The organism is Williamsia sterculiae (assembly GCF_900156495.1).
GTDB classification, from domain to species: Bacteria; Actinomycetota; Actinomycetes; order Mycobacteriales; family Mycobacteriaceae; genus Williamsia_B; species Williamsia_B sterculiae.
Genome location: NZ_FTNT01000004.1, coordinates 172,523 through 287,865 on the forward strand (window position 1 = coordinate 172,523; position 115,343 = coordinate 287,865).

At 67.0% G+C, this 115,343-nt stretch carries 113 protein-coding genes, 2 tRNA genes and 1 other RNA gene (2 of these 116 running past the window's edge); 56 read left to right on the forward strand and 60 right to left on the reverse strand.

The window, feature by feature from the left end; all coding sequences use genetic code 11:
* From topA to BW971_RS08740, 3 genes are all read right to left on the reverse strand, one after another.
* A protein-coding gene (topA, locus tag BW971_RS08730; protein ID WP_076478611.1) for a type I DNA topoisomerase crosses the window boundary here: on the reverse strand, nt 1-620 show its 5' portion. 2,503 nt of this gene lie to the left of the window's left edge; only the first 620 of its 3,123 coding nucleotides appear in the window; the start codon lies at nt 618-620; the stop codon falls past the left edge of the window.
* Between the two features lie 308 nt (nt 621-928).
* Nucleotides 929-1,507, reverse strand: a complete 579-nt coding sequence (locus BW971_RS08735) for a hypothetical protein (protein ID WP_076478882.1) — start codon at nt 1,505-1,507, stop codon at nt 929-931.
* Between the two features lie 136 nt (nt 1,508-1,643).
* Nucleotides 1,644-1,847, reverse strand: a complete 204-nt coding sequence (locus tag BW971_RS08740) for a cold-shock protein (protein WP_020109852.1) — start codon at nt 1,845-1,847, stop codon at nt 1,644-1,646.
* A gap of 322 nt (nt 1,848-2,169) precedes the next feature.
* On the opposite strand from BW971_RS08740, the gene BW971_RS08745 reads away from it, so the two are divergent.
* The gene (locus tag BW971_RS08745; RefSeq protein ID WP_234974311.1) at nt 2,170-4,518 is read left to right on the forward strand and encodes a DEAD/DEAH box helicase; all 2,349 of its coding nucleotides are present in this window, start codon (nt 2,170-2,172) and stop codon (nt 4,516-4,518) included.
* Between the two features lie 17 nt (nt 4,519-4,535).
* Here BW971_RS08745 and BW971_RS08750 read toward each other — a convergent pair whose 3' ends face one another.
* The 12 genes from BW971_RS08750 to BW971_RS08805 all read right to left on the reverse strand — a co-directional run bounded on the left by BW971_RS08750 (nt 4,536) and on the right by BW971_RS08805 (nt 16,093).
* Complete coding sequence (locus BW971_RS08750; RefSeq protein WP_076478613.1) at nt 4,536-4,904, reverse strand: Rv3654c family TadE-like protein; 369 nt, start codon at nt 4,902-4,904, stop codon at nt 4,536-4,538.
* Nucleotides 4,901-5,236, reverse strand: a complete 336-nt coding sequence (locus BW971_RS08755; protein WP_076478886.1) for a TadE family type IV pilus minor pilin — start codon at nt 5,234-5,236, stop codon at nt 4,901-4,903. The genes BW971_RS08750 and BW971_RS08755 overlap by 4 nt, the downstream gene beginning before the upstream one ends.
* 47 nt (nt 5,237-5,283) lie before the next feature.
* Nucleotides 5,284-5,487: a DUF4244 domain-containing protein gene (locus tag BW971_RS08760; RefSeq protein WP_076478615.1), complete on the reverse strand. Its 204-nt coding sequence runs from the start codon at nt 5,485-5,487 to the stop codon at nt 5,284-5,286.
* A gap of 57 nt (nt 5,488-5,544) precedes the next feature.
* The gene (locus tag BW971_RS08765) at nt 5,545-6,144 is read right to left on the reverse strand and encodes a type II secretion system F family protein (RefSeq protein ID WP_076478888.1); all 600 of its coding nucleotides are present in this window, start codon (nt 6,142-6,144) and stop codon (nt 5,545-5,547) included.
* Nucleotides 6,144-6,959, reverse strand: coding sequence for a type II secretion system F family protein (locus BW971_RS08770; protein ID WP_076478617.1), 816 nt, complete (start codon nt 6,957-6,959; stop codon nt 6,144-6,146). Before BW971_RS08770 ends, BW971_RS08765 begins: the two co-directional genes overlap by 1 nt.
* Nucleotides 6,956-8,155, reverse strand: coding sequence for a TadA family conjugal transfer-associated ATPase (locus BW971_RS08775; RefSeq protein WP_076478619.1), 1,200 nt, complete (start codon nt 8,153-8,155; stop codon nt 6,956-6,958). Before BW971_RS08775 ends, BW971_RS08770 begins: the two co-directional genes overlap by 4 nt.
* The gene (gene ssd / locus BW971_RS08780; RefSeq protein WP_076478889.1) at nt 8,152-9,240 is read right to left on the reverse strand and encodes a septum site-determining protein Ssd; all 1,089 of its coding nucleotides are present in this window, start codon (nt 9,238-9,240) and stop codon (nt 8,152-8,154) included. Before ssd ends, BW971_RS08775 begins: the two co-directional genes overlap by 4 nt.
* An 813-nt stretch (nt 9,241-10,053) precedes the next feature.
* On the reverse strand, nt 10,054-10,803 hold the full coding sequence (locus BW971_RS08785) for a Fic family protein (RefSeq protein WP_076478621.1): 750 nt from the start codon (nt 10,801-10,803) through the stop codon (nt 10,054-10,056).
* Nucleotides 10,804-10,849: 46 nt separating this feature from the next.
* Nucleotides 10,850-12,550 (reverse strand): dipeptide ABC transporter ATP-binding protein, encoded by a 1,701-nt coding sequence (locus BW971_RS08790; protein WP_076478623.1) that lies wholly within the window; start codon nt 12,548-12,550, stop codon nt 10,850-10,852.
* Nucleotides 12,547-13,509: an ABC transporter permease gene (locus BW971_RS08795; protein ID WP_083709535.1), complete on the reverse strand. Its 963-nt coding sequence runs from the start codon at nt 13,507-13,509 to the stop codon at nt 12,547-12,549. The genes BW971_RS08790 and BW971_RS08795 overlap by 4 nt, the downstream gene beginning before the upstream one ends.
* Nucleotides 13,502-14,428 (reverse strand): ABC transporter permease, encoded by a 927-nt coding sequence (locus BW971_RS08800; RefSeq protein WP_076478627.1) that lies wholly within the window; start codon nt 14,426-14,428, stop codon nt 13,502-13,504. Before BW971_RS08800 ends, BW971_RS08795 begins: the two co-directional genes overlap by 8 nt.
* A 93-nt stretch (nt 14,429-14,521) precedes the next feature.
* Nucleotides 14,522-16,093, reverse strand: a complete 1,572-nt coding sequence (locus BW971_RS08805; protein ID WP_200799390.1) for a peptide ABC transporter substrate-binding protein — start codon at nt 16,091-16,093, stop codon at nt 14,522-14,524.
* Nucleotides 16,094-16,481: 388 nt separating this feature from the next.
* On the opposite strand from BW971_RS08805, the gene acs reads away from it, so the two are divergent.
* Together acs and nhaA are read left to right on the forward strand one after the other, a co-directional pair.
* Complete coding sequence (gene acs, locus BW971_RS08810) at nt 16,482-18,455, forward strand: acetate--CoA ligase (RefSeq protein WP_076478630.1); 1,974 nt, start codon at nt 16,482-16,484, stop codon at nt 18,453-18,455.
* A gap of 333 nt (nt 18,456-18,788) precedes the next feature.
* Nucleotides 18,789-19,961, forward strand: coding sequence for a Na+/H+ antiporter NhaA (gene nhaA, locus BW971_RS08815; protein WP_200799394.1), 1,173 nt, complete (start codon nt 18,789-18,791; stop codon nt 19,959-19,961).
* Here nhaA and BW971_RS08820 read toward each other — a convergent pair.
* Nucleotides 19,911-21,164 (reverse strand): benzoate/H(+) symporter BenE family transporter, encoded by a 1,254-nt coding sequence (locus BW971_RS08820; RefSeq protein WP_083709539.1) that lies wholly within the window; start codon nt 21,162-21,164, stop codon nt 19,911-19,913. The genes nhaA and BW971_RS08820 overlap by 51 nt on opposite strands.
* A 287-nt stretch (nt 21,165-21,451) precedes the next feature.
* Between BW971_RS08820 and BW971_RS08825 the strand changes: the two genes are divergently transcribed.
* From BW971_RS08825 to BW971_RS08835, 3 genes are all read left to right on the forward strand, one after another.
* Nucleotides 21,452-21,967: a helix-turn-helix domain-containing protein gene (locus BW971_RS08825; protein ID WP_076478633.1), complete on the forward strand. Its 516-nt coding sequence runs from the start codon at nt 21,452-21,454 to the stop codon at nt 21,965-21,967.
* 105 nt (nt 21,968-22,072) lie between these two features.
* Nucleotides 22,073-22,573: a phage holin family protein gene (locus tag BW971_RS08830; protein WP_076478635.1), complete on the forward strand. Its 501-nt coding sequence runs from the start codon at nt 22,073-22,075 to the stop codon at nt 22,571-22,573.
* Nucleotides 22,574-23,509, forward strand: coding sequence for an alpha/beta fold hydrolase (locus BW971_RS08835; protein WP_076478637.1), 936 nt, complete (start codon nt 22,574-22,576; stop codon nt 23,507-23,509).
* Nucleotides 23,510-23,555: 46 nt separating this feature from the next.
* Here the strand turns inward: BW971_RS08835 and BW971_RS08840 are convergent, their stop codons facing one another.
* The 4 genes from BW971_RS08840 to nth are packed head-to-tail and all read right to left on the reverse strand — an operon-like array spanning nt 23,556 to nt 26,999.
* Complete coding sequence (locus tag BW971_RS08840; protein WP_076478638.1) at nt 23,556-24,755, reverse strand: MarP family serine protease; 1,200 nt, start codon at nt 24,753-24,755, stop codon at nt 23,556-23,558.
* Entirely contained in the window at nt 24,752-25,513 is a 762-nt protein-coding gene (locus BW971_RS08845) for an NUDIX hydrolase (RefSeq protein ID WP_076478640.1), read from the reverse strand. Before BW971_RS08845 ends, BW971_RS08840 begins: the two co-directional genes overlap by 4 nt.
* Complete coding sequence (locus tag BW971_RS08850; RefSeq protein WP_234974312.1) at nt 25,510-26,211, reverse strand: TlpA disulfide reductase family protein; 702 nt, start codon at nt 26,209-26,211, stop codon at nt 25,510-25,512. Before BW971_RS08850 ends, BW971_RS08845 begins: the two co-directional genes overlap by 4 nt.
* Nucleotides 26,208-26,999: an endonuclease III gene (nth, locus tag BW971_RS08855; protein WP_076478893.1), complete on the reverse strand. Its 792-nt coding sequence runs from the start codon at nt 26,997-26,999 to the stop codon at nt 26,208-26,210. Before nth ends, BW971_RS08850 begins: the two co-directional genes overlap by 4 nt.
* A gap of 139 nt (nt 27,000-27,138) precedes the next feature.
* Here nth and BW971_RS08860 point away from each other — a divergent pair, with 139 nt between their 5' ends.
* The 3 genes from BW971_RS08860 to BW971_RS08870 all read left to right on the forward strand — a co-directional run bounded on the left by BW971_RS08860 (nt 27,139) and on the right by BW971_RS08870 (nt 29,200).
* Nucleotides 27,139-27,387, forward strand: a complete 249-nt coding sequence (locus BW971_RS08860; protein WP_076478641.1) for a hypothetical protein — start codon at nt 27,139-27,141, stop codon at nt 27,385-27,387.
* Nucleotides 27,388-27,650: 263 nt separating this feature from the next.
* Nucleotides 27,651-28,325, forward strand: a complete 675-nt coding sequence (locus BW971_RS08865) for a Crp/Fnr family transcriptional regulator (protein WP_076478643.1) — start codon at nt 27,651-27,653, stop codon at nt 28,323-28,325.
* Between the two features lie 17 nt (nt 28,326-28,342).
* Nucleotides 28,343-29,200 carry a Gfo/Idh/MocA family protein gene (locus BW971_RS08870; RefSeq protein ID WP_234974313.1) on the forward strand — a complete coding sequence of 286 codons (858 nt, stop codon included), beginning with the start codon at nt 28,343-28,345 and terminating at the stop codon, nt 29,198-29,200.
* A 5-nt stretch (nt 29,201-29,205) separates the two neighbouring features.
* On the opposite strand, the gene BW971_RS08875 is transcribed toward BW971_RS08870, so the two are convergent.
* A complete protein-coding gene (locus BW971_RS08875) occupies nt 29,206-30,144 on the reverse strand; it encodes an NADP-dependent oxidoreductase (RefSeq protein ID WP_076478645.1) in 939 nt (312 codons plus the stop codon).
* A gap of 53 nt (nt 30,145-30,197) precedes the next feature.
* Between BW971_RS08875 and BW971_RS08880 the strand changes: the two genes are divergently transcribed.
* A complete protein-coding gene (locus BW971_RS08880) occupies nt 30,198-31,073 on the forward strand; it encodes an MBL fold metallo-hydrolase (RefSeq protein WP_076478647.1) in 876 nt (291 codons plus the stop codon).
* A gap of 37 nt (nt 31,074-31,110) precedes the next feature.
* Here the strand turns inward: BW971_RS08880 and BW971_RS08885 are convergent, their stop codons facing one another.
* A complete protein-coding gene (locus tag BW971_RS08885; RefSeq protein WP_076478649.1) occupies nt 31,111-31,578 on the reverse strand; it encodes a RidA family protein in 468 nt (155 codons plus the stop codon).
* 5 nt (nt 31,579-31,583) lie between these two features.
* Nucleotides 31,584-31,748: a Sp36 family protein gene (locus BW971_RS21650; protein ID WP_200799391.1), complete on the reverse strand. Its 165-nt coding sequence runs from the start codon at nt 31,746-31,748 to the stop codon at nt 31,584-31,586.
* A gap of 70 nt (nt 31,749-31,818) precedes the next feature.
* Between BW971_RS21650 and BW971_RS08890 the strand changes: the two genes are divergently transcribed.
* Together BW971_RS08890 and BW971_RS08895 are read left to right on the forward strand one after the other, a co-directional pair.
* The gene (locus BW971_RS08890; RefSeq protein ID WP_083709546.1) at nt 31,819-32,877 is read left to right on the forward strand and encodes an ATPase BagA; all 1,059 of its coding nucleotides are present in this window, start codon (nt 31,819-31,821) and stop codon (nt 32,875-32,877) included.
* Nucleotides 32,877-34,007, forward strand: a complete 1,131-nt coding sequence (locus BW971_RS08895; protein WP_076478651.1) for an ArsA family ATPase — start codon at nt 32,877-32,879, stop codon at nt 34,005-34,007. The genes BW971_RS08890 and BW971_RS08895 overlap by 1 nt, the downstream gene beginning before the upstream one ends.
* A gap of 70 nt (nt 34,008-34,077) precedes the next feature.
* Here the strand turns inward: BW971_RS08895 and BW971_RS08900 are convergent, their stop codons facing one another.
* Entirely contained in the window at nt 34,078-34,389 is a 312-nt protein-coding gene (locus BW971_RS08900; RefSeq protein WP_076478653.1) for a WhiB family transcriptional regulator, read from the reverse strand.
* Nucleotides 34,390-34,623: 234 nt separating this feature from the next.
* Between BW971_RS08900 and BW971_RS08905 the strand changes: the two genes are divergently transcribed.
* A complete protein-coding gene (locus tag BW971_RS08905; RefSeq protein WP_076478901.1) occupies nt 34,624-37,146 on the forward strand; it encodes a penicillin-binding protein in 2,523 nt (840 codons plus the stop codon).
* A 32-nt stretch (nt 37,147-37,178) separates the two neighbouring features.
* Here the strand turns inward: BW971_RS08905 and BW971_RS08910 are convergent, their stop codons facing one another.
* On the reverse strand, nt 37,179-37,673 hold the full coding sequence (locus BW971_RS08910) for a GatB/YqeY domain-containing protein (RefSeq protein WP_076478655.1): 495 nt from the start codon (nt 37,671-37,673) through the stop codon (nt 37,179-37,181).
* 49 nt (nt 37,674-37,722) lie between these two features.
* Between BW971_RS08910 and BW971_RS08915 the strand changes: the two genes are divergently transcribed.
* Together BW971_RS08915 and BW971_RS08920 are read left to right on the forward strand one after the other, a co-directional pair.
* Nucleotides 37,723-38,685, forward strand: a complete 963-nt coding sequence (locus BW971_RS08915; RefSeq protein ID WP_234974314.1) for a metallophosphoesterase — start codon at nt 37,723-37,725, stop codon at nt 38,683-38,685.
* A gap of 101 nt (nt 38,686-38,786) precedes the next feature.
* Nucleotides 38,787-38,860 (forward strand) — tRNA-Pro (locus BW971_RS08920).
* Between the two features lie 151 nt (nt 38,861-39,011).
* Here BW971_RS08920 and BW971_RS08925 read toward each other — a convergent pair.
* Nucleotides 39,012-39,203, reverse strand: a complete 192-nt coding sequence (locus BW971_RS08925; RefSeq protein ID WP_143690269.1) for a hypothetical protein — start codon at nt 39,201-39,203, stop codon at nt 39,012-39,014.
* A 166-nt stretch (nt 39,204-39,369) separates the two neighbouring features.
* Between BW971_RS08925 and BW971_RS21655 the strand changes: the two genes are divergently transcribed.
* The 3 genes from BW971_RS21655 to BW971_RS08935 all read left to right on the forward strand — a co-directional run bounded on the left by BW971_RS21655 (nt 39,370) and on the right by BW971_RS08935 (nt 41,642).
* The gene (locus tag BW971_RS21655) at nt 39,370-39,534 is read left to right on the forward strand and encodes a hypothetical protein (protein ID WP_200799392.1); all 165 of its coding nucleotides are present in this window, start codon (nt 39,370-39,372) and stop codon (nt 39,532-39,534) included.
* A gap of 132 nt (nt 39,535-39,666) precedes the next feature.
* Nucleotides 39,667-40,293, forward strand: coding sequence for a DedA family protein (locus BW971_RS08930; protein ID WP_076478661.1), 627 nt, complete (start codon nt 39,667-39,669; stop codon nt 40,291-40,293).
* Nucleotides 40,294-40,409: 116 nt separating this feature from the next.
* Nucleotides 40,410-41,642, forward strand: a complete 1,233-nt coding sequence (locus BW971_RS08935; RefSeq protein WP_234974321.1) for a lipase family protein — start codon at nt 40,410-40,412, stop codon at nt 41,640-41,642.
* A 92-nt stretch (nt 41,643-41,734) separates the two neighbouring features.
* Here the strand turns inward: BW971_RS08935 and BW971_RS08940 are convergent, their stop codons facing one another.
* Entirely contained in the window at nt 41,735-42,283 is a 549-nt protein-coding gene (locus BW971_RS08940; protein WP_076478665.1) for a hypothetical protein, read from the reverse strand.
* Between the two features lie 237 nt (nt 42,284-42,520).
* Here BW971_RS08940 and BW971_RS08945 point away from each other — a divergent pair, with 237 nt between their 5' ends.
* Complete coding sequence (locus tag BW971_RS08945; protein ID WP_076478903.1) at nt 42,521-44,527, forward strand: SDR family oxidoreductase; 2,007 nt, start codon at nt 42,521-42,523, stop codon at nt 44,525-44,527.
* A gap of 28 nt (nt 44,528-44,555) precedes the next feature.
* Here BW971_RS08945 and BW971_RS08950 read toward each other — a convergent pair whose 3' ends face one another.
* On the reverse strand, nt 44,556-45,350 hold the full coding sequence (locus tag BW971_RS08950; RefSeq protein ID WP_076478905.1) for an HAD-IIA family hydrolase: 795 nt from the start codon (nt 45,348-45,350) through the stop codon (nt 44,556-44,558).
* Nucleotides 45,351-45,526: 176 nt separating this feature from the next.
* Between BW971_RS08950 and xylB the strand changes: the two genes are divergently transcribed.
* Nucleotides 45,527-46,921, forward strand: a complete 1,395-nt coding sequence (xylB, locus tag BW971_RS08955) for a xylulokinase (RefSeq protein ID WP_076478667.1) — start codon at nt 45,527-45,529, stop codon at nt 46,919-46,921.
* Nucleotides 46,922-47,044: 123 nt separating this feature from the next.
* On the opposite strand, the gene BW971_RS08960 is transcribed toward xylB, so the two are convergent.
* On the reverse strand, nt 47,045-48,535 hold the full coding sequence (locus tag BW971_RS08960) for a mannitol dehydrogenase family protein (RefSeq protein WP_076478907.1): 1,491 nt from the start codon (nt 48,533-48,535) through the stop codon (nt 47,045-47,047).
* 26 nt (nt 48,536-48,561) lie between these two features.
* On the reverse strand, nt 48,562-49,605 hold the full coding sequence (locus tag BW971_RS08965) for an NAD(P)-dependent alcohol dehydrogenase (RefSeq protein WP_076478669.1): 1,044 nt from the start codon (nt 49,603-49,605) through the stop codon (nt 48,562-48,564).
* Nucleotides 49,606-49,758: 153 nt separating this feature from the next.
* On the opposite strand from BW971_RS08965, the gene BW971_RS08970 reads away from it, so the two are divergent.
* The 5 genes from BW971_RS08970 to BW971_RS08990 all read left to right on the forward strand — a co-directional run bounded on the left by BW971_RS08970 (nt 49,759) and on the right by BW971_RS08990 (nt 55,185).
* Entirely contained in the window at nt 49,759-50,754 is a 996-nt protein-coding gene (locus BW971_RS08970; protein WP_076478671.1) for a sugar-binding transcriptional regulator, read from the forward strand.
* 134 nt (nt 50,755-50,888) lie between these two features.
* Nucleotides 50,889-52,193, forward strand: a complete 1,305-nt coding sequence (locus tag BW971_RS08975; RefSeq protein ID WP_076478909.1) for an ABC transporter substrate-binding protein — start codon at nt 50,889-50,891, stop codon at nt 52,191-52,193.
* A 5-nt stretch (nt 52,194-52,198) separates the two neighbouring features.
* Complete coding sequence (locus BW971_RS08980; protein ID WP_076478911.1) at nt 52,199-53,155, forward strand: carbohydrate ABC transporter permease; 957 nt, start codon at nt 52,199-52,201, stop codon at nt 53,153-53,155.
* On the forward strand, nt 53,155-54,030 hold the full coding sequence (locus tag BW971_RS08985) for a carbohydrate ABC transporter permease (RefSeq protein ID WP_076478673.1): 876 nt from the start codon (nt 53,155-53,157) through the stop codon (nt 54,028-54,030). The genes BW971_RS08980 and BW971_RS08985 overlap by 1 nt, the downstream gene beginning before the upstream one ends.
* 42 nt (nt 54,031-54,072) lie before the next feature.
* Entirely contained in the window at nt 54,073-55,185 is a 1,113-nt protein-coding gene (locus tag BW971_RS08990; RefSeq protein WP_076478675.1) for an ABC transporter ATP-binding protein, read from the forward strand.
* Between the two features lie 47 nt (nt 55,186-55,232).
* On the opposite strand, the gene BW971_RS08995 is transcribed toward BW971_RS08990, so the two are convergent.
* The gene (locus tag BW971_RS08995; protein ID WP_143690270.1) at nt 55,233-55,556 is read right to left on the reverse strand and encodes a hypothetical protein; all 324 of its coding nucleotides are present in this window, start codon (nt 55,554-55,556) and stop codon (nt 55,233-55,235) included.
* Nucleotides 55,549-55,740 (reverse strand): hypothetical protein, encoded by a 192-nt coding sequence (locus BW971_RS09000; RefSeq protein WP_076478679.1) that lies wholly within the window; start codon nt 55,738-55,740, stop codon nt 55,549-55,551. The genes BW971_RS08995 and BW971_RS09000 overlap by 8 nt, the downstream gene beginning before the upstream one ends.
* An 83-nt stretch (nt 55,741-55,823) precedes the next feature.
* Between BW971_RS09000 and BW971_RS09005 the strand changes: the two genes are divergently transcribed.
* The 4 genes from BW971_RS09005 to BW971_RS09020 all read left to right on the forward strand — a co-directional run bounded on the left by BW971_RS09005 (nt 55,824) and on the right by BW971_RS09020 (nt 59,034).
* Nucleotides 55,824-56,807: a GlxA family transcriptional regulator gene (locus BW971_RS09005; protein ID WP_076478681.1), complete on the forward strand. Its 984-nt coding sequence runs from the start codon at nt 55,824-55,826 to the stop codon at nt 56,805-56,807.
* Nucleotides 56,808-56,943: 136 nt separating this feature from the next.
* Nucleotides 56,944-57,567, forward strand: coding sequence for an AIM24 family protein (locus BW971_RS09010; RefSeq protein ID WP_076478683.1), 624 nt, complete (start codon nt 56,944-56,946; stop codon nt 57,565-57,567).
* A gap of 3 nt (nt 57,568-57,570) precedes the next feature.
* On the forward strand, nt 57,571-58,266 hold the full coding sequence (locus BW971_RS09015) for an AIM24 family protein (RefSeq protein WP_076478685.1): 696 nt from the start codon (nt 57,571-57,573) through the stop codon (nt 58,264-58,266).
* 9 nt (nt 58,267-58,275) lie between these two features.
* Entirely contained in the window at nt 58,276-59,034 is a 759-nt protein-coding gene (locus BW971_RS09020; protein WP_076478687.1) for an AIM24 family protein, read from the forward strand.
* Between the two features lie 10 nt (nt 59,035-59,044).
* Here BW971_RS09020 and crcB read toward each other — a convergent pair whose 3' ends face one another.
* The 3 genes from crcB to BW971_RS09035 are packed head-to-tail and all read right to left on the reverse strand — an operon-like array spanning nt 59,045 to nt 60,208.
* Nucleotides 59,045-59,413 (reverse strand): fluoride efflux transporter CrcB, encoded by a 369-nt coding sequence (gene crcB, locus BW971_RS09025; RefSeq protein ID WP_076478689.1) that lies wholly within the window; start codon nt 59,411-59,413, stop codon nt 59,045-59,047.
* Between the two features lie 16 nt (nt 59,414-59,429).
* The gene (locus tag BW971_RS09030) at nt 59,430-59,975 is read right to left on the reverse strand and encodes a fluoride efflux transporter FluC (protein ID WP_407701205.1); all 546 of its coding nucleotides are present in this window, start codon (nt 59,973-59,975) and stop codon (nt 59,430-59,432) included.
* The gene (locus BW971_RS09035) at nt 59,972-60,208 is read right to left on the reverse strand and encodes a CDGSH iron-sulfur domain-containing protein (RefSeq protein WP_076478691.1); all 237 of its coding nucleotides are present in this window, start codon (nt 60,206-60,208) and stop codon (nt 59,972-59,974) included. Before BW971_RS09035 ends, BW971_RS09030 begins: the two co-directional genes overlap by 4 nt.
* Nucleotides 60,209-60,277: 69 nt before the next feature.
* Here BW971_RS09035 and BW971_RS09040 point away from each other — a divergent pair, with 69 nt between their 5' ends.
* The 3 genes from BW971_RS09040 to BW971_RS09050 all read left to right on the forward strand — a co-directional run bounded on the left by BW971_RS09040 (nt 60,278) and on the right by BW971_RS09050 (nt 62,586).
* Complete coding sequence (locus BW971_RS09040; protein ID WP_076478693.1) at nt 60,278-61,276, forward strand: iron-containing redox enzyme family protein; 999 nt, start codon at nt 60,278-60,280, stop codon at nt 61,274-61,276.
* 101 nt (nt 61,277-61,377) lie between these two features.
* The gene (locus tag BW971_RS09045; protein ID WP_083709552.1) at nt 61,378-62,151 is read left to right on the forward strand and encodes a methyltransferase; all 774 of its coding nucleotides are present in this window, start codon (nt 61,378-61,380) and stop codon (nt 62,149-62,151) included.
* 162 nt (nt 62,152-62,313) lie between these two features.
* Complete coding sequence (locus tag BW971_RS09050; RefSeq protein WP_076478695.1) at nt 62,314-62,586, forward strand: hypothetical protein; 273 nt, start codon at nt 62,314-62,316, stop codon at nt 62,584-62,586.
* On the opposite strand, the gene BW971_RS09055 is transcribed toward BW971_RS09050, so the two are convergent.
* Nucleotides 62,497-63,729: a TDT family transporter gene (locus BW971_RS09055; RefSeq protein ID WP_076478697.1), complete on the reverse strand. Its 1,233-nt coding sequence runs from the start codon at nt 63,727-63,729 to the stop codon at nt 62,497-62,499. The genes BW971_RS09050 and BW971_RS09055 overlap by 90 nt on opposite strands.
* A 90-nt stretch (nt 63,730-63,819) precedes the next feature.
* Between BW971_RS09055 and BW971_RS09060 the strand changes: the two genes are divergently transcribed.
* The gene (locus BW971_RS09060; RefSeq protein ID WP_076478699.1) at nt 63,820-64,743 is read left to right on the forward strand and encodes a LysR family transcriptional regulator; all 924 of its coding nucleotides are present in this window, start codon (nt 63,820-63,822) and stop codon (nt 64,741-64,743) included.
* 20 nt (nt 64,744-64,763) lie between these two features.
* Here BW971_RS09060 and BW971_RS09065 read toward each other — a convergent pair whose 3' ends face one another.
* Together BW971_RS09065 and BW971_RS09070 are read right to left on the reverse strand one after the other, a co-directional pair.
* Complete coding sequence (locus BW971_RS09065; protein WP_076478701.1) at nt 64,764-66,221, reverse strand: catalase; 1,458 nt, start codon at nt 66,219-66,221, stop codon at nt 64,764-64,766.
* A gap of 33 nt (nt 66,222-66,254) precedes the next feature.
* Nucleotides 66,255-66,701 (reverse strand): Fur family transcriptional regulator, encoded by a 447-nt coding sequence (locus tag BW971_RS09070; RefSeq protein WP_076478702.1) that lies wholly within the window; start codon nt 66,699-66,701, stop codon nt 66,255-66,257.
* Nucleotides 66,702-66,927: 226 nt separating this feature from the next.
* Between BW971_RS09070 and BW971_RS09075 the strand changes: the two genes are divergently transcribed.
* Together BW971_RS09075 and BW971_RS09080 are read left to right on the forward strand one after the other, a co-directional pair.
* Complete coding sequence (locus BW971_RS09075; RefSeq protein WP_076478704.1) at nt 66,928-67,950, forward strand: isopenicillin N synthase family dioxygenase; 1,023 nt, start codon at nt 66,928-66,930, stop codon at nt 67,948-67,950.
* A gap of 4 nt (nt 67,951-67,954) precedes the next feature.
* Entirely contained in the window at nt 67,955-69,265 is a 1,311-nt protein-coding gene (locus BW971_RS09080) for an amidohydrolase family protein (RefSeq protein WP_076478706.1), read from the forward strand.
* A gap of 35 nt (nt 69,266-69,300) precedes the next feature.
* Here BW971_RS09080 and BW971_RS09085 read toward each other — a convergent pair whose 3' ends face one another.
* Nucleotides 69,301-70,020, reverse strand: coding sequence for a hypothetical protein (locus BW971_RS09085; protein WP_234974315.1), 720 nt, complete (start codon nt 70,018-70,020; stop codon nt 69,301-69,303).
* 241 nt (nt 70,021-70,261) lie between these two features.
* On the opposite strand from BW971_RS09085, the gene BW971_RS09090 reads away from it, so the two are divergent.
* Entirely contained in the window at nt 70,262-71,518 is a 1,257-nt protein-coding gene (locus BW971_RS09090; RefSeq protein ID WP_076478708.1) for an EAL domain-containing protein, read from the forward strand.
* Between the two features lie 20 nt (nt 71,519-71,538).
* Here BW971_RS09090 and BW971_RS09095 read toward each other — a convergent pair whose 3' ends face one another.
* Both BW971_RS09095 and BW971_RS09100 read right to left on the reverse strand, forming a co-directional pair.
* Nucleotides 71,539-72,564, reverse strand: coding sequence for an aspartate-semialdehyde dehydrogenase (locus BW971_RS09095; protein WP_076478710.1), 1,026 nt, complete (start codon nt 72,562-72,564; stop codon nt 71,539-71,541).
* A 3-nt stretch (nt 72,565-72,567) separates the two neighbouring features.
* A complete protein-coding gene (locus tag BW971_RS09100) occupies nt 72,568-73,833 on the reverse strand; it encodes an aspartate kinase (RefSeq protein ID WP_076478919.1) in 1,266 nt (421 codons plus the stop codon).
* Nucleotides 73,834-74,045: 212 nt separating this feature from the next.
* On the opposite strand from BW971_RS09100, the gene BW971_RS09105 reads away from it, so the two are divergent.
* Complete coding sequence (locus BW971_RS09105) at nt 74,046-75,344, forward strand: hypothetical protein (RefSeq protein WP_407701208.1); 1,299 nt, start codon at nt 74,046-74,048, stop codon at nt 75,342-75,344.
* 25 nt (nt 75,345-75,369) lie between these two features.
* Here BW971_RS09105 and BW971_RS09110 read toward each other — a convergent pair whose 3' ends face one another.
* Entirely contained in the window at nt 75,370-75,996 is a 627-nt protein-coding gene (locus tag BW971_RS09110; protein ID WP_407701206.1) for a TetR/AcrR family transcriptional regulator, read from the reverse strand.
* Nucleotides 75,997-76,175: 179 nt separating this feature from the next.
* Between BW971_RS09110 and BW971_RS09115 the strand changes: the two genes are divergently transcribed.
* From BW971_RS09115 to BW971_RS09135, 5 genes are all read left to right on the forward strand, one after another.
* Complete coding sequence (locus tag BW971_RS09115) at nt 76,176-77,753, forward strand: MFS transporter (protein ID WP_076478712.1); 1,578 nt, start codon at nt 76,176-76,178, stop codon at nt 77,751-77,753.
* Between the two features lie 45 nt (nt 77,754-77,798).
* Nucleotides 77,799-78,359 carry a nitroreductase family protein gene (locus BW971_RS09120; RefSeq protein WP_076478714.1) on the forward strand — a complete coding sequence of 187 codons (561 nt, stop codon included), beginning with the start codon at nt 77,799-77,801 and terminating at the stop codon, nt 78,357-78,359.
* The gene (locus BW971_RS09125; protein WP_076478925.1) at nt 78,356-80,005 is read left to right on the forward strand and encodes an FUSC family protein; all 1,650 of its coding nucleotides are present in this window, start codon (nt 78,356-78,358) and stop codon (nt 80,003-80,005) included. The genes BW971_RS09120 and BW971_RS09125 overlap by 4 nt, the downstream gene beginning before the upstream one ends.
* A 156-nt stretch (nt 80,006-80,161) precedes the next feature.
* Entirely contained in the window at nt 80,162-82,018 is a 1,857-nt protein-coding gene (leuA, locus tag BW971_RS09130) for a 2-isopropylmalate synthase (protein WP_076478716.1), read from the forward strand.
* Nucleotides 82,019-82,154: 136 nt separating this feature from the next.
* On the forward strand, nt 82,155-83,174 hold the full coding sequence (locus BW971_RS09135; protein WP_076478718.1) for an LLM class flavin-dependent oxidoreductase: 1,020 nt from the start codon (nt 82,155-82,157) through the stop codon (nt 83,172-83,174).
* Here BW971_RS09135 and BW971_RS09140 read toward each other — a convergent pair.
* Nucleotides 83,125-84,078 carry a LysR family transcriptional regulator gene (locus BW971_RS09140; protein ID WP_076478721.1) on the reverse strand — a complete coding sequence of 318 codons (954 nt, stop codon included), beginning with the start codon at nt 84,076-84,078 and terminating at the stop codon, nt 83,125-83,127. The two genes, BW971_RS09135 and BW971_RS09140, sit on opposite strands and share 50 nt — an antisense overlap.
* A 92-nt stretch (nt 84,079-84,170) precedes the next feature.
* On the opposite strand from BW971_RS09140, the gene BW971_RS09145 reads away from it, so the two are divergent.
* From BW971_RS09145 to BW971_RS09175, 7 genes are all read left to right on the forward strand, one after another.
* On the forward strand, nt 84,171-85,175 hold the full coding sequence (locus BW971_RS09145) for an EamA family transporter (RefSeq protein ID WP_083709559.1): 1,005 nt from the start codon (nt 84,171-84,173) through the stop codon (nt 85,173-85,175).
* Entirely contained in the window at nt 85,078-86,379 is a 1,302-nt protein-coding gene (locus BW971_RS09150; protein ID WP_076478722.1) for a Mur ligase family protein, read from the forward strand. Before BW971_RS09145 ends, BW971_RS09150 begins: the two co-directional genes overlap by 98 nt.
* Nucleotides 86,376-87,104, forward strand: coding sequence for a type 1 glutamine amidotransferase (locus tag BW971_RS09155; protein ID WP_076478724.1), 729 nt, complete (start codon nt 86,376-86,378; stop codon nt 87,102-87,104). Before BW971_RS09150 ends, BW971_RS09155 begins: the two co-directional genes overlap by 4 nt.
* Nucleotides 87,105-87,148: 44 nt before the next feature.
* Entirely contained in the window at nt 87,149-87,577 is a 429-nt protein-coding gene (locus tag BW971_RS09160) for a VOC family protein (protein WP_076478726.1), read from the forward strand.
* 143 nt (nt 87,578-87,720) lie between these two features.
* Nucleotides 87,721-89,346, forward strand: coding sequence for an AMP-binding protein (locus BW971_RS09165; protein ID WP_076478728.1), 1,626 nt, complete (start codon nt 87,721-87,723; stop codon nt 89,344-89,346).
* A complete protein-coding gene (lysX, locus tag BW971_RS09170) occupies nt 89,313-92,672 on the forward strand; it encodes a bifunctional lysylphosphatidylglycerol synthetase/lysine--tRNA ligase LysX (RefSeq protein WP_083709561.1) in 3,360 nt (1,119 codons plus the stop codon). Before BW971_RS09165 ends, lysX begins: the two co-directional genes overlap by 34 nt.
* Before the next feature lie 164 nt (nt 92,673-92,836).
* A complete protein-coding gene (locus BW971_RS09175) occupies nt 92,837-93,181 on the forward strand; it encodes a DoxX family protein (protein ID WP_234974324.1) in 345 nt (114 codons plus the stop codon).
* A gap of 100 nt (nt 93,182-93,281) precedes the next feature.
* Here the strand turns inward: BW971_RS09175 and BW971_RS09180 are convergent, their stop codons facing one another.
* The 6 genes from BW971_RS09180 to BW971_RS09205 all read right to left on the reverse strand — a co-directional run bounded on the left by BW971_RS09180 (nt 93,282) and on the right by BW971_RS09205 (nt 96,761).
* On the reverse strand, nt 93,282-93,779 hold the full coding sequence (locus tag BW971_RS09180; protein WP_143690280.1) for a uridine kinase family protein: 498 nt from the start codon (nt 93,777-93,779) through the stop codon (nt 93,282-93,284).
* Between the two features lie 56 nt (nt 93,780-93,835).
* Nucleotides 93,836-94,447 carry a recombination mediator RecR gene (gene recR / locus BW971_RS09185; RefSeq protein ID WP_076478734.1) on the reverse strand — a complete coding sequence of 204 codons (612 nt, stop codon included), beginning with the start codon at nt 94,445-94,447 and terminating at the stop codon, nt 93,836-93,838.
* Between the two features lie 9 nt (nt 94,448-94,456).
* A complete protein-coding gene (locus BW971_RS09190) occupies nt 94,457-94,771 on the reverse strand; it encodes a YbaB/EbfC family nucleoid-associated protein (protein WP_076478929.1) in 315 nt (104 codons plus the stop codon).
* Nucleotides 94,772-94,855: 84 nt separating this feature from the next.
* Nucleotides 94,856-95,191, reverse strand: a complete 336-nt coding sequence (locus tag BW971_RS09195) for a hypothetical protein (protein ID WP_076478735.1) — start codon at nt 95,189-95,191, stop codon at nt 94,856-94,858.
* 248 nt (nt 95,192-95,439) lie between these two features.
* The gene (locus tag BW971_RS09200; RefSeq protein WP_076478737.1) at nt 95,440-96,204 is read right to left on the reverse strand and encodes an MmyB family transcriptional regulator; all 765 of its coding nucleotides are present in this window, start codon (nt 96,202-96,204) and stop codon (nt 95,440-95,442) included.
* Nucleotides 96,201-96,761, reverse strand: a complete 561-nt coding sequence (locus tag BW971_RS09205; protein WP_327200967.1) for a DJ-1/PfpI family protein — start codon at nt 96,759-96,761, stop codon at nt 96,201-96,203. Before BW971_RS09205 ends, BW971_RS09200 begins: the two co-directional genes overlap by 4 nt.
* A 488-nt stretch (nt 96,762-97,249) precedes the next feature.
* Between BW971_RS09205 and BW971_RS09210 the strand changes: the two genes are divergently transcribed.
* The 3 genes from BW971_RS09210 to BW971_RS09220 all read left to right on the forward strand — a co-directional run bounded on the left by BW971_RS09210 (nt 97,250) and on the right by BW971_RS09220 (nt 99,357).
* On the forward strand, nt 97,250-98,152 hold the full coding sequence (locus BW971_RS09210) for an L-dopachrome tautomerase-related protein (RefSeq protein WP_159441844.1): 903 nt from the start codon (nt 97,250-97,252) through the stop codon (nt 98,150-98,152).
* Between the two features lie 51 nt (nt 98,153-98,203).
* Nucleotides 98,204-98,629 carry a cupin domain-containing protein gene (locus BW971_RS09215; RefSeq protein ID WP_076478740.1) on the forward strand — a complete coding sequence of 142 codons (426 nt, stop codon included), beginning with the start codon at nt 98,204-98,206 and terminating at the stop codon, nt 98,627-98,629.
* Between the two features lie 236 nt (nt 98,630-98,865).
* Complete coding sequence (locus BW971_RS09220) at nt 98,866-99,357, forward strand: limonene-1,2-epoxide hydrolase family protein (protein WP_076478742.1); 492 nt, start codon at nt 98,866-98,868, stop codon at nt 99,355-99,357.
* A gap of 130 nt (nt 99,358-99,487) precedes the next feature.
* Here the strand turns inward: BW971_RS09220 and BW971_RS09225 are convergent, their stop codons facing one another.
* The 4 genes from BW971_RS09225 to BW971_RS09240 form a co-directional block, all read right to left on the reverse strand.
* Nucleotides 99,488-100,105: a TetR/AcrR family transcriptional regulator gene (locus BW971_RS09225; protein WP_076478744.1), complete on the reverse strand. Its 618-nt coding sequence runs from the start codon at nt 100,103-100,105 to the stop codon at nt 99,488-99,490.
* A gap of 20 nt (nt 100,106-100,125) precedes the next feature.
* Complete coding sequence (locus tag BW971_RS09230) at nt 100,126-101,118, reverse strand: sterol desaturase family protein (protein WP_083709607.1); 993 nt, start codon at nt 101,116-101,118, stop codon at nt 100,126-100,128.
* Nucleotides 101,119-101,362: 244 nt separating this feature from the next.
* Nucleotides 101,363-102,298 carry a pseudouridine synthase gene (locus BW971_RS09235; protein ID WP_076478750.1) on the reverse strand — a complete coding sequence of 312 codons (936 nt, stop codon included), beginning with the start codon at nt 102,296-102,298 and terminating at the stop codon, nt 101,363-101,365.
* Nucleotides 102,299-102,312: 14 nt separating this feature from the next.
* Complete coding sequence (locus tag BW971_RS09240; protein ID WP_076478752.1) at nt 102,313-102,750, reverse strand: SRPBCC family protein; 438 nt, start codon at nt 102,748-102,750, stop codon at nt 102,313-102,315.
* Nucleotides 102,751-103,087: 337 nt separating this feature from the next.
* Here BW971_RS09240 and BW971_RS09245 point away from each other — a divergent pair, with 337 nt between their 5' ends.
* Both BW971_RS09245 and BW971_RS09250 read left to right on the forward strand, forming a co-directional pair.
* Nucleotides 103,088-104,488 (forward strand): FAD-binding oxidoreductase, encoded by a 1,401-nt coding sequence (locus BW971_RS09245; RefSeq protein ID WP_076478933.1) that lies wholly within the window; start codon nt 103,088-103,090, stop codon nt 104,486-104,488.
* Nucleotides 104,485-105,834: a class I SAM-dependent methyltransferase gene (locus BW971_RS09250; protein WP_076478754.1), complete on the forward strand. Its 1,350-nt coding sequence runs from the start codon at nt 104,485-104,487 to the stop codon at nt 105,832-105,834. Before BW971_RS09245 ends, BW971_RS09250 begins: the two co-directional genes overlap by 4 nt.
* Before the next feature lie 46 nt (nt 105,835-105,880).
* Here BW971_RS09250 and BW971_RS09255 read toward each other — a convergent pair whose 3' ends face one another.
* The 6 genes from BW971_RS09255 to ffs form a co-directional block, all read right to left on the reverse strand.
* On the reverse strand, nt 105,881-106,723 hold the full coding sequence (locus tag BW971_RS09255) for an HAD family hydrolase (RefSeq protein WP_076478756.1): 843 nt from the start codon (nt 106,721-106,723) through the stop codon (nt 105,881-105,883).
* On the reverse strand, nt 106,720-108,909 hold the full coding sequence (locus BW971_RS09260; protein WP_076478758.1) for a DNA polymerase III subunit gamma and tau: 2,190 nt from the start codon (nt 108,907-108,909) through the stop codon (nt 106,720-106,722). The genes BW971_RS09255 and BW971_RS09260 overlap by 4 nt, the downstream gene beginning before the upstream one ends.
* 46 nt (nt 108,910-108,955) lie before the next feature.
* Nucleotides 108,956-110,314: a glycosyltransferase 87 family protein gene (locus BW971_RS09265; protein WP_076478760.1), complete on the reverse strand. Its 1,359-nt coding sequence runs from the start codon at nt 110,312-110,314 to the stop codon at nt 108,956-108,958.
* 43 nt (nt 110,315-110,357) lie between these two features.
* A complete protein-coding gene (locus BW971_RS09270) occupies nt 110,358-111,698 on the reverse strand; it encodes a glycosyltransferase 87 family protein (protein ID WP_234974316.1) in 1,341 nt (446 codons plus the stop codon).
* Nucleotides 111,699-111,704: 6 nt separating this feature from the next.
* Nucleotides 111,705-112,991, reverse strand: a complete 1,287-nt coding sequence (locus BW971_RS09275; RefSeq protein WP_076478763.1) for an aspartate aminotransferase type Ic — start codon at nt 112,989-112,991, stop codon at nt 111,705-111,707.
* Between the two features lie 40 nt (nt 112,992-113,031).
* Nucleotides 113,032-113,126, reverse strand: an RNA gene (ffs, locus tag BW971_RS09280) — signal recognition particle sRNA small type.
* A 93-nt stretch (nt 113,127-113,219) separates the two neighbouring features.
* On the opposite strand from ffs, the gene BW971_RS09285 reads away from it, so the two are divergent.
* Both BW971_RS09285 and BW971_RS09290 read left to right on the forward strand, forming a co-directional pair.
* A tRNA-Ser gene (locus tag BW971_RS09285) sits at nt 113,220-113,308 on the forward strand.
* A 121-nt stretch (nt 113,309-113,429) separates the two neighbouring features.
* Entirely contained in the window at nt 113,430-114,329 is a 900-nt protein-coding gene (locus BW971_RS09290) for a hypothetical protein (protein ID WP_143690272.1), read from the forward strand.
* Between the two features lie 59 nt (nt 114,330-114,388).
* Here BW971_RS09290 and BW971_RS09295 read toward each other — a convergent pair whose 3' ends face one another.
* Nucleotides 114,389-115,343, reverse strand: the 3' portion of a protein-coding gene (locus BW971_RS09295; protein ID WP_076478768.1) for a molybdopterin-binding protein. The gene runs 263 nt beyond the window's last position; the window shows 955 of its 1,218 coding nt (coding positions 264-1,218); its start codon lies off the right edge, out of view — the gene reads right to left on this strand; its stop codon occupies nt 114,389-114,391.

The following is a 115,343-nucleotide window of genomic DNA, read 5'->3' on the forward strand; positions in this document are numbered from 1 at the left end:
TCACGTTCGCGGTCGACGATGATGCGGGTGGCGACCGACTGCACTCGGCCCGCCGACAACTTCGGCATGACCTTCTTCCACAGCACCGGCGAGACCTCGTAGCCGTACAGGCGGTCGAGGATGCGCCGGGTCTCCTGGGCGTCGACGAGGTCGTCGTCGAGTTCGCGGGTGTTCTCCGCGGCGGCCCGGATCGCCGATTCGGTGATCTCGTGGAAGACCATCCGTTTGACGGGCACGTTCGGCTTGAGGATCTGCAGCAGGTGCCAGGCGATGGCCTCGCCCTCGCGGTCACCGTCCGTGGCCAGGTACAGCTCGTCGGCCTGCTTGAGCAGCGACTTCAACTCGGTGACCGTGGCCTTCTTGTCGGGCGACACCACGTACAGGGCCTCGAACTCGTCGTCGACGTTGACACCGAGGCGTGCCCAGGGCTGCCCCTTGTACTTGGCGGGCACGTCCGCAGCACCCCGCGGCAGGTCGCGGACGTGACCCCGCGAGGACTCCACCATGTAGTTCGACCCCAGGTAACCCGCGATCTTGCGGGCTTTGGTCGGCGACTCGACGATGACCAGACGCCTCAAGGCGTTGCCGGATCCACGCGCAGTGGTTTTCGTATCGGCCACCGTAGCTGCCTACACCTTCCTTCGGTGGTCGGGAGAGCGCAGGACCACCGGGTTCGCTGTCGGTCCCGCCGTCGGGACCACGTGCTCGGATACGTTGCGCATCCGGGGCCCGTCACTGTACGTCGGGGCCGTGTTGTCGTGAGGCCGGTGATGCTTCGGCCTGTTGTCGTAGGGCCGTTGTACCTTATATATGGCCACAGCGGCACATGGAAATGCCAAGATGCGAGCCCACGGCCACCCCCGATGACGCGTTGCAGGCCCTCACATGAGCACAAACACCCAGTTCACAGCAGTGGAGCACGAATTGATCACACCCGCGGCCAGCACTGGTCCGCATCGGCCGTCTCCGGTGGGGCCCCGATGTTCTCCACCAGCCTGAGCAGTCGACGTCGGCCGGCGATACGTAGGGCCGGGTTGGTGCCGCGAGTTCCCACCAACGTCGGTGCGATACCTGCCCGCATCAGCGCAGTGGCCAGGACGGGATGGGTGTCGCGGGCGTGCGGGTCGAGACCCAGCAGGTACCGGTCCGCATCCGGCCGGCCGGCCGCGATCACCCACAGTCGCTGGGCGCGAGCAGACGGCACCCAGTCGACGGGCATCGCCTTCACCGCACCCCGCGACCACGTCGCGTTCAGCGCCGTCAGCTCCGCTCCGATCGCGGTACGGACCACCAGCGAGCCCTCTTCCGATCGGGCGACGTCGGCGTCGATGCCGCAGCGTTCGATCTCGGTCACGAGGCTTTCGGCACGCCACGCGGCGTCGACGACGATGGAGAGCCGGGCACCGGACGCCGAGACCGCACAGTGGCCATTCGCGGCGAGCAGGCCCGCGAGGTCGTCGACCGCGGGCTCGTCGGTCTCGGCGGAGAAGAACGAGAGCTGGCCCACGGACAAACCGTACTCCGCGGCACGGCCTGCGGGATCCGTCAACACGTGGTGTGAAGACAGTTCGGCCCCGGCCCACCAGAGCGGGCCGGGGCGAACGACACGGGGCCTCCGCGCGGGCGCGAAGGTCGTGTGCGGCTCAGAGGCCGCGGACTCCGGTGGCCTGCGGGCCCTTGGTGCCCTGACCGACCTCGAACTCGACGCGCTGGTTCTCTTCGAGGGTGCGGAAACCGGAACCCTGGATCTCGGAGTAGTGGACGAAGACATCGTCCGGTCCGTCATCGGGGGCGATGAATCCGAAACCCTTTTCCGCGTTGAACCACTTGACGGTTCCCTGTGCCATTCTGGTGTATTCCTTTACTCACTCACTCCGGGGCGACACGATGTTTCTCGTGCCGTGGCCGGTCACGACCGCCATACCTTCTGGCGTCGTCGCGGAAACCGCGCTGTCAACCTTCAGTACCACGACCGCAACACGTTTCCGGGGAGAATCAGCGGTCGACACATGCCGTGCCCCTCACCGACAGCTTCCCCGAAAGCTGCGACCTCGGACAGTCAACCATGACTGTCAACGGTGCGATAGTGGCACATTCGTGGTGGTTTCAACCGGTGACAGATTTCAGCTGTTCGACATCTGGCGGTAACGAACGACGAGTGTGGGCGACGTGACGGCCGAGCCAGTGGTGCCAGAGCCCGCCCAACCCGCCGTCGGATTCGGTGCCGAACTACTCGAGCGCACTCTGGCCGGGGTGTCGACGGAGGACTGGTCCCCTGTCACTCATCAGACGGTGATCCCCTCGCGGACAGCACGTTACGACGACTGGCCACGATGGATCGCACCCGCGGTGCGGGCAGCCTTCGCCGACGCCGGGATTACCCGCCCCTGGGCCCATCAGGTCCGTGCCGCAGACGCCGCACGGTCCGGTGACCACGTGATCGTGGCCTCGGGAACCGCGTCGGGTAAGTCGTTGGTCTACCAATCTGCGGTGTTGACCGAATTGCTCGCCGACCCGACCGCGACGGCGTTGTACCTGTCGCCGACCAAGGCACTCGGAGCCGACCAGATCCGCGCTCTCGGTCGCCTTCTGGCCGGAAGGTCCGATTTCAACCACCTGCAACCATGCGCATACGACGGTGACACCGACATCGAGATCCGGCAGTGGGCGCGGATGCACTCACGGTGGATCTTCACCAATCCGGACATGCTGCACGTCGGCATTCTCGGCAATCACCAGCGGTGGCGTCATTTCTTCCGGCATCTGAAATACATCGTCATCGACGAATGTCACCACTACCGCGGAGTATTCGGGTCGAATACCGCGATGGTGTTGCGGCGACTGTTGCGGGTTGCCCGCGCGGCGGGTGGGAATCCCATCGTCATCGGCGCGAGCGCCACCGCGGGCGCACCGGGTGCGGCGTTGTCGCGGTTGATCGGCGAGCCGTGTACCGAAGTCGTCGAGGACACGTCACCCCATGGCGAGCGCACGGTCGCGCTGTGGGAACCGGGGTTCGTCCCCGAGGTCACCGGTGGGAACGGCGCTCCGGTCCGGCGGTCCGCGGGCGCCGACGCGGCGCGCATCATGGCCGACCTGGTGGTCGAGGGCGCACGCACACTGTGTTTCGTACGTAGCCGCCGGGGCGTGGAGGTGACCGCGCGGACGACGCGACAGTTGCTCGCCGACGTGGATCCCGACCTGGTGGATCGCATTGCCGCCTACCGAGCCGGGTATCTGGCCGACGATCGACGAAAGCTGGAGTCCGACATCGCCGATGGTCGATTGCTCGGTGTGGCCACCACCAATGCCCTCGAGTTGGGGGTCGACATCAGCGGGTTGGATGCGATCGTCGTCGCCGGGTACCCCGGGACGGTGGCGTCGTTCTGGCAACAGGCGGGCCGGGCCGGCCGTCGGGGTGCGGGTTCGTTGGTGGTGCTGGTAGCGCGTGACGATCCACTGGACACCTACCTCGTGCACCACCCCGACGCATTGTTGGACAAGCCGGTGGAGATGACCGTCACCGACCCCGCCAATCCGTATGTGCTGGGACCACATCTGTTGTGCGCGGCGGCCGAACTGCCGCTGACCGAAAGCGATGTCGAGGCCTGGGATGCAGCCGAGCTCGTCGACGAATTGACCGCGATCGGCCACCTGCGACGTCGACCGGCCGGATGGTACGTGGCCGCAGGCCTGGAACCGCACGCCGACATCGACATCCGCGGTGGCATCGGCGGGCAGGTGATGATCGTCGACGTCACCGAGAGCCGCCTGTTGGGCACGGTCGACTCGGGGCGTGCCCCTTCGACGGTGCACGCGGGCGCGGTGCACATCCACCAAGGCGCGTCGTATGTGGTCGACGAACTCGATCTCGACGAGGGTTTGGCCCTGGTGCATCCGGACGAACCGGACTGGACGACGATGGCGAGGGAGTCGACCTCGGTGGACATCACCGAGGTGGTGCACAGCAACCAGTTCGGTGCGGTGTCGGTGCAGCTGGTGGCAGTGGATGTCACGCATCAGGTCACCGGGTATCTGCGCAAGTCGCTCACCGGGGAGGTGTTGGATTCGGTGGAACTCGACATGCCGCCGCAGACCCTGCACACCCGCGCGGTGATGTACACGATCACACCGGAGGCGTTGGAGGAGGTGGGACTGACGGTCGGTCGCTTCCCCGGCGCGCTACACGCCGCCGAACACGCGGCCATCGGGCTGCTCCCTCTGGTCGCGACCTGCGACCGCTGGGACATCGGCGGGTTGTCGACCAATGTGCATCCCGACACCGGTCTGCCGACGGTGTTCGTCTACGACGGTTACGCCGGCGGTGCCGGTTTCGCCGAACGCGGCCACACCGCGTTCGTCACCTGGATCACAGCGACCCGCGACGCGGTGCTGAGTTGCACATGCGAACGTGGCTGCCCGTCGTGTGTGCAGTCGCCCAAATGCGGCAACGGCAACGAGCCGTTGGACAAGGACGGTGCGCTCCGCGTGCTTACCCTGCTGTTGCGCGAGATGACCTGAGCCGGTCCGACCGCCCGTCATGGCGCGGCCATCGGTCCGGCGCGGGCGCGGGCCCGTGCGTCGCGGACTCCGAACGACCCCAGGGGAACCGACACCGCGACCGCGACCGTCACGTTCTCGCCGTCGGGTCGACAGTCGGTGAGACGACCACCGTTGTCGGTCACGAAGCGGCGCGCGGTCGCACACGCGTCGGCACCGGCCCCGGCCACGATCTGCTGTGCGGCAGCCAGTGCACCGAGATCGGCCGCCGACTGGGCGCGATGTCGCGCCGACACCGCCCCGCCGATATGGAGCACACCGATGGTCGTCGCGACCAGCGCGGCGATGACGAACGCGCCCAGCACCGTTGCCGAACCGCGTTCGTCCGTACCGATAGATCGCCTCACCGGTCGCCCTCCGCGGCACCGTCTCCCGATGGTTCCGTCGCCGCCACCGCGTCGGCGCTCACGTCGAGGAGCGGCAACAGCGGTACCCCGACTGACACCCGGACCCGGACCATCTCACCGTCGCGACGCACCGATACCGTGGCGTCCGCCGGCGCCACCTGCCGCCCCATGCCCTGCGCACGGGCGTCGTCGCCCAGAGCCGACAACCGGGCGATCTCCCGGGCCGCGTCCACACACCGCACATGGGCGGTGACCGCACCGACCCCGGCCACCGCGAACAGCACGGTGACCACGATCGACGCGATCGCGAAAGCACCCTCGACCGTGCTCATCCCGACATCGTCGACCACCAGTGAACGCCGGCCGGTCGCGCGGCGGTCTACCCCACCGCGGTACTCAACGCTTTGTCGATGATCCCGGTCAGCGCCGACACGATGTTGTCGCCGGTCACCACCGTGTAGAGGATCGCCCCGAACGCCGCCGCCGCGATCGTGCCGATCGCGTACTCCGCCGTCGACATCCCGCTGTCGTCGGCGATCAGATCTCCCATGGCCGAGCGCACCTCGTGTATCCATTGCTTCATCCGACTGTTCCTTTCTCTCGTCGCGCGGACGGTCCGCGCCGACAGTCCTCTTCGTCCTCACAGCAGTCCCCCGCCCAGGACGTCGCCGGCCAACCCGATGACCACCGGAACGATGCCGAGGCAGATGAACGCGGGTAGGAAGCACAACCCCAACGGACCGCTGATGGCCACGCCCGCCCGCTCGGCCGCCGCCGCGGCGCTGTCCTGCGCCGTGGCGCGTTCGGATTCGGCGAGTTCGGCCAGACCGGACGCAGGCGAGGATCCGGCCCGCGCCGACCGACGGGCCATGGCGCCGAGGGCCTGTGCCGACGGATCCGCGGACGCGGGTACCGCCCATGCCTCCGCGGCGTCGGCACCGAGGGCGAGCATGTCGGACGCCCGGCGGAGCAGCTCCGCGACCGCGGTGGGCGCATGCTCGGCGGCGATCATCGCAGCACCACCCACCGGCATACCGGCTCGCACACATACCGCGAACAGGTCGAAGGCTGCCGCCGCAGCGAGTGGTTCGGGGCGCGGTGCACGCCGTTTGAGCAGAACGGGCTCGCGGGTGCGCACCCTGGTCGGTGGTGTCACCAGACGCCGCATCTGTTGTCCAGACCCCGGCGAGGCGAGCACCGCGACCGCCGCCAGCACCCCGGGCAGCAACCAACCGCCGATCACGGGGCGGCCACCTTGCCGATGATGTGCTCCGACCACACCTGTCCACCGATCACCAGACCCGTCCCGACGACGAGCAGGATGCCCCCGATGCCGCCCCCGAGGAGGACCGCGACGGGATCGGCGCCGATCGCCTGACCCAGCCCGATTCCCAGCAGTGGCAACGCCGACAACACCATCGCCGTGGCCCGCGCCCCGGCCAGCGCGGCGCGGGTGCGGTCAGCGGCGCGTCTGCGGGCCAGTAGGTCGTCACGCACCGCGCCGAGCAGATCCACCATCGGCAGCCCGTGGCGCTCTGACGTCCGCCACGCGGCGGCAACCCGACTGACCGCCTGATCCGCTCCGCCGTGCCCCGTCGCGATACCCTCGGCCACGTCGCCGCCGAGTTCGGCACGACCGGCCATGTGCCGCAACATCTCACCGATCGCGGTCTCCGGAGAGTCAGCGGCCGTCGCAGGCATCTCCACCGCCGCCTGCCGACAGGCGTGCGCCGGCGGTGCACCGACCGAGAGCTCGGCGATCATCGCCGACAGGGCGGTCAACAACCCATCGATCGCCCGTAGGGCACGGGTCTGCCTCCGCCTGCGCGTCACCTGCCATCGCACGGCGGCCGCGACCATCACCGCGGTCACACCCGCCGACAACCCCCACAGCAGAACCGCTGTCACACACACTGTCGCACCGATCACCGACCCCCACGGGAGTTCCCGGTCGACGCTGCCGTGGCGTCCGGCGATGTCGCGGAGGCGTAGCGCCGGGCGCCCGACGGGTGCCAACAACACGGCCAACGACGCCGCGCCGAGCAATGCGGTCATCCCACGACCTCCGGCGCGTCGACCCGGGTGCGCAGCAACGCGGCCAGCCGAGCCGCAGCGGGGAGGAACCCCCGGTCGGCGGTCCACACGGGGTCGATGTGGACCCACCCGCCGGTCCCTCGGTCCACCAGCCCGATCTCGTGCAAACCCCGCGTGCCGTCGGCGGAGCGGCGGACACCGAAGACCACCTGCACCGCCGCCGCCAACTGGCTGTGCAGCGCGGCCCGGTCCAGTCCGCCGAGAGCAGCCAGCGCCTCCATCCGCGCCGGGACCTCGGCGGTCGAATTCGCGTGCAGCGTGCCTGCACATCCGTCGTGACCGGTGTTCAACGCGGACAACAAGTCCACCACCTCCGCGCCGCGCACCTCACCGACCACGATCCGGTCTGGCCGCATCCGCAGCGCCTGCCGCACCAGGTCGCGCACCGAGACGGTGCCGACACCTTCTACGTTGGGGGTTCGGGCCACCATCCGGACCACATGCGGATGTCGAGGCGCCAATTCGACCGCATCCTCCACACAGACGATGCGTTCACCGGCGCCGACCTGACCGAGCAACGCGCTCAACAGGGTGGTCTTACCTGCGCCCGTACCGCCGACGACGAGGAAGGCCAGTCGGGCGTCGATGACGGTCTGCAGCAACGCCGCCGCGTCCGGCGCCACGGCACCGGCCCGAATCAACGCGGCAAGGTCGTGCGTGGCCGGTCGCAATACCCGCAACGACAGACAGGTCCCGTCCACGGCGAGAGGCGGCAGCACCGCGTGCAGACGCACCGTGTGCCCTCGCCTGCCGACGTTCTCGAGTTGCCCGTCGACCCACGGTTGGGCGTCGTCGAGACGCCTGCCCGCACCGAGGGCCAACCGGGTCGCGAGACGACGTACCGCGTCGTCGTCGGTGAACTGGATGTCGCTGAGCTGCAGTCCCTGTCCGCGGTCGACCCAGACCTGCCGCGGCCCGACCACGAGGATGTCGGCGACGTCGGGCTCGGAGAGCAGTTCCTCCAGACAGCCGGCCCCGACGAGCTCGGTCTGCAGGAACCGTAGGGCGGCAAGCAGATCGGTGTCCCCGAGCACACCGCCCGCCTCGGCACGAATCGCCTCCGCCATCACCTCGGGGGTGGGGTCGGCGACTCCGGTGGCCAACCGCTCACGCACCCGCATCAACAGCTCGGCGCGCACTTCGACGGTGTCGGTCATGCCGCACCGCGCGCTCGTCGCAGGATCGGCCGTCGCGGTGCAGGATCGAGATCGGCCAGTACCGCGCCGGCAGCCCGTCGCAGCGGAGAACGGGGACCCAGTCTCAGTCCACGCGCCTCGACGCGGCCGGCGAGACGCGGTTCCGGACGCATCGCGGCGAGTATGGGCAGATCCACCGCGTCGGCAACCTGGGCGGCACGCAAGCCACCCGGCGCCGGGCCGCGAACGACGATGCCGGCCCGTGCACCGTGACCGATCACCCCATGTGCCACAGCACGGGTGGCCGCGACGGCGCCGACCGCGGCTACCGTCACCACGACCACCAGGTTCACCGTCTCCACCACCGCACGGACGAGGGCGTCGGCGCGGCGCGGCAGGTCCACGACAACCAGGTCGCCACCCACCCGGCCGGCCTCGATGGCGGCGAGTACACCGTCGATGTCGAGCTCACGCCGCCGCTCGGGCCGTCCTGCAGACAACACCAGCAGGCCGTCGTCGACCCGTGGAAGCGCCTCATGCAACGCTTCGGCGACCACCTGGCCACCTCGAAGGGTGAGGTCCGGCCACCGCAGCCCCGTGACGTCCTCGACCCCGAGGGTCAGGTCCACTCCCGCTCCCAGATCGTCGACGTCGACCACCAGAGCACCCGTGTCGGCCTCGGCAGCGACCAACCCCATCGCAGCGGCCATGGTGGTGGCCCCGGCACCACCGTGACCCCCGATCACCGCGACCGTGGACCCATGTGGGCGCAGCGGCGTACGGATCCGGCTGAGCGCCTGCACCAGTCGCCGTTCGTCGTCCGGCAGCCGGAACGCGTGTTCGGCACCGAGAGAGACGGCGTGATGCCAGATCTCGGAGGTGGCGTCGCCGCCGTCCACGACGATCACTCCCGGTCTCCGGGGCAACCCCGCCGCGGCCAGCACGGAAGCGGACGAGTCGTCGACGACGATCGCGTCCGCCTCGCCCCACAGGCGACGACAACCACCCGGATCCGCGCTCACCGAGCGGTATCCGGCGGCAGCGGCACAACGACCGACGTCATCGGTCAGTTCGGGGGCGACCAACGCGAGCAGGAGTTCAGGCACGAGGTCGATCGTGCTCGCGAGGAACCGCGACACTGTTCCCGCGCCGTGATCTGTGGAGGAATCCAGGAGCTGTGCACAACTGCCCGCGCCGACCACAATGGCCAGGACAGGCCTCAGATAGAGGACGACCCCGGCCAGGGGGGGAGGAGGCCAGGGTCGTCGCGTTTCAGCCCCGGGGGGTCGGGCTGAAAGCCCCGGTTGAACCGGGTACTACGAACTATACACACTGTCGGGCTGTCGAACGCAAGACCGGATCACAACTCGGCCAACGGCTCGGACGGGGATCAACGACGGTGTTCTCGCAGCGTGACAGGCCCGTCCGCCACGACCCGACACGTACCGGGCAGGTCTGTGCGCACCGGGAAAGCATCGCGCAGACAGTTCCGCATGGACGCATCAAGTGGTCCAGGCGCTGATCTCGACACGCCTCGATCAGGGGGTTGATGTGATGCACATCACGGTGTACAACAGTGGATACGGAAGTACGGACGGCCAAGCCAGATCCGGAGGAGAAGGATCCGGCTCCTGTTCGACCACTTCCCGGCACGGGTACCAAGCACCCACGCGCAGCACGCCGCGCAGGCAGAAAGTGTTGTGAACCTGCGACACCGCGTCATCTGAATCGACGGTCGGACCCTTGGGCGGGACCACGACGAGACGGACCACGGTGAACCGCCGAGGTTGTCCCACACAACCCACCCCGCACGCTTGGTAACTTCGGACCCGTGCTCGCGGGCGGCAGTCCGGCACCACGACGGTGGTCCGGGAGGCCGCCCGCAATATTGTGTGCGACAGCCGTTCCGATCGCCGACTTCAGCGCGCCGCGTCCGCGATGGCCCTGGCCTCGTCGGCCCCGGAGCTCAGCGCGACGGAGCACAGCAGAATCCATCGGGTCAGCGCGTCCGGGTCACCGCTGGTGAAACCACTGACGTCCGCGCGGTAATCGGACAGCCGAGCCAGCCATGTCACCTCGGGCACGCCCAGATTGTGCGGATCGAGGCCCGTCGCGGCGCACACCAGACGTGACGCCGCCCGCGCCACCACCCCGTTGCCCTCGACGAACGGTTGGATCGACAGCAACTCACCGTGTACCACCGCGGCCAGCACCGGTGCCGGTACCCGAGTTGCCCCGGTGACCAGTTGAGCGAGCAGGTCGAGTCGCTCCCCCACCCCCGGTTCCGGTCGCGGCCTGCCCAACACGTCGGGGTCGTCGACCAGATCGGCCGCCGCGAGCACGTGCAGACGGGCCAGGGTCTGCCGCGGGGCGCGGGTCCAGGTGGACAGGTAGCCGCCCAGACTGCCCGGGTCGAGCGCTTGGGCCACCCGCATCGACCCGGCGAGCACCGGATCATCGATCACCCCGTCGCGGGTGAGGTCACCGCGTGCACCCTCGATCGCCGCAGAGCTTCGCCCCGCACGCCATGACGCCTCGGTGGCGGTCTTGTCCCAACCGCGCAGGTTCACCGGATGGCGGTGCGCGGCAGCGAGTGCGTCACCGGCGCGCGCCGCCGCCTCGGCGACTCCGGGCAACTCGGCCAACGGGGCCAGCGGATCAGTGGTCACAGCCGACCAGCCTAGGCAGGGGCGACCATCGGCCACCACTGCGGTCTCATCCCGCGCCGAGCAGTGACCGTCCGGGAATGGCGTCCAGCAACCGTCGGGTGTAATCCTGCGTCGGATTGTCGAACACCGAGTCGGTGTCCGCGTACTCCACCACCGCGCCCTGCTCCATGACCACCACGTTGTCGGCGATCTGCTTGACCACGGCGAGATCGTGGGTGATGAACAGATACGTCAACCCCAGATCCGCCTGCAGTTCGTTGAGCAGACCGAGGATCTGCGCCTGCACCAGCACGTCGAGAGCCGACACCGCCTCATCGCAGACGATCAGCTCGGGTTCGAGCGCAAGGGCCCGGGCGATCGCCACGCGCTGCCGCTGACCACCGGAGAGCTCGTTGGGGAAACGCTTCATCACCGAACTCGGCAGCGACACCTTCTCCAGCAGATCCCGAACGCGAGCCTCCCGCTCCTTGGTCGAGCCGATGCCGTGAATCCGGAGCGGCTCCTCGATCACCCGGTAGATCGAGAACAGCGGGTCGATGGAGCCATACGGGTTCTGGAATATCGGTTGCACCCGCCTACGGAAGGCAAGTGCCCCCTTGCCCTTGAAGCTCCGCACGTCGGTGCCGTCGAACCGGACGTCCCCCTTGGTGGGTGGGAGCAGGCCGAGAACCATCTGCGCCACGGTGGACTTACCCGAACCCGACTCCCCCACGATCGCGGTGGTGGTGCCGCGCCGGATCGCGAAGGAGACGTCGTTCACGGCGAGCAGGGTTTTCGTCTTCCACGGCACGCTGCCGCGAATGGGGAACTCCTTGTGCAGGTGGTCGACCACCAACAGCTCCCGGCGTGCGTCGTCGGACGCTTCCGCGTCGGCGACCTCCGTCGCGTGTTCCACCACCTCGGCCCGCACGTCGGCCGCAGACAAGCGCTCCGAGGCGAGAGACGGCGCTGCGGACACCAGACGCCGGGTGTACTCGTGTTGCGGGTTTCGCAGGATATCCAGCGCCGGACCCGATTCCACGACCTTGCCGCGATACATGACAACCAGGTGCGACGCACGCTCGGCGGCGAGCCCGAGGTCGTGGGTGATCAGCAACACCGAGGTACCCAGTTCCGCGGTCAACGAATCCAGGTGATCGAGGATCTGCCGCTGCACGGTGACGTCGAGAGCCGAGGTCGGTTCGTCGGCCACCAACAGCTTGGGCCGACACGACAGCCCGATGGCGATCAGGGCTCGCTGTCGCATACCGCCGGAGAACTCGTGCGGGTACTGGTTCATCCGCGCCTCGGCGTCACGCATACCCGCCTCGGTGAGCAGTTCGGCGGCCCGCTTCTTCGCGGCCGCCCCTTTGGCCACGTTGTTGGCCTCGAGCGCCTCGCGCACCTGGAACCCGATCTTCCACAACGGGTTCAGGTTCGACATCGGGTCCTGCGGCACCAGACCGATCGCCGATCCGCGCAGCGCGTCTACCTGCTTCTTCGATGCTGTGGTCAGATCCGTGCCATCGAAGGAGATGGAGCCCGCGGTCACGCGTCCGGAGCCCGGCAGCAGGTTGAGCACCGCGTTGGCCGTGGTGGTCTTACCCGAGCCAGACTCGCCCACGATGGCCACGGTCTGACCCGGGTAGATGGTCAGGTTGACACCGGAGACCGCCTCGCTGTCACCGAAAGCCACCGACAGATCGGAGACCTCGAGCAAGGGCTTGTCATGGTTCGCGGTGCCGACGGGGTGCGAGGTCTCGCTCATCGGGTACGCGCCTTAGGGTCGAGGGCGTCGCGCAGCGCGTCACCCATCATCATGAAGCTGAGCACCGTCAGTGCCAGCGCCACAGCCGGATACAGCAGGATCGGGTTGCCCGACCGGAGCAGGTTCTGCCCGGCCGAGATGTCGATACCCCAGGAGACGCTGGTCGAGGGCAAACCGATGCCGAGATACGACAGGGTCGCCTCGGTGACGATGAACACGCCGAGGGAGATGGTGCTGGTCACGATCACCGGGCCCAGCGCGTTGGGGATCACGTGAGCGAACAGGGTTCGTACCCGACTGGCGCCCAACGCCTTGGACGCGGTGATGAACTCGTTGTTGCGCACCGAGATCGTCGCACCGCGAGCGATGCGCGCGATCTGTGGCCATCCGAAGACCGCCAGGATGGTGACCACCGTCCACACGCTACGGGTGGTGAACATCTGCATGATCACGATCGCCGCGAGGATCAACGGGAGTGCGAAGAAGATGTCGGTGATCCGCGAGATCAGGACATCGAGCCAGCCGCCGAAGAAACCGGCGAACACACCGAGCAACCCACCGACCACGAACACCAGCAAGGTGGTGCATACACCGACCACCACCGACGACCGGGCCCCGTGGATGGTGCGGGCGTAGATGTCGCAACCTTGCAGGTCCGTGCCGAACCAATGTGCGCCACTGGGTTTCAGCAGGCTCGCGCCACCGGAGCACAGCCGCGGATCCTGGTGCGCGAACAGGCCGGGAAACAGGCAGACCAGGATGACCAGCAAGATCATCAATGACGACACGATGAACAGCGGGCGGCGACGCAGGTTGTGCCACGCGCCCTTCCAGAAACCGGCGGCCGCATCGGGATCGTCGGTCACGGTGTCGACGGCCATCACCTCGGTCTCACCGGGGCCGGCGATGAAGCGTTCTTGACCGACCTTGGGGAGCCGGGCGGTGTAGGGGTCAGACATAACGAATCCTCGGATCGATGACGGCGTAGAGGAGGTCGACGACGAGATTGGCGATCAGGTAGATCAACACCAACACCGTCACGATCGAGACCACCGTGGGGGCCTCGCCGATCTGCACGCTGCGGAACACGGTGGAACCGACACCGTTGATGTTGAAGATGCCCTCGGTGACCACCGCACCGGCCATCAGGGCGCCGAGGTCGGCGCCGAGAAAGGTGACCACCGGGATGAGAGAGTTACGCAGAATGTGCACCATGACCACTCGTGGCCGACCGAGTCCCTTGGCCGTGGCGGTACGCACGTGGTCGGAGGTGGCGTTCTCCGCGATCGACGAACGGGTCAGTCGCAGCACGTAGGCGAAGGAGGTGGACGCCAACACCACCGCCGGCAGCAGTAGGTTCCCGATACCGTCCCGACCGCCGACGGTGACCGGCACCAGACCCCATTTCACACCGAGCAGGAACTGGGCGATGAAGCCGATCACGAAGATCGGCACGGCGATCACGATGAGGCTGACGACCAGGACCGTGCTGTCGAACAGACCGCCCTTGCGCAGACCGGCGATCACACCGAACACGATGCCGAAGACGGCCTCGATGATCAGGGCCATGACGGCCAACCGGATGGTGACCGGGAACGCCTGTTGCATCACGTCGAGCACCGGACGCCCGGAGAAGGATGTACCGAAGTCGAAGGTGAATATGCCCTTGAGGTAGTACCAGTACTGGGTGAAGAAGTTGTCGTTGAGGTGGTACTGCTCGCGGATCTGATCGCGGACCGCGGGAGTCAACGGTCGGCCGCCACCGAGGGCGGCGGTGGGATCGCCGGGCAGTTTGTACACCATGAAGTAGAGCAGCAGCGTGGCCCCGAAGAACACCGGGATCAACTGCAGGATGCGTCGGATCGTGTACCAGACCATGCAGAGGTCACTTTCTGTTCACACGCACAGTTCAACCCACCGAACCCCGGTCGTCGACAACGACGACCGGGGACCAGCGGGGAGATGCGATGTCTAGCTCTTGGTGATGTTCTCGTAGTCGGGCAGACCCGACCAGGTGATGGTCGCCTTGACCCCGGTGTTCACGCCGGCGTTGTTGACGTAGTCCCACATCGGGATGACCGGCAGATCCTTCATCAAGATCTGCTGCGCCTCGCCGACCTGCCTGTAGGAAGCGTCGGCGGACGACTCACCCTCGGCCTCACGGATCTTGGCGTCGAACGCCGGGTTGCTGTACCCCGCGTCGTTGGAACCACCACCGGTCACGAAGATCGGCTCGAGGAACTCCAGCATGGACGGGTAGTCACCCTGCCAACCCGCACGGAACGCGGTCTGGATCGACTTGTCGTTGATCTGCTGACGTAGCTGCTTGAAGGTGGGGACACCCTCACCCTCGGCGTCGATCTTCAGGGTGTTCTTGATGCTGTTGGCCGCCGCATCGATCCACTCCTTGTGGCCACCATCGTAGTTGGAGCTGATGATGAATTTGCCCGACCACGGGGAGATGGCGTTCGCCTGGTTCCAGAGCTGGACGGCCTTGGTGGGGTTGTATTCCAGGGCGTCCGAACCCGGCAGGCTGCCGTTGTACCCGGGCAACGACGACGCGGTGAAGTCCTTTGCCGGCTTACGCGAGCCCTGGAAGATGTTGTCGGTGATCTGCTTCCGGTCGACGGCCGCCGAGATCGCGGCGCGGCGCAGCTTGCCTTCTTCACCGCCGAAGTGCGCGAGCCGCTCCGGGATGGTGATCGTCTGGTTCTGCGCGGTCGCCTTGTCGATCGCCCGGTCGCCGAGGTCCTTCTTGTAGGTCCGCAGCGCACTGGTGGGGATGGTGTCGAGCACGTCGAGGTTGCCGGACTGCAGATCCGCGTATGCGGTGTCGAAGCTGGTGTAGAACACCACCTCGAGACCCTTGTTCTGAGCCTTGTTCTCGCCCTGGTAGTCCGGGTTCGGTTCGAGATCGGCCTTGACGTTGTGCTGCCAGCTCTTCAGCTTGTACGGACCGTTGCCCACCGGGTTCTCACCGAAGGCCTTGATGTCCTTGAACGCGACGTCGGGAAGGGGCTTGAACGGGGTGAAGCCCAGGCCGAGTTTGAAGTCGATGGCCGGCTGTTTCAGGGCGACGGTGAAGGTGTAGTCGTCGACGACCTTCAGACCCGACATGGTCTTGGCGGTGGGCTTGTCGGCGGCGACCTCGTCGAACCCCTGGATCGGGGAGAAGAAGCTCTGCTGCTTCTGCGCGTTGGGGGTGTATGCGCCGAAATTCCAAGCGTCGACGTAGTTCTTGGCCTTGACCTCGGTGCCGTCGGTGAACTTCCATCCCTTCTTGATGGTGATGGTGTAGTTCTTGTTGTCCGTGGTCTCGAGCTTGTCGACCATCGCCGGCTTCGGATTGCCGTCGGCGTCGTAATAGTAGAGCCCGGTGAACAGGCGGTCCACGATGCGGCCACCACCGTTTTCGTTGGTGGTGGTGGTGATCAGGCCCACCTCGGGCTCTGAACCGTTGACCTTGATGACACTGTCGTCCGAACCCGAGCCCCCACCGCAGGCCGCGAGCACGCCTACGCTGATCGTGAGCGCTCCGGCCATGGCCGCGACTCTCCTGAATCTCACCGCTGTCTTCCCTCTCACCTTGCATGCCCGACGGCGTGCGGGATTGCCGACGCCGTAGTTCGACGAACTCCGTGTGAATTCGATGATTGGCCTTAACACGCCGATAACATTTCGTGAATGCAGCTAACAGCGTGCTGGCCTTGGAGGACAATACCGACACACCAGCGCGCCGTCTCGCTGAGTGGAATATTTGCTTGACGTGAGTGTGACAGTCGTCCTCCGCCGTTGCCTCGCCGGTTGACCAAGGCCCCTGCAACGGGTGTGCAACGTGACTACCCTCACCATGGGATGTCCCCGTTTCCGCCCACCTGCCGACGGCCGTCGGCCCCGGGAAGCGCCGTCCACAGAGAGGTGACCGCACACCATGTCGAGCTCCACCGGGCAGTCAGTCCCGACGTCCCACGAGGCCGGACAGTCCTTCCCACCGTCGCGCGACTTCGCCGACCAGGCCAACGCCGGCGCGGAGCTCTACACCCGGGCCGATGCCGACCGACTGGAGTTCTGGGCCGAACAGGCTCGCGCACTGGACTGGGACACCGACTTCACCGACGTCCTCGACTGGTCGAATGCACCGTTCGCGAAGTGGTTCGTCGGCGGCAAACTCAACGTCGCGGTCAACTGCGTGGACCGGCACGTCGCGGCCGGCAACGGCGATCGGGTGGCGATCCACTGGGTCGGCGAGCCCGGAGACCACCGCGACATCACCTATTCCCAACTGCTCGGCGACGTGTCGAGGGCGGCGAACTACTTCGACTCGATCGGACTGCGCCCCGGTGACCGGGTGGCCATCTACATGCCCATGGTCCCCGAGGCGATCGTCACCATGCTCGCCTGCGCCCGCCTCGGTCTGACGCACTCGGTGGTGTTCGCCGGCTTCTCGTCCACCGCACTGCGGTCCCGCGTGGACGACGCCGAGGCCAAACTGGTGGTCACCACCGACGGACAGTACCGCCGCGGGAAGCCGGCGCCGTTGAAGGCGAACGTCGACGAGGCGCTGGGCACAGGTGACGACGCCGCGGTGTCGGTGCAGACGGTGTTGGTGGTCCGGCGGACGAACCACGATCCGGAGCTGAACTGGGTATCCGGTCGAGACGTCTGGTGGGATGACACGGTCGCCGAGGCCTCCGATCACCACGAACCCGACGCCTTCGACTCGGAGCAGCCGTTGTTCCTGCTCTACACGTCGGGGACCACGGGTAAACCGAAGGGCATCCTGCACACGTCCGGCGGCTATCTCACCCAGGTGCGTTACACCTTCCACAACGTCTTCGACCACAAGGAAGGTCGTGACGTCTTCTGGTGTGGCGCCGATATCGGATGGGTGACCGGGCACTCCTATCTCGTCTACGGGCCTCTCTCCAACGGTGCCACCGAGGTCGTCTACGAGGGGACCCCGAATAGCCCGAACGAACACCGGCACTTCGAGATCATCGAGCGCTACGGGGTGAGCATCTACTACATCGCGCCGACGCTGATCCGCACCTTCATGAAGTGGGGCCGCGAGATCCCCGACGCGCACGACCTGTCGTCGCTGCGACTGCTCGGCAGCGTGGGTGAACCGATCAACCCGGAGGCGTGGCGCTGGTATCGCGAGGTCATCGGCCACGACAGCTGCCCCATCGTCGACACCTGGTGGCAGACCGAGACCGGCGCCATCATGATCTCCCCACTGCCGGGGGTGACCGACGCCAAACCCGGCTCGGCCATGCGCCCGTTGCCGGGGATCAGCGCCACCATCGTCGACGACGACGCCGCGCCGGTCGCCGCGGGCGAACAGGGTTACCTGGTTCTCGACAAGCCGTGGCCGTCGATGCTGCGCGGGATCTGGGGCGACGACCAACGGTTCATCGACACGTACTGGTCGCGGTTCGCCGATCAGGGCTGGTACTTCGCCGGGGACGGCGCCCGCTACGACGACGACCACGCCTTGTGGGTACTCGGCCGCATCGACGACGTGATGAACGTGTCCGGTCACCGCATCTCCACCTCGGAGGTGGAATCGGCACTGGTCAACCACCACAGCGTGGCCGAGGCCGCGGTCATCGGGGCCGCCGACGCGACCACGGGTCAGGGGATCGTCGCCTTCGTCATCCTGCGCGGCGGGGTGGAGGACACCGGTGACACCCTGATAGCAGAACTCCGCGACCAGGTGGCCAAGGACATCTCCCCGATCGCCAAACCCCGCGAGGTGCTCGTGGTCCCGGAGCTCCCGAAGACCCGGTCGGGCAAGATCATGCGCCGCCTGCTCAAGGATGTGGCCGAGGGACGTGAACTGGGTGACACCTCCACACTGGTCGATCCGACGGTGTTCGAGGAGATCCGCCTGCGGGGCAACTGAGGTCGGGGGTGCCGTCGGAGTGGTGTCCGGCGCGGATGCCGCGCCGCTCACGAGTCGTCGCAACGCCCGCGAAAACTGCGGGAAATGCGACGCCCGCGAAAACTGCGGGAAATCCGATTTCCCGCAGACTTGACGATGCCCCGCTGATGTAGCGGCAGGAAGTCTCCGAAACTGCGGGAAATCGGACTTCCCGCAGTTTCGATCCGGGTGTCCGCACACCACCAGCTCGCACGGTAGGGTCGACGACCGGTGAGCCGGGAAGTCTGGTCGGCAGGGGTTGCGTCGTGTGCGGCGTGGCCGTCTCCTGACGCCGACCAGAAAGTGTGACCCGTGATCAGTGCGACCCTCCCGTCCGAGTTCACCCGGTATCTGCGTACCGAGACGTTCGGCGGCGTGGTGCTGGTGATGGCCGCGGCCGCGGCACTGATCTGGGTGAACTCACCCGCTGCCGAGAGCTACACGGCGCTGCGCGACGCCGAACTCGGCCCCGACCTGTTGCATCTGCGCTTGACCGTGGGCACCTGGGCGCAGGACGGGTTGCTCGCGGTGTTCTTCTTCGTCGCCGGCCTGGAACTCAAGCGCGAGTTGGTGATCGGCGAACTGTCGACGCGGGACAAGGCCGTCCTACCCGTGCTCGCGGCGGTGGGTGGTGTGATCACGCCGGCACTGATCTGCCTCGCCGTGGGGTGGGGGTCGCCGGGGTTCGAGAAGGCATGGTCGATCCCGATGGCCACCGACATCGCGTTCGCGCTCGGCGTCCTGGCGCTGGTCGGATCACGGATCCCGTCGTCGGCGCGGGTGTTCCTGCTGGCGTTGGCGGTGGTGGACGACCTCATCGCGATCGCGGTGATCGCGGTGGTGTTCAGCCACGGGATCCAGGTCGCCCCGCTGGCCGTGGCCACGGTCGGATGCGCCGCGTACACCTACGCCCAGCATCGGCGGATCACCACGGCTCTCTTCTATCTGCCCGTCGCGATCGTCGTGTGGATCGCGGTGCTGAACTCCGGCGTCCATGCGACCGTCGCCGGGGTGGCCCTCGGCCTGCTGACCCGCGTCCGTACCGACCCCGGTGAGGCCGTCGCCCCTGCGGGACGACTCGCCCACCGCATCCAGCCGGTCTCGGCCGCGATCTGTGTGCCGGTGTTCGCACTGTTCGCCGCCGGGGTGTCGGTGAACGCCGACGCCCTCTCGCGGCTCGGTGGTGACCGCATCGCCCTGGGGATCGCGCTGGGCCTGTTGGTCGGCAAACCGATCGGCATCTTCGGGACAAGTTTGTGCGCCATACGATTCGGCATCGCTGCCAAGCCGTCGGGGTTGCGCCACCGCGACCTGCTCGCGGTCTGCATCCTCGGCGGCATCGGGTTCACCGTCAGCCTGCTGCTGGCCGACCTGTCACTCGACCAGGCCGACGCCGCGACCGCCAAGGCGGCAGTCCTGCTCAGCTCCCTCGGCGCCTCATTGCTCGGCGCCGCGGCCCTCATCCGCCGCGGTCGCCGCATGCCCTGACGGTCCAGATCCACCTGGCGTGGTTCCACCTGCCCGTCCGCGGGTGAGCAGGTGCACCGACAACCCGGCCACCAGCGCCCAGAACGCCGAACCCACGCCCGCGATCGCCACCCCGGATGCGGCGATGACGAAGGCCACTGCGGCGCCGACGCGCAGATCGACGTCGGTCAGCGCCGCGGCTGCGGCAGAGGCGAATGCGCCCAACAGGGCGACACCGGCTACCGCTTGGACCACGCCGTCGGGGGCGACCAGGACCACCGCGACCAATCCCGCCGACACCATCGCCAGCACCACCTGGACGCATCCGGAGGTGAACGCGGCGACCCACCGCCGGTGTGGATCCGGGTCGGCGTCGGGTCCGGCGGCCAGTGCCGCACTGATGGCCGCGAGGTTGACCGTGTGCCCGCCTGCGAAAGCCGTTGCCACCGAAGCGACTCCGGTCAGCATCAACGATGCCCTCCACGGCACGCGATAACCGAATGTCGCCATCACCGCGACACCGGGGATGTTCTGCGAAGCCATGGTGACGATGTAGAGCGGGATGGCCACCCCCGTCAGCGCCTGGACCGTCAACGACGGCGCGGTCGGTGTCAGCTGCGGGATGATCGCCGACACCTCGACACCATGTCCCTGATACACCATCGACACCGCGATGACGATCAGCGCGACGCCGAACGCCGCGGGTACCGCCGCTCGCGGCGCGGGTCGCAACAGCGCCAACCAGGTGAGCAGTACTGGCGCGATGACGAGCGGGTGGTGGGCGAGCGCGGCGACCGGGGCCAGACACAGCGGCAGCAACACGCCCGCCAACATGGCCTGCGCGATCGGTCCGGGGATACGAGAGACGAGATCGGCGAGACCGGGCCAGAATCCGGTGACCACGATGAGCGCGCCGGTGACCGCGAACGCCCCGACCGCGGCCGGCCACCCACCGGAGACCGCCCCGGTGGACACCAGCAACGCAGCACCCGGTGTCGACCACGCCGCGGTGATGGGTATCCGGAATCGCCAGGACAGCACGATGCCGACCACGCCCATGGCAACACTGACCGCCAGCAGTCCGGATGCGGCCTGGTGCGCATCCGCTCCCACCGCCCGCAATCCCGCGAGCACCACCGCAAACGACGAGGTGAATCCGACCAGGGCGCACACCACGCCTGCCGAGATCGGCACCGCGATCGAGACCTGGCGTCCGTGCGACATCGCTCTCCTTTCGTCGACAGAACCGGCCGTCGGGTTCACTCACCGGCCGGTTCACTCACCGGCTCGCGAACACTGCGGGACATCGGATCTCCCGCTGAAGTGGTGTTCTCCTGCTGATGGATCACCAGGAAATGACCGACACTGCGGGAGATCCGATTTCCCGCAGTTTTCGGCGGCCGATAACAACCACTCGCAGCTACCCGGACCGTTCCGCCAACAGAACGTTCCGTTGACAGAACGCTAGCATCGGACGACGATCGACGCGACCGTCGAACCCGAGGAGGCCGGTGAGCGTCGAGGATGTGGGCCGACGTCTGCGCGATCTGCGGATCGAACGTGGGTTGAGCCTGTCCGAGCTCGCCCGCCGCGCCGGGATCGGCAAGGGATCGTTGTCCGAGATCGAGGGCGGCGGTCGCAACCCCACCGTCGAGACCCTGTACGCGCTGTGCGGTCCGCTGGAGGTGCCGATGACCTCGCTGATCGGTGAGTCACCGGGTGCGGTGTCGGTCGCGCAGGGCGGGATGCGCTCGATCCTGTTGTCGGTACGCACGCCCCCCACGCTCACCGTCGAGGTGTTCCGGTTGGAGTTCCCGACCGGTGCCGGCCACATCTCCCCCGGTCACCGCCCCGGCACCCGGGAACACCTGACTGTGGTGGCCGGCGTCCTGCGCGTCGGTCCCACCGGCCGGGAGCGGGAGGTCGGCGCGGGGGATTCGCACACCTGGAGCAGCGACGGGTCCCATCGATACACCGCGATCGATGGACCCGCCGAGGCCGTGCTGGTGATCACCACACCGCGGTGACACGGACGATCTGGTCGTCCGACCCGGTGTCGAGCGCGCGCCCCGGCCCGGGCATGGCACCATGAGACGCACTCGACCCACCCGACCCGCGCTGGAGGAATCATCGTGACGCTGGACGACCGCAGTACCGGAGGAGTTCGGCGAGACGTTGCAGCCATCCCGCTGTCGGATCCCAACCTGGGCCCCGGCGGCGAGCCCAGCATCGGCAGCCTGGTCAAGGATGCGACCGCCAACCTCTCGACGCTGTTCCGCTCGGAGCTCGAACTGGCCAAGGCCGAGGTCGTCGCCGAGGGCAAGAAGGCCGCCTTCGGGTCGGTCGCCGGGATCATCGCCGGTGTGATCGCCCTCTACGCGAGCCTGTTCTTCTTCGTCTTCCTCGGCGTCCTGCTCGACATCTGGCTACCCGCGTGGGCCGCCTTCGGCATCGTGTTCCTGATCCTGCTGTTCGTCGCGATCATCGCCGGGCTGGTCGGGTTCCGCTTCTTCAAGAAGATCACCGGGCCCAAGAAGACCATCGAGTCGGCCAAGGAATTGCCGCAGGTGCTGCCCGGTAAATCGGGGAAGCCCGACGTCGACGCGACCAAGCCGGCCACGATCACTCGATAGTTGTCGGTCCCGGACCCGTCGTCGGTTCGACTCGACGGCGGCTGGACCCACCACGACGTCCGCGCGAACGGCCTGCGCTTCCACGCCGTCGAGAGCGGGACGCCGTCTGCCGACCGACCCCTGATGCTGCTGCTGCACGGCTTCGGCGAGTTCTGGTGGAGTTGGCGCCATCAGCTCACCGCACTCACCGACGCCGGCTACCGGGCCGTCGCGGTGGACCTGCGTGGCTACGGCGACACCGACAAGCCGCCACGTGGTTACGACGGGTGGACCCTCGCAGGCGACGCGAACGCGCTGATCCGCTCGCTCGGCCATGGCGACGCGACGCTCGTCGGACACGCCGACGGCGGACTGGTGTGTTGGGCGACGGCCACCCTCCATCCCCGTCTCGTGCGACGCATCGCCGTCATCGCCTCACCCCATCCGCGTGCGCTGCGGTATCGGGTGGTGCGCGACGGCGGACAACGCCGCGCGTTCCTCGGCGGGTTCCTCGGCAACCAGCTACCGCGGCTCGCCGAACGCAAGCTCACCCGTCGCGACGGGGAGTTCGTGGCCGACATGATCAGCGCTCACTCGGGATCGGCGTGGCGGTCCTCCGACGAGTTCACCGAGGTCGTGGCCCGCAACCGTCAGGCCGTGCAGATCCCGAACGTCGCCCACTGCAGCCTGGAGTACCGGCGTTGGGCCTTCCGCTCCCAGTTCCGACCCGACGGGAGCCGGTTCATGGAGTTGATGAACCGGCGACTGCACATCCCGGTGCTCGCGCTGCGCGGCGCCGGTGACGACTACATCCGACCACCGGTGATGGCCGACAGTGCGCACTACGCGTCGCGGTACGACGCCCGGCTGATCCATGACAGCGGACACTTCGCCCACGAGGAGAACCCTGCGCAGGTCAACGCGCTGCTGACCGAGTTCGGAACCGTCCAGCCCTGAGGCCGGGCTCCGAGTCCCGATCCCGGAGACCACCGTGACCGATCGGTCAGGGGTGCACGCAGTTGCCGGTGTCCACGCCGGCGGTTCGACCGTCGGATTCGGTCAGATCCTCCGACACCTGCCGCGCCGACAACACGAAGCCGGTCTCGCTATTGACGTCCTCGGCCGCGCCGAACACCACCCCCAGCACCTCCCCGGACGTGGTGACCAGAGGGCCACCGGAGTTCCCCTGTCGAATGGACCCACGGACGGTGTAGACCGCGCGGTTGACCTGGGCCTCGTTGAAGATGTCGGGACCGCTCAGGTTGACCAGCTCGCGGATCCGCTGCGGGCTCGCGGTGTACGGTCCCGCTTCCGGATACCCAAGGGCGATGGCGTCGGTGCCGCGTTTCGCGGAGTCGGCGGCGAACGTCAACGCGGGCGCGCGCAGCCCGGGCACGGCGAGTACGGCGATGTCGTTACGGGAATCGAAGAGCACCACGGTGGCGACGAGCCGCCCGACGCCCGGGGCCTCGACCTGCAGGCTGCGCGTCCCCGCGACGACGTGGGCGTTGGTCATCACCCGCTCGGGCGCGATCACGAACCCGCTGCCCTCGAGCGCCTGCCCGCAGCTCGGCGCCTCACCCTCGATCTTCATCACGCTCGGCCGGATCCGCTCGACCACCGGCGACTGCGCCAAGGTGGGGTCGGGCGGTTGCACCGTGGCCACCGGGGTGCGGCCGAACGGCCCGATCACCGCGGGTAACCCCGAGTTGTCCAACAGCGAACTGAAGTCGCTGGGCAGCTGACGCAGCCACTGCGGGGCCACGTCGTCGACACCGCCGAGCACCTTGGACTCGCGGACCGCCGACGCGATGGTCGGCTCGGCGGAGTTGCTGACCGGGATCGCCAGCAGCCAGGCGGCGATCAACACCGCCACCGCCTGCAGCAACGAGCCGATCACCGAGTCGGCACGGCGGATGTGGCGCGACCGCAGACCGCTGCGCGCAGCCCGACCGAGGACCATTCCCGACAGTTCGCCGACGATCACCAGTACGACGAGCAGGCAGACCCCCACCAACAGCCGCCAGCGACGATCGTCGATGTGGGTGATCACGTGCGGTGCGAGCAGGATGCCCGCCACCGCGCCGAGTAGTACGCCGAGGAAGGCCATCGCCGACGCCACCGCACCCTGCCGGAATCCCGACGCCGCGGCGATCAACGCGACGACGACGACGCCGAGGTCGACCCATGCCGATCCGGTCATCGGCGGCCCTCTCCGGTGCGCAACGAGTCCATCGTCGCGCTGAGGTCGCGGATGTCGTCGAGATCCCACGGGAGGTCCCAACCGGCCGTCGCACTGATCGCGGCGAGTAATCCGCCGGTGAATCCCCACACCAGAAGACCGTCGACGAGGAATGCCGGACCGCGGTAGACCCGACCACCCATCACCGTGCGTTGGACCTGGAATCGGTTGACGGGATCGAGCAGTTCGGACAACCGCACCGACACCACCCGGGCGGTCTCGGCCTCGTCGACCACCCGTACCGGCGACGTCCGGGCCGCCCAGCCGATCACCGGAGCCACGTCGAATCCCGACGGCGGCACCGGGAAGTGGTCGAGAACCGCGATCGGGGTGACTCCGGCCGCCTCCAACCCGGTCTCCTCGGTGGCCTCCCGCAGTGCGGTACCGACCGGGAAGTCGTCGCCGGGGTCACGGGCTCCGCCGGGAAAAGCGACCTGACCGCTGTGGTTGCGCAGGGTCCCCGCACGTTCGGTGAGCAGCAGTTCCGCATCGTCCGGCAGGCCACCGGGACGGTCCGGGTCGGCGTCGAAGGATCCGGTGAACAGCACCAGCACCGCGGCTTGCCGTCGGTCACCGGTGGGCAGCAACGAGCGCAGACGACGCGTCCGGTCACCCCCGCGTTCGGCGACCGCCTTGTCGACGGCGTGCACATCGTCGGTGAGACCCCGTAACCATTCGGGGATCCGGTCGGCGGGCACCAACGGCCCGACCACGGTCACGACCGCACGTCCAGGTAGGTGGCGACCGCCTGACGCACGGCCGCGACGTCGGCGAAAACCGTCGGCAGCAGCTTCGCCAGGGTGCCGTCGGGACGGATCAGTGCGGTGACGGGCAGCGCGGGCGGCGCCTGTAACGCTGCCGCGACACGACCGTCGGTGTCGAGCACCGCGGGGAGATGCACACCGAGATCATGCAGCAGGTCCAGTGCCGCGACCGGGCTCTGCGCACCGTCACGAGCGTGCACGGTCAGCACCCGAACGGAGTCGCCGGCGCCGGCCTGGTAGTCGGCGAGCACCGGCAACTCCGTGCGGCAGGGCCCGCACCAGGCCGCCCACAGGTTCAGCACGGTCGGCCTGCCCGACAGTGCGGCCGCGAGGTTCACCGGTGCGTCGTCGGCGAGGCAGGGTGCGGTCACCCCCGACAACACCGACCCCGGTGCCGCCGACCCGCCCGCGGGGCAGGGCTGCAGATCCGCGGAGGCGCGCGCGGACGAGAGTCGCGCCGCATCGACCGTGGGTGGTGCGCTACTGCCGACCGACACCGCACTCGGCTCGGCAGAAGAATCGTCGGACAGCTCGGGGATGATCGCCACGATCAGCGCGACCACCACGATCAGCAGCACCAACCCCCACCGTGCGGACGCCGACCGTCGGAACAGGTCGACGACCCACCGGGCTCGGATGGTCAGACCGGTCACAATCCCGCCAACTCCAGCAGATGGTCTGTCTCCGGTCCCTTGACCAGCTTCGCCGCCGCCTCCTTGTCCATCGGACCGGTGCCCACGGACGGGCACAGGTCGGCCAGGATGCACACCCCACAGGCCGGTTTCTTGGCGTGACAGACGCGTCGGCCGTGGAAGATCACCCGGTGCGACAGGTCCGTCCAGTACTTGCGTTCGATGAGTTCACCGACGGCCTTCTCGATCTTCACCGGGTCGGTCTCCTCGGTCCACCGCCAGCGGTGCACCAATCGGGTGAAGTGGGTGTCGACGGTGATGCCGGGGATACCGAAGGCGTTGCCGAGCACCACGTTCGCGGTCTTACGGCCGAACCCCGGCAACGTCACCAGATCCTGCAGGCGGCCGGGCACCTCACCGTCGAACCGCTCGACGAGCTCACGGCCGAGGCCGATCAGCGAATTCGCCTTGTTCCGGTAGAAACCGGTGCTGCGGATCATCTCCTCGAGTTCGTCGCGGTTGGCACCGGCATAGGCCGCGGCGTCGCGATATCTCGCGAACAGCGCAGGCGTGACCATGTTGACCCGCACATCGGTGCATTGCGCCGACAGGATGGTCGCGACCGACAGTTCCAGCGGGGTGGTGAAGTCCAGTTCGCAGTAGACGTGCGGAAACGCGACCATCAGTTCCCGGTCCGTCTTCCGTGCGCGGCGTACCAGTCCGGTGCGGGTCTCGGTGCCTCGCTGTGCGGCGCTGCGTCGTCGCCCGGCAGGCGACGTGGTCCGATCGGCGTGTTGCTCACCGGCCACCCGTCGGCGGCCCCGGTCCGCACTGTTCGTCACGGAGATCCACACTACGCAGCGCCGACGCGGGGTACCGGGGAGCATGCACGCCGATGGTGCTGGTCTCGTTGCGCTTTCGAGACATAGCTTGTGTTTACTACTCCCCATGCAAGGACTCGCGGCGCTTCTCTTCCCTGCCGTCCTGATGCTGTTCGCACTGGCGATGGAGAAGCTGCAGGACCGGTTCGACCACGATGGGGTCGACAACGCCGACGTCGACCAGTTCCTCGCCGACACCGCACCCGAGCCGCAGGACCCGCTGTCCGACGCCGACGTCGTCGGCCCCGTTGACGAGCTGAAGGAACGACGGGTGGCGACCTCGGGACGGTCGGGCGAATCGACCAGAGCGAGCTGAGGCGACCCACCGAATACCCCCGCCACCGCCATCGCCCACGGTGACCAGGCGAGGCGGCGATGCCACATCTCCCGGCGCGCTGCGAGTGTTCGACTCCCACCAGCTCGGGCAATGGCCGTAGACTCACCCTGGCAGTGACAAAGACAACAGAGCAGGGCAACGGAGCAACGGCGACACAGCAAGGGCAACGGAACGGGACCCTGCGCTGCCATCGACACCCCGGACGCTCGGTGCTGGACGATCAACCCTTGAAAGGGGCGTAGGTGGAGGAAGTACTGGCGCGGGCGGGCATCTTCCAGGGAGTGGAGCCGAGTGCCGTCGCGGCGCTCACCAAAGAGCTCCAACCGGTGGACTTCCCGCGTGGTCACGTCATCTTCAACGAGGGCGAACCCGGCGATCGCCTGTTCATCATCCTGTCCGGCAAGGTGAAGGTGGGACGCCGCTCGGCCGACGGGCGTGAGAACCTGCTGACCATCATGGGACCGTCCGACATGTTCGGCGAACTGTCCATCTTCGATCCCGGCCCGCGGACTTCGTCGGCGACGACGGTCACCGAGGTGCGTGCGGTGTCGATGGACCGCGACGCGCTGAAGAAGTGGATCTCGGACCGGCCCGAGATCGCCGAGCAGTTGCTGCGGGTGTTGGCCCGACGTCTGCGTCGCACCAACAACAACCTCGCGGACCTCATCTTCACCGACGTACCCGGCCGCGTGGCCAAGCAGCTGCTGCAGCTCGCGCAGCGATTCGGCACCCAGGAGGCCGGCGCGCTGCGTGTCACCCACGACCTGACCCAGGAAGAGATCGCGCAGCTCGTCGGCGCCTCCCGCGAGACCGTGAACAAGGCGCTGGCCGACTTCGCGCAGCGCGGGTGGCTGCGACTCGAGGGCAAGAGCGTCCTCATCGCCGACTCTGAGCGACTCGCCCGCCGCGCCCGTTGACCGCGCACCCCCTGCGGGTGGCGACCGTCGGGGCGGGACCGTGGGCGCGCGAGACCCACATCGCCGCGCTCCGCGCCCATCCCAGGGTGGAGTTCGCCGGTGTGTGGACACGCAGGCCGGAGGCCACCGCGGACCTCGACATCCCCCGTTTCGACAGCGTCGAGGCAATGCTCGACGCGTGCGACGCGGTCACCTTCGCGGTGCCTCCACAGGCGCAGGCCGGGCTCGCGGTGCGGGCTGCGGGCGCCGGTAAACACCTGATCCTGGACAAGCCGATCGCCGGCGACGTCGCCGAGGCCGAGGACCTGGTCGCCGCGATCACCGAGGCAGGCGTGCGCTCGGTGGTCACCTTCACGCGACGGTTCGCCCCGGAGACACGTCGGTTCCTCGACGCGGTGGACGCAGGCACGTTCAGCGGCGGACTCGGGTGCTGGTTGTCGGGAGCACTGCTCGGCGGCCGGTACTCGGGGTCACGATGGCGGGCCGACGGCGGTGCGCTGCTCGACGTCGGCCCCCACGTGGTGGATCTGATGGACCGTGCCCTGGGGCCGGTGGTCGACGTGGTGACCGCCGACGTGGACCGCGACACCGATACCTGGTCGGCGACGCTGGCTCACGAATCGGGTGCCCGGACCGCGGTGCAGTTGTCGCTGCGGGTGCCCGCACGGCCCACCGTCAGTCAGTTCCGGGTGCACGGCCCCGGCGGGGTCGTCGAGCTGACCGACCGCAGCACGTCGTCGCCGGACTGTTTCGCGGTGTTGATCGATGAGTTCGTCGATGCCGTCGAGACCGGCACCGACCATCCCTGCGACGCCGACCGCGGCCTGCACATCCAGCGCATACTCGCCGACGTCGCGACCGCGGCCGGTGTCTGAGGGCCTCAGGGAGTGAGGATGAACTTGCCGCGCGGATGCGTCTGTTTCAGTTCGCGGTGGGCGTCGGCGGCATCGGCGAGGCTGAACTCCTTGGCCGTGGTCACGGTCAACTCGCCGTTCGCCAGCTGATCCAGCAACTGCTTCCGGGCGACGTCGCGGTTGTGCTTGCTGCTGTCACCACTGCCGTCGAGGATGACGATCCCATCCGAGGCGCGCCCGAAAGCCGCGATGCTGGCGATCCGCGTGCGGTCGCCGACGAGCTCCAAGGACGTGTCGATCGCCTCGTCCGTGCCGACGGTGTCCAGTGCGACGGTGTACCCGCCAGGGATCGCATCGCGCAGGCGTTCCAGCAGACCGTCGCCGTAGCTGACCGGGATGGCGCCGAGGCCACGCAGCACCTCGTGGTTCTCCGGCCGCGCGGTGGCGACAACCGTGGCCCCCGCGACCACGGCCAACTGCGTCGCGATGGTGCCCACCGCTCCGGCGCCGCCGTGGATCACCACGGTGTCATCGGCGCCGACGCCCGTGGTCTGCAGCAGGTCATACGCGGTGACGCCCACCAACAACAACCCGGCCGCATCCTCGAAGGACACGCCGTCGGGTTTGCCGAGCACCGACGAGGCGGGTACGACCACCGTGTCGGCGTAGGTGCCGGTGTACGGGTAGACCACCACCGCGTCACCGCGCGCGATCGGTCCGGTGGGTCCGGCGACCCCGTCGGCGACGTCCGTCACGACGCCGGCGCCCTCCTCACCGAGATGGATGGGCAGGGCGCTGGGGTCGTCACCGAATGCACCGCTGTACTTCTTGTAGTCGATGGGGTTGACGCCGATGGCGCGCAGCGTCACCACCACCTCGTCGGGCCCCGGTCGGCCTCCCGGTTCCTCGATCAGCTCGAGGTTCTCCGGTCCGCCGTATCCGTTTGCCACCACTGATTGAGTCATGGTCCGTTCAACAGGAGACCCCGGCGCATATTCCGTCGATTAGCCTCGGATCCGTGACCGCAGAAAAAGCGCCAGCACAGGGACCCGGCACCGAGGGATCCGGCACCACCCCGCCGGTCCACCCCGCCTATGAGGTGCTGCGTCCGGTGACGTCGTTCGCCGGTGTCGTGCTCTGCCACAACCCGGGCACGATGGAACTCGACGGCACCAACACCTGGATCCTGCGCGCCCCCGGCAGTGAGTCGTGTGTGGTCGTCGACCCCGGGCCCAAGGGACACAAGAAGCACATCGCCGCGGTGGCGGCGGCGGGTCCGGTGGAGACCGTGGTGATCACCCACCGCCATCGCGATCACACCGGCGGCATCGACCGCCTCGCCGCGAGAACCGGTGCGCCGGTGCGGGCCTGGTCGCGAAAGTACTGCCGAGACGCCGAGCCGCTACGCGACCGTGAGGTGATCGAGGCGGCAGGACTGCGGATCACCGTGTTCCACACGCCGGGTCACACCGCCGACTCGATCAGCCTGCTCGTCGAGCACGGTGACGCCGAGAACCACGGGAGCGAGCGGGCGATGCTGACCGGCGACACCATCCTCGGTCGCGGCACCACCGTGCTCGACCCGGGCGACGGCGGACTGCGCGACTACCTGCACTCGCTGAACCGGCTCATCGTGGAGGGCGACGACTGCGTTCTGCTGCCCGGCCACGGTCCCGACCACCCGGAGCTCATCCCGGTGGCACGGTTCTACAAGGCGCACCGCGAGGACCGCATCGATCAGATCCGCGACGCGCTGGAACACCTGGGAGTCGGGCCCGCCAAGGCCAAACCGATGAGGGTGGTCCGCACGGTCTACGCCGACGTCGACAAGAAGCTGTGGCCCGCCGCGCGGATGTCGGTGCGCGCGCAGCTCGACTACCTGGCCGGGAACTGACCCGGCAGCGACGGACCGCGGTCAGCGTGGTGCCAGGTCAGCCGACCTCGGCGACCAGCTCGACCTCGACCGGTGCCCCCAAGGGCAACTCGGCCACGCCGACCGCCGACCGCGCGTGCACCCCCGCGTCGCCGAAGACCTCGCCGAGGAATTCCGAGGCCCCGTTGACCACGCCCGGCTGACCGGTGAAACCGGGCGCGGACGCGACGAAACCGACCACCTTGACGATCCGCACCACCGAGTCGACACCCACCAACCCGTTGATCGCGGCGAGCGCGTTGATCGCGCACTGACGGGCGGCGGCCTTGGCCTCCGCGGGCTCCACCACGCCCTCGGCACCGTCGGACACCTTGCCGTGCAGCGTCAGCTCACCGTCGACGATCGGCAGCTGCCCAGAGGTGTAGACCAGATTGCCGTTGCGCACCGCGGGGACATACGCGGCGACGGGCGCGGCGGGCGGTGGCAAGGTGATGCCGAGCTCGCCCAGGCGCTCCGTCCAGGTCATCCCGCTCAACCCTTCGGGCGCTTGAGGTAGGCGACGTGCTGTTCGCCGGTCGGTCCGGGCAGCACGGTCACCAACTCCCAGCCGTCGGCGCCGTAGTTGTCGAGGATCGCCTTGGTGTTGTGGATCAGCAACGGGATGTTCAGGTACTCCCAGACCGTGGTCTCGCTCATGCCGCTCACCCTATCGTCGCGAGTGTCGCGATGGACCGTCACGCACCCACGAGGTCGTTAAGGTTGCACGGTGAGCATCGATCCAGCTCCCGAGGCCACCGCGACCTCGGGTACCGAAGAGGTGCGCGGCGACACCGAGGTCGGCGGCTGGTCCGCGGCATCGGCACGCGCACGACTGCATTTCGTGTCGGGCAAGGGCGGTACCGGCAAGACCACCATCGCCGCAGCCCTGGCGCTGGCATTGGCCGCGGACGGCAAGAAGGTCCTGCTGGTGGAATGCGAGGGCAGACAGGGCATAGCGCAGCTCTTCGACACCCCGCCGCTACCGCCGACGGAGACCAAGATCGCCACCGCCGAGGGTGGCGGTGAGGTGTCGGCGCTGGCCGTCGACATCGAGCACGCGCTGCTGGAATACCTGGACATGTTCTACAACCTGGGTTTCGCAGGCCGTGCGATGCGCCGCATCGGCGCGATCGAGTTCGTCACCACGGTCGCACCGGGTCTGCGTGACGTATTGCTCACCGGGAAGATCAAGGAGTGTGTGATCCGCGTCGACAAGAACGGTGAGCGCGTGTACGACGCGGTCGTCGTCGACGCCCCGCCCACCGGTCGCATCGGGAACTTCCTCGACGTGACCCAGGCGATGGCCGACCTCACCAAGACCGGACCGATACGCAGCCAGAGCGAAGGGGTGGTCCGGCTGCTGCACTCGGCGGACACCGTGGTGCATCTGACCACGCTGCTGGAGGCCATGCCCATCCAGGAGACCATCGAAGCCGTCGCCGAGCTGCAGGCCAAGAACATCACCCTGGGAAGCCTCGTCATCAACCGCGTGGAACCCACACATCTGCCGCCCGACCGGGTGGATCAGGTGGCCGAAGGAATCATCGACGCCGGTGAGGTGGCCGACGGTCTGGCCGCCGCAGGCCTGCGACTCGAGCCCGCCGAACTGGGCGGACTGCTCACCGAGACCATCGAACACGCCAACCGGGTGCAGGCACAGCAGGTGGCGCGCGCCGACCTCGACGACGCCCAACCCACCGCCCTCGAGGTGCCGTCGTTCGACGACGGGATCGACCTGGCCGACGTGTACGCGATCTCTGCGCTGCTGCGGAAGGCGGGCGTGTGATGCCGGAACTGAAGATGGGCGAGGTGCTCGCCGACCGCGAGACCAGGGTGGTCATCTGTTGCGGCGCCGGCGGTGTCGGCAAGACCACCACCGCGGCCGCGATGGCCGTGCACGCCGCCGAGCTGGGCCGCACCGTGGTGGTGCTGACCATCGACCCGGCCCGGAGGTTGGCGCAGTCGTTGGGGATGAGCGAGCTGACCAACAGCCCGCAGCCGGTCGCGTTGCCGGGTGTTGAGGGTTCGCTGGACGCGATGATGCTGGACATGCGTCGCACTTTCGACGAGATGATCACCCAGTACTCGACCCCCGAACGGGCCGAGGCGATCATGAACAACTCCTTCTATCAGACGGTGGCGACGTCGTTCTCCGGGACGCAGGAGTACATGGCGATGGAGAAGCTGGGACAACTGATCCGACAGGAGAAGTGGGACCTGATCATCGTCGACACCCCACCGTCGCGGAACGCACTGGACTTCTTGGACGCGCCGAGTCGTCTCGGGTCGTTCATGAGCGGTCGACTGATCACCATGCTGCTCGGCGGCGGGCGCGGGATCGGCAAGGTGGTCACGGGCGTGGTCGGCCTGGCCATGCGTGGGGTGTCCACCATCATCGGTGGGGAGACCCTGCGCGACGTGTCGGTGTTCGTACGGTCACTGGACTCGACCTTCGGGTCGTTCCAGAAACGTGCCGACGAGACCTACGCGATGCTCAAACAGCCCGGTACCCGGTTCGCGGTGGTCGCCGCAGCCGAACCGGATGCGCTGCGCGAGGCCGCGTTCTTCGTCGACCGGTTGTCGGAGGAGAAGATGCCGCTGGCCGGCCTCATCCTCAACCGGACCCACCCGAACCTGACCTCGTTGTCCGGCGACGAAGCGCGGGCGGCGCTGGGCAAGGTCACCGACGAACTGGCCCGCGGGGTCCTGACCATCCACGCGGAGCGGGCGACCACCGCACGCCGCGAGCTGCGGCAACTGCAGCGGTTCACCGGGGCGCACCCGACGGTGCCCGTGGTTGGTGTGCCGTCGCTGCCCTTCGAGGTCGCGGACCTCCGCGCGCTGCGGGCGGTCGCCGAACAGCTCACCGGTGGCGGGGCCGACCGGTCGTCGGCAGGACCCGACAACCCGGCCTGACCATCCGGCCGGCTCCAGCAACGAGATACGACCGGGTTCTGAGGAACCCGGTCGCATCTACTGGTGGTGGTCAGACGGCGTGCCTGCGGCGCTGGACCTCGAAGAAGGCACTCCACGAGGTCACCTCGGGGTGCTGGCGGAGCAGCGCGCGGCGCTGGCGTTCGGTCATGCCGCCCCAGACCCCGAACTCGACGCGGTTGTCGAGGGCATCGGCACCGCACTCCAGCTGTACCGGGCAGTGCCTGCAGATGGTCGCGGCCTTGCGCTGTGCCGCGCCGCGGACGAACAACTCGTCGGGATCACCTCCGCGACATCTGGCCCGGGAGACCCATTGGAGTCGAGCGTCATCCGTTGCCGTCCCGGTCACCGCCGCCTTGGCCATGTGGGTCCCCTTATCTGCGCTTGTACACGTGGTCCGCGCCTACACCCTGTTCTGGATGCCCAGAACACATTCGTCCGCAACTGTTATGTGAGTCACATTCGGAGTTCTAAATCTAGATTTGGCGTGCTTCGCGAGTCAAGTCCCGAGAGCAAAAAATCGGTACCAACGTCCAAACGCCGCGCCGTCCCATGTCAGGGCCCGGTGCGGCGCGGGTGGGGACGTATCCTGGCCCACGTGTCAGATCAAACGGGCTCTCGTTCCAAGGCCCTGTGGGCGATCGCGGGCTGCTGCCTCCTCGCCGGTGTCCTCGTCGCGGGTTTGCTGTTCCCGGTGGCGAGCGGCGTCGGGTACGTCTCCAACAAGGCCGCGAGCACGGTCGAGAACGTGTCATCCGAGCTGGTCAACGGCACGGTCCCGGAAGTGTCCACGGTCACCGACGTGAACGGCGCCCCGATCGCCTACCTCTACGACCAACGGCGCGAGCAGGTCGGATACAACGACATCGCGCCCGACATGATCCGCGCGATCATCTCGATCGAGGACCGGCGGTTTCTCGAACACGACGGTGTGGACTGGAAGGGCACCATCCGCGCGGCGCTGAAGAACTCGTCGTCCGGTGAGGTGCAGCAGGGCGCGTCGACCCTGGATCAGCAGTACATCAAGAACTACCAACTCCTCGTACTGGCCCGTACCGAGGCCGACCGCGCAGCCGCCATCGAGACCACCCCGGCACGCAAACTGCGCGAGGTGCGGATGGCGTTGAGCCTGGAGCAGAGCCTCACCGAGCAGGCGGAGCGCGACAAGAACCTCAGCCCGGCCGCCGCGAAACAGGAGGCGAAGAAGGAGATCGTCACCCGGTATCTGAACCTGGTGCCGTTCGGCAACGGCGCGTACGGCATCGAGGCCGCCGCCCAGACCTACTTCGGCAAGCCCGCCAAGGCGCTGGACGCGGTGCAGGCGGCGATGCTCGCGGGCATGGTGCAGTCGAGCTCGGCACTCGACCCGTACACCAACCCCAAGGGCGTGACCGACCGCCGCAACCTGGTGTTGGACACGATGGTGCAGAACTTCCCGCAGCGGGCCGACGAGTTCCGTGCCGACAAGGCCAAACCACTCGGCGTACTGCGCGCCCCGCGCACCCTGCCGCAGGGCTGCATCTCGGCCAAGGACGCCGGTTACTTCTGTGACTACGCACTGCAGTTCATGGCCGAGAACGGCATCTCCCGCGACACCGTGCTGCGCGGTGGTTACACCATCCGCACCACCCTCGACCCGCGTGTGCAGAGCAGTGTGCTGCGCGCATCGCAGCGCATCGCCAGCCCCGATCTCGACGGTGTCGCCGACGTGATGAGCGTGCTGCGGCCGTGGACCCCGCAACGCCAGTCCCACGACCTGGTGGCCATGGTGTCGAGTCGGAACTACGGACTCAACCAGCAGCAATACCAGACCGTGCAACCGCAGCCCTATTCCATGGTCGGCGACGGCGCGGGATCGATCTTCAAGATCTTCACCGTCGCCGCGTCGATGGAGAAGGGTCTGGGCACGGCCACCACGCTGAGCGTTCCGCAGTACTTCTCGGCGCGTGGGATGGGTGACAGCAACGGGGCCAACGGCTGCCCGGCCAACTACTACTGCGTGAAGAACGCGGGCACGTACCCGGCGGCCCTGTCGCTGACGCAGGCATTGGCGACCTCGCCCAACACCCCCTTCGTGCAGATGCTGCAGACGGTCGGTGTGAAACCGGCCGTCGACATGGCGGTCCGGCTCGGGCTGCGTTCCTACGGTCAGCCCGGCACCTCCGGCCAGGGCGACATGAGCCTGGCCGACTACATCAAGAAGGGCAACTTCGGGTCGTTCACCCTGGGTCCGTTCGCGGTGAACGGCCTCGAGCTGTCCAACGTCGCGGCCACCTTGTCATCGCACGGCATGTGGTGTCCGCCCAATCCGATCGCCTCCATCACCCAGCCGAAGCGGGATCGCTACGGCAACCAGGTGATCGGACCCGACGGCAAGCCGGCCACGGTGCCGGTGCCGTTCGAGCCGCCCAAGTGTGAGCAGGTCGTCGAACCCGGGCTCGCCGACACCCTGGCCAACGCGCTGAGTCAGGACGACCGCGGCGGCGGCACCTCTGCCGGGGCTGCGGGCGGCGCCGGGTGGTCGTTGCCGCTGTCCGGTAAGACCGGCACCACCGAGGCGCACCGGTCGTCGGCGTTCCTCGGGTTCACCAACGAGTTCGCGGGTTCGTCGTACATCTACGGAGACTCCCCCACCCCCAGCGACATCTGCACCTCACCGTTGCGCCAGTGCTACAGCGGCGACCTCTACGGCGGCAACGAACCGGCCCAGATCTGGTACCAGGCGATGCAACCCATCGCCACCATGTACGGCCCCATACATCTGCCGGAGCCCGATCAGAAGTACGTGAACGGCAGCAACAACGGTCAGGTCCCCGACGTCACCGGACAGACCGCGAGCAGGGCGACGGCGACGCTGCAGGAGGCCGGGTTCAAGGTCAACCAACTCACCACCGACAGCGGCGCGCAACAGGGGACGGTGGCGTTCACCTCACCGTCGGACACCGCCATCCCGGGCAGCACCATCACCATCTACGTGAGCACCGGACGGAGTGCCACACCGGCGCCGCAACCCGGCAACTCCAACGGCGGGGGCGGACCCGCGCCCGCCGTCGGTCCCCCGACGACACTGCAGATCCCCGGCCTCGGACCGATCGTCATCGGCGGCAACAACGGCGGCTGACCGGCGATGGTTCCGCCGGGTGGGCCTGTGGGTCACCGCAGTCGGGCACGCACCGCGGTGGAGAGCCGTTTGCCGTCCGCCCCGCCGGCCGCGAGGCCGGTCGCGACCTTCATGACCTGGCCCATCTGCCGCATCCCGGGTGCCTCACCCGTCTCCTCGGTCACCTGCGCGATCGCCGAGTCGACGATCGTCGCGACCTCGTCGTCGCCGAGTTTGGTGGGCAGATAGCGGCTGATCACCTCGGATTCGGCGCGTTCCTTGTCGGCCAGCTCGTGCCGACCGTTGTCGGCGAACACCCGAGCACTCTCGGCCCGCTTCTTCTTCTCCCGCGTCAGCACGGTGACGATCTCGTCGTCGCCGAGTTCGCGCGCCTGCTTCCCGGACACCTCCTCGGCGCCGATCGCGGCGAGGATCATCCGCAGGGTGCCGGTGGTCAGCGTGTCCTTCGCCTTCATCGCGGTGGCGAGGTCGGCGCGGATCCGTTGTTTGCTCCCGAGCTGTTGATTCTCAGCTGACTGTTCGCCCATGGCAGCAGACGCTACGCCGCGGGGTCGCCGACGTGCGTATCCTGAGGTGGTGGACCCAGCTGTCAATCGCACCGCCGCCCGCGCCGCGGCGGCGACGGTCGGTCTCGGCGTCGCCGGACTGACCTACGCAACGGTGATCGAGCGCAACGCATTCGTCCTGCGGCACAACACCGTATCCGTGCTCGAACCGGGGGCGACGCCGCTGCGGGTGCTGCACATCAGCGACCTGCACATGACCCCCAATCAGCGCCTGAAACAGGCCTGGGTCTCCGAACTCGACGCCCTCGAACCGGACCTGGTGATCAACACCGGCGACAACCTTGCGCACCCGAACGCGGTGCCCGCGGTCGTCCAGGCGCTGGGCGGCCTGTTGTCACGGCCGGGTCTTTTCGTCTTCGGGTCCAACGACTACTTCGGCCCCAAGCCGAAGAACCCGTTCAACTACTTCCAGAAGGATCACAAGCGTGTCCACGGGGAGCCGTTGCCCTGGCAGGACCTCCGCGCGGCGTTCACCGAACGCGGATGGCTCGACGCCACCCACACCGTGCGCGAACTCGAGGTCAGCGGGGTGCGGACCGTCGCGGCCGGGGTCGACGACCCGCACATCGGCCGTGATCGCTACGAGACCGTGGAGGGCAGGCCCAATCCGTTGGCGCACCTACGACTGGGACTCACCCACTCCCCCGAGCCCCGCGTGCTCGACCGTTTCGCCGACGACGGTTACGACCTGGTCCTGGCCGGACACACCCACGGTGGTCAGTTGTGCCTACCCGGATACGGGGCGCTGGTTACCAACTGCAACCTGGACCGCTCCCGGGTGAAGGGAGTCTCCAGCTGGGGATCGACGATGAAGCTGCACGTCAGTGCCGGACTCGGCACGTCACCGTTCGCACCTGCCCGGTTCTGTTGCCGACCCGAGGCCACCCTGCTCACCCTCACGCCGGTGTCACACGGTGACGCGACGTTCGAGGAGGCGCAGTCGCTGCCGCCGTTGGCCGCCGAGCGGCGCTGATCCCCAGCGGAATTCTGATCCCGGTGTGATTTTCTGACCTGCCGATTTAATCGGAGCGCGGGTCGGGGGGTACGCTATTTCAGGTTGTCGCGAGATGACCACGGGGTATGGCGCAGCTTGGTAGCGCGCTTCGTTCGGGACGAAGAGGTCGTGGGTTCGAATCCCGCTACCCCGACAGAGGAGAAGGGCGAAGCCCGGATCCGATTCTGATGTGACAGGAGAAGGGCGAAGCCCGGATCCGTCGACAGATGTGTTGGTTGAGACACAGCAGAGGCCCTGATCGCGGACACGCGGTCGGGGCCTCCTCGTATCCGGTGGTGGTCAGCTCATCCCGGATACGCCCGCTGCAACGCCCGGATCTGGTGACGCACCTCGTGCAGGTCCCGGCGTCGGCTCGCATTCTCCATCCGGCTCGCGGGAGTTCGTTCCAGTTCGGCCACCAGACGGTCGGCCATGGTCTCGAGTTCGTCGATGAGACGCATGGCCTGTGCCAGCGAAGAAGGATCCGTGTCCGTCATCGTTTCTCGTTCCGCGGTCTCGGCGCCGCACATCACCGGGCTGAGGTGATGGGCGACGAGATTGTAAGCACGTCCGGCTCGTTCGCATGCGCACTCGCGGTGACTCCCGGTGGTCGTCGGCCACGCGGCCTCGACTGTTCATCTTCATCGGCTATGGTCCCGGCTCGTGAAGCTCGAAGACCTCAACAAGCGCGCGCAGAAGGTCGGTCTGCACGTCGCGGCCGGCAAGCACAAGGACACGTTCAGCGTGAGGAAAGTGAAGAACGGCAAGCTGGTCGCCAAGAAGATCAGCGCCGACGAGGTGCTGGACATCATCGACGACCGCAAGTAATCCGCCTAGCCGGGTCGGGTGAGTGACCACCCGGGCGGCCCCGGGACGTGACCGACTGTGATCGGTGGGCACCACCTACGCTGAGAGCGCCGCCGAACGGTGGCCCGAGCGAACGTTCTCAGGAGGTGCCCCGTGTCGTCGATCCTCGATCACATCCTCACGATCCCGGCGGTGTACGTGTACCTGATCGTGGCGCTGTTGGTGTTCGCCGAGGACGCCATCTTCGTGGGTTTCGTCATCCCCGGGGAGACCGCGGCCGTCATCGGCGGTGTGGACGCCAGCCGCAGTCATGTCAGTCTCACCCTGATGATCGTCATCGTGGTCGTCGCCGCGATCGCCGGTGACAGCGTGGGCTTCGAGATCGGCAAACACCTCGGCCCTCGGGTCCTGGAGATGAGGATCCTGCAGAAGCACCGCACCCGATTGGACAAGGCGCAGGACTTCCTCGCCCGCCGTGGCGGCTGGGCGGTTTTCCTCGGTCGATTCGTTGCCTTCTTCCGTGCCGTCATGCCCGCACTCGCGGGGATCGCCCGCATGCCCTATCGACGGTTCCTGCCGTTCAACGCCCTCGGTGGACTGGTCTGGGGTGCCGGGTTCGTGGTACTCGGGTATCTCGCGGGCAACTCCTACGAGACCGTCGCGAAGACCGCAGGACGCGGCACCGCCATCGCCGTCGCGGTCATCGTGATCGTCGGGGTGATCATCTGGCGGGTCCGGACCCATCTGCACGAGAAGTCGACCGAGAAAACTGCAGGCTGATCCGGACAATTCACCGACTTCGGTGAATTGTCCGATGCACGACCGCCGTCCGAGCCTATGGTCACCTCATGTTCACACGACGACGGTCGACGGTCCTGGGTTCGGTGGTCACCGGAATGGCGACCTGCCTCGCCCTGTCACTCACCACCTCACCGGCCACGGCCGCCCCCACGCCCGCATCCGCGTCACCGGCGTTCTATGTCCCGCCCACGTCGCTACCCGCCCCCGGTTCGGTGGTCCGCACCCAGCCGTCACCGCTGTTCCTGCAGATCCCCGGGGTGGCCAACAGCTTCCCGGGTACCGGCCGGCGCATCATGTACACCTCCACCGAGGTCGACGGGTCCCGCACGGCGGTCACCGGAACTCTGATCAACCCGAGCGCGGCGTGGACCGGTCGGGGTGCTCGCCCGACCGTGGTGCTGGCACCGGGGACCATCGGTCAAGGCGACCAGTGCGCACCCTCCAAGATGTTCGACTTCCCCGTGTCCGTCGACCTCACCAAGCCCACCATCGGTGCGAACTACGAGTTCCTCTTCGCCTACCTGTTGCTCACCCAGGGGGTCCGGGTGATGCTCACCGATTACATCGGGTTGGGCACACCGGGCATCCACACCTACGTGAACCGGCTCGAGGAGGGGCACGCCGTTCTCGACGGTGCTCGGGCCGCGCTCGCCGCCGACAAGCTACCCGCCGGTAGCCCGGTGGGCTTCTGGGGGTACTCGCAGGGTGGCGGCGCGAGCGCATCGGCCGCCGAACTCGCCTCCGGTTACGCACCCGAGCTCAACGTGCGCGGCACCTACGCCGGCGCCCCGCCCGCCGACCTGTCCAAAGTGGTCAGTGCCATCGACGGAACCTCGATCGCCGGCGCCATCGGCTACGCGATCAACGGCCTCGTCGACCGCTACCCGCCGCTGAAGACAATCCTCGGCGCCGAGACCAACGCCACCGGACGGGCCGCGCTGGCGGCCACGTCCACCCAGTGCATCGGTGACTCCGTGCTGCAGTTCGGCTTCCACCGCACCAATGAGTGGATCAGGTCCGGCAAGTCGCTGTCACAGGTCCTCGCCGCCCATCCCGAGGCGCAGCGCGTGGTCGACGAACAACGTATCGGCACGCTCAAGCCCAACGCCCCGGTACTGGTGGACACGGGGATCAACGACGACGTGATCCCGCACGGACAGGTGATGCAGTTGGTCAGCGACTGGCGCCGCCAGGGCGCGAACGTCACCGTCATCACCGACCGCACCCCGGCCATCTTCCCCAAGCTCGCCGTCAACCACGTGTTGCCGGATCTCTTTGCCGCGCTGCCCGCGCTGCAGTTCATCCGCGGTCAGTTCGACCGGAGCTGAATCGGGTCCACCGCACCACACAGCCCGCACCGCACGGCACCGCCCGCGACCAGTGGTCGCGGGCGGTGCCGTGTGGTGGGGGTGAGCCGTGGTCAGCTGACCGCGGTGACCTGCGGCGCGATCGCGGCCGGGGTGTGAACCGGTGCGGTGAGCCTGGTGCGGGCCTGGATGATCAGAGTGCGTCCCAGCACCATGGTCAACGCCCAGATCACGAAGAAGGGGGCCACGGTGTCGACGGAGATGTGGTGGGTGATCATCTGCACGCCGAACCAGTTGTGGAAGCTCGCGACGTTCTCCACCGACCACACGAACCCGAGGCGAGCGACCACCGCGATCAACCAGATGGCCACGAACCCGAGACCGCAGCGAGTGGCGAGGTTGCCGTCGGAGGTCCGCACCACGCGGGTCACGGCGGCGGCGATGCCTGCGAACACGAGACCCACCGCGGCACCGACCGCGTAGACCCGCAGTGACGTGGCGTCGGTGGGCGCGTCCTTGAGGTAGAAGTAGCCGACCCCGGCGACCATCAGCAGCGGCCGGATGATGGCCTTGGCGGTCAGAGCGTGGGTGCCGTACTGGGTGAGAACGACGACGGTGAAGATCCCGCCGCTGATCAGAAGGGCCTGAACGAAGTCGGACATTGTGTGCTCCTCGGTGTCGGTGCGTTGTTGCTGATGGAAGAGAACTCTGCGCCGACCGGGCCGCGATCTGATCGGCCCACGGGTGGAGGTTCGGGTGGAGACCGCTCTCTCCACCCGTCCACCTGATCAGTCTCGGTTCGCCCGTATCGATACGCCGGTTTCGATGCCCGCCACCCGGTCGATGGGACAGGATGAGCTGCGCGGGCAATGCAGTCGAACAGGTTTGAGGAGTCATCCGTGTCCACCTACATCGTCACCGGTGCCACCGGATTTCTCGGTCGCCGTGTCCTCGAACGGCTGTTGCAGCGTGAACCGGATGCGGTCGTCCACGCTCTGGTCCGTTCCTCGTCGGTACCCAAGGTCGAACGGCTGGCCGCGGATCTCGACGCTGGCGATCGACTCCTCCCCCTGGTCGGTGACCTGACCGAGCCAGGTCTGGGACTCACCGAGGACCCACCCGCGGCCGACCACGTGATCCACCTCGGCGCCGTCTACGACATGACCGCATCCGCCGACCAGTCGCAGGCAGCGAATGTCGACGGCACTCGAGCGGTGATCGATCTCGCGCTGAAACTCGACGCCACCCTGCACCACGTCTCGTCGGTGGCCGTGGCCGGTGACCACAGGGGGATCTTCACCGAGGGCGACTTCAACGTCGGACAGAATCTGCCGTCGCCCTACCACGAGACCAAGTTCATCGCGGAGAAGATGGTCCGCGGGACACCTGGATTGCGGTGGCGGGTGTACCGGCCGGCCATCGTGGTGGGCGACTCACGGACCGGCGAAATGGACAAGATCGACGGTCCGTACTACTTCTTCACCGCGCTGCGTCTGCTCGCCCGGCTACCTGCTCTGCTACCGACTCTGGTGCCCGACATCGGGGCCACCAATGTCGTGCCCGTCGATTACGTCGCGGACGCGATGGTCGAGCTCGTCCTCGGTCGCGGCCTCGACGGGCAGGCTTTCCACCTGGTCAATCCGCGACCGCAATCGACCCGGGAGATCTACGGGGCGCTGGCCGCCGCCGCCGGTGCGCCGATGGCCGTCGGCTCCATCCCGTCGGTGGTCGCCGAGCCGGCGTTGCATGCCGCGGACCTACCGGGGGTGAAGATCGCCCGCGACCTGATACTCGACCAACTCGGCGTCCCGCCGGTCGTCATCGATCATCTGACGTTCCCGTCCGTGTTCGACTCCACCCGTACCCAGAAGCTGCTGTCGGGTTCCGGCATCACCCCACCCGACTTCGACACCTATGCCGGGCGGCTCTATCGCTACTGGTACGCACACCTGGACCCGAATCGGGCACGACGGCCCAGTGGCTCCGGACAGTTGGCCGGGCGGCACGTGATGATCACCGGTGGGTCGTCGGGTATCGGCCTGGCCACCGCACACAAGGCGGCCGCGCGCGGTGCCGTGCTGCTGCTGGTGGCCCGTGGCGCCGAGGATCTGCAGGATGCGGTGGACGGCATCCGCGCCGATGGTGGTGCGGCATACGGATACCCGTGTGACATCACCGACGACGAGTCGGTCGCGTCGATGGTCAAGAAGGTGCTCGACGAACACGACCACGTCGACTTCCTGGTCAACAACGCAGGGCGGTCCATCCGGCGCGGCATCGTGCACTCACTCGACCGGATGCACGACTTCGAACGCACCATGTCGGTGAACTACTTCGGCGCGGTGCGCCTGATCCTCGCACTGTTGCCCAGTATGCGCGAACGGCGGTTCGGCCACATCGTGAACATCTCGTCGATCGGCGTACAGACCAAGGTCCCCCGCTTCGCCGCCTATGTGGCCAGCAAGGCCGCGCTGGACGCGTTCAGCGACGTCATCTCCTCGGAGACCTTCGACGACGGGATCACGTTCACCTCGGTGAAGATGCCACTGGTGCGGACCCCGATGATCGCGCCGACCACCATCTACCAATCGATGCCGACGTCGTCGCCGGATGAGGCCGCCGACATGGTGATACGAGCGATGGAGAAGCGTCCGGTCCGTATCGAGACACCGGTCGGTACCATCGCCGAGTTCACCGGGCTGTTCGCCCCACGGTTCCGTAACCTGTTGCTACACCAGGCGTATCGACTGTTCCCGGAGTCGAGTGCGGCCAAGGGCGAGAAGCCAGTCGAGAGCGCATCCACCCCGTCCGACGGTGGCTCGGGTGGTCGGACGGCGCTGCCCGCGCCGCAACTGCCGCCCACGGCCAAGCGCATCGCGCGATTGGTGCCGGGCATCTACTGGTGAGAGGTCCACGTCACCTGGCGGGTCAGCGTCACGACGTCGCCACCTCCGTCGGCGGCAGCTGATCACGGAACGGATCGGCGACATGGCCGAGCAGGTCGGCCACCGAATCGATGACCAGTGTCGGTCGGTACGGATACATCTCGACCGACTTCCGGGTCGAGATCCCGGACATCACCAGAATCGTCCGCAATCCCGCCTCCAGTCCGGCGACCACATCGGTGTCCATCCGGTCACCGATCATGAGCGTGGTCTCCGAATGCGCGCCGATCCTGCGCAAGGCGCTGCGCATCATCAGCGGGTTCGGCTTGCCGACGTAGTACGGTTCCCGACCCGTCGCCCGAGTGATCAATGCAGCGACCGACCCCGTTGCGGGCAACGGCCCGTTCACCGATGGGCCGGTGGCATCGGGGTTGGTCGCGATGAACCGTGACCCCGAACCCACCAACCGGATGGCGGTGGTGATGGCCTCGAACGAGTAGGTACGGGTCTCGCCGAGCACTACGTAGTCGGGTCTGCTCTCGGTCAGCACGTACCCGATCTCGTGGAGCGCGGTGGTCAGTCCCGACTCGCCGACCACGTAGGCCGAGCCTCCCGGACGTTGCTCGGCGAGAAAGGTGGCCGTGGCGAGCGCGGACGTCCATATCGACTCCTCCTCGATGTCGAGTCCGGTGTTGAGCAACCGGGCTCGCAGGTCGCGGGGTGTACGGATCGAATTGTTCGTCAGGACGATGAAAGGGATCCCGGCCGAACGGAGTTCGGTGATCAATTGATCCGCACCGGGTATGGGCTGCTCCTCGTGGACCAAGACCCCGTCCATGTCCATGAGGTAGTTCAATCCGCCGGCGGTGTCGCTCGTCGTGGTGGTGTCGTCGGTCACACATCCAGTGTGCCCGGTTCCGCCGCCCGGCGGTGGACATCGCACGTCCCGAACCCCGGGATCGACACCGGAAAGATGGTTACCGTGGACCACGGGAGTCATCCCGAAGCGTAGGAGGCAGTATGACGCCGGTCGCCGGTATCGATTCGTCCACCCAGTCGTGCAAGGTGGTGGTCTGCGACGCCGAGTCCGGTCGGGTGCTGCGCACCGGATCATCCGCCCATCCCGCGGGTACCGCCGTCGATCCCGAACGGTGGTGGGACGCGTTGGTCCGCGCGGTCGACGAGGCGGGGGGCCTCGACGACGTCGCCGCGGTGTCGGTGGGTGGCCAGCAACACGGGATGATCTGTCTCGATGACTCCGGTCGTGTGGTGCGAGAGGCATTGCTGTGGAACGACACCCGATCGGCCGACGCCGCAACGCACCTCGTGAGCGACCTCGGTGGACCGGAGAGGTGGGTCGACGAGGTCGGCGTGGTGCCCGTCGCCGCGATCACCGCGGCGAAGCTACGGTGGCTCGCCGATCACGAACCCCACCACGCCGACGCCACCGCGGCGGTGTGCCTCCCCCACGACTGGCTCACCTGGCGCCTCAGAGGATCATCAGATCTCGCCGCACTGACCACCGACCGCAGCGACGCCTCGGGTACCGGATATTTCTCCGCGCGCACCACCACCTATCGCACTGATCTTCTGGAATTGGCGCTCCGGGGCCGTAGCCCACACCTGCCCGAGGTCGCCGAACCCGATGCCACCGTGGGACGAACCGCATCCGGAGCGATCGTCGGACCTGGAGCCGGTGACAATGCCGCTGCCGCACTGGGGCTCGTCGCCGAACCTGGCGATTGTGTTGTCTCACTGGGGACGTCCGGGGTGGTGTCGGCGGTGACTAACACCGCACCCCGTGATCCCGGAGGGCTGGTGGCCGGATTCGCGGATGCGACCGGTCGACAACTGCCGTTGGTCTGCACCCTCAACGGCGCGCCCGTCCTCGCGGCGACCGCCTCCAGCCTGGGGGTGGACCTGTCCACGTTCTCGGAATTGGCATTGTCGGCGGAACCCGGCGCCGGCGGTCTGGTGCTGGTGCCCTACCTGAACGGCGAGCGCAGTCCCAACCTGCCCGCGGCCTCAGGTTCGTTGCACGGAATCACCTCGGACAACTTCATCCCCGCCAACGTCGCTCGCGCCGCGGTGGAGGGGCTGCTCTGTTCGCTGGTCACGTGCATGGAATACATCCTCGCGCAGGGCACCGCCGTACATCGCGTGATCCTGATCGGTGGCGGGGCACGCTCGTCGGCCGTACAACGCATCGCACCATCGTTGTTCGGTCGGCCGGTGACCGTGCCGTCGGCCGCCGAATACGTGGCCCTCGGCGCCGCCCGTCAGGCCGCGTGGGCGTATTCGGCCACCCTTCCGGACTGGCGGTCCGCCGACCGCGCGGAGTTCACCGCCCCGGCCACCCCGGAGGTGGTCGACCGGTACCGCGACGCCGCCGAACTGACCCTGACCCGGCGATAGGTCGTGAACCGGGTCTCACCGATCGTCGGCCAACAGTTCATCGAGGGTCTGTCGTGCTGTACCGCGACAACTGCGGGAAATCGGATCTCCCGCAGTTTCGTTCCGAGAGCTCCGTCCGGCATCTCAACGCGGATCGGGGTGGTCGAGCAACTCCCCGAGGGTCTGTCGTGCTCCTCTCGCGCGCAGTCGGTCCAACGCCCACAGATACGGTCGGACGAAGTGGTTGTCGTCGACCAGGTCGCCGAACAGGTCGCGGTTGCCGATGAACGCGAGCGGGTCGTGTCGTGACCGGCGCGCCAGCGGCACCAACATGTCGGCCAACGGGTCCACGACCGTGATCGGCGCCCCGTGCTCGTCCACGCCTTCGGCGTACCGGGTCCACGCGGCGACGACCGCTGCGGACAGTTGTACGGCGCGACCGGCGGCCAATTGTTCGCGGACCACCGGGACAAGCCATTTCGGGATGCGGTCGGAGGAGTCCTGACACAGCCTGGCGATCGTGTCGGCGATCGCCGGGTTGGAGAATCGGTCGATCAGTGTCGCGCAGTAGTCGTCGAGGTCCACCCCCGGCACCGCTAACAGGGTCGGCCTGCCCTCCTCGGCCATGTACCGCTGCAGCAGTTCTCGGATCAACGGATCCGATGCCGCGTCGTGGACGTACCGGTACCCCATGAGGTGACCGAAGTAGCACAGCGCCTGATGGCCGGCGTTGAGCAGTCGCAGCTTCATCAGTTCGTACGGGGCCACGTCGTCGACGACCTGTACCCCCACCGTCTCCAGCGCCGGGCGGCCCATGGAGAACGCGTCCTCGAGTACCCACTGGGTGAACGGCTCCGCCACCACCGGCCACCGGTCGTCCACTCCCGTGCGATCGACCACCTCGGCCCGCAACCCCGAGGGTGTGGCCGGGGTGATGCGGTCCACCATGGAACTCGGGAAACGGGTGTGCGCGGCGATCCAGTCGGCGAGATCCGGATCCTTGAGCCGCGCGAACGTCTCGAACGTCCGGTGTGCGACCTCGCCGTTGCCCTGGATGTTGTCGCACGACATGACGGTGAACGACTCGACTCCCCGATCCCGTCGACGGCGCAGGGCCTCGGTGACCAGGCCGAAGACGGTGACCGGGGTGGCGCCCGGACGCAGATCGGCCACCACCTCCGGGTCGGACGCGTCGAATTCCCCTGTGCTCGGGGCGAAGTTGTATCCACCCTCGGTCACGGTGAGCGAGACGATCTGTGTCTGCGGTGACGCCATGGTCTCGATGACCCGCTCTGGATCGTCGGGGGCGTACAGATAATCGACGATGGAACCGATCACCCCTGTGTCCGTGTTCCCGTCCGGCGACTTCAGCGTCAGGGTGTACAGACCGTCCTGCGCGTGCAGGGCGTCGCGCATCGCGGCGTCGCCCGGGCGCACCCCCACCCCGCAGATCGCCCAGTCGCGGGCGGTGGGGTCGGTGGCGAGCAGCCGGTCGAGGTACATCGCCTGATGGGCACGGTGGAACCCCCCGACCCCGACGTGCACGATTCCGGTGACGAGTTCGGTCCGGTCGTATCCGGGTGTGCACACGGAGTCGATGATGGGCAGCGTGGCGTCGGACAGTTCGATCGACATGGTCTGGACTCCCTGGTGATCACTCGTCATCGGACACCGCTCCACGTGCGGTCGTTCAGGCTGTCGGGCACACCGCCGGGGTAGACGACCGCCTTGACCGCACCGGGTATCCGGTCGGCCGACAATGCCGCATCGACGTCGTCGAGGTCGAATCGGGCGGTGACCATCCCGTCGAGATCCACCCGTCCCGACGTCACCAACTCCCTGGCCACCGGCCAGGTGTTGGCGTACCGGTACACCCCGGTGAGCATGATCTCGCGGTTCTGGATCAGTGACACCGGGAGTTCCATCACGTCGGCTCCCATTCCCACGAGCACCACTGTGCCACCGGGCCGAACGTGCGCTATTCCGGCCCGGACGGCGGATGGCGCACCCGAGGCGTCGATGAAGGCGTCGAAGCCGTTGCCTGCTGCGGCGTGGTCGGGCGCCGGGGTCTCGGTCGCACCAAAGGTTGTGGCCAGGCAACGACGTTCGGCGCTGATGTCGGTCACCGCGATGCGGGTCGCACCCGCGACGCGGGCCACCTGCGCGCACAGCAGACCGATCGGTCCGGCTCCGGCGATGAGCACCGACCCGCCGATTCCCACACCCGCCTTGCCCACCGCGGCGATACCCACCGACAGCGGTTCGAACAGCGCGGCGGCCTCGTCGCTGACCGAGTCCGGGACGGGATGCGCGAAGGCCGAGCCGATGGTGACGTACTCGGCGAGGGCACCGTCCACCGGAGGCGTGGCGAAGAACCGCACATGCGGGCACAGGTTGTAGTCACCGCGACGAGATTCGGCCGTGTCGGGGTCCGGGCGTTGCGGTTCGATCGACACACGTTCCCCCACACGTCTCTCGTCGACCCCGGCACCGACGGCGACGATGCGGCCAGAAGCCTCGTGTCCGAGCACGATCGGCGCGGTCACCACGTGGTCTCCGATCCGCCCGTGCCGCTGGTAGTGCGCGTCGCTGCCACACACTCCGACCGCGCTGACCCGAACCAACACGTCCCCGGGACGCGGTGCTGGAACCGGTCGTCGCTGCACGGTCAGCGCACCGCCCGGGTCGAGAACGCTTGCCCGCATGTCTGTGCCGATGCGGTCACTTTTCGATAGCTGTGTTGCGTACGTCACACTCGCGATGGTAGCCTCATGAGCAGAAGTTTCGCTAGTGAACATTTGCTCACCCAGGTGTTCCCGGCGCCGGCGACGAGGCCATTCCATCGAGCGAGGAGCGACGTGCCCGATCTTCCCGTACGCGCGGTGACCGACTCCGGTCACGATCTGCGGCTGTTGGTACGGGCCGCCACGATGTACCACCTCGAGGGCCTGACCCAGGCCGAGATCGCGGCTCGGCTGGGTGTCTCGCGGCCGACGGCCGGCCGACTGGTCGCCCGCGCCCGTGCTCAGGGTCTTGTGCAGGTGAGCGTGGCCGCACCCGATCATCTCGGTGGCTCGATCCACCCCGACACCGAGCGTGCGGTGGAAACCGAGTTCGGACTCGACGAGGTGCTCATCATCGACGAAGCCGCCGACGGCACGCCCACCGGTGACGCCGCACTGGGCCGAGCCGCGGCATCACTCCTCGCGCGCCGCATACAACCCACCGACACCTTCGGATTCACGTGGGGCCCTGAACAGGTCGCCGTCGCCGACGCGATCAGTGCCCGCAACGCGTCGTGTCGACGGGTGGTGCAGATGGACGGCTCGATGACGTCGGTCGATTATCACACCGGCGTCGATCACGCGTTGGCGCGCTTCTCCGAACGCCTGCACGCCCAGCCGATGCGCCTGGTCGCACCGCTGTACGCCGATCGCGAGACCGTCCTCGCCATGCGTCGTGACTCCATCCTGTCGCAGGCACTGCTCGCGGCCGAGCAGGCCGACATCATGCTCTTCGGTGTCGGTTCGGTGTCCACGTCAACCACCCTGTTCGAGGGAGCGTTCATCGACAGTGCCGTACTGGGTGAGTTGTCCGAGCTCGGTGCCGTCGGTGAGATCGGCGGCCGCTTCTACGACATGCACGGCGTGCCCGTGCCGTCCACGCTCGTCGACCGCACCGTCTCGGTCTCCCTGGACAAGGTGCACGACTGTTCGACGGCCGTTCTGGTCTCCGGTGGTGCTCACCGCCAGGAGTCCATCCTCGGCGCGCTGCGCGGTGGGTTCGCCACCATCCTGGTGACCGACTCGGACACCGCGCAGTGGCTGCTGTCCGCACAGAAAGGTCAACGGTGACTGCACATCAACACCGTCCACGTCCCGCCGGGCCGCGTCCGCGGGTTCGCACACTGTTCGCCCGTCTGGCGCACCGCCGGAGCGGTTCGCGCGGGCACCGTCGCCGCCTGGCCGCCACCACCTGCCTGGCCGTGATGGGACTGGTCGCAACCGGTTGCGCGGGCGCGGGCTCGTTCACCGATGGTGGCGGTGATTCGGTGACCATCGCCTTGGTCTCCAACTCCCAGATGACCGACGCCATCTCGCTGTCACACCGCTTCGAGAGCGAGAATCCCGGCGTCAAGCTCCGTTTCGTGACCCTGTCGGAGAACGAGGCCCGAGCCAAGATCACCGCCTCGGTGTCGACCGGTGGGGGCGAGTTCGACGTCGTGATGATCAGCAATTACGAGACCAAGATGTGGGCCCAGAACGGCTGGTTGGTCAACCTCACGCCGTATATGTCCGCCGATCCCGACTACGATGCGAACGACTTCATCCCCACCCTCAAAGACGCTCTCTCGTACCAGGGTTCGATGTACTCGGCACCGTTCTACGGTGAGTCGTCGTTCCTGATGTACAACAAGAAGATGTTCGCCGACGCGGGTGTCAGCCTGCCGGCGAAGCCCACCTGGCCGCAGGTCGCCGAGGCGGCGAAGAAGCTGAACCGCGGCAAGGTGTCCGGCATCTGCCTGCGCGGTAAGCCCGGCTGGGGTGAGGTTCTCGCACCCCTCGACACGGTCATCAACGCTTTCGGCGGCCGATGGTTCGACGAGAAGTGGAACGCGCAACTGACCAGTCCTCAGGTCAAGGACGCGGTGAGGTTCTACGTCGACACGGTCCGGCGGTACGGGGAACCCGGCGCCTCCTCGTCCGGCTTCCAGGAGTGCGGAAACCTGTTGTCGCAGGGACAGACCGCGATGTGGTACGACGCCACCTCGGCGGTGTCGGTGTTGGAGAGCCCCGACACCTCGACCATCGCGGGCAACGTCGGTTACGCCCAGGCACCGAGTATGGCCAAGGGGGACAACGGCTGGCTCTACACCTGGTCGTTGGGCATTCCCTCCAGCAGCAAGAAGAAGGACGGCGCCTGGAAATTCATCCAGTGGATGACCGACAAGAAGTACATCAAGACCGTCGCCGATCAGCTCGGCGCCAGTCACGTACCGCCGGGCAGCCGGTTGTCGACCTACGATCTCCCCGCCTACAAGCAGGTGTCCCAGGCATTCGCCGAGCCCACGCTGTCCGCGATGAAGGCCGCCAACCAGTCCAAACCGTCGTTGGAGCCGGTCCCCTACACCGGGGTGCAATTCCTGGCCATCCCCGAGTTCCAGGATCTGGGCACCCGGGTGAGCCAGCAGATCAGCGCCGCGATCGCCGGTCAGATCAGCGTGGACGACGCACTCACCCAGTCACAGACCTACGCCGAAGCCGTGGGCAACACCTACAAGAACGAGAGGTGACCGCAGTGGCCACCGCATTGGTCGAACCGGGCGCGGACGCGTCGCGGGATCCGCAACCCCTGAGCTCGGGCCGCGACCACATCTCACGCGCCGAGGGGTGGCGGCGGCGCGGCCCGCTGCTACCCGCCCTGATCTTCATGATCATCGTCACCCAGATCCCGTTCCTGGTGACGCTGTACTACTCCACGCAGTCGTGGAACCTGGTCCGCCCGGGATCGCGGAAATTCAACTGGCTCAACAACTACGTCGAGGTCTTCAAAGACAGCCAGTTCTGGTCGGTGACCGGCAACACGGTGTTGTTGATCGTCGGGACGGTGGTCATCTCGGTGATCCTCGGGTTGATCTTCGCCCTACTTCTCGACCGGAAGTTCGTCGGCCGCAGCGTGGTCCGCACCCTGTTGATCACCCCATTCCTGGTCACCCCGGTGGCATCGGCGTTGTTGTGGAAGACCAGCTTGCTGTCCCCCACCAACGGGTTGGTCAACTGGGCGCTGCGTCCGTTGGGCCTCGATGTCGACTGGCTCAGCGAGTTCCCGCTGGCCAGCGTGATGGCCGAATTGGTATGGCAGTGGACACCGTTCATGATGCTGCTCATCCTGGCCGGACTGCAGTCGATGCCCCGGGACATCCAGGAGGCAGCCCGGGTGGACGGGGCGACCAGCTTCCGGTTGTTCCGCGAGCTCACCCTGCCCCACCTGCGTCGCTTCATCGAGCTGGGGACCGTCCTCGGCGCCATCTACCTGGTCAACACCTTCGACGCGGTGTACATGATGACCTCCGGCGGTCCGGGCGTCGCCAGTTCCAATCTGCCGTTCTACATCTACCAGCGCGCATTTCTGGGCTTCGACATCGGCCAGGCCGCCGCGATGGGCGTGGTGACCGTCATCGGCACCATCGTCGTCGCGACACTCGCGCTTCGACTCATCTTCAAGAGCTTCAGCGGAACCGAGGAGCCTGCCTGATGACCACAACCGCCCCCCGCCCCTCCGCAACCGAACACCGGGCCACTCCCACGGTGACCCGACGCCGCCGACCGTCGGCCGGTGCGCTGACCACACTCACCTGGATCCTGGCCGTCGGGTTCTTCTTCCCGGTGTTGTGGATGGTGATCACCGCGTTCAAGAAAGAGAGCGATGCGGCCACCAACCCGCCGCGCTTCGTCTTCACGCCCACTCTCGAGCAGTTCCGCAACGTGTTCGACGCGGGTATCGGTACCCCGCTGCTGAACTCCTTGTTCGCGACCATCGTGTCGACGGCGCTGGTGCTGCTGCTCGGCGTGCCCGCCGCGTTCGCGCTGTCGCTGCGACCGGTCCGCAAGACCTCGGATGCGTTGTTCTTCTTCATCAGCACCAAGATGCTGCCGATCGTGGCCGCGATCATCCCGCTGTACGTCATCGTCGGCAAGATCGGCATGCTCGACAACATCTGGACACTGGTCATCCTCTACACGGCGATGAACCTGCCCATCGCCGTCTGGATGATGCGGTCGTTCTTCCTCGAGGTTCCCGGTGAACTGTTGGAGGCGGCCAGTATCGACGGCGCGGGTCTGTGGACCTCGGTACGCGAGGTGATCCTGCCGTTGATCTCTCCCGGCATCGCTGCCACCGCACTGATCTGCGTGATCTTCTCCTGGAACGAGTTCTTCTTCGCGGTCAACATGACCGCGGTGAACGCGCAGACCATGCCGGTGTTCCTCACCGGGTTCATGTCCGGACAAGGCTTGTTCTGGGCACAACTGTCGGCCGCGTCGGTGCTCGCCGCGCTGCCCGTCGTCATCTGCGGCTGGATCGCGCAGAACAAGCTGGTCCGCGGCCTGTCCTTCGGCGCCATCAAATAGCCACCCACCCCCTGCTCCCCGGCTCGTCACAAGGAGAACCCCATGGCAAACATCACCTACGACCGCGCCTGCTGCGTCTACCCCGGGGCCGACAAACTCGCGGTCGACTCCCTCGATCTCGACATCGATGACGGCGAGTTCGTCGTCCTGGTCGGTCCCTCGGGTTCGGGCAAGTCGACCGCGCTGCGCATGCTCGCCGGTCTCGAGGAGATCGACAGCGGTGCGATCGAGATCGGTGGTCGCAACATGGTCGGTGTCGCCCCCAAGGACCGCGACATCGCCATGGTCTTCCAGAACTACGCGCTGTACCCCAACAAGACCGTCGGTGAGAACATGGGATTCGCGCTGAAGATGCGCGGTATCTCCACCGCCGAACGCGAGAAGAAGGTGGCCGACGCCGCGAAACTCCTCGACCTCACCGACTATCTGGATCGCAAGCCGGCCAGGCTCTCCGGTGGCCAGCGCCAACGCGTCGCCATGGGACGCGCGATCGTCCGCGAACCGCAGGTTTTCTGCATGGACGAGCCGCTGTCCAATCTCGACGCCAAACTCCGCGTGCAGACCCGCACGCAGATCGCAGCCCTCCAGCGCCGACTGAACACCACCACCGTCTACGTCACCCACGACCAGGTGGAGGCGATGACCATGGGCGACCGCGTCGCAGTGCTCAAGCACGGTGTCCTGCAACAGTTCTCCACACCCACAGATCTCTACGATCATCCCCGTAACGCATTCGTCGCCGGATTCATCGGATCGCCGGCGATGAATCTGTTCACCGCACCCGTACAGGACGGCACGGTGCACGTCGCGGGGTCGCCGGTGGAACTCGCGCAGGACTCCGCCGCGTTGCTGAAGCAGTCCGGGTTGAGCTACGTCACGGTCGGTATCCGGCCCGAACAGCTCGAACTCGCCGACGGTGGCGACGGCGTGGACGCCGACGTGGCCCTGCTCGAGGAACTCGGCAGCGAGACCTACGTCCACGCCGACGTCAACGACGCGGCCATAACCTCGCTGGAGGGCGGTTCGGTCTCACTGGTCGCCCGGTCGGCGCGGCGCGCGCCCGCCAAACTGGGCGAGGGCATCCGATTGCGGCAGGTCAGCGGCGGTATCGTCCACCTGTTCGATCCGGAATCCGGTGAACGCCTGGGTCGTTGACCTGACCGAGATCCTGCGACGGAGCCCGGCGTCGAGCGGGCCGTCGTTCACACCGAGCGGGGCGGCGTTCGCGGCACCGGGGCAGTGCAGCCCGAGAGCTCGTGCAGACCACGGGCGATCGCGGTGTCGACCACGTCGACGAGGTCCGCGAGACAGACCACGCGATCCGTTACGTCGTCGGGTGTCCGGACGGTACCGGACAGGACCTCGTCGACGATCCCCCGCGCGACCTCCGGCGACCAGCCGTGCAGTCGTCGCAGTGGTTGATATGCCGCGATGCCTCCGACTCCCGGGAACTGGCGTTCGACACCAGCGCGTACGGCGTCTGCCGGGTCGAGTCGGAGCAGCACCGCGACGCGCGGATCAGGCACCATCGTGACCCCGCCGGTACTGCTCCAGCATCTGCAGCTCTGCGGTGACCCGGTCGGCATCGGGACCGAAGGGGCCGATGTAGCCCAGCGGCATCCGCGAGATGTGCTCGGTGCGTTGGTGATTGCGATAGACGACTACGATCGTGAAGATCAGGACGGGAACGAGGACGATTGCGATTTCCATGTCTGTAACTGTCCGCGCACACATATCCTGCCACCAGTGGCTGGATAGACAGTCTTCGCAAATTTTCTGCCATACTTGACGACATGTTGCGGAAGGTCGCCGTCATCGTGCAGAACCGGGTGGCCCTGTTCGAGTACGGCGTGATCAACGAGGTGTTCGGGATCGATCGCACCGACGACGGGGTGCCGCCGTTCGAATTCCTGGTGTGTTCACCCACGCCGGGAGTCCCGCTCGATTCCGGTAACGGCACCTCGGTGACCGCCCCACATCCGTTGACCGCGGCGCTCGACGCGGATGTCGTCGCGGTACCCGCCGGGGGAATCGGCGACCCGTCCGCATTCGACGACGACTATCTGGAGACCCTGCGGGAGGTCGTCCGTCGCGGCGGTCGTGTCCTCACGGTGTGCACCGGCGCATTCGCCGCGGCCGCGGCCGGTCTGCTCGACGGCAGGCGGTGTTCGACCCATTGGCGCTACGGCACGCAATTGGCCGCGATGTACCCCGACGTCACCGTGGACACGAGCGTCCTCTTCGTCGAGGACGGGCCGATCATCACCAGCGCGGGTACCGCCGCGGGTATCGACGCCTGCCTACATCTGGTCCGAGAGGAGTTGGGACCGCAGGTTGCCAACCGCATCGCCCGCCGGATGGTCGTACCACCCCACCGTGACGGCGGTCAGCGTCAGTACGTCGAGACACCCGTCCCCGACTGTGCAGGCGACGGCTTCGGCGAGGTGCTCGGATGGATGTTGGAGAACCTGCATGTCGAGATCGCGGTCGCCGATCTCGCCGCTCGCGCCGTGATGTCGCCGCGCACGTTCGCCCGGCGGTTCGTCGACGAGGTGGGCACCACTCCACACAAATGGTTGACCGAACAGCGGGTCCTGCACGCACGCAATCTGCTGGAGTCCACGTCGCTGTCGATCGACGAGGTCGCCGAGCGCGTGGGGTTCGGATCGGCCACTCTGCTCCGTCATCACTTCGGCGCGACTGTCGGAGTCTCCCCCACCGCCTACCGCCGGCGGTTCTCCTGCCCCACCGACCGCGCAGCCATCGGCCGATCCTGAACGACGGCCCACTCGACGGGGATGACGGCCCACTCGACCGTCGACCGCGCGGTTTCCGCGCCGGTTTGCCCGATCTGTATCTACGATGATGCCGACGAATCGAATTCGGAGTGCACCACTGCCCTGAGGAGCGCGGATGGCGGAACTGGCCGAGTATTCCAAGCGCATCGTGGAAGTCCGGTTGAACAACTCCTCGGTCCGCGCGATCAGCGGCTCGATGGTGTCGTACCAGGGCACCGTGCAGTTCAAGACGGCAGGGTTCGGCGGTGGGTCCGGGGTGCTCGCCGGGCTCAAGCAACGGGCGACCGGGGAGAGTCTCAAGCTGATGGAGTGCAGCGGTTCCGGGCTCGTCCATCTCGCGGTCAACGCGCAGTACACCACGGTGCTCCACCTGAACAACGAGACGATCCAGGTCGAATCCCGCCAGTTGCTCGCCATGGCGGGCAATCTCCAGAACAACGTGACGTTCACCGGATTACGGGGCATGAGCTCGGGGCAGGGCCTGTTCACCACCACGGTCACCGGCACCGGACAGGTGGCCCTGCTCTCGGCGGGTGGCCCCCTCATCCACCTGGAGGTGAACCCCGGTCTGCCTCTGGTGGTCGACCCCGACGCCTTTGTCGCCGCCAAAGGCCAACTGCAGCAGTCCTTCGTCACCGACGTCAGCTGGCGCGACGCCGTGGGTCACGGCAGCGGTGAGGCGTTCTCCCTGCGGTGGCAGGGCAACGGCATCGTGTCCATCCAACCCGCGGAGCGCTGAGTCATGGTGTTCGAGAAGATCAACAGCAAGGTGGTCAGCGTCGACCTGGCCCGCGCGGGTGGTGTGGTCGCTCGCCGCGGCGCGATGCTGTTCTACACCGGCGACGTGCACTTCGCGCCGCATGGCATCCCCGGTGCCGGTGGGATGGGAGTGGGCGCTGCCGCCGGGATGGCCGGGCGGATGATGCGCGGCGAGCAGGAGGCGACCATGCTCGCCCAGGGCCTCGGCATCGTGCACTACGGGTTCCGCGGGCTCGCGGTCCACGTGGTCGATCTGGGCAACGGCGGACAGATCACCGCGGACATGTCCCGCATGCTGGGGTACACGGCGGGACTCCAGGCGTCGGTGGTCTCGATGTCCACCGCCTCCGGGGGTGGTGGGGGTGGCGGGTTGATGGGTGCGCTACGGGGTGCGGCCCAGGGCGCCCTCACCGGCGACGGGATGTTCACCACACAATTGAGCGGTCAGGGTGCGGTGGTCCTGCTGGCGCACGGCGAGATCATGGAGGTTCCGGTGGGAAACAATCCGGTGGTCGTCGATCCGCAGGCCTTCGTGGGAACACAGGGGAATGTCCATACCCAGGTTCGATCAGCCGCGGGCTGGCGCGACGCCGTCGGACGGGGCAGCGGCGAGGCAATGCAGTTGCACTGCAGCGGTACCGGAATCGTGTACGTGCAGGCATCCGAAGAGAAACTTTGAGAGGCCGACGTGAGTGGAGTGCTCAACCCGGCGCAGCTACCGGGCGACGACAACATCCCCGGCAACACCTACGCGTACTACATCGCGCTGGACTCACCCTGGATCATGTCCAAGGGGGCGATGATCGCCTACTACGGTCAGATGAACTTCGTCTCGCTGATGCAGGGCTTCCGACAAGCAGCACTCTCGTCCATCGCGGGAACGTTCAGTGCGCCGATGTACCTGAACGACTTCGTGATCGCGGAGGGTCACGGCACACTGATCATCGGCGACCGCGGGTACGACATCAACTCCTACGACCTCGACGACGGCAACCTGACGGTCCGGTCGGCCAACCTGCTCGCCTTTCAACCGGGTCTACAGCTCAACCAGTCGATCGTCCCCGGATTCCTCACCCTCATCGGGACGGGGAAGTTCCTCGCCTCATCCAACGGACCGGTGATGTTCGCCGAACCTCCGCTCCGGGTGGACCCGGAGGCCCTCATCGGGTGGGCGGACTGCCCGTCGCCGAGCCACCATTACGACCAGAACTGGATCAACGGGTTCGCCGCGGCAGGCGCCCACATGTTCGGTGCGCACAGTGGGGAGGAGCAACAGTTCGACTTCACCGGCGCGGGCACGGTTCTCATCCAGTCCAGCGAGAAGGTGCGCGACGACCACCAGGTGGTCCGCAACATCCTCGGTCAGCTTCCCGGGCTGTCCCAGAGCGGCACTCAGCAGATCATCCAGACCGCTCAGACACAGCTGTCACAGCAGAACCAGGCGTGAGGGAAGCCGCTCACGCGAGGTAGACGAGCGCGAGGCCGAGTCCACAGGCGGCCGTGGACACGACGATGCCGGACAGCCCGTAGCCCAGGGCGAGCAGGTGTCTGCGTTGCTGCACGAGTCGTACGGTCTCGAAGCTCGCGGTGCTGAAAGTGGTGTATCCGCCACAGAATCCGGTGCCGACGATCGTCTGCCACGGACCGGGTGCGCCATGGAACAGCACCAACCCGGCCAGCACACCCAGCAGCAAGGATCCGGAGACGTTGATCGTCAACGTCTGCCACGGGAAATCCTGCCCCCATCGAGCTTTCAGGCGAGAGTCGACCACGAAGCGCGCCACGGCACCCACCGCCCCGGCAACGACGATCGCCAGGATCTCCATCAGTGACCGGCCCCCCTCACCCGGACGTCCCGGTGGTTCTGCGGTGGATCGCTTCCGCGGTCACGATTCCCACCCATGCCGCGACGACTCCGAGAACCAGCGAGGCCGCGAGGTAGGCGACCGCCGTCGCGACGTGACCGCCCCGCGTCAACAGCGAGGCCTCGAGGGCCAGGGTGCTGTAGGTGGTGAAGGCGCCGCAGGCGCCGGTTCCGGCGACTAGGCGGACCCGCTGTCGCCATCCGACATCCGGCCCCAGACGGCTGAGAGTCTCCAGGAGCGCACCCAACACCACGGCTCCGACGATGTTGATGACGAAGGTCCCCCACGGCCAGCCGTCCGGGTCGTGCGGGATCGCCTCCTCCACGACATACCGCAGGTAGGTGCCCACCAGTCCACCGAGGGCCACCGCAGCCCACGAGCTCGGCCGCAGATGGAGTGGTCGCACATCCCCGACATCCGGGTCGAGCGGCGCCGCCGTGTTCATGTCCCCCTGCCCGGTGTCACCCGGAGCGACGCCACCGTCGCGGGAACCCTGGCGGCCCGAACGCTGTGGACCGGTCACCGGTCGCGCCGCTTGTCTCGCCGCAGTTTGTGGGAGCCGTCGCAGAACGGGGCCAAGGACGTTCTGCCGCATCGACAGAGAGCCACGGTGGACCGATGTGTCGGTATGGGGTTACCGTCGGAGTCGAGTAGAGACATCGGCCCGGACACCAACAGCGGGCCCCGCTCGCACACCACGATCGACACCTCGTCGGCGCGCCTGTCGTCCGCGTCATCAACCTGACCGGAGTTCATATGCCCTCACTTTCCGCACCGTCACGCGCCACCGGTGCGTCCGACCATACAAGCGCCGATCAGGCACGGATGCCTGTGCCCGAGCCCCGTGGGCCGCTGAGCGCAGAGCTCATCGGCACCATGACGCGGGACAGAGACGGCGCCGACTTCCGGCGTGCGGTGGCCGCGACGGTGCTGCCGTCGGGCCGCGACCTGCTCGCCGACGAGGATCTCCAACTCACCCTCACCCTTCTCTACGAGCTGCACCTCAGGGGCATCACCGGTGTGCCAGACCACCGCGAATGGGACCTCGATCTCCTGGCGGCCCGGGCGCAAATCGAGCGGCCGTTCGACGAGGCGCTGGGTCGCGCGGATCCCGTTCCGGGATCCGCGGAAGACCTCATCGACGCCCTGTGGGCGGCCGGTGAGAGCGACGACGGACCCCCGATGTCACACTTCATGGCTCGCACCGCGACCACCGAGCAGTTCCGCGAACTGGTGGTCCACCGGTCGTTGAACCAACTGCGCGAAGCCGACGTCCACACCCTCGGCATCCCTCGCCTGCACGGCGGACCCAAGGCCACGTTGATCGAGGTCCAGGCAGACGAGTACGGAGGCGGCCGACTCGACCGTATGCACGCGATGCTGTACGCGCAGACCATGCGGGCCCTCGGACTGGACGATCGCTACGCCCACCACATCGACCACGTCCCGGCGACCACATTGGCCGGGTTGAACGCGCTGTCGTACTTCGGGCTGCACCGCGACCGTCTCCCCGAGCTGATCGGTCACCTCTGTCTGGTCGAGATGACGTCGGCCTTGCCGAGCAAGCAGTACGCCCGGGGCCTTCGTCGATTGGGGTTCGACGCCGCCGCGACGTTGTTCTTCGACGAGCACGTCGAGGCGGATTCGGTGCACGAACAACTGGTGGTCCGCAACCTCGCCGGGGCCCTGGCCGCAGCCGAACCGGGTGCGCGGGCCGGTCTGGTCCGTGGCGCTGCGGTGTGCGGACGTATGGACACTTTTGCGGCCGAACACATCTGGAAGTCGTGGCAATCCGGCAACTCGTCCTTGCGTCTCCCGCTGTGACGTACGCTGGTCCTCGAGCCGGGAGATGACGCGATGAGGCGTCGGTCGGCGGTCCTGGGTTCAACCGCTGCCCACTCCTTCCGCAGTGAATCCGGTGGTGCATGACGACCAATTCGCAGATCCCCCGAGCCCGATACCTCGCAGGCTCCAGTCGACTTCCTGATGTCTCGCCCGTCGACGACATCGCCGACATCCTCGACGCGCTCCCGCTACCCGTCCCCCGCATCACCGATTGGCCCGGCGTGTATCGACCCGACGTCGACTCCGCACTGCTCTGCGCCGCGGTCAGTCGCGAACTCCTCGGCCACCGAGAGATGCCGTCCGCCGCCGAGATCTGCGCGGGCAGCGGTATCGCATCGATCTACGCTGCCCGTCTCGGGGCGTCGGTGACCGCCCTGGACCGTGGTCGTCGCCAGGTCGCAGCCATCCGGATCAACGCCGCTCGGAATCGGACCCGGGTGCGCGCCCGGCGAGCCGACGTCCGAGCCCCGCTGCCGCTCGAGCCGGTGGGCCTGCTGTTCGCCAATCCGCCGTACGTTCCCACCCCGGTGGACGCGGCCGACACGCCCGCGGCCAGGGCCTGGAACGCCGGCGGTCGTGGTCGCGACATCCTCGACGCGATCATCGAGCAGATCCCCACCGTCGTCCGACCCGGTGGCGTCGTGTTACTCGTCCATTCGGCGCTCAACGGCGTCGATGAGACCTTGCAGCGCCTCGCCCAGGTCGGCTGCAAGGCACGGGTGACCCGCCGGCACTCGGTGGCCTTCGGCCCTGTCATGCGTGAGCGGAGCGAGTGGCTGCGCGACAACACGTTCATCTCAGCAGGTCAGGCCGTCGAGGAACTGGTGGTCGTGCGCGGACTGCAGATGCGCTGAGGTGCCCGGTGTGGACCACGGTCCGCCTGTGCATGGTCTGAGAATTGCGTATAAATGCCGTCGAAGTCCGGCATCCGTGCTCCGGTGTGTCTAGTGTGGACGCACAGGTCGACAACCCCACCGCCTCTCCTGGCGGTGCGATGCTGGAGAAGGTGGTCACCCATGACGACGACTCGCGGTCCTCGTACCGGAACGGTCCTGCCCCTGCACTCCCGCGGATCGACGGTCGTCGCATATGTCGCCGTGGCCTACGCGATGGTCATGGGGTTCGTACTCACCCTCGTCTACGCGAGTATCGAACACGGCCGCCCGTTCGCCACCGTCGACATCATCAACAGCAGTGCGTCACACTGGGTGTGGGCGTCTCTCGCCGCGATCGGCATCGGTTCGGTGTTGACCGTGGCCGCCCGTCGCACCCGCCACTCCCGCCGCTGACCGTTCCGACGGAAAGAACAGTCGGCCACTGACCGATCCGCCGATCGTGTACGTCGCGACCGTCAGCCACGCGACGACCAGCACGCCGAACAGCATCACCGCCACATCCTGGGCGGTCGTCGATCCCGACGCCGAACCCCACGCGGTCATCCCGGTCACGCAGGTACCCACCGGGAAGGTGAAACTCCACCACGCCAGCGAGAAGCGGAGCCCGGTACGCGCTGCACGCACGGTCACGATGGTGGCCACCGCGCCGAGCACTGCGCCGACGAACCCCATCACGATGCCCACGTCCATCCCCGCCTGTTCCAGCCAGCGGGCGACGGCGGGTTCCACCACCGATCGTGACCGCGCGGCCAGCAGGTTGGCTGCGGTGGTGGACTGTCCGACGATGCCCAGGGTGATCCACATCGTGGGCGCTGCCTGCACCGAGTCCAGCCCCCGGCGCGCGAGCCGGAAGACGACACAGGCCAGGGTGATGGCCCCGGTGACCGCGGACAGCGCGAAGAGGGCGTAGCAGAACGCCAACATCATCAGGCGTCCCGGTCCTGCGGGCATCACCGGGATCAACAACGACCCGGTGGACGCGGAGACCATCGGAGGTACCACCGGCATCAGCCAGGCGGGCAGCGCCGCGGTGCGGTCCGTTCGCGGATTCAGGATTCGCGCCGTCGCGAGGAGACAGGTCGCGACACCGAGAACCGTACCCAGGATCCAGAGCGAGACGAACACCGTCGTCATCGCGGTCGCACCGAACACCGTGGGGCCGACCTGCACGGCACCCGCCCCCACGGTGAGCAGCGCCATGGGTGGTGCGCCGTAGAAGTGCACCATCACCGGATGCCGGAGATAGCCGACGGCGTTCGCGCGGTGGTGAACCCAGTGCACCACGAAGCCCACGGTGAGCGCCGCCAACACGACGGCGGCGAGCATCCAGATGACCACGGCAGCGTCACGCAGCCCAGCGGAGCGCACCGGGAGGGTGGCCGCGGCGTTGGCGACGATGCCGGTCCCCATGACCGACGCGAACCAATTGGGCGTCAGGTGTCCGAGCAGACCACTCGACGCGCGCGGGTCATCCGACGGGCGCCGGCGCTCACGACCGATGTGGCCGAGCTGTTGCCGATGGGTCGCGAAAGCCATGCTCCCAGCGTCGACCGTCGGCGACCTCGCAGGTAGAGGTCTTGTCCTTGTCCGGCCACAAGCCATGCTTGTGGCCGGTACGCTCGGGTCGTGGTCCTCCCCGCCCGCCTGCCCGAGCTCAGCGCCCTCGACGTGCTGGCCACGGTGGCCACCGCGGGGAGCATGAGCGCCGCCGCACGCACCCTGAACCTGAGTCAGCAGGCGGTGAGTTCCCGGGTGCACGCGGTGGAGAGGGAACTCGGGATCACCGTCTTCCGGAGGTCACCGGTAGGCGTCGTCCCCACCGACGAGGGTGCCTTGATCCTGCAGTGGACCGAGGACGTCCTGCGATCGGCGCACGACTTCGCCAGTGGCCTCTCGTCGCTGCGCGACCGCCGGTCGAGCGCGGTGTCGGTGGCCACCTCGATGACTGTGGCGGAATATCTCATCCCCGGATGGCTGGTCACGTTGCAGGCCGCCGACCCCGAGCTGCGAATTCACGTCCGCCCGATGAACAGCGCCGACGTGGTCGATGCGGTGCGCATCGGTGACGCGGACGTGGGATTCGTCGAGGGACCCGGCCCCGACGGCGACTTGGAGTCGACCGTCATCGGCACCGACGACCTGGTGCTGGTGGTGCCACCCGGACATCCGTGGGCAACAGACGAGCCCGTCGATGCCGTCACGATCGCCGCGACCCGGATGGTGCAGCGGGAGCCGGGCTCGGGAACCGCACAGGTCTACCGGGATGCGCTGGCCCGGCTGGACCTACGCCCAGCCGAACCCCTGTTGCAGCTCCGCTCGGTCTCCGCGATCCGTACCGCGGTGATCTCGTCGGGTGCGCCCGGGGTGGTGTCGCGTCTCTCGGTGGCCGACGACCTGCGTCGCGGAACATTGATCGAGGTGACCGTCGCGGCACTGGATCTGAGCAGATCACTTCGCGCCGTCTGGCCTCGCCACACCGGATTACGCGGTGCGGCGCGCATTCTGGTCGAGCATGCCCAGCATGAACAACTGGGCATGCCCGACCGTTGAATCCCGGGGTCAGCCCGGTGTCACTCCCGGCCGGCGAGCACACCTTCCTCGATCTTCTTGCCGATCTCCGGGTCGACGTTCTTCCAGTATTCGAACACCCGTGACAACACCGGCTCGCGGACACCGTCGAGCACATGGCCGACGACGTTGCCCACCAGACGCTCCCGTTGCGCATCGTCGAGGACCTCGCGGACCAGGGTGCCCGCCTGGACGAAATCACCGTCCTCCGCGTGCTCGATGTACCCCGCCCGTACCGCATCGCCGTCGAAGGTCCACAGACCTTCATCCCCGGCGACGGCAGCGTCGGCGTGCGGGCCGCCGAACGAGTTCGGTGCGTAGACCGGTACATCCGGTCCGGTGGACCGGTACCGCATCGGGCCTTCCTTGGAGTAGGTGTTCACCACCGCGTTCTTGGCGTAGTTGACCGGCAGTTGTGAGTAGTTCGCACCGATGCGGTACCGATGGGCGTCGGCGTAGCTGAACACCCGCCCCAGCAGCATCTTGTCCGGCGAGAAGCCGATGCCCGGAACCACATTCGACGGTTCGAAGGACGCCAACTCGATGTCTGTGAAGAAGTTCTGCGGGTTCCGGTTCAGCGTGTACGTACCCACATCGATGAGCGGGTAATCGCGCTGCGACCAGACCTTGGTCAGATCGAAAGGATTGAACCGGTAACCCTCGGCGTCCGCCTCGGGCATCACCTGGATCTTCAGCGACCAGCTGGGGAACTCGCCGCGCTCGATGCTGTCGTACAGATCCTTACGGTGGTGGTCCGGATCGCTTCCGGCGAGCTCGTCGGCCTGCTCCTGGGTCAGGAACTCGATGCCCTGGTCGGTCTTGAAATGGAACTTGACCCAGAACCGCTCTCCCGCTTCGTTCACGGTTTGGTACGTGTGCGAACCGAAACCGTCCATGTGCCGCCAGGTGGCCGGGATACCGCGGTCACCCATCAACCACGTGACCTGGTGTGCGGATTCTGGACGCAGGGTCCAGAAGTCCCACTGCATGTTGTGGTCGCGCAAGCCCGAGCCGGGCAATCGCTTCTGCGACCGGATGAAGTCCGGGAACTTGATGGGGTCCTTGATGAAGAACACCGGGGTGTTGTTGCCCACCAGGTCGTGGTTGCCGTCCTCGGTGTAGAACTTCAGCGCGAAACCCCGTGGGTCCCGCCAGGTGTCGGGGCTCCCCTGCTCCCCGGCCACGGTGGAGAACCGTGCCAAGGTCTCGGTGCGCGCGCCTGGCTGCAGGAACTTCGCCTTGGTGTAGCGCGAGATGTCGCCGGTGACGACCAACTCGCCGAACGCCCCGCCTCCCTTCGCATGCACCACCCGCTCGGGTACCCGCTCACGGTTGAACTGGGCGAGCTTCTCGATCAGGTAGTGGTCGTGCAGCAGGATGGGCCCCTGCGCTCCCGCCGTCAGCGACTCGTTGTCGCTGGCGACCGGGATCCCGGTGTTGGTGGTGGTGTACGGGGTCATCGACAAACCTCCTGTGTTGCTGGGCTGATGGAGTTACTGGGCTGATGGCTTCGATGGATGGGTGGCGACACACCGAGGACAGCGTCCCCAGAAGGTCACCTCGGCCTCGTCGACGACGAATCCGTGATCGTCGTCCGGGGTCAGACACGGGGCACCGCCGACCACGCAGTCGATGTCGCGGATGTCGCCGCAGTCGCGGCAGACGAGATGATGGTGGTTGTCACCGGTACGGGTCTCGTAGCGCACCGCAGAGCCTGCCGGCTCGATCCGCCGCAACAGGCCCTTCTCGGCGCAGACCCGCAAGGTGTCGTACACCGCCTGGGTGGACACACCGCCCAACTGTTCGCGCACCCGCGACGCAACGAAATCGGCTGTCGAATGAGGACTTTCGGCGAGGACCTCCAATGCCGCGAGCCGCGGTGCGGTGACCCTCAGGCCCACGGTCCGCAGCTGCTCGCGCAGCGCACTGTCGATCGGCATGCGATCACCATAACGGACTATCTGGAATAGGTCCAGTTTATGGAATGACTCTTGACTGTGGACGGTGATCACTCGAGTGGCACCGGTGCCCGTTCTGTCCTACTGTCGTCGGCACGAGGTCGTGTGTAGCACCGGGCAAGAGCCCCAGTGTTCGCGTCCGCGGGATCCACTCTCTTGGTCCCGCGTCGAAAAGCGCACGCGCTCTCATCACGAAGAGAGTCTTCCCATGCCGGAGAACACACACACTCCCCCGTCCCACGACGACCGAACAACTTTCGACCTGACCGAACTCGACCGCGAATCCCGGATGGGCGGTCTGGGAACGGAGACCACCGACCGCGAAGTGCGTCGTATCAGCCTCGCCGACTTCGACACCCGGCGCGACCAGATCGGCGAGGAGCTGTGGTCGGCGGCCACCGACATCGGATTCTTCCAGGTGGTCGACCACGGTATCGACCTCGCCACGGTGGATCGGGCCTTCGAGATGTCGGCGCGGTTTTTCGCACTTCCGACGGAGGTGAAGTCGCAGTACCCGCTCAAGAAGGGCCAGAACGCGGGTTGGGAGTACCGCTCGCAGGTGCGTCCATCGGTAGGAACACCCGACCAGAAGGAGTCCTTCCAGGTGACTCGGCCGCGGATGGACGGCCTGTGGCCGACCGATGCCGAGATCGACGGATTCCGTTCCGTGATACTTGATTTCGAGCATCGCTGCTGGCGGTTGGCGATGAACCTGCTCAGTTGCTTCGCCGACCGGTTGGGCTTCGACCGCGACTTCTTCACCCGCGCCCACGACCCCGCGGCGAGCGCCTACCAGAGCACCCTGCGTCTGTTGCACTACTATCCGTTCCCCGACGATCTGCTCGGTGTCGACAATCAGTGGCGTGCGGGTGCACACACGGACTTCGACGCGCTGACCCTGCTGTTCCAACGGCAGGGACAAGGCGGCCTTCAGGTGCTGCCCGGAGCCGAGGCGGACACCGAGGCGTGGACGCCCGTGGAACCGTCCGACGACGCCATCACCTGCAACATCGGCGACATGCTGATGCGCTGGTCCGACGACCTGCTGCCGTCGAATTTCCATCGGGTCCGGGCACCTCGCAAGGGTGAGGACACCGGACCGCGGTACACCATCGCGTACTTCGCCCAAGCCAACACCGATGTGGTGATCGAGAGCGCGGCGGGGACCCATCCGCCGATCACCGCCGCCGACTACCTCGCGCAGCGCATCGCCGCGAACTTCGGGAAGTAGCTCCATGCCCCTCGACGTCACCACGTTCGCCGACGTCACCGTGTTCACCGGCGGCCGGTGGCGCGAACACCGCGACGTCACGGTCCGCGACGGAGTCGTCGACCGCATCGAGGAGTCCGCCGGTCGTGGCGGTGAGGTGACCGGTGGCTTCCTGATCCCCGGATTCGTCAACACCCACACCCATCTGCAGCAGTCGCTGATGCGGGGTATCGCCGAATGCACTCCGCTGCTGGAATGGTTGCTGGCGGTCGGCACGGAATCGGTCGCCATCACGCCCGACCGTGCGTACCTGGCCACCGTGGCCGCGTGTCTGGAGTCATTGCGGTCGGGCACCACCACGGTGGTCGAACACATGTGGCCGCATCCGTCGACGGAGGTGCATGAGGCCGTGCTGCGCGGCCTCCGCGACACCGGTATCCGTGCGGTGCTCGGCCGCGGCGTGGCCGACCGCCCCGACCCGAGTCGTAAGTGGGGTTTCGAACCCCGTCTGATGCAACCTCTCGACGAGGTGACCGCCCACATCGACGAGTTGCGCGCGCAGGTCGTCGGTACGCCGGTGAGTCTCGCGTTGGCCGTGCCCAACCCGCGGTCACTGACCCCGGACGGCATGGCCACACTGCGGCAGTTCGCGCAGGAGCGGTCACTGCCGGTGTCGATACATCTGCTGGAGACCACCACCGACGACGACATGTGCCGCGCACACACGGGAATGGGTGCCGTGGAGTACCTCGATTCCCACGGCTTCCTGTGGGACCGGGTGCTCGCGGTGCACGGGGTGCAGCTGTCCCCGACCGATCGCGCGGTGTTGTGCGAACGCGGGGTCGCGGTCTCGCACAACCCGTTGTCCAACATGCGGTTGGGCAGCGGGGTGGCTCCGGTGCCCGCGATGCTGGCCGAGGGACTGTCCGTGGGTCTCGGCGTGGACGGCGCGGCCAGCAACGACACCCAGGACATGCTGGAATCGCTCCGCATCGCTGCGTATCTACAACGGGCGGTGCACCAACGGGCCGATTTGTTGGGCTTCCCGCAGATGCTCGACATGGCCTGCGGCGGAGCGAACGCGGTACTGGGTCTGGCCGAGGTGACCGGCGGGGTGACGATCGGAGCACCCGCCGATCTCACCGTCGTCCGTTTCGACCGCGACTACGCGACGCTGCCGGTCCGCGACCCCGGGGCCTCGATCCTGACCACCGGGAGTAGATCCGTCGTCGACACCGTGGTCGTGGGCGGAGTCGTGGTCATCGCCGACGGACACAGCACGCGCGTCGACGAGGCCGCCCTGACCAACCAGCTCGGCGCGCTCGGCCGCCGGTGAGAGGCGGCGGACCAGACCGTCGGCCGACCAACGGGTCAGTGTCGGCCGGCCCGCCACGCACCAGGTGGCCGCATGCGCATCGACGCGGGCAGCCACTCACCGACCGCCTTGCGGTACGTGCACAACACCGACAGGACCAACAACGCGAACTGCACCCACCCGACGATCGCTATCACCCCGGAGATCTGCGGGTGCGCGAACAGCAGGTCGATACCGATGGGGATACACAGCAGGTTCACCACCACGACGGTTGCGAAGCAGTTGCGACAGTTGCGGCTGTGGTTACGCGAGGTCGCGACCAGCAACGGGTACTCGATGGCCAGCAGCACGAGCGTGGCGATCAGCATCGCCGGCGGGAAGAACGAGGCCAGGCTGTCGACCTGGCCGTCGGGCGCCGCATTCTGCGGATCGCTGATCTCCCCCTGCTGCAGGTACTGCCGAACCGCGTCGGTGACCGTACCGAGATTGATGAATCCGTACAGCACGCTGATGAGAGCGGCGACCGCCGCGCCGTTCCAGAACAACCACGCCTGTCGCAGGGCAGCGGGCGGTTCGCCGATCGCCCCTTCCTGATCGGCGCGCAGCGCGGCGGCGTCCTTGTCGGCCGACTGCCGTTGCATCGCCGCGAGATCCGCGTCGTCGAGATCCGACTGCGACGGCAGATCGGCACGGCGGAACCGACGGTCGGCGATGGAGTCCGGTGACGACGACTCCGGATGCTCGGACGGATCGGGGGACGATGACGGCTGCGGCACATCCCGATTGTCGCATCCGTCGGACCTCGGACGAGGTGGTCGCCGAAATCGCATGCGGGTCACCGCCAGGTTCACGACGAGAAACGCCTGCGCGGGTTTTCGCGATTACGTGTCGACATGCCACGATTACGGTCGATCTCGGATTCACAGTCGGACGCAATCGGCGGCGCGACGGCGATTCTGTGAGCACCTTCACAGTGTCCCTCGCCGGTTTACGCACCTCTAAGGGGGACTGCACACGGTGGCACCGCACGAATCCGAGTTGCGCGCGCTCCTCGACGACCCGGACCTCATCGTCCCCCAGTTCCAGCCGGTGTTCGACATCGAGACCGGTGATCTCGTCGGTTACGAGGCACTTGCCCGGTGGACGCGATTCGGCGATGTGGGCCCCTTCGAGATGTTCGCGACGGCCCGCGAGCTGCGCGTTGCCAACGACTTCGACTGGCTGTGCCGCCGCGCCGCCATCCGCGAGGCCCGCGACACGGGATTACGCAAACCGCTGACCCTCTTCGTCAACGTCGAACCCCGTGGACTCCGGGCCAGCGCGCCGTTCCGCGTCGACGCGGCGGGAATCGCCGGAGTACTGGACCAGATCAACGTGGTCGTCGAGCTGACCGAACGCGATCTCTTCCACGATCCCGCCGCCGTGGTGGCGGCAGTCGAATGGGCGCGGTGCAACGGTGTCGGAGTCGCTCTCGACGACGTGGGGGCCAACCCCGAATCGCTGACCATGTTGCAGGTGCTCCGCCCGGACATCGTGAAACTCGACGGGCAGGTGGTGCGCCACCCACTGGACCACCCCAACACCTTGCGTACCGTCGCCGATTACGTCGAGCAGACCGGGGCGGTGATCCTGGCCGAGGGCATCGAGACCACCGAGCACCTGCGCAACTCGGCGGCACTGGGAGCCCGTTACGGTCAGGGCTACCTGCTCGGACGCCCGGCGCCGCTACCGGCGACTCCAGAGCATTCGGTCGCCGAACTGCCGAAACTGGATCCGGTGGCCCGCGCGTTCCCGCGGCTGCCCAGCGAGATCCTCTCGCGGACAACCAACGTCATCAGTCCGAAGTCGATCGTGTCGGACATCTGTTTCGAACTGGGCCGCAGCACTGCGATTACCAGCCCACCGGAATGTGTGCTCGTCGCCATGCAACCCGGGCCTCATCACGACGAGGTCGTCGCCGGCCTCGAGGCGGTTCTCAACGATCATTCGCTGATCGGGTTCGTGGGTGCGGGACTACGGCCCGACTCCCCGCTCCGCGGATCGGATGCCGTCGGGTTCGACGGTGAGGTGTGCACGACGATCCTCGGGATCGGGTACTCGGCCGCGGTGGTGGGACGGCGTGTGGACCAGAGCGGACCGCTGCTGGATCGTCGGTACGAGTGGACCATCACCCACGACCGGGACATCGTGTCGGCGTTGGCCCGATGCCTGATGTCCCGTCTCGCGCCACTCCCCGACGACAACGACGGACGGTGCGACTCCATCGACGGCTGATCTGTTCCGCCGCAGGCGGATCAGACCAGGAGCTCGGCGATCTGGATGGTGTTCAGCGCCGCACCCTTGCGCAGATTGTCCCCGGCGACGAACAGCGCGAGCCCATGGCCTTCCGGCGCACCGGGATCCGTCCGAATCCGGCCCACCAACGAGGTGTCCCCACCTGCCGCGGCCAGCGGCGTCGGCACGTCTGTCACGGTGACCCCCGGCGCGGTCGCCAACAATCGCTGCGCATCGGACACCGACAACGGACGCTCGAACTCGGCGTTGATCGACAACGAGTGACCGGTGAACACCGGTACCCGCACACAGGTCCCGCTGACCAACAGGTCGGGCAGACCGAGGATCTTGCGCGACTCGTTACGCAGCTTCTGGTCCTCGTCGGTCTCGCCGCTACCGTCGTCCACCAGCGCACCCGCCAGCGGCAGCACGTTGAACGCGATGGGAGCGACGTACTTCACGGGATCCGGGAAGTCGACCGCACCACCGTTGTGGACCAACGCCTCCGCATCACCGATGGCGGCACGGGCCTGGGTGGCCAGTTCCTCGACACCGGCCAGGCCGCTACCCGAGACCGCCTGGTAGGACGACACGATCAGTCTGCGCAGCCCCGCAGCGTCGTGTAGCGGCTTGAGCACCGGCATCGCCACCATCGTGGTGCAGTTCGGGTTGGCGATGATGCCCTTCGGCAGGTCGTGCACCCGATCGCCGTTGACCTCCGAGACCACCAGCGGGACGTCGGGATCCCTACGCCACGCCGACGAGTTGTCGATGACGGTCACCCCGGCCGCGGCGAAGCGCGGTGCCTCGGTACGCGACATCGTCGCGCCCGCGGAGAACAGCGCGATGTCGAGTCCGGTCGGATCGGCGGTGGTCGCGTCCTCGACGACGATCTCCGCTCCCCGCCATGGCAGCTTCGTGCCCTCCGATCGCGCGGAGGCGAAGAAGCGCACCTCGTCGGCTGGGAAATCTCTCTCCGCCAACAGCTTCCGCATCACGGCGCCGACCTGACCGGTGGCGCCGACCACACCGATTCGACGGGCCATGACTCAGCGCCCCGTTCCGGCGTACACCACGGCGGCCTCGTCGCCACCGAGGTCGAAGGCGGCGTGCAGGGCACGGACCGCGTCATCGAGTTCGGTGTCGCGGCACAGCACCGAGATCCTGATCTCGGAGGTGGAGATCAGTTCGATGTTGATGCCGACCGAGGACAACGCCTCGCAGAAGGTCGCGGTCACACCCGGGTGACTCTTCATCCCGGCACCCACCAGCGACACCTTGCCGATGTGATCGTCGTAGAGCAGTTCGGTGAAACCGATCTCGGCCTTGAGCCGGGTCAGCTTCTCCACCCCGAGCGGACCGACCTCCCGCGGCAGGGTGAAGGTGATGTCGGTCTTGCCGGTGTCCACCTTCGACACGTTCTGCAACACCATGTCGATGTTGATCTCGGCGTCGGCCACGGCACGGAAGACCTTGGCCGCGTATCCCGGTCGGTCGTCGAGACCGACCACGGTGATCTTGGCCTCGCTGCGGTCGTGGGCCACGCCGGTGAGAATTGCCTCTTCCACTCCGATGTCCTCCATAGATCCCGACACCAGGGTGCCGGGTTTGGTCGAGTACGACGAGCGCACGTGAACCGGGACGTTGTAACGGCGCGCGTATTCCACGCACCGCAGCATCAACACCTTGGCCCCGCAGGCCGCCATCTCCAGCATCTCCTCGAACGACACCGAGTCGAGGTGGCGGGCATCGGGAACGATGCGCGGATCGGCGGTGTAGATGCCGTCGACGTCCGTGTAGATCTCGCAGACATCGGCCTTCAGTGCCGCCGCCAGCGCGACCGCGGTGGTGTCGCTGCCGCCGCGACCGAGGGTGGTGATGTCCTTGGTGTCCTGTGCGACGCCCTGGAAGCCGGCGACGAGGACGATCGTGCCGTCGTCGAGCGCGCTGCGGACACGCCCGGGCGTGACGTCGATGATCTTCGCCTTGCCGTGGCTGCTGGTGGTGATCACCCCGGCCTGCGAACCGGTGAACGACTGCGCCTCGGCCCCCATCGAGCTGATGGCCATCGCGACCAGAGCGTTGGAGATCCGTTCACCGGAGGTCAGCAGCATGTCCATCTCACGAGCAGGCGGCGAGGGGCAGACCTGGTTGGCCAGATCCAGCAGCTCATCGGTGGTGTCACCCATCGCCGAGACCACGACCACCACGTCGTGGCCCTGCTTCTTGGTCTCCACGATTCGCTCGGCGACCCGGCGGATTCGTTCGGCCGAACCGACCGACGAACCACCGTACTTCTGGACCACGAGCGCCACCGTGTTCACACCTCCGGTCGATTGCGGGCAGGCACCGTCGACCAGGGGTCCGGTGCGCAGATCGCGATCCACTTTACCGGGAGCGGGGTGCGGGACCCCGGGTCGGGGACGGAGCCCCGCGGTGGCCGGTGTTCAGCACATACCATTTTCCTGTGTCGAGCCGTACGGATGCGGAGTCCCCCGCGCAGCATGATCCGTTGCTGGTCGAGTCGCTGCGTGCGGCCCGATCGGACTCCTGGACCGATTCCGTGGCGGGTCTGCTGTATCGACGTCGCGACTGGGTGGAACCGATCGCCTGGTTCCTCGTGGTCCGATTGATCGGGATCCTGGTGCTGGAGCGGTTCGCGCAGTTGCGTGGGACCACCCTGGGTGACGCCCTGTCGGCGTGGGACGGCAAATGGATGCTCGCCATCGCGCAGTACGGCTACGACAACGTGCCGTTCACCCAGACCGACGCCCGCGGGCTGCACGACGCCGACACCGCCTACGCGTTCTTCCCCGGTTATCCCATGCTGGTGGGTGCGGTGGCCAGACTGCCCGGGTTCGGTCCACTGGGAGCCGCGCTGACGGTGAACGTGGTGGTCGGGTCGCTGGCCGCGGTCGGCGTCGCCCGTCTGGGCGCGCTGTGCGCACGACGGATGTCGGCGCCGGACGCCGCGGGTGGTTGGTTCACCAGCAACCTGCGGCTGCCCACCCGGGTCGCGGTCTGGCTGGATGCCGAGGACGGTGCACGCCGTGCCGATGCGGGCCCCTGCGATCCCCACCGCGCGGGACTGATGCTGGTGGTGTTGTTCGCCGCCAGTCCGATGGGTGTGGTGCTGTCGATGGCGTACACCGAAGCCCTGTTCTGCGCGCTCGCGGCGTGGGCGCTGGTCGGTGTGCTCCGGAGACAATGGCTGCTGGCCGGGGTGTGCGCACTGTTGTGCGGGCTGACCCGGCCCACCGCGGTGGTGCTGATCGCCGTGGTGATGATCTGGGCACTGATGGCCGCACTCCGCGGGAGTCGGAACGGTCGCGCGCGCGCCTGGGGTGCGGTGATACTGAGTCCGCTGGGTTATCTGGCCTATCTCGCGGTGGTGTGGGTGCACACCGGGAGCCCCACCGGGTGGTTCCGCATCCAGACCGAGGGCTGGGGTACCGAGATCGACTACGGTCGCGCGACCTTCGACTTCATCAACACCTCGCTGGTCGGCGAATCCCAGGTCGCGCCGATGGCGACCACATGGATCCTGCTGGCCACCTTTGCGCTCATCGTGGTGGCCGCCTGGCAGCGACTCCCCGCGCCGGTGTTGCTCTACGGCACGCTCGTGGTGGTCTCCATCGCCGCCTCGAGCGGTCTGATGATGAGCCGCGGTCGGCTGCTGCTGCCCGCGTTCGTGCTGTTGGTTCCACTGGCCATCGGGTTGGCGCGGATGCGACTCTCGGCCGCGGTCGCCCTGCTGGCGGTCGCGGTGATCGGTAGTTCCTGGTTCGGCGCGCACATGCTGACGGTCTACCCGCACGCCATCTGAGCGACCGCATGGCAGATCGCGGGTGTCAGCCGCCGAGTGCGACGAACCCCGCGCACAGGTAGTCCACTCCCCGGTCGAGGCGGGTGCGTGGGTCGGTGAGGCCGGGTTCTCGGCCACGTCCGGCCAGGGCCTGCAGATGTACCGGTGGCGGACTCGACGGGTTGCCGTCCAGCAGGTCGGCCAGACCCCCCGCGTCGTCGGTGTCCGACCGGGTCTGCAGCAACTCGTCGCTGACCGCGGCCAGCGCGACCCCTTGCACGTGGATCCAGACCGCCAGGGCCATCTCGGTGGCCACTGCGACGTCCTCGGTGAGCTCGGCGAAACCGGCGACCAGCCAGTCCAGGCAGGTGAGAGTCACCTCACCCATGCTGTGCCGAGGGGAGGCGTAGGCGAGGACGATCCACGGATGACGCTGATAGATCTCCCAGTCGATGTCGACGGCGACACGCACTCGCTCACGCCACGGTGGCGAGGTGTCCAGCGGGTACGGGAACCGCTCGCCGATCTCGTCGGACATCGCGATCAGCAGGGCGTCCTTGTCGGCGACGTGCCGGTAGAGCGACATCGTCCCCACACCGAGTCGATCAGCCAGCCGGCGCATCGACAACGCCCCGATGCCCTCGGCATCGGCCAGGTCGATCCCCGCCGCCACGATGTCGTGCCGGTGCAGTTTCGGTGGCTGTTGTCGTGCAGTGGTGATGGCGGGTCCTCCCCCGGGAACAAATTCTTTGCGTACAGCGTACTCATAGGCATACCTTGGGGTTGCGTACGTCGTACGCAGCCCGGTCGCGCGCCTCGTCCGACCGGGCGTCACGTGAGGAGGAGCACGCCGTGAGCATCGTCGACCAGTCCGGGCAGCGAACGTCGGTGGGGGCACATCCACCGACCGTGCGCCATCCCTGGTTGGGTTTGGCGATCCTGACGCTGCCCGTGTTCCTCATCTCGATGGACATGTCGGTGCTCTACCTGGCCACCCCGACGCTGGCCGAGCAGCTGCGACCGACCGCCACCGAGCAGTTGTGGATCCTCGACATCTACGGATTCCTGATCGCCGGTCTGCTCATCACCATGGGCAATCTCGGCGACCGGATCGGGCGCCGACGGGTTCTGCTCGTCGGTTCGATGGTGTTCGGTGCGGGCTCGGTGATCGCGGCGTTCGCTCCCGACCCCGCGGTGCTGATCGCGGCTCGCGCCCTGATGGGTGTGGGTGGTGCCACCTTGATGCCCGCGACCCTGTCGCTGATCACCAACATGTTCCCCGACACCCGGATCCGATCTCGGGCTATCGGTGTGTGGACCGCCGCCTTCGCGGGCGGGTCGGCCATCGGTCCGGTGGTCGGCGGGGTGTTGCTGCACCATTTCTGGTGGGGTTCGGTGTTCCTCATCAACGTGCCGGTGCTGGTGGTCTTCCTGGCCTTCGCGCCGTTCCTGGTGCCCGAGTACCGGTCGGGTTCGGGTGACCCGTTCGACGTGGCGGGCATCGTGTTGTCGCTGGCCGCGATCCTGCCCATCGTCTACGCGATCAAACATCTGGCGGCGGAGGGTGTGGATGCGACCGGTGTGGTCATCGGCCTGTTCGGGGTGGCGATGCTGATCGCCTTCGTCGTGCAGCAACGACGCGCCCGGTTCCCCCTGGTCGACCTGACCCTGTTCGGCAACGCCGGCTTCACCGTCGCGGTCTTGGTGGCCCTGCTCGGCATGTTGTCGCTGTCGGCGATGTTCTATCTGACCGGCATCTATCTGCAGACCGTGTTGGACCAGGACGTGCTGGCCGCGGCACTCGCCGGGATCCCCGCGGCCATCACCGTGGCGGCGTTCTCCGTGGGTGCGAGCCGCCTGGTGGCCGCACTCGGGGTGCGGTGGACCTTCGTGTTCGCCCTGGTCGCCGCGGCGGTGGGGAACGCAGGACTCATCGGACTCGGTGTCTCACAAGGGTTGTGGCTGTACATGATCTCCACCAGCATTGCCGGTGTCGGCTACGGCGTCATGTTCAGCGTGGTGTCCGAGGTCGCGGTGGCGGCGGTGCCCGTACATCGGTCCGGTGCCGCAGCGGGTATCTCCGAGACCTGTTTCGAACTCGGTAGTGCGCTGGGTCTGGCGGTCCTCGGATCGCTGGCCACCCTGGTGTTCACCCGCGAATCCGACGGCCGGTTCGGCGACACCCTCGCCGACACCCTCGACCACGCGGCCACCCTGCCCGGCACGCAGGGTGCGGAGCTCGCCGCGGCCGCCCGCGCGGCATTCGTCGACGGGCTGCACGTGACGTCGATCGTCAACGTGGTGACGCTGCTGTTGATCGTCGTCGGCGTGTACTTCGGGTTGCGGGTCCGTCGTCCGCGTGCGCTTCGCGCCCTGAACCGGGCCGCCGATCCGATGCCGGAGCTGAAGTACCGCTCCCGGCATCAGTGAGCGACCACCGGGCGACGACAGGGGTGGCCTCACTAGGCTCGCCGTGTGCATGAACTGATCGCCGCCCGCCGCAGCGCCCGCGGTTACGACGCGACCGCCGAGATCACCGACGACCAGCTCGACGCCATCCTCGAGGCCGGTCGGTGGGCACCCACCTGGGGCGCCGAGCAACCGGTGCGCTTCATCGTCGGCCGGCGCGGTGACACCACCTTCGACGGGTTGGTCGCCACGATGCGCCGCGGCAACCTGCGGTGGGCGCCCGCGTCGGCGGCGTTGGTCCTGATCTGCACCCGCACACTGCCCGACGAGCACCGCGCCGACACCTACGCCGCCGTGGATGTCGGACTGGCCACGGCGCAGATGATCCTGCAGGCCGTCGCCGAGGGGTTCAACGGCCATCCGATGGCCGGCTTCACACCCCAGCAGGCGGTCGAGACCTTCGCCATCCCGGTGAGCGAACGACCGCTGGTGCTGTTGGCGATCGGTCGCCTGGCCGATCCGGCCACCGTCGACCCCGAGGTCGCCGAACGCGACGATCGCGAGCGAACCCGGCTGCCGTTGCGCGAGGTCGCCTTCGCCGACCGGTGGGGCACGCCGTACCGGTGACTCCCACACCCGACGCCGCCGACACGCCGCCCTCGCGGCCGTCGCTGGCCAAGACCTTCTTCGCCCTGCCGCCCATCGGATCGCGCTGGCCCGCGGCCACCCGGGCAGGTGCTGCGTTCCTGCTCCCGGCGTTGGTGCTGCTCGCACTCGACTTCGGCAGCAGCGCCCCGTTGGCCTCGTTGGGCGCGTTCGCCGTGCTCTACGGGGAGGACCGGCCGTACCGGATCCGCTGGCGGGTGATCCTGCTGGCCGGAGTCCTGTTGGTGATGGGGGTGTCGGTCATGGGGGCCCTGACCCGGGTCACCGTGCACGTCACCCACGGTGATCTCGTCGTCTACTCGGCACTGTTGGTCATCTCCGTGATCACGGTGTTCTCGGTGAACGCTTTGCGTACCGGACCACCGGCCGCGCTGTTCTTCGTCCTCAGTTCGGCGGTCGCATCGGTGGCAGTCCGACACGGCGTCTCGCTCGGGGTGCTGGTGGTCGCGACCTGCGCGGGGGCTGTCGGTGCCCTGGTGTGCGGGATGGCTCCCGCCCTGTTCGACCGCGACCGGCCGCAGACCACGGCGGTGCGTGCCGCGATCGTGGCGGTCGACGACTACCGGACGAACAGCAGACCCGGGGTCTCGGCGCTGCGGCAGGGAGCTGCGGGCAAGATCCTGCAGGCCTGGTCGACGCTGTACGACGCAGCCCAGACCGAGTCGGGCCGATCGGCGGATGCGAACCGATCGACCCTCGGTGACCAGCTGTGGGAAGCACATATGAGGCTGCACGACGGGCGACACGGCTTCAGCTCACCACCGCTGCCCCGCCCGACGCCGTCAGAACGCCTGCGCGAGGCGCTCACCCCGGCGAGCCACGCCGGCGTCACCGCGTTGCGGACGGCTGTCGCTGCGACGGCCGGGATGCTGATCTCCGTCGCTCTGGGTCTCGGACGACCGGACTGGGCGATCGTCTCGGTGGTCCTGGTGCTGCAACTGGGCCCCGACCGCATCCGCGGTGCGTTGCGCGGCGGGCACCGGCTGGCGGGAACCGTGGTCGGGCTGGGACTGCTGTGGCTGCTGCACTACGTGGTCGGCGACGAACTGATCCTGGTCGTCGTCCTCGCCCTGCTCAACTTCCTCATCGAGTTGACCGTGGTCGCGAACTACGGTCTCGCGGTCACCTTCATCACACCGCTGGCCCTGCTGATCGGTACCCCGATCGGTGACAGCCTCGCCGAACCCATCGTCGACCGGCTGGCCGAGACCGTCATCGGTGTCGTGTTGGCGGTGGGTTCGGTGTGGGTGATCGCGCCGCGGGCGCACCGTCGCACCACCGTGTTCACGTTGGGGCGGGTGCTCGGCGAGATCTCCGGGCTGGTCGCAGCCCTGGCGGTGACACCACCGTCGCAACTGCTGAGGGCCCGGCGTGATCTGCAATGGGATCTCATCGAGGCCGAGTCGGTGGCGGCGACCAGCGCCGTCGACGACCCGGCGTGGGCAGCCGAACACTGGGGTACCCACGTGGACGTGTGCACTCTCGGCTACGACACCCTGCAGCGCTGCTGGCAAACCGCGCCCGATCACCGCGTGGACGACGTCGAGCTGTCCGACCTGCGCCACCGCACCGAGAGTCTGCGCGCCCGGCTCAGGCCCAGGAGATAGCAATTTGTGGTCGCCGACAGCACGCGAGTACAGTTTTCCGCATGCAGCGCGCGCTCCTTCTCGGATGCCGCGGCGGGGTCTGATCCAGACCGGCTTCCCGTCGCGGGGCCCCGACACGCGCCGGTCACTCCTCACCATCACCGGAGACGACCCATCATGGCAGCAGCAGACACTTTCACCTCGGGCGTATCGCGCATCGTCGAGCCGAGCGGCCCCATACCCGCCGGCCAGCCCGCCTGGAATCCGCAGCGCGATTCGCCGATGCCCACCCACCGTTATCGACAGTTCGCCGACGAGGTCGAGAAGATCTCGATTCCCGACCGCACCTGGCCCGATGTGGTCATCGACCGGGCGCCGCTGTGGTGCGCGGTGGATCTGCGTGACGGCAACCAGGCGCTGATCGACCCGATGAGTCCGGCCCGCAAGCGTCGTATGTTCGACCTGCTGGTGCGGATGGGGTACAAGGAGATCGAGGTCGGGTTCCCCTCGGCCAGTCAGACCGATTACGACTTCGTCCGAGAGATCATCGAGGACAACGCGATTCCCGATGACGTCACCATCCAGGTGCTCACCCAGTGCCGTGACGAGTTGATCGAGCGGACCTTCGACGCATGCCGCGGCGCGGCGAACGTGATCGTGCATTTCTACAACTCCACCTCGGTGCTGCAGCGTCGAGTGGTGTTCCGCGCCGACCGCGACGCGATCAAGAAGATCGCCACCGACGCCGCCCACAAGGTGCGCGCCGAACAACAGAAGTACCCGGACACCAACTGGCGGTACGAGTACTCGCCGGAGTCCTACACCGGCACCGAGTTGTCCTTCGCGGTCGAGGTCTGCGACGCGGTCACCGAGATCATCGCACCCACCCCGCAGGCGCCGATCATCCTGAATCTGCCTGCGACGGTGGAGATGACCACACCCAACGTCTACGCCGACTCCATCGAGTGGATGAGCCGCAATCTCGCCCGGCGGGAGTCGGTGATCCTCAGCCTGCACCCCCACAACGATCGTGGAACCGCGGTTGCCGCAGCCGAACTGGGTTTCCAGGCGGGTGCGGACCGCATCGAGGGTTGCCTGTTCGGCAACGGTGAGCGCACCGGCAACGTCTGCCTGGTGACCCTCGGGATGAATCTGTTCAGCCGTGGGGTGGACCCACAGATCAGCTTCTCCGACATCGACGAGATCCGTCGCACGGTGGAGTACTGCAACCAGTTGGGCGTTCCCGAGCGCCACCCCTACGGCGGCGACCTGGTCTACACCGCGTTCTCCGGCAGCCACCAGGACGCGATCAACAAGGGTCTCGACCAGATGAAGATCGACGCCGACGACGCCGATTCCGACATCGACGACATCGTGTGGCAGGTGCCGTATCTGCCCATCGACCCGAAGGACGTGGGCCGCAACTACGAGGCCGTCATCCGCGTCAACAGTCAGTCGGGCAAGGGCGGTGTCGCCTACATCATGAAGGCCGACCACGGGCTGTCGCTGCCGCGGCGCCTGCAGATCGAGTTCAGCCGCGAGGTACAGAAGGTCACCGACGGTGAAGGTGGCGAGGTCTCGCCCAAAGCGATGTGGGACATCTTCGCCGACGAATACCTGCAGCCGATCTCCCCACTGGAACGCATGCGGCAGCGGGTCGACGCGGCCGAGGTGGACGGCGGTGAGGACAGCATCACCGCCGTGGTGAAGGTGAACGGGGTCGAACGCGAGATCTCCGGTCACGGCAACGGACCCCTCGACGCGTTCACCGATGCGTTGGGCACGGTCGGGTACGACGTGCGGGTGCTCGATTACAGCGAACACGCACTCACCGCGGGCGGTGACGCCAGCGCCGCCTCGTATGTGGAGGCGGATGTGAACGGTGAGACGGTGTGGGGTGTCGGCATCGCCACCTCGATCACCACCGCGTCGCTACGGGCGGTGGTCTCCGCGATCAACCGCGCCCACCGCAATGCGGCCGCACTCTCCGCGGAGCCCGACGCCGAGCCTGCTCCGCGTACCTGGGCCCCCTGATCCACGACACCTGCGACGGCCCGCTCGACACCACCCCGTCGAGCGGGCCGTCGTTCGCGTCGAGTGGGCCGTTGTCCGCGTTCGCCGGGCCGAACATCGCGGGAACAAAACGGACCACAGTCCGGTTGAGCCGTGCATGAAGAACATCGGCTTCCTGTCGTTCGGGCACTGGTCGTCGTCTCCGGGGTCGCAGACCCGGACCGCGGCCGACACGCTGCTCCAATCCATCGACCTCGCCGTGGCCGCCGAGGAACTCGGCGCCGACGGCGCCTACTTCCGCGTGCACCACTTCGCCCGACAACTCGGTTCGCCGTTCCCACTGCTGTCGGCGGTCGGGGCCAAGACCAACCGGATCGAGATCGGCACCGGCGTCATCGACATGCGTTACGAGAACCCCATGTACATGGCCGAGGATGCCGGCGCCGCGGACCTGATCGCGGGTGGACGCCTCCAACTCGGGCTGAGCCGGGGATCACCCGAGCAGGTCATCGACGGGTACCGGCATTTCGGTTATGCACCCGCCGAGGGTGAGTCCGACGCCGACATGGCGCGCAGGCACACCGACGTGTTCCTCCAGGTCGTCGAGGGCACGCAGTTCGCCCAGCCGAACCCCGCCCCGATGTTCCCCAATCCACCGGGACTGCTCCGCGTGGAGCCGTACTCCGCCGGCCTGCGGGATCGCATCTGGTGGGGTGCGGGCAGTCGAGCGACCGCGGAATGGACCGCGCAGCAGGGGATGAACCTGATGTCGTCGACGCTGCTCACCGAGGACACCGGCATCCCGTTCCACAAGTTGCAGGCCGAGCAGATCCAGCGGTTCCGCGACGCCTGGGCAACGGCCGGTCACGCGCGCGAGCCGCGGGTGTCGGTGAGCCGCAGCATCTTCGCAATCACCGACGACCGTGACCGTGCCTATTTCGGTCGCGGCGGTCAGGAATCCGACCAGGTCGGCATCATCGACGGCACCACCGCACGGTTCGGGCGCTCCTACGCCGACGAGCCGGACAAGCTGATCGAACAGCTCCGTGAGGACCAGGCCATCGCCGACGCCGACACCCTGCTGCTCACCGTGCCCAATCAGCTCGGAGTGGAGTACAACGCGCACGTCATCGAGTCGATCCTGACCCACGTGGCGCCCGCGCTGGGTTGGCGCTGACCGGTCCGGTCCCCTCGACCGCCGCGTCGGCCGCCCTCCGCAACGCTCGCACACCTCGCTCGACCAACGGGCGACCGCGTGTGTCCGGGCGGGTCAACACCTCGACGACCCGCGCGGCACGCACCCCGTCGAGGGTCAGCCGGGTGACGCCGGGGTGGCCGACGCAGTGGCGCGGTAGCAGGGCGATCCCCTGGTCGGCGGCGACCAGCGCCTGGATCACCGCGAAGTCGACGATCCGCTGGGTGACCCGCGGCACCACACCGGTGGCCGCTGCCACCGAGAGGAGCACGTCGTCGACGGGAAAGCCTTCGGGAACACTGATCCACGACGAGTCGGCCAGGTCGTGGGGGCGTACCGACGGCCGTTGCGCCAGCGCGCCACCTCTCGGAACCACCACATCGATCGGCTCCCGCATCAGCTCGACCCTCCGCACCCGCGGATCGGTCACCGGAGGCATCCGTTCGTCGCGGTGGGTGACCACCAGGTCGTGATCGACGAGCGCACGCGGGGCGTCACCGTAGGCGACGTCCAGGTCCGCGATCATCACCTCGATCCCGTCATCGGAGAGCGACCGCACCGCCGTCGGTGCCAGCAGGGCCGCACCCGACGGAAACGACGCGATGCGCAGAGCGCCCGCCCGACCGCCCCGGTAGGCACGCATCTCCTCGGTGGCCCGGTCCACCGCCGCGACCACGTCGTCGGCACGCAACACCAGCGCCCGTCCCGCCGGAGTGAGCCGCAGACCCCTGCCGACGGGTTCGAGCAGTTCGATGCCTGCCTCCGCGGCCAACAACTTGAGCTGCTGAGAGACCGCCGACGGTGTCATGTGCAGGGCCACGGCCACGGTGCCCACGGACCCGCGGTCGGCGAACTCGCGCAGGATGCGCAGGCGTTTCACGTCCACCGGGGCAACCTTGCCACATTTCAGTCCTTCTTAACAGACAATGCATAACAATTCGATTGTTCTGCACTGACTCCCCGGCCCAGGATGGGTTCATGACCACCAGAGATCGATTCCTGGGTGTCGGTGTGGCCGTGTTGTGGGGACTGAACTTCATCGCGATCCACCTCGGCCTCGACCACTTCCCACCGTTCTTCTTCGGCGCCCTGCGGTTCACCCTGATGGCCGTCCCGGTGGTGTTGTTCGTCCCGCGACCCGACGTCGCCTGGCGATGGCTACTGCTCTACGGCACGGGGTTCGGCATCCTGCAGTTCACCTTCCTGTTCTGGGCGATGGATGCGGGGATGCCCACCGGTCTGGCCTCGTTGGTGCTGCAATCGTCGGCGCCGTTCACCGTCATCCTCGGGGTGTTGCTGCTCGGCGAACGGATGTCACGTGCCCAGGTGGTGGGTATCTCCGTCGCCGTGGTGGGGATGACGGCCATCGCCGTCGATCGTGACCTGCACGGTTCGGGGGCGGCCCTGATCCCGGTCCTGCTGACATTGGCCGCGGGTCTCGGCTGGGCGTTCGGGAATCTCGGCAGCCGGATGGCACGACCCGACAACCCGCTGCGACTGACCCTGTGGATGTCCGTCGTCCCGCCGATCCCGATGTTCGCACTCAGCCTGGCCGTCGAGGGCCCGAGCGCGGGAATACGCAGCCTGACCACCCTGGGCGGCCACGGCGGGCTACTCGCGCTGGCCGGGCTGGCCTATGTGGTGGTGCTGGCGACGGTCGTCGGGTCGGGGATCTGGACGCACCTAATGGCCCGGTGTCCGGCCAGCCGGGTCGCACCCTTCTCGCTGTTGGTGCCCGTGGTCGGCATCTCCGCGTCGTGGCTGCTGCTCGGGGAGCGGCCGACGGTGGTGGAACTCGTCGGTGCCGTGGTGGTGATCACGGGGTGCCTGGTCGGTGCGCTCGGCGGCTCCGCCTCCCGAGGGCGGGTGTGCGAGACTCGCACCCATGTCCAACCCGCCGACGCGCGTCTCGACGAGGTCACTGCCCACCCGGACCCAGGTGGCGCTGGCCGCGGCGCGGGCCGCTCGCTGGGCGTCCCGTAAATCCGGTCGCGGCAAGGGCTCGATGATCGGGGGGCTCATCGCGGCGCGGATCGACCCGTCGATCATGCAGCGCTTGGCGGCCGGTAAGCGCACCGCCCTGATCACCGGGACCAACGGCAAATCGACCACCACCCGGATGGTCGCCGCCGCACTGGCCGGGGTCGGCGAGGTGGTCACCCAGGCCGACGGCGCGAACATGGATGCGGGCATCATCGCCGCCCTCACCCAGGAGCAGCACGCCGCCGTCGCCGCACTCGAGGTGGACGAACTGCACGTCCCACACGTCGCCGACTTCACCGAACCCGAAGTGCTCGTGCTGCTGAACCTCTCGCGAGACCAGCTGGACAGGGTCGGCGAGATCAACTCCATCGAGCGGAAGTTACGCGCCGGCATCGAACGCCACCCGGAGATGACCGTGATCGCCAATTGTGACGACGTCCTGGTGGCATCGGCCGCCTACGACGCCGCGCAGGTGATCTGGGTGGCCGCAGGCGGTGGCTGGGCCAACGACTCCGTCAGTTGTCCGCGCTCGGGTGAGCCCATCGTCCGTGACGGGATCGACTGGTACAGCAGCGGAACCGACTTCCGACGGCCGACGCCGGACTGGTGGTTCGATGACAAGGGCATCCACGGACCGGACGGTTTTCACGCCGAGTTGTCGCTGCAGCTGCCCGGTAACGCCAACCGCGGCAACGCGACCCAGGCGGTCGCGGCGGCTGTGGCCATGGGTGCCGACCCCGACACCGCGGTCACCGCTGTGTCCGCGGTCGGTGAGGTGGCGGGACGGTACGGCATCCGCCAGGTCGGAAGTCATTCCGTTCGCATGCTGCTGGCCAAGAACCCCGCCGGCTGGCAGGAGGCGATGTCGATGATCGACCAGGACGCCGACGGTCTGGTCATCGCGGTGAACGGCCAGGTTCCCGACGGTGAGGACCTCTCCTGGCTGTGGGACGTTCGCTTCGAGGCGTTCGAGACGATGCAGGTGGTCGCGGCAGGCGAACGTGCCGCCGACCTCGGGGTCCGGTTGCTGTACGCGGGCGCCGAGCACACCACCATCGATGATCCGATGCGCGCCATCGCCTCCTGCCCGCCCGGACGGGTGGAGGTGCTGGCCAACTACACCGCTTTCCGCGACCTCGGGGTCGCGATCGACCGGGCGGCACGACACGGACGGATCCCCGCCGACGGGCAGGAGCGACGATGAGCGACACCACCTCGACCGTGCGCATCGGACTGGTCCTGCCCGACGTGATGGGCACCTACGGCGACGGCGGCAACGCGCTCGTGTTGCGGCAGCGGGCCCGGATGCGGGGCATCGATGCCCAGATCCAGCAGATCACCCTCGACGACCCGGTACCGGAGTCGTTGGACGTGTACACACTCGGTGGTGCCGAGGACTACGCCCAGCGCCTGGCCACTCGGCATCTCACCCGCCACCCGGGTCTGCAGCGCGCCGCCGAACGCGGTGCACCCGTGCTCGCCATCTGTGCGGCGATCCAGGTCCTCGGACACTGGTACGAGACGTCGGCGGGTGAGCGGGTGGACGGGATCTCCCTCCTCGACCTCACCACGCGGCCGCAGGAGATCCGCAGCATCGGCGAACTGGCCACCACCCCGCTCATCGATGAACTCGACGCGCCGCTCCTGGGTTTCGAGAACCATCGCGGTGGCAGCACCCTGGGCCCGGCAGCCCGGCCGCTGGGTCGGGTCGACCACGGGGTGGGCAACGGGGCAGGCGAGAAGATCGAGGGAGCGGTGCAGGGTTCGGTGATCGGGACCTACCTGCACGGTCCGGCACTAGCCCGGAATCCGCAGCTCGCCGACCTGCTGTTACGGCGCGCCCTGGGTGTCGAGAGCCTCCCGCCCCTGGACCTCGACGAGGTGAACCGGTTGCGCACCGAACGTCTCGCCGCGGCCCGACGCGGATGACGAGACGTTCGACGGGTGGCATGCCCATGAGTAGCGTCGGAGACATGGCACTCGTCGACAGCACCGGATTCGCACACGTACGCCTCACCGTGACCGACATCGGACGGTCCAAACAGTTCTACGACGACTTGTTCGGTTGGCCGATCGCGGTGGATGCCTCGGACCACGCGGACGAGCCCGGAGTGCGGGAGTCGCAGGAGAAGTTCTACGGCGGTGTGGTCTACCAGACCCCACAGGGCACACTGTTCGGGCTACGCCCGGTCGGCTCCACCCGATTCGACTCGGCGCAGACCGGACTCGATCACGTCAGCTTCGCGCTCGCGTCACGGGCCGAGCTGGACGACGCCGTGGTCGCGCTGGACGAACGCGGCATCGAGCACGGTGAGATCACCGACCTCGGCGACAACGGCTTCATCCTCTCGGTGCAGGACCCCGACGACATCAACATCGAGTTCACCGCGCCCCCGCGATGACCGCCATCGGCCTGCCCGGCGATCGGTAGGCCGCCGACCGCGGCGAGCCGCGCCCGCTACACGACCCTCCTGGGCCACGATACGATCGACAATCCTGCCGCTCGGTGGTGACGGTCAGAGGTCGAGGCGAAGGAGCGCGTCAGATGTCCGGGTTGGACACACCACTCACACCCCTACGATTCCTGGGTCGCGCGGCGGCCGTGTACCCCGACAAGGTCGCCGTCGTCGATGGATCCCGCGCACTCACCTACCGGGAGTTCGCCTCGCGGGTGACCCGCCTCGCCGACGCCTGTGTGTCATCCGGGATGGCCGCGGGTGACCGGGTGGCGTTCCTCGGCACCAATTCGGCCGAACTGCTGGCGGCGCACTACGCCATTCCGCTGTTCGGCGGCGTGTTGGTGGCGGTGAACACCAGACTGTCGGCCCGGGAGGTCGACTACATCTGCGAACACTCCGGCGCGCGGTTGCTTTTCGGTGACGGTGACCTGCTGACCGGGGTCGGCGCCGACACCGCCCGACCCGGTGCGGTCGAGGAGGTCGTGGAGATTCCCGACGTCGACGGCGATCTCCACGGAGTCGGCACACCGTTGGCCGACTTCGTGGGACGCGCGACGGGTACAGCGGTGATCCCATGGGAGGTCGACGACGAGACCCGTGCCATCTCCATCAACTACACCTCGGGCACCACTGGACGACCCAAAGGTGTGGTCTACACCCACCGGGGCGCCTACCTGAACGCCCTGGGCGAGGTGTTCCATCAGGGGTTCGACGCCGACACCCGTTACCTGTGGACCCTGCCGATGTTCCATTGCAACGGGTGGTGCACCACCTGGGCGGTGACCGCGGCAGGAGGAACCCACGTGTGTCTCCGCGCTGTCCGCGGCGACATCATGTGGCAACTGATCGACGCCCAGGGCATCGACCACATGTGCGGTGCACCAACCGTTCTCACCGCACTGGCCACCGCCGCGCAGGCGCATCGGCTGACCCGGCCGGTCACCATCACGACGGCGGGGGCACCGCCCAGTCCGACCATCATCGGTCGGATCCGGGGACTCGGCGCCACCCTGGTCCACGTCTACGGTCTGACCGAGACCTACGGCCCCTACTCCATCTGCGAGACCAAACCGGAGTGGACCGACCTCCCCGCGGACGAGCAATCGGCACTGCTCGCCCGGCAGGGCGTCGGGATGATCACGTCGGACGAACTCCGCGTCGTGCGTGAACAAACCGACCCCGACGACGCGCTGGTCGACGTGACAGCCGACGGCACCGAGATGGGTGAGATCGTGATGCGCGGGAATTCGGTGATGCAGGGCTACTTCGCCGACGACGAGCACACCGCCGCCGCGTTTGCCGGCGGTTGGTTCCACTCCGGTGACCTGGGGGTGATGCATCCCGACGGATACGTGCAACTGCTCGACCGGGCCAAGGACGTGGTGATCTCCGGTGGCGAGAACATCTCCACCATCGAGGTGGAGCAGGCACTGGCCAGTCACGCGGCTGTGCAGGAGGTGGCGGTCATCGGCGTCCCCGACGAGAAGTGGGGAGAGCGGCCCAAGGCCTTCGTCACCCTTGTGCAGGGTACCGGGACCAGCACCCTCGAGGCCGAGCTCATCGCGCACGTGAAAACGCACATCGCCTCGTACAAGGCGCCACGGGCGGTGGAGTTCCTGATCGAGCTGCCCAAGACCTCGACCGGCAAGATCCGCAAGAAGGAGTTGCGCGACGCCGAATGGTCGACGTCCGACCACCGGATCCAGGGATGACGGTCACCGCGTCGAGTGGTCGCCGGGCCGACCGCGCGGCCCACCCGGCCGGCCTGTTCGCCGACGCGCCTCGCCGTGCCAGTGCTGCGGTGGGGTGTCTGTCGGTCTTCTGTCTCATCAGCAGTGTGTCGGTGGTGTTCCGCCGGATCACCCATGTTCCACGCGAATACGTCGACAACTATCTGATCTCTGCACCCGATACCAGCTTCGCGTGGGCGTTCGTCCTGGGGCTGTTGGCCTTTGCTCTGGCCATGCGCAAGCGCATCGCCTGGTGGTCGACCGTCGGCTACATCCTGGCCTTCGGGACGGCCAACGTGATCTATCTGTTCGAGCCCTTCTCCCGTGACAACGACGTCGACACCATCGTCCGGGTCAACATCTGCGTCGGATTGGTCCTCCAGCTGATCGCACTGGCCTACCTGATCGCCAGTTACCGGCAGTTCTACACGCGGGTGCGGCGCGGCGCCCTCTGGAAGGCCGCCGGGCTGTTGTTCGGCGGACTCGTCGCGTTCACGCTGCTCGGCTGGGGTCTCGTCGAGTTGTTGCCACGACATGTGCACTCCGGCGACCGACTCGGCTACGCCATCAATCATGTGGTGACCTTCGGTTCGGTCCCGGTGACCGACGACGACCGGTCCGAACACTCCTACGGGGCGGTCGACGGTTTCCTCGGCCTGCTCGGCGCGCTGGCCCTGATCGCGGCTGCCGCATTGCTGTTCCGGTCCCAACGTTCGGACAACTCGTTGACGGCCGAGGACGAACGACTGCTGCGGTTGTTGATCGATGGTTACAGCGGTGACGACTCCCTGGCCTACTTCTCCACCCGACGTGACAAGGCGGTGGTCTTCGCGCCCAACGGTCTGGCCGCCATCACCTATCGCGTGGAGGTGGGCACCTGCATGGCCGGTGGTGATCCGGTGGGCGACAAGAGGTACTGGCCCGACGCGATCGCCGCGTTCATCGCCATCTGTGATCGCTACGGTTGGCATCCCGCTGCGATGGGGGTCAGCGTGACCGGTGCCCAGATGTGGGAGGACGCCGGTTTCGACATCCTCAACATCGGTGACGAGGCGATCGTCCACACGCGCGGGTACAACGTGAACGGTCCGGAGATGAAGGCGGTGCGTCAGTCGGTGGCGCGGGTACGTCGCGCGGGGATCACGGTGCGGATCCGGCGGCACGGGGAACTGAGCCCGGCCGCGCTCGCCGAGACGGTTCGACTGGCCGACGAATGGCGTGACACCGACGAAGAACGCGGATTCTCGATGGCCCTGGGCAGGCTGGGCGATCCCGCCGACGGCGACTGCATCCTGGTCGAGGCGGTGCAGCACGCCGACACCGCCGACGAGAAGGTCGTCGGGATGCTGTCGTTCGTGCCATGGGGCACCAACGGGGCGTCGTTGGACGTGATGCGCCGCGACCGCCGTTCGGTCAACGGTCTCGTGGAGACGATGGTCACCGAGTTCGCCGAGAACGCCGAGGAATTCGGCGTCCTCTACATCTCGATGAATTTCGCGGCCTTCCGTGCGGTGTTCGAGGAGGGCGGTCAGATCGGGGCGGGGCCGGTGCTCCGAACCATGTACGGGGCGTTGACCTTCGCCTCGAAGTATGTGCAGATGGAGTCGCTGTACAAGAGCAACGCCAAATACCGGCCTGAGTGGCGCCCGCGCTTTCTGTGCCTGGAGGACAACCGCACCATCCCCCGGGTGGGATTGGCGGCGGTGGTCAACGAGGGGTTCGTCAAACTACCGAAGTTCGGCTCGTCGCGGACGTCGCGATTCACCGGAAATGCGTCATCGATCCCCGAGGGGGTCGACGTGGACGCCATCGCCGCACACATCGCCGACCAGGCCAACGGTGATCACGTCCGCGCGCGCCGACCTGAGCAGGTCCGGGTGCGACTGTCAAAACTCGACCGGATGGTCGACGCGGGCATCGACCCCTATCCGCCCGCGGATCCACCGTCGCACAGTGTCTCCGATGCGGCGTCCGCACCGCTCGAGACCGCGGTCCGCATCGCCGGTCGGGTGATCCGGATGCGCGACCTCGGCAAAGTGGTGTTCCTGGAGCTACGCGACTGGAGTGGTGGTGTGCAGGTGCTGGTGGACGCGCACACGATGTCGCCCACCGCACCGGATGTGGCCGCGACCATCGACCTCGGCGATCTCGTCGAGGTGTCGGGAACGATGGGGCACAGCCGATCCGGGGAGCTGTCGGTGCTCGCCACGGACTGGCGGATGCTCGGCAAATGCCTGCATCCACTACCCGACAAGTGGCACGGTTTGACCGACCCCGAGGCTCGGGTGCGACAGCGGTACGTGGATCTCGCGGTGAACCCACGCGCTCGGGATCTTCTGGTGGTGCACAGTCGCATAGTCAAGTCGATCCGTGACTTCATGTCCGAGCGTGGGTATCTGGAGGTGGAGACACCGATCCTGCAACCGGTGCACGGCGGAGCCAACGCGGCCCCGTTCACCACCCACATCAACGCCTACGATCTGGATCTCTACCTGCGGATCGCACCGGAGTTGTATCTGAAGCGGCTGTGCGTCGGCGGGATGGAGAAGGTGTTCGAGATCGGTCGCAACTTCCGCAACGAGGGAGTCGACTTCAAACACAACCCGGAGTTCACCAGTTTGGAAGCCTATGCAGCACACGGTGACTACGACACCATGCTGCATCTCACCCGCGAGCTCATCCAGAACGCGGCGGTGGCCGCGCACGGTCGCGAGGTGGTGTTCGTCGAACGAGACGGGGCGGTCGAGGAATTCGACATCTCCGGCACGTGGCCGATCAAGACCCTGCACGGCGCGGTGTCGGAGGCGTTGGGGGCAGAGGTGACCCCGGCGACGGGGCTGCGCGAACTCCGACAGCTCTGCGACGACATTGGGATCGCGTACCGGCAGGACTGGGATGCCGGTCAGGTCGCCCTGGAGATGTACGAGCATCTCGTCGAGGATCGGACCACGTTCCCGACCTTCTACAAGGACTTCCCCACCTCGGTGTCACCGTTGACCCGAGCCCACCGCACCATCGCCGGCGTCACCGAGCGATGGGATCTGGTCGCCTGGGGTGTGGAATTGGGCACCGCGTACACCGAGTTGACCGACCCGGTGGAGCAACGCAGGCGACTGACAGAGCAGTCGTTGCTGGCCGCCGGAGGCGACCCGGAGGCCATGGAGCTCGACGAGGACTTCCTGCAGGCACTGGAACACGCGATGATGCCCACCGGTGGGCTGGGGATCGGTGTGGACCGGATCGTGATGCTGCTGACGGGTCAGTCGATCCGCGAGACCCTGGCCTTCCCGTTGGCCAAGCCGCGCTGACGTCGTCCAGCGGTCCGTCGTTCGCGCTCGTCACGAGCACCGGCGTCGGATGGCGCCGACGGGGATATCTGGGTAGACCTGTTGCTGTGACCACTTCTGCGCTCCCCAGTCCTCCTCCCACCACGCCTGCCCGCACCACTGCGCGTCTGATCCTCGCGGGTGCCATGGTGTTCGCCGGCCTCGGTCATCTGTTCTGGGCTCGGAGAGCGTTCCGGGCACAGGTTCCGGAGTTCGTACCGTTGGACGAGGACGCCGTGGTGGTGGCCTCGGGTGGCGTGGAGATCATGTTGGGTGCCGGTCTCGCCGTGCTGACCCGGGATCGGGTACTGGTCGGCCGGTTGTTGGCCGTCTTCTTCGCCGCGGTGTTCCCGGGCAACCTCGCCCAGTATGTGCACAAGCGCAATGCCTTCGGATTGGACACGGACAACAAGCGACTCGTCCGCCTGGTGTTCCAGCCCGCATTGATCGCCTGGGCACTGTGGTCGACAGGCGTGCCGCGGAAGCGCTGACGGGCTCGACCGCCGCCGGTTCGGCCCACCCGACCGGGATATGCGCCCAGTCGACGTGAACGACGGCCCACTCGACGTGGGTTTCGGCCCACTCGACGCCTCAGCCGACCACCCGACAGCGACCGCGGGTGCGATCGACCCCGAACCAACCGCGTTCGAACTGCTGCCAGCGTCGCAGATGCTCACGACAGGCCTCGCCGTCACGAGCGACGGCGCGTTCGAGACGTTCGGCGGCGGTGCCGCCGTCGAGCCACAGCGCGTAGGTCAACCGGTCTGCCATTCGCCGACGTGCGCTGGACACGCCCTCGATGATCAGCAGAGGTTGCCACCGCCGCCACACCGGTGGCCCGACCTCCGGCTCACCGTCGACCCACACCCGCGGGCGATACCGGTGATCACGGCGTCGGGTGAAGTCCCGCAGGATGGTCGACTCCAATTCCGGCCACCACGCGACCGGGTTGTCCCAGGTGGCGAATTCGTCGGTGCGGATGAGCGTAGCCGCGGTTCCCCGCGCGTCCAGCTCGGCCATCAACAGGTCGGCGAACGTCGACTTACCCGAGCCCGACGGCCCGTCGATCGCGACGATGCCGGACAGCATCTCCGCGGCCAACAACCGGGCCTGCACACGCGCGTCCTCGTCGAGCGCCTGGGTCGTCACGACAGGACGCGTCGTCCCGACAGCGCGCGACCCAGGGTGAGTTCGTCGGCGAACTCCAGGTCGCCGCCCATCGGCAGACCGGACGCGAGCCGGGTCACCGACAGCCCAGGGAAGTCCCGCAACATCCGCACCAGATACGTCGCCGTCGCCTCACCCTCGGTGTTGGGATCGGTGGCGACGATGATCTCCGAGACGTCCACCCCGTCGTCCTGGTCGGCCAGCCGACGCAGTAGCTCACGAATCCGCAGTTGATCCGGACCGACCCCGTTCAGCGGATCCAGCGCTCCACCGAGCACGTGGTATCGGCCGGTGAATTCCTTGGTCCGTTCGATGGCCTGCACATCCTTGGGCTCCTCGACCACACAGATCTTGGTCGCGTCCCGGCGCGCGTCGGCGCAGATACGGCAGAGCTTGTTCGCCGCCACGTTGCCGCATTCCACACAGAACGTCACGTCGTCGCGCACGTGCCCCAGGGCGGAGATCAACCGGTCGATCTCCTTGTTCTCCACCGACAAGAGGTGGAACGCGATGCGCTGGGCCCCTTTCGGACCGAGTCCCGGGAGCTTGGCCAGCTCGTCGATCAGGTCCTGGATCGGTCCTTCATACATCGGCCGCCGTCACAGTCCGCCGAGGCCGGGGATGTCACCACCCAGACCACCGGCCAGCGGACCCATCTTCTGCTGGGTCAGGGCCTCGCGTTTGCTCGCCAGGTCGGCCAGTGCCCCGACCACCAGGTCCTGCAGGGTGTCGACGTCGTCGCGGTCGACCACGTCGGGTGAGATCTGCACCGCGGTCACCTCACCGGTGCCGGACCCGGTCACGGTGACCAGTCCGTTGCCCGCCGTGCCGGAGATCTCGGTGTTCGCGATCTCGTTCTGTGCGGCCAGCAACTGCTGCTGCATCTGTTGCGCCTGCTCCAGCAGGCCTGCCATCGGGTTCTCGGGATCCACGCCCTCAGGGTAATCGTCCCGACGACAAGCGGGCGGTGGCCACGCCCCACGTGCGGCGAGCAGCCGCTACCCGACCAACCGGTCCAGGTGCGCGGCGATGTCGGCGACCGTGGTCTCCTCCGCCGCGACCACCCGGAACGCGAGCGACGACGCACCGCCGAAGAGCCGCGCCGCCCGAGGGATCAGCGCGAACTCGAACTCGTCGTCGTCGCGTCGCCAGCTCAGGATCCCCTCGTCCACCGGGGCGCCGACCCCGGTGGTGATCGAATACCGCGGACGCGGGGTCTCGACCGTGCCCAGGAGGTCACGCTGGATCTGGAAGCACTCACCGCTCTCGTCGTCGAGAAAGATGATCGCCTCGCAACCGAGGTCCGGGAAGGTGTCGTGCGACGCGATGATCATCCGACTCCTCCCTCAGTGCATCATGTAGCAGCCATTGGCCCCTCGATCCAGCATGCTGGCATACGTCAGTCATGATCCACCATGCTTGCGCCCGGGGCGTGACGAGGACATCGTCACCCTCGACCCGGCCTCGCCGGTTGGACGCGGAATCGACCTGGTCAAAGCCCTGGTCGAAGCCTTCCAGCGGCAGTGCGGCGCGGACCCGTTGACTTGGTCGAGGAAGAGCATACGGGTCCTTCGCGGCCCGATCACTGACTGATGTAGACGAGAACACGTGGCCACGGCGCCCCCGCGCCGTGCAGAGTTGTGTACAGGTATGTACGTCGCATGCCCCGGCGTCCGACGCGTAGTGACTCAGCTCCGTGCGCTGGAGGATGCGAGGCGTAATCGCGCCACAACCTATTGAACGCCGGCGTGGATTGCAGGTCATCGATTACTGACAGCGCCTTTGCGTCAGGCAGATTCTGGGCAAGTGTTAATTTCAGCATGGCAATTGTGGCATTTGCCCTGGCGCGCCAATACACAAAAGAATGTCGAGCAGCTTCAGTGGTGAATATCCATCGTGCCAGATTGACGTGGTCGCTGTCGATCTCATGCGGCGTGAAAAACAGCTCATCAGCCAGTTCATTGGTGGCCGAAATGGTGAGATCGTCTTCTATGAGCAGCGCCGGCCCCAGATGATGCTCTCTTACCAGCGTGACCAGGTGGGATTGGAGTTGGCTATCGGCAACAATCCGCCACTGCGGCGGGCGTACCAGCAGATCAGCGTACTCGCGGTCACTTGAGGACCAACCCATCACGGTGCCGAGCGATGCCATGACCTGCTGTGACGGCGCAGAGGCACGGCCCTGTTCAAGCTTTGTGTAGTAGTCCGTGCTGATCGCGGCCGCGTCAGCAACCTCTTCCCGTCGCTGACCAGTCACGCGACGACCTTGCCAAGCGTCCAGGTCACCCGGGGGTGTCAGCGTATTGCGACGAGCCCGCAGGAATCGGCCCAACTCTTCGAGACTCATGGACGACCGAGGAGGGTGCCTGCAATTTCGTCGGCGAAGGCACGCAAATCGATGGGACGTCGCGAGGTGATGAGCCGCCAAGCATCGGTGTCGCTGGACACAACTGGTTGGTCGACCCAATCAGCGCCTGCATTGAGTAAGTCACTCCGCAGACTCGGGAAGGAAGTCACTGTCTTTCCGGGTAGCAAATCAGTCTCGATGAGAAGCCACGGTGAATGACAAATCATTGCGACTGGTTTTCCTGCAGCCGCGAACTCGGTGATGATGCCAACTGCAGTGCGGTTGAGTCTCAGACGGTCGGCATTGACAACCCCGCCTGGAAAAATAGCGATGTCGTACGCGTTGGGATCAAGGGAATCGAGGTCGAGGTCGGCATCGACTCTTTCGGCACGCTCCACATCGTCCACGACTGTCTGTACGACGCGTCCCCTGGGCGATGCTATGGACACACGAATCTCTCGTGCCGTGAGGTCGGCGACAGGACGTAGCAGTTCATCGCGTTCGACACCTGCCCAGTGTGTGACTACGAGCGCGTGGGGCACCGGGACTGTCGTCACAATTACTGCCTTCTGTTCGGGCGCGAGCCGGGGCTGAGCGGCAGCGACGCTGAGGTACCCAGTGTGACCGTAACGCCTGGCGCCGATCAACCCGTTCTCTCTGAGGGTGGCTCTGTCTCACCCTGTTTCAGCGACCTCGATGAGCGATAGCGTTCGAATCGAGGCCGGACCATAACACCTTTAAAGGAGGACGCATGCTGACTACTCGGAGACTGGGGCCACCTAACCGGACGGATCGGCGGCGTTCGTTGCCACTGAAACGAGTTGCTGTGTCCCCATGGGTGCCGTGCGTCATGGTCGCCGGACTTCTCGCGTGTGGCGGTTGTGACTCGAACCCGCCTGTCACGACGTCCACCTCGACACAGTCGACCGATCCCAACGTCCTCACCGAAGTGTTCGCCAGTGACCGAGTCGTGAATGGGATTGTCGTCACACCGGGTGGGCGGAGATTTGTGGTCTACACACAGACCGAGGGTCGAGGCGTACAAGTGGCCGAACTCTCTCCTCGTGACGGCCGACCGATTCCTTACCCAGACCAACGTTGGAACAGCACGAGACACGATCCGCGAACCGGTTTGGTCAAGGCCAACACTATCCGTCTCGGCCCCGACGGCGCCCTGTGGATCATTGATGGTGGCGCACCGGACTTTGGCGAACCTGCAGTTCGCGGTGCCGCCCGCCTGATTCGCGTCGACCTGACCAGCAACACGGTCACCCGGGTCTACCCCATTTCGCAGAAGAGCACCAGCTTCATCGACGACGTGCGATTTCGAGGCAACATGGCCTATCTCACTGATGCAGGAAGCCCGGGGCTCATTTCGTTGAATCTACAGACCGGGCTCAACTGGCGTGTTCTCGATGGGGCGCCGGAGACTACCGCAAGACGGGCAATGCTGGGCGGAGGCGGCCGTGAACTTCGTAAGCCGGATAACAGCCCGGTGAAACTTCATGCCGACCAGATCGAGGTATCACCGCAGGGTGACGTTGTGTACTTTTCGCCGGCATCAGGACCGATATTCTCTATCGACGCCAGGCTGCTCGATGCCCCCGAACTATCGGACAAGGCGACTCGCAATGTTCGCAAGTTTGCCGACTTTGGCACAATCGGTGGCACTGCGATGGACGCTGAAGGCACGCTGTACGTCAGCGACCCCGAGAATCATCGCATCGAAGCCATCTCCGCCACAGGCAACCACAGAACCGTCATCGCCGATCCGCGACTTGCCTGGCCAGACGCGTTATGGATTACCCGCGACCACAGGCTGTACATTCCAGCAGCTCAGCTCGATCGAACTCCAGGCATGAATTCCGGCCGGAACGAACTCCAGTTTCCGATACGAGTCTTCAGCGTACCCATCGCAGCTGGTCCAGCACCAAACGATCACAATTGACTCGTTTCACTCCGATCCGTGGACCGACCATAATTGAAAGGAACCCCCAAAATGTCAGAGTTCATCCCACAAACAGACAACAACAGGCAGGTATTTGATGTCTTTGCCGAGATTCGCGACCTACCCGACGAGTCTGACGCAATGCTCACCGATGTGTACTTCAGCGATTTTCCCGAGGCGAGCAGTCGCATTTTCCGAATCTATCAGACCTTACCCCTGCACTACCACGAAGACTGCGATGAGCACCTCTATGTCGTGTCGGGGGAGGGATTGTTCCACCTCGACGGCAAGGAATTGCAGGCAAAGCCCGGAGATTTCCTGAGGTTCGCCCGGCGACAGGTACATGGTTTCCCACGTATCGACGTCCATCCATTCGTTGTACTTGCAATTGATGTTCCTCGTCGTCGCCCCGATGACATTACGTTCATCAACCCAGACGAGGGCAATGCTCAGAAATTCATGGCCCGTAACAACTGATACAGATTACGTCACCAGAAAGGGGATCTCGTGAAGTTGGCCTACCAAACCCGGAACACATCCTCGATCCGGCCATGCTTCTCTCGCGACTTCGATCGCAATCCGGACCCCGCTTTGTGTGAGACGACGCGCATCCGTGGCCGTTGACGAAGCAGCAGTATCGGCCGTGCCGGTACTCTGCGATTGCATAGTCGGATGCGCACACCATGTGTGAACAAACCCGCATACTTGATGGCATGCGAAATGAGGAAGTCTTGTCCCCCGCAGAACATGGGTACGACATCTCGCGAGACGTGGTCAGCAGTTTTTTGCGATCGCTGACGCATGGTGATATCGAGGCGGCTCTGGCACTGGTCGGCGACGACATCGTCTACACCAATGTCTCATTGGCCACCCTTCGTGGTAAACAGCGAACAGCAGCGGCACTCAGACTTCTCAACAACCGGTGGGCCGGCATGAAGGTGCAGGTTGATAACATCGCCGCTAATGGCACCATTGTGCTGACCGAACGAATCGACGAGATACGTGTTGGTCCGCTGTTCATCCACTCGTGGGTATGCGGCAGATTCGAAGTTCGCGGCGGTCAGATTGTCGTCTGGCGCGACTACTTCGATTTCTTTGCGACCGCCAAGGCTTGTGCACGCGGACTTGCGGCAATTGTTTTCCCTCGTCTTCGTATCCGGCTGACCCGTGGGCGGGACTCACACCATTCCTACCTGTGCCGATGAGTGACGCTCGATTTGTCCGAGGAAGCCCATCTCTGCGGTGTCACTCCACACCGTATGTGGTTGTAGTTCAGCCAGTTCCGACGCAGCAGCTACATCGGTGGTGTCTCACGTCGAACACCGTTCGCGGAATTCATTCCGTCGTCACCGAGGTGGAGATGGTGGTGCCGAGGCGTGCGATGGTGTCGAGGACTCGGTAGCTACGGGCGGTCATCTGGTCGGCGGTCTGGTCTGGATGTCGTAACCACCACTGCACCATGGACGTCACGATGGCTTCCCACACGTCGGCCAAGACCGCCACGTCGTCGGGTTCGATGTGCCCGAGGTCAGGTGTGGCCGCGAGGAGTGCCGAGACTCCCTGTAAGCCCTGCCCGGAGATTCGGCGTCTTTGCTCCTGGGCGGCGGTATAGGCGTGTGATCCCCGGGTAGTGGTGCGGTCCTGTAGCACCGTCCAGTCGTGTGGCCGGGGTTGAAGGGCTGCGAAGATGGCGGCGAGGGTATCGGCGGCGGTCATCAGCGTGGGAGTACCGGCGGCCAGAACGTCGTCGATACGGCTGGCGAGACTGTCGCCAGCCCTGGTGACACACGCGACGAAGAGACCCTCTTTGGAGCCGAAGTATTGCATGACCAATGGTTTGGACACACCTGCGCTCGCCGCGATTGCTGCGACCCGTGCTCCCATATAGGTGTCTCGGCCAAACTCGGCGACAGCCGCGTCGAGGATTATTGCTTCTCGGTGCGCCCGCGGCATACCGCGAGTGCCGACATGAGTCACGCCGGCCCCGCCGCGGCCGGCGTTGCGCCGTCGGCGGGCTCGGCGACGACCGTGGCAGCGAGCTGCGCATCGCGCAATCGATCCGGCTGCCACCCGGGAGGGCCGACCACGTACCCGAGCCGCTCGCGAAACGACCGCGCCGAGCGCAGATCACGAACTACGTTCGCATACTCGAAGTACTCCAGTTTGAACGGATTATGAGTGGTGACGGGCTTGGTCAGGCCATACTTCGGCGTGTGCAACTCCTGCTGAAACGTACCGAAGATGCGGTCCCAAATAATCAAAATGCCACCATAATTCTTGTCCAGGTACTCGGGGTCGCTGCCATGGTGCACCCGGTGATGCGAGGGGGTGTTGAGCACGAACTCAACCGGACGGGGCAGCCGACCGATGTATTCGGTATGAGGATAGAACTGGTAGATGAGATTGAAGCCGAAAGCGACGTATATGGTCCACGGTGTGAATCCCAGCAACGGGAGCGGTAACCAGAAGATCGCTTCGGACCACGGATTCCACTTCTGTCGCAGCGCGGTGCCCAGATTGAAGTGCTCACTGGAGTGATGCGCCTGGTGCGCGGCCCAACCGATACGGACGCGATGCGAGAACCGGTGATTGCAATACCAGGTCAGGTCGACCACCACGAAGAGCAACACCCAGCTCCACCACGTCACCGGAATATGCCACAGCGCCACATACGTCCAGATCGCGGCGAACAACAACAGCGTCAGCGACTTGAACACCAACATCGCGACCACCGCGCCCGACCCCATCATCAAACTGGTGCGAGTGTCGGCGAACGAGTACCCGGTCTTTGCTGTCGGTGCGGCGGGCACCCTGCCATGAGAATCGCCGCCATCCTCCCACCGATCGCGGGCCGCATCTCGGCGTTTCTCGACCGCTAGCATCACCGCCTCAGCGGTCACGAGCGCGAGGAAAAACGGAGTCGCGAACACGACCGGGTTCTCAACGTGTTCCCACACTCTGTGCATCGCCGACATCGAACAGACCTCCCGTAATTGACCTGACGGTAAGTTACCATTCGTTCACTTTGTCTTCAAGACCGTGTCGCAGCGGATGCGTCGCCCACGCAAGCCTCGATCAGGGCGTCGAATTGCCAGGAGGCGAGCAGTGGCGCGCGCCCGCGGGCATCGAATCGCCCGATTCGGGCAGTACATCCGGAGCGAACGGACCACCCAGAAGCGGGTCGCCTCGCGGCTGCGGCGGGCGTCCCGTCTACCGCGAATCCGGTGCCGGACCCACCACCCGACGATGGCTGAAGAACTCCCGCTCCGCGCCGGAGATCGGGTCGACGAACGCCAACCGGTGCGCGACCAGCCGCAGCGGTCGGCTGAAGTCACCGGCATCGGGTAACGCCGCCAACTCCGGGCGGACCTGCGGGTACAGCGGGTCGTCGACGATCCCGACCCCCAGCGCCGCCATGTGCATCCGCAGCTGGTGTGTACGACCGGTGTGCGGCCATAACCGGTACTCACCGGTCCGGGCGTCGAGCAGTTCGATGGTGCTGCGTGCATTCACCGGTCCGTCCACAACCCGGGCGCGCAGGTCACCGGCAGTCTTGACGATCCGGTCCGCGACCTCGACGGCGGCCGTCAACTCCGGTCGCACCGGCGCCAACGCTCGATACTCCTTCTCGACCATGCGGTCGGCGAACAATCGTTGATAGTCGGCGCGGACGCCCGGCCGGAGGGTGAACACCAGCACTCCCGCGGTCAACCGGTCCAGGCGATGGGCCGGACTGACGGCGTCGATGCCGAGGGTCCGACGCAGCCGGACCAGCGCAGACTCCACCACATGACTGCCACGCGGCATCGTGGCCAGGAAATGCGGTTTGTCCACCACCACGATGTCGTCGTCGCGGTACAGGACGGGTAGGTCGAACGGCACCTGCGCCTCGACGGGCAGGTCTCGGTACAGATAGACCGTGGTGTTCACCACCGCGGGTGCGTCGAGGTCGACGACGTCGCCGGCAGCACCCAGCACCTCACCCATGGCCACCCGTCGCCGCAGGTCGTCGAGAGTCAGTCCCGCACACGACGGCACGGCGAGGATCGCGGACGCCACCGATCCCGCGCCGTCGCGCAGCACCACCCGGGTGGCGTCCACGCCGTCGCGCGGTGGGAGCGGTGACGTGCGCCGACGACGTGCCATCGTCGATCGCCCGCCTACTTCTCCAGCAGACCCTTGAGGTTGCCGAGGAGCTTGTCCTGAATCTTGTTCAGGCCCTTCGGTGCGAACGTCCTCTCGAAGAAGCCGCCGATACCTCCGGCTCCGGCCCAGGTGGTGGTGGTCACCACGGTCGACCCGGTCCCCTTCGGCACCACCTTGTACTCGGTGATCATCGAGGAGTTGTCGTCACGCTCGGTGATGGTCGAGTCGACGACGCCGACCGTCGCCTTGACGTCTCGTGAGCGTTTGGACGTGGCCTGGAGGGTCCATTCGGCGACGGTTCCGGTGCCCGTACCACCGGTGAGCACCTGGAAGTCGAGGTACTCGTCGGGCAATATCTGCGGGCGCACCCCGCTGTAGTCGCTGAGCGCGGCCAGCACCTTCTCCGGCGTCGCGTTGATGTCGATCGACTTGGTTGCGGTCACCTGTCCCACGTGTGAATCACTCCGATCTCGGTCGCGCGTACGAGCCGTAGCCGCCCACACGCTGTGTGAGACGAGCCTGCCAGACTCGGTCGCGGTAACCCAGCGGACGTCGGTCACATCGCCGGACGGTCGCGACGATGAACGGCAGTCGACGGTTGTGACACCGTCCGGTGCCGCCCGCACACCGGATTGGCGGCTCCTGGTCGATCGTCCTACTCTCAGACAGTTGGGGTGAACGGTTCGCGGTGGCCCCTGATCGCAGTTCTGCGGATGGGAGCGTTCCGACGACGATGGGCCCCGAAACACGATGACAATCCGGACACGACGCGACAGCGACACCCTGGAGATGGGTGAGGCCGGGTACACCGACGGCCTGCACACCCTGCTGGCCAGCTATCGCGCCATCCCCGAGGCAGCGCGGGTGCGGTTGGCCAAGAAGACGTCCAACCTGTTCCGCAAGCGCGCCGCGAATCCGTATCCCGGGCTGGACGTATCCGGTCTGGACCGGGTCATCTCGGTGAACGAGGCCGACCGCACGGCCGACGTCGCGGGCATGTGCACCTACGAGAACCTGGTGGCGGCGACCCTGCCGTACGGGCTCGCCCCGCTGGTGGTGCCGCAACTCAAGACCATCACCCTGGGTGGTGCCGTCACCGGGCTGGGCATCGAGAGCACGTCATTCCGCAGCGGCCTGCCGCACGAATCGGTGCTGGAGATGGACATCCTCACCGGTGACGGCGAGGTGATCACCGCACGACCCGACAACGAGAACGCCGACCTCTACTTCGGCTTCCCCAACTCCTACGGCACCCTCGGCTACTCCACTCGCCTGCGGATCGAACTGGAGCCGGTTGCGCCCTTCGTGGAGCTGCGCCACCTGCGGTTCACCTCGCTGAACCGGCTGCAGGAGACCCTCGACACCTTGGTGCGGGAGAAGACCCACGAGGGTGAACGGATCGATTACCTCGACGGTGTAGTGTTCTCGGCCACCGAGGCGTACCTCACCCTGGGCAGGCAGACCGACGAGCCGGGTCCGGTGAGCGACTACACCGACGAATACATCTACTACCGATCCATCCAGCACCCGCCGTCGGCGACTCCGCGACGGGACCGGTTGACCATCCACGACTACCTGTGGCGATGGGACACCGACTGGTTCTGGTGTTCGCGGGCCTTCGGCGCGCAGAATCCGCGTGTCCGACGATTCTGGCCGAAGCGCCTGTTGCGCAGCAGCTTCTACTGGAAGCTCATCGGCCTGGACCAGCGTTTCGACATCGGCGATCGGCTGGCCGCCCGCAAGGGTGAGCCGCCCGGCGAGCGGGTGGTGCAAGACATCGAGGTGCCGGTCGAACGCACCGCAGAATTCGTCGGATGGTTCCTGCAGAACATCCCGATCGAGCCGGTGTGGTTGTGTCCGCTGCGCCTGCGCGACCCCGCCGTCGCGGGTTCCGACCCGGCGCGACCCTGGCCGTTGTACCCGCTGGAGCCGCGGCGCACGTACGTCAACGTGGGCTTCTGGTCGGCGGTACCGAAACTGCCCGGTCAGCAGGACGGCCACACCAACCGGCTCATCGAGCAGAAGGTATCCGAGCTCGACGGCCACAAGTCGCTCTACTCCGAGTCGTTCTATGGTGAGGAGGAATTCGACCGCCTCTACGGCGGCGAGACCCTCCGGCTGCTCAAGAAGCGCTACGACCCCAGGGCACGACTTCTCGACCTCTACGCGAAGGCGGTGAAACGTCAGTGACGACATTCAAGAGCGGGACGACATTCAGGGATTCCCCGACCCGTCCGGACCCCCGGTCGCCGCTGTCGTCGCCGAAGATGACGCTCGCGGAGATCGTGGAGGCGATCAGCGGGGGGTCGCTCGACATCCGGGTCACCGCATACGACGGCAGCAGTACCGGCCCGGTCGATGCCGAGTTCGGACTTGATCTGCTGACCCCCCGAGGCACCACCTACCTGGTCACCGCCCCGGGCGACCTGGGGCTGGCCCGGGCCTACATCGCCGGCGACCTCACGCTGCGCGGTGCGCATCCGGGTGACCCGTACGAGGCGCTGCGCACCTTGTCCGACGACGTGGAATTCGAACGCCCCTCCGCGCTGACGCTGGCCCACATCGCCCGCTCGCTGGGTCTCGAACACTTCAAGCCGATCGCCCCGCCCCCGCAGGAGGCACTCCCCCGGTGGCGGCGGATCGCCGAGGGGTTACGGCACAGCCGGTCACGTGATGCCGACGCCATACACCATCACTACGACGTGTCGAACACGTTCTACGAGTATGTGCTCGGGCCGTCGATGACCTACACCTGCGCGTGCTTCCCCGACCGTGAGGCGAGTCTGGAGACCGCCCAGGAGAACAAGTACCGGCTGGTCTTCGAGAAACTCAACCTGCAGGCCGGCGACCGGCTGCTGGACATCGGCTGCGGCTGGGGCGGCATGGTCCGCTACGCCGCCCGCCGCGGCGTACACGCCCTCGGCGTCACGCTGTCCCAGGAGCAGGCCGAGTGGGCCCAACGGGCGATCGTCGCCGACGGACTCGGCGAGTTCGCCGAGGTCCGGCACAGTGACTACCGCGACGTCGCAGAGGGTGACTTCGACGCGGTGTCCTCGATCGGTCTGACCGAGCACATCGGAGTGAGCAACTACCCGGGCTATTTCGCGTCCATCCGCGACAAGCTGCGGGTCGGTGGTCTGTTGCTGAACCATTGCATCACCCGCCCCGACAACCGGGAGAACAAGCGCGCCGGTTCGTTCATCGACCGCTACGTGTTCCCCGACGGTGAGCTCACCGGGTCCGGCACGATCATCACCAAGCTGCAGGACATTGGTGGCATGGAGGTGCTGCACGAGGAGAACCTGCGAGAGCACTACGCGATGACCCTGCGCGACTGGAACCGCAATCTGGTGGACAACTGGGATGCCGCTGTCACCGAGGTCGGTGAGTCCACCGCCCGACTGTGGGGTCTGTACATGGCCGGCTGCCGAATCGGTTTCGACCGCAACATCGTGCAACTACATCAGGTGCTGGCGACCAAGCTCGACGACAAGGGTCTGGCGAACGTCCCGCTGCGCCCGTGGTGGAGGCCCTAGTCGGCGTAGCCGCCTCAGATCCTGGCCGGTCGACGTACTCGGTCGGTCAGCTACGCCCGACCAGCGACTCGAGATAGCGTGCGACCCCGTCGTCGTCATGCGCGCCGATCATGACGTCGGCGACGGCAGCGACCTCCGGGTAAGCGTTCTGCGGGCACACGGCAACACCCGCCCAGGTCAGCATGGCCAGATCGTTGCTCGCGTCGCCGATCGCCGCAACCTGATCGCGGGCGATACCCCGCATCGCCGCACAGCGTTGCAGCGCAGCTGCTTTCGACACACCTGCGGCCGCCATCTCCACATACGGCGCGCCGGAATGCGTCACGGTCACCCCATTCGGCGGGGTGGCCGCCATCGCCGTGAACAACTCCTCGCTGGCGAGGTCCGGATGCCGGGCGACGATCTTCACCACCGGCTCACCAGGGTCCTCGGCGTCGGCCGCAGAGGCGATGGTGTCCATTCCCGCGGGATCGCGGTGATGGTCGACGAACACACACCGATCCCGATACCCCGGTTCGGCGCGGAAGCGGGTGGGTCCGACGATCGCGAAACTGGTACCCGGCAGTCGTTCGGTCACCGCTGCGATCGCCGCCGCCCGGACTTCCGCCTCGATGCCGTACACCTCGACTATGCGGGCGTCACCATCCGCCAGGTCGATGAGCACCGCACCGTTGGCACTGATCGCGGTGCCGCGGAACCCGCAGCTCGCGGCGAGTTCACGGACCGAGTGCCGGGCACGGGCGGTCGCCCAGACCACCTCGATGCCGTGGTCGGCGGCCGACGCGAGGGCCGCCGCGGTGCGCGGGGAAATGGCGCGGTCGGCGTCGAGCAGGGTGCCGTCGAGGTCGGTGGCGACCAGTAACACGGGTGGATCGGCCACTGTGGTCATGCGGTATCTATCGGGTGGGCGCCGAGTTCGTCGGTCAGCAGCTTCAACGCGGCCTTGTCGGGGTCGTGGCGCTCGTCGGGACTGGCGTTCTGTGCCCCGGCGACCATCTCCGCGCGGTCGTCATCGGTGATGTCCTCGTCGGGGATCGGGCCGGGGTCGACCTCGGCAGGCTCGGGCTCCTCGGGCTCGGGCGGCGGGTCGTCGGTGACGGTGGTGTCTGCGCGGTCGCGACCTCGGCTGGGCCGGGTGAAACCGGCCGAGCGCGACTGCCGATCCGCGGCCTGGGGCGGTGCCGCGGCCGGAGCGGGCGGTGCCGACCCCACATCGCACCGCACCTCCCAGTCGCCGCCGAGCACCGCGGCCAACGCGGTTCCCAGCACCCCGGCACCACGTGGTGACGACAGCCGCGCGGCCAGCGGTGCGTTCTCGTGCGTGAGAACCACGCGATCTCCGTCGACCGAGACCACCGCGGCCCCCGACAACATGACCTCGACCACCTTGTCGCGCTCGCGGACGGCGGCGCGTATCTCCGGCCAGGCCTTGCGAACCCGCTCCAGAGCCGCGGCCGGATCGGCTTCGTCCGTCGCAGGCGCAGGGGTGGGCTGCGGCTCGCTGATCTCGTCGACCACCGGCTCCGGCGGTTCCTCGTCCATCGGCTCGGGGGGCAGCGGCACCTCGTCCACCGGATCCGGTTCGGCGACCCGTTCCTGCGGCGCGGGCCGTTCACGTTCTGCGCGTTCACGTTCTGCGCGTTCACGCTCGGCCTTGTCGCGTTCGGCGGCCTCGGCGGCCGCGGTCGCGCGCGCAGCCTCCTCGGCACGCTGTTGTTCGGCTCGCTCCTGCGCCGCCTTGTCCTGGGCGATCGTCTCCGCGGTCGCCTTCTCCCGGGCGACTCGTTCGTCCTCGACGCGATCCTGCTGGACACGCTGCGACGGTCGTACGAACTTCGCATCGGTCGGTGGAGTGGACACAGCCGGTGTGGACACCGTGGTGTGATTCTCGCGGGGCGGCGCGGCCGATGTCACGCCGCCCGCGGCGACCACCTGTTCCAGCTTCTCCAACCTCTGCAACACCGCCGAGTCGGAGTCCGACGCCGCGGGGAGCAACATGCGTGAACACATCACCTCCAGCAGCAACCGAGGCGACGTGGTCCCACGCATCTCCCCCAGGGAGGCGTGCGCGATCTCCGCGAACCGGGTCAGCGCACCCTGGGTCAGACGTTCGGACTGCTCCCGCATGCGGCCGAGCTCGTCGTCGGGGGCCTCCACCAGTCCGCGGTCACCCGCGTCCGGGACCGCCTGCAACAGGATCAGATCACGCAGCCGGTCCAGCAGGTCGACACCGAACCGGCGCGGGTCGTGACCGGCCTCGACCACGCGTTCCACCGCACCGAACAAACCGGCACCGTCGGATGCGGCCAGTGCGTCCACGGCCTCGTCGATCAACGCGACGTCGGTGACCCCGAGCAGAGCCAGCGCGCGGTCGTAGGAGACCCCGCGTTCGTCCGCGCCGGCCACCAGTTGGTCGAGCACGCTGAGACTGTCGCGCGGCGAGCCACCACCTGCCCGGATGATCAGCGGGTACACCGCCTGATCGACGGTGACACCCTCCTTGCCGCAGATGGACTCCAACAGGCGGCGCATCACCGCGGGCGGCAGCAACCGGAACGGATAGTGGTGGGTGCGCGAGCGGATGGTCGGGAGCACCTTCTCCGGCTCGGTGGTCGCGAAGATGAAGATGAGGTGCTCCGGCGGCTCCTCGACGATCTTCAGCAGCGCGTTGAAGCCGGCACTGGTCACCATGTGCGCCTCGTCGATGATGAACACCCGATATCGCGAACTGCTCGGGGCGAAGAACGCACGATCGCGCAGTTCACGGGTGTCGTCCACACCGCCGTGACTGGCCGCGTCCATCTCGATCACGTCGAGGTTGCCGGGGCCACCGGGCGCCAGCGCCACGCAGGAATCGCAGACACCGCACGGTGTCGAGGTGGGACCTTGTTCACAGTTCAGCGAGCGGGCCAGGATGCGGGCCGACGACGTCTTCCCACACCCACGCGGCCCCGAGAACAGGTACGCGTGGTTGACCCGCCCACCGTCCAGGGCACGGCTCAGCGGCTCGGTGACGTGTTCCTGCCCGACGACCTCGGCGAACGTCGCCGGACGGTAGGTCCTATACAGTGCCAAGGCTTTACGATCTCCGTTGCGATGCCGGATGGTTCATCCGACGACACTACCGGCGAGCACCGACGTCCGAGCCCTCGGCGGGTGCCGGGGACGCACCCCGGACCTCGCGGATCACCGCGGGGGCCCACCCCACCAACACGGTCACCGCGGTGGCCGCGAACACCCACAGATACGGCTGATCACAGAACCAGTTGAGCCAGCTGTCGCGAGGGACCATGAACAGGCCGATGCCGTAGAACTCGGCGAATCGCGACCGGCCGATGTGGACCGGGTGCGGGATGTGGAATCTCCAGATGAACACGGTGAGGTACAGGGCGGAGGTCGCCGCCGCCCATGCCGCGGCCGACACCCAGCGACGTGTCCGCACGGCGGCGAGCACGCGATGCAGCAGATACACCAACAGCGGGACGAACCAGACCCAGTGATGACCCCAACTGAACGGGGACACCACCGACGACGTCATCCCGGTGACAGCCACGGCCAGCAGTTCCTCGCCGCGCCGATGCGCGACCCAGGCCGCAGCGATACCCAACACCAGTCCGATGAGTGCGAGCACCAGCCACAGGGCCTGCGGCGGGGTCGAGGTGTTGTAGATGGACGCCAACGCCCCGTTGATCGACTGGTTGCTGGGCGTGCGGGGGTCGCCTACCAGCTGAGACTCGAAGATCCGGTGGGTCCAGTACCGCAACGACCCGCGCGGGGTGACCGCCGCACCCGCGACGATGGTGGCCACCAGCGCCGCCACCGATACCAGCACCGCGCGCCACCGCCGGGTCGCGGCGAGGTAGACGATGAACATCGCGGGGGTCAGCTTGATGCCGGCGGCCACGCCCACCCCGAGACCTTTGAGCCGACTGCCGTCCGGACGTAGCAGATCCCACATCACCAACGCCATCAGGAAGACGTTGATCTGTCCGTACCAGATGGTCGTGCGTACCGGTTCCATCAGCGTGCAGACCGCGACCAGTAGGGCCGACATCACGATCAGCCAGATGTCCATGTGATAACCCAGGCTGCGGAACGCGGCCACCACCACCCACCAGAGCGCGAGGCCGATCAACACCGACCAGACGACGAGGACGGTGTGGTGGTCGAACGCGATGAACGGCTGGAACACGATCGTCGAGAACGGGGTGTAGGTGTACTCGAAGTGGGCCAGCACCGGCCCGAGATAGATCGGCTGATCGTGATACAGGTGCCGGGCACCGGCCCGATAGACCTCGAGATCGATCCCGTTGTGGAACAGCCCCCAGTACCGGGTGCCCGCCGGGATGTAGCGGTACTGCAGCCACACCGCGATCGCGGCCGCCGCCACCAGTCCGACCAGCAGCGGAACACTGTGCGGGACCCGCAGGTCGGGACGACCGCGGGGATACTCGCGTGAGGACGCGGCGTCCGACGTCATCCGCACAGGCGATCCACAGCGTGCTCCGCTCCGATTTCCACCGTCAGGATGGTAGCGGCGAAATGTCGCCGGTACCCACATCGCGGTCGTCGGCGCGACCCGGGTGCCGGTGGGCACGTCGATCCGACCACCAGAAGTCGACGAGTGTCACCACCACCACGAAGACGAACGCCCAGTTGTAGGGGTCGAAGGTGTACCAGTGCAGCCAGTCGGGCCCGGCCTTGAAGAACAGACCGGTGAGGTAGGCGTCGGGCTTGACGGTGTCGATGAACAGGATCGGATGGCCAAGGTACGTACGCCAGGCCAACATGCTGCACAACAGGATCAGCACCGCTCCCAGGGTCAGTACCCCGCGGGGAGCGGTCCGCGCATGCAGTACGTGATCGAGCGCGATGACCAGCAACGGGACCACCCACACCCAGTGGTGACCCCACGACATCGGCGAGACCACCGCCGAGGTGATGCCCACGATCGACAACGCCAGGAGTTCACGGTCGTGCCGGTGCGCGACCCACGCGGTGTACAGCCCGGCGAACAACGCGACCGCGGCCAGCGCGATCCAGAGCAGCACATTCGGGTCGGGGGTGTGCGCCAGGTTGGCGATGGCCCCTCGGATCGACTGATTACCCAGCGTGTCCGGGCGCCCCACCCGATTCGAGTCCAGGAAGGTGCCCGACCAGTACGTCGTCGATTCACCGGGTAACACCACGAACCCGATGACGATGGTGCCGACGAACCCGGCGACCGCGACAGCGGCGTCGCGCGGTCGGCGCACCACCAGCAGGTACAGCACGAACACCAGTGGGGTCAGTTTGATACCGGCGGCGATGCCCACCCCGATTCCGCGCGTCCGCGCCGAGTCACGGAGCAGATCCCACAGGATGAGCAGCATCAGGAAGACGTTGACCTGACCGAACCAGATGGTGCTGCGCACCGGCTCGAGCAGTGTGCAGATGACCACCAGCGACACCGCGACCACCCGCAACTGCCAGGTGACGCGGTAGCCCAACCGCCGGAACGCCAACACGATCACCGAGTAGAGCGCCACGAAGATGGCCACGGTCCACAGCACCCGGGCCAATCCGAGCGGGATCAATGCGACCGGCATGAACAGGACCGCGGAGATCGGCGTGTAGGTGTAGTCCATGACCCCGAGCAGTTTGGCCTCGTAGAGCTTCTGTCCGTCGAGGACGGTCCGCGCGCCGTCGCGGTACACCCCGAGGTCGAGACCGTTGGAGAACAGTCCCCAGAACGGTGTGTCGTACGGGACGATCACGTGTTGCAGGTAGACCGCCAGCACGCCCAGCACCGCGAAAGCGACCGCCACCACCGTGGGGCGGGGTAGATCCCGGATCGGGTACGGCGACGTGGTCTCGCGCGTCACCGTCGGTCAGGAGTTCTGGTCGGCGAGCAGCGCGTCCGCCGCCGCCAACAGCACACAGGTCGCCACCCCGTCCATCGCCGAACGCAGGTCGTCGATCTCCACGAAGGTCGGGGCCAGGCGGATGTTCCGGTCGTACGGGTCCTTCTTGTACGGGTAGGTCGAACCGGCGGCGGTCAGCGCGATACCCGCATCGGCGGCGAGTTCGATCACCTTGGCCGCGGTGCCGTCGATCACATCGAGGCTCACGAAGTACCCGCCCTCGGGTTCCGTCCAGGACGCGACCTTGCTGTCACCGAGGCGGTCGTCGAGGATGTCGAGGACCAGCCGGAACTTCGGGGCCAACAGGTCGGCGTGTTTACGCATGTGTGCGCGCACCCCGTCGGCGTCTCCGAAGAACTTCGCGTGCCGCAACTGGTTCACCTTGTCGGGTCCGATGGTCCGCTTGGACATGTGCGAGCGGAACCAGTCCAGGTTGTCGGTGGACGACGCGAAGAACGAGATCCCGCCGCCGGCGAAAGTGATCTTGGAGGTGGATCCGAATACGAACGGACGGTTGGGGTGGCCGGCCTCATCGGCGATCTGCAGGACCGGGAGCGCGGGCGGGGCGGCGTCGACGATGGTGTGTACCACATACGCGTTGTCCCAGAAGACGCGGAAGTCCGGGGCGGCAGCGGGCATCGTCATCAGCCGCTCCACCACATCCTCGGCGAAGGTGATGCCGGTCGGATTGGAGTAGGTCGGCACGGCCCACAGGCCCTTGATCGTGGGGTCGTCGGCGACGAGTTGCGCACAGAGGTCCACGTCGGGACCGTTGGGCAACATGGGCACCGCGATCATCTCGACCCCGAGGTCTTCGGTGATGGCGAAGTGTCGGTCGTAACCCGGCGCCGGACACAGGAACGTGACCTTCTCGTCGCGCACCCAGGGTCGATCCGAGTCGACGGTCCCGTGCAGCATCGCGAAACTCACGACATCGTGCATCAGCTCCAAGCTGGAGTTGCCCGCGGCGACCAGGTTGGCCACCGGCACACCGAGGATCTCGGCGAAGATCTCGCGGAGCTCGGGTATGCCGTCGCCCATCCCGTAGTTGCGGGTGTCGGCACCGGTTGCGGTGCGATAGTCGTCGCCTCCGGGTAGCGACAACAGCTCGTTGGACAGGTCGAGCTGGTCGACGGCCGGTTTGCCGCGGGTGAGGTCGAGCGAGAGTCCGGCGTCACGGAGAGCGCGATAGAGATCCTGCAGGTCGTCACGGGCGGAGGAGAGCTGGTCGACACTGAGTGCGTGAAAATTCACGGTGACCTCTCGGCTGCGCCTGTGGATCGCGATCCCTTGAAGTAGGGGACCCCGCGCACCCGAGAGAGCCCGCTGACCCTTGCTGCCTTCCGGCCCTGGGGGAGTTCACAGGATGCACGCCGCGCGGGATCCGTGAACGATTGTAGACCGTCACTCCGTCGCGGTCCGCACCCTGTCCTGTGCTGGTCGTTTTTGGTCGCCACCACGGTCACGGCTATCATTCCCGACGGAGGATTCGCCTAGTGGCCTATGGCGCTCGCCTGGAACGCGGGTTGGGTTAACAGCCCTCAGGGGTTCGAATCCCCTATCCTCCGCCACATGGACGCCGGCGACCGTCGGGATTCGGAGCCCGCGACCCCACTTCACCGCAGGTCGCGGATGCATACACGGTAGTGTTCGGCCACCGCGGTTGCGCGGAATCGGTGTCGGGAGGCCGCGATGCTTCGTTCACTTGTCATCGGTGCGCTTGCCGTCGTGGGTACCGTGTCGGTCTCGACCGCCGCCGTCGGCGCTGCACCGGTGTTCTCCGTCGGTTCGTCGGTGACGGTGTCGGGCGCGGTGACCGATCCGGCAACGTATTCGTTGGAGGCTCTCGATGCGCTGCCCCAGGTATCGGTCGCTTCGACCCGGGCACCCGGCACGTCGGTCGCGGGGGTGTCGTTGCAGACACTGGTCACCAAGGGCAGTCCTCGGCTGGATGCGGGAAAGAACCCTCTGCTGCGGGTCGCCGTCACGGTGCGGGGTATCGGTCGCGCGGTGACCTTCACGCTCGGTGAACTCGATGCGGGATTCGGTGATCATCCCGCCGTCCTCACGAGTGCCACATCCGGCAGTGCAACGACACGCGCAGATCTCGTTGTGCCGGGCGACCGGACAGCGGCACGATCCGTCTTCGGCGTGAGCCGCGTCGAGGTCTCTCTCACGCCCCCGGGTCCGGTCACCGCATCGGCAGGCGGTGTCGATGTCGTCGAGGGGAACCGCACCGTGACCGTGCCGAGCACGGTACTCGCACGACTACCCCAGCACCGCGAAACCGTGTCTTTCAACGCATCCGGCGTGACGACGTCTCGTACGTTCGTCGGCCCCGATCTCGCCGTCGCGCTGGGTGCCGTCGGAGTCTTCCCTCCCGCCTTCACATCGGTGTTGACCGTGACCGGCACCGACAGTTACGCGGCCGACGTCACGCTCGGTGAGGCTTTCTTCGGCGGTCGGCCGCTGCTGCTGGCCCTGTCCGAGAATGGCACCCGGCTCCCGCACCCACGTTTGGTGACCGTAGGCGACAAGAAGGGTGGTCGTTACGTCACCGACACCACGTCGGTGACCGCCAGGACCACATAGCAGGCGCAAGGTGCAACCCGGTGGCCGTTCGGGCGTCAGCCAGAATCGCACCGAGACCGTCACATGGCATGAAATCGAATGATCTCGGCAGTCGGTGACGGGCCCGATCCCTCTACAACCGCGAGCGCCGTCCGGTTGATCAATCCGGCAAGATGCGCGGTACGGGTGCAGGGGTCGATGTCCCAAGCACCGTCTGCACGTTGCACGGCGGGGTAGATCCGCGCCGGGCCTGTGCCCGACCGCACCGCAGCAGTGAGACGTCCTCGTACCGGGGCAACGCTGATTCCGAGTAGCGAGTGCGCCACGGCCCGACCGGTGGTCATGATCGCGGTGACGGCGGCCAGGGGGTTGCCGGGGATACCGACGATCACCCGTCCGTCGGGTAGCAGTGCAAGCAACTGAGATCCGGCTGGGCGACAGAGGATCCGGTCCGCAATGATCTCGGCCCCGAGACGATGCAGCACGCTGCGCAGATGATCGCTGGCACCGTGACCGGTGCCGCCCACCACGAAGATGACCGGTGCGTCGGCGGATGCGACGATCGAATCGTCCCGGAATTCACGGTCGGACCGATATTCTGTCGCGGTTTGGGCGTATCCGATGTCCCGTAACCAGGTCGGCAGCACGGGTCCGAGGCTGTCTCGCGTCTGCCCCGGGCGCAGTCCGTCTGCGGTGCTGATCTCATCGCCGGTGATCACGACCTGAGCCCGAAGAGGCCCACGCACAGTCAATGTCGTACGTTCTGCGGTCAGGGCCGCCGACATGACCGCCGGTCCGACGACCGTCCCTGCTCGTGCCAGCACGCAGTCGAGCGTCCAGTTCTCGCCACGACGGCGGATGTCGTTACCGATTCCTGGTCGACGACCCGCAACGTCCACCAACCGGCCACCCCACAACTGGCGGGCGTTCTCCCGGCGAAGCACGAACGACGTCATGGGCGGAACCAACGCACCGGTGGCGATGACCGTCGCGGTCCCGTCCGCGAGAGGGCGGGGACGTTCAGAGCCCGCCGTG

Coding starts and splice junctions, on each gene's coding strand:
- BW971_RS09235 (WP_076478750.1), bottom strand. CDS start 102,298: ATGGCACGTCGTCGGCGCACGTCACCGCTCCCACCGCGCGACGGCGTG.
- leuA (WP_076478716.1), top strand. CDS start 80,162: ATGGCAGCAGCAGACACTTTCACCTCGGGCGTATCGCGCATCGTCGAG.
- BW971_RS09265 (WP_076478760.1), bottom strand. CDS start 110,314: ATGACGTCGGACGCCGCGTCCTCACGCGAGTATCCCCGCGGTCGTCCC.
- BW971_RS09245 (WP_076478933.1), top strand. CDS start 103,088: ATGGGTGAGGCCGGGTACACCGACGGCCTGCACACCCTGCTGGCCAGC.
- BW971_RS09160 (WP_076478726.1), top strand. CDS start 87,149: ATGGCACTCGTCGACAGCACCGGATTCGCACACGTACGCCTCACCGTG.
- BW971_RS08985 (WP_076478673.1), top strand. CDS start 53,155: ATGACCACAACCGCCCCCCGCCCCTCCGCAACCGAACACCGGGCCACT.
- BW971_RS08875 (WP_076478645.1), bottom strand. CDS start 30,144: ATGACTCAATCAGTGGTGGCAAACGGATACGGCGGACCGGAGAACCTC.
- BW971_RS08820 (WP_083709539.1), bottom strand. CDS start 21,164: ATGTCGCACGGACGCCAGGTCTCGATCGCGGTGCCGATCTCGGCAGGC.
- xylB (WP_076478667.1), top strand. CDS start 45,527: ATGACGCCGGTCGCCGGTATCGATTCGTCCACCCAGTCGTGCAAGGTG.
- BW971_RS09040 (WP_076478693.1), top strand. CDS start 60,278: ATGCCTGTGCCCGAGCCCCGTGGGCCGCTGAGCGCAGAGCTCATCGGC.
- BW971_RS09045 (WP_083709552.1), top strand. CDS start 61,378: ATGACGACCAATTCGCAGATCCCCCGAGCCCGATACCTCGCAGGCTCC.
- BW971_RS09055 (WP_076478697.1), bottom strand. CDS start 63,729: ATGGCTTTCGCGACCCATCGGCAACAGCTCGGCCACATCGGTCGTGAG.
- BW971_RS09195 (WP_076478735.1), bottom strand. CDS start 95,191: ATGATCATCGCGTCGCACGACACCTTCCCGGACCTCGGTTGCGAGGCG.
- BW971_RS08950 (WP_076478905.1), bottom strand. CDS start 45,350: ATGGACATGGACGGGGTCTTGGTCCACGAGGAGCAGCCCATACCCGGT.
- BW971_RS09145 (WP_083709559.1), top strand. CDS start 84,171: ATGACCACCAGAGATCGATTCCTGGGTGTCGGTGTGGCCGTGTTGTGG.
- BW971_RS08775 (WP_076478619.1), bottom strand. CDS start 8,155: ATGACCGACACCGTCGAAGTGCGCGCCGAGCTGTTGATGCGGGTGCGT.
- BW971_RS08900 (WP_076478653.1), bottom strand. CDS start 34,389: ATGGCCAAGGCGGCGGTGACCGGGACGGCAACGGATGACGCTCGACTC.
- BW971_RS09065 (WP_076478701.1), bottom strand. CDS start 66,221: ATGACCCCGTACACCACCACCAACACCGGGATCCCGGTCGCCAGCGAC.
- BW971_RS08885 (WP_076478649.1), bottom strand. CDS start 31,578: ATGACCTGGACGGAGCGCCTGGGCGAGCTCGGCATCACCTTGCCACCG.
- BW971_RS08770 (WP_076478617.1), bottom strand. CDS start 6,959: ATGACCGCATTGCTCGGCGCGGCGTCGTTGGCCGTGTTGTTGGCACCC.
- BW971_RS09230 (WP_083709607.1), bottom strand. CDS start 101,118: ATGCACAGAGTGTGGGAACACGTTGAGAACCCGGTCGTGTTCGCGACT.
- BW971_RS09220 (WP_076478742.1), top strand. CDS start 98,866: ATGCGAAATGAGGAAGTCTTGTCCCCCGCAGAACATGGGTACGACATC.
- BW971_RS09035 (WP_076478691.1), bottom strand. CDS start 60,208: ATGAACTCCGGTCAGGTTGATGACGCGGACGACAGGCGCGCCGACGAG.
- BW971_RS08940 (WP_076478665.1), bottom strand. CDS start 42,283: ATGTCCGACTTCGTTCAGGCCCTTCTGATCAGCGGCGGGATCTTCACC.
- BW971_RS21650 (WP_200799391.1), bottom strand. CDS start 31,748: ATGAGCGAGACCACGGTCTGGGAGTACCTGAACATCCCGTTGCTGATC.
- BW971_RS08965 (WP_076478669.1), bottom strand. CDS start 49,605: ATGCGGGCAAGCGTTCTCGACCCGGGCGGTGCGCTGACCGTGCAGCGA.
- BW971_RS08990 (WP_076478675.1), top strand. CDS start 54,073: ATGGCAAACATCACCTACGACCGCGCCTGCTGCGTCTACCCCGGGGCC.
- BW971_RS09135 (WP_076478718.1), top strand. CDS start 82,155: ATGAAGAACATCGGCTTCCTGTCGTTCGGGCACTGGTCGTCGTCTCCG.
- recR (WP_076478734.1), bottom strand. CDS start 94,447: ATGTATGAAGGACCGATCCAGGACCTGATCGACGAGCTGGCCAAGCTC.
- BW971_RS09190 (WP_076478929.1), bottom strand. CDS start 94,771: ATGGCAGGCCTGCTGGAGCAGGCGCAACAGATGCAGCAGCAGTTGCTG.
- BW971_RS08800 (WP_076478627.1), bottom strand. CDS start 14,428: ATGGTCTGGTACACGATCCGACGCATCCTGCAGTTGATCCCGGTGTTC.
- acs (WP_076478630.1), top strand. CDS start 16,482: ATGTCGAGCTCCACCGGGCAGTCAGTCCCGACGTCCCACGAGGCCGGA.
- BW971_RS08840 (WP_076478638.1), bottom strand. CDS start 24,755: ATGACCGGATCGGCATGGGTCGACCTCGGCGTCGTCGTCGTCGCGTTG.
- BW971_RS08760 (WP_076478615.1), bottom strand. CDS start 5,487: ATGAAGCAATGGATACACGAGGTGCGCTCGGCCATGGGAGATCTGATC.
- BW971_RS09200 (WP_076478737.1), bottom strand. CDS start 96,204: ATGAGTCTCGAAGAGTTGGGCCGATTCCTGCGGGCTCGTCGCAATACG.
- BW971_RS09175 (WP_234974324.1), top strand. CDS start 92,837: ATGGTGTTCGCCGGCCTCGGTCATCTGTTCTGGGCTCGGAGAGCGTTC.
- BW971_RS08795 (WP_083709535.1), bottom strand. CDS start 13,509: ATGTCTGACCCCTACACCGCCCGGCTCCCCAAGGTCGGTCAAGAACGC.
- BW971_RS08960 (WP_076478907.1), bottom strand. CDS start 48,535: ATGTCGATCGAACTGTCCGACGCCACGCTGCCCATCATCGACTCCGTG.
- BW971_RS09005 (WP_076478681.1), top strand. CDS start 55,824: ATGTTGCGGAAGGTCGCCGTCATCGTGCAGAACCGGGTGGCCCTGTTC.
- BW971_RS08935 (WP_234974321.1), top strand. CDS start 40,410: ATGGCGACCTGCCTCGCCCTGTCACTCACCACCTCACCGGCCACGGCC.
- BW971_RS08925 (WP_143690269.1), bottom strand. CDS start 39,203: ATGACGGACACGGATCCTTCTTCGCTGGCACAGGCCATGCGTCTCATC.
- BW971_RS08740 (WP_020109852.1), bottom strand. CDS start 1,847: ATGGCACAGGGAACCGTCAAGTGGTTCAACGCGGAAAAGGGTTTCGGA.
- BW971_RS08755 (WP_076478886.1), bottom strand. CDS start 5,236: ATGAGCACGGTCGAGGGTGCTTTCGCGATCGCGTCGATCGTGGTCACC.
- crcB (WP_076478689.1), bottom strand. CDS start 59,413: ATGGAGATCCTGGCGATCGTCGTTGCCGGGGCGGTGGGTGCCGTGGCG.
- BW971_RS09070 (WP_076478702.1), bottom strand. CDS start 66,701: ATGCCGATCGACAGTGCGCTGCGCGAGCAGCTGCGGACCGTGGGCCTG.
- BW971_RS09255 (WP_076478756.1), bottom strand. CDS start 106,723: ATGACCACAGTGGCCGATCCACCCGTGTTACTGGTCGCCACCGACCTC.
- BW971_RS08975 (WP_076478909.1), top strand. CDS start 50,889: ATGGGACTGGTCGCAACCGGTTGCGCGGGCGCGGGCTCGTTCACCGAT.
- BW971_RS09015 (WP_076478685.1), top strand. CDS start 57,571: ATGGTGTTCGAGAAGATCAACAGCAAGGTGGTCAGCGTCGACCTGGCC.
- BW971_RS09290 (WP_143690272.1), top strand. CDS start 113,430: ATGCTTCGTTCACTTGTCATCGGTGCGCTTGCCGTCGTGGGTACCGTG.
- BW971_RS09180 (WP_143690280.1), bottom strand. CDS start 93,779: ATGCTGTCCGGCATCGTCGCGATCGACGGGCCGTCGGGCTCGGGTAAG.
- BW971_RS09075 (WP_076478704.1), top strand. CDS start 66,928: ATGCCGGAGAACACACACACTCCCCCGTCCCACGACGACCGAACAACT.
- BW971_RS09080 (WP_076478706.1), top strand. CDS start 67,955: ATGCCCCTCGACGTCACCACGTTCGCCGACGTCACCGTGTTCACCGGC.
- BW971_RS09155 (WP_076478724.1), top strand. CDS start 86,376: ATGAGCGACACCACCTCGACCGTGCGCATCGGACTGGTCCTGCCCGAC.
- BW971_RS08805 (WP_200799390.1), bottom strand. CDS start 16,093: ATGGCCGGAGCGCTCACGATCAGCGTAGGCGTGCTCGCGGCCTGCGGT.
- BW971_RS09000 (WP_076478679.1), bottom strand. CDS start 55,740: ATGGAAATCGCAATCGTCCTCGTTCCCGTCCTGATCTTCACGATCGTA.
- BW971_RS09095 (WP_076478710.1), bottom strand. CDS start 72,564: ATGGCCCGTCGAATCGGTGTGGTCGGCGCCACCGGTCAGGTCGGCGCC.
- BW971_RS09215 (WP_076478740.1), top strand. CDS start 98,204: ATGTCAGAGTTCATCCCACAAACAGACAACAACAGGCAGGTATTTGAT.
- BW971_RS08790 (WP_076478623.1), bottom strand. CDS start 12,550: ATGAGCGAGACCTCGCACCCCGTCGGCACCGCGAACCATGACAAGCCC.
- BW971_RS08910 (WP_076478655.1), bottom strand. CDS start 37,673: ATGGGCGAACAGTCAGCTGAGAATCAACAGCTCGGGAGCAAACAACGG.
- BW971_RS09225 (WP_076478744.1), bottom strand. CDS start 100,105: ATGCCGCGGGCGCACCGAGAAGCAATAATCCTCGACGCGGCTGTCGCC.
- BW971_RS09165 (WP_076478728.1), top strand. CDS start 87,721: ATGTCCGGGTTGGACACACCACTCACACCCCTACGATTCCTGGGTCGC.
- BW971_RS08860 (WP_076478641.1), top strand. CDS start 27,139: ATGCAAGGACTCGCGGCGCTTCTCTTCCCTGCCGTCCTGATGCTGTTC.
- lysX (WP_083709561.1), top strand. CDS start 89,313: ATGGTCGACGTCCGACCACCGGATCCAGGGATGACGGTCACCGCGTCG.
- BW971_RS08895 (WP_076478651.1), top strand. CDS start 32,877: ATGCCGGAACTGAAGATGGGCGAGGTGCTCGCCGACCGCGAGACCAGG.
- BW971_RS09150 (WP_076478722.1), top strand. CDS start 85,078: ATGTCCAACCCGCCGACGCGCGTCTCGACGAGGTCACTGCCCACCCGG.
- BW971_RS09050 (WP_076478695.1), top strand. CDS start 62,314: ATGACGACGACTCGCGGTCCTCGTACCGGAACGGTCCTGCCCCTGCAC.
- BW971_RS09010 (WP_076478683.1), top strand. CDS start 56,944: ATGGCGGAACTGGCCGAGTATTCCAAGCGCATCGTGGAAGTCCGGTTG.